Source organism: Serratia sp. 2880STDY5682894 (genome assembly GCF_001537385.1).
Classification (GTDB): domain Bacteria; phylum Pseudomonadota; class Gammaproteobacteria; order Enterobacterales; family Enterobacteriaceae; genus Serratia; species Serratia nevei.
The window spans coordinates 91,620-202,967 of the sequence record NZ_FCJA01000007.1 but is presented as its reverse complement, the minus strand read 5'-3'; the positions used below and the strand labels follow the sequence as shown (position 1 = coordinate 202,967).

The 111,348-nt window shown below is 57.4% G+C and carries 113 protein-coding genes, 1 pseudogene and 1 riboswitch; of the genes and pseudogenes, 60 read left to right on the top strand and 54 right to left on the bottom strand.

Annotated elements, in window-relative coordinates:
* Positions 1–123: 123 nt before the first annotated feature.
* Positions 124–336, bottom strand: a complete 213-nt coding sequence (locus AWX27_RS17245) for a YccJ family protein (protein ID WP_004927694.1) — start codon at positions 334–336, stop codon at positions 124–126.
* Positions 337–519: 183 nt separating this feature from the next.
* Here AWX27_RS17245 and AWX27_RS17240 point away from each other — a divergent pair, with 183 nt between their 5' ends.
* Positions 520–759, top strand: a complete 240-nt coding sequence (locus AWX27_RS17240) for a DUF2766 family protein (protein WP_025303170.1) — start codon at positions 520–522, stop codon at positions 757–759.
* A gap of 40 nt (positions 760–799) precedes the next feature.
* Here the strand turns inward: AWX27_RS17240 and AWX27_RS17235 are convergent, their stop codons facing one another.
* Entirely contained in the window at positions 800–1,033 is a 234-nt protein-coding gene (locus tag AWX27_RS17235; RefSeq protein WP_038877047.1) for a YobH family protein, read from the bottom strand.
* Between the two features lie 161 nt (positions 1,034–1,194).
* On the opposite strand from AWX27_RS17235, the gene AWX27_RS17230 reads away from it, so the two are divergent.
* Positions 1,195–1,353, top strand: a complete 159-nt coding sequence (locus AWX27_RS17230) for a PhoP/PhoQ regulatory lipoprotein MgrB (RefSeq protein WP_004927688.1) — start codon at positions 1,195–1,197, stop codon at positions 1,351–1,353.
* A gap of 81 nt (positions 1,354–1,434) precedes the next feature.
* Positions 1,435–1,713, top strand: coding sequence for a YebO family protein (locus AWX27_RS17225; protein ID WP_060423990.1), 279 nt, complete (start codon positions 1,435–1,437; stop codon positions 1,711–1,713).
* Positions 1,714–1,752: 39 nt separating this feature from the next.
* Here AWX27_RS17225 and fos read toward each other — a convergent pair whose 3' ends face one another.
* Positions 1,753–2,160, bottom strand: a complete 408-nt coding sequence (gene fos, locus AWX27_RS17220; RefSeq protein ID WP_038877053.1) for a fosfomycin resistance glutathione transferase — start codon at positions 2,158–2,160, stop codon at positions 1,753–1,755.
* Positions 2,161–2,330: 170 nt separating this feature from the next.
* On the opposite strand from fos, the gene AWX27_RS17215 reads away from it, so the two are divergent.
* The 3 genes from AWX27_RS17215 (at position 2,331) to AWX27_RS17205 (ending at position 4,481) form a co-directional block, all read left to right on the top strand.
* On the top strand, positions 2,331–2,633 hold the full coding sequence (locus tag AWX27_RS17215; RefSeq protein ID WP_038877055.1) for a phage protein NinX family protein: 303 nt from the start codon (positions 2,331–2,333) through the stop codon (positions 2,631–2,633).
* A gap of 74 nt (positions 2,634–2,707) precedes the next feature.
* The gene (locus tag AWX27_RS17210; protein WP_004927680.1) at positions 2,708–2,944 is read left to right on the top strand and encodes a DUF4060 family protein; all 237 of its coding nucleotides are present in this window, start codon (positions 2,708–2,710) and stop codon (positions 2,942–2,944) included.
* A 175-nt stretch (positions 2,945–3,119) separates the two neighbouring features.
* Complete coding sequence (locus AWX27_RS17205) at positions 3,120–4,481, top strand: amino acid permease (protein WP_038877059.1); 1,362 nt, start codon at positions 3,120–3,122, stop codon at positions 4,479–4,481.
* Between the two features lie 47 nt (positions 4,482–4,528).
* Here AWX27_RS17205 and AWX27_RS17200 read toward each other — a convergent pair whose 3' ends face one another.
* The gene (locus AWX27_RS17200) at positions 4,529–4,819 is read right to left on the bottom strand and encodes a hypothetical protein (protein WP_044031054.1); all 291 of its coding nucleotides are present in this window, start codon (positions 4,817–4,819) and stop codon (positions 4,529–4,531) included.
* A 222-nt stretch (positions 4,820–5,041) separates the two neighbouring features.
* Between AWX27_RS17200 and AWX27_RS17195 the strand changes: the two genes are divergently transcribed.
* The 4 genes from AWX27_RS17195 (at position 5,042) to cspE (ending at position 7,126) form a co-directional block, all read left to right on the top strand.
* Complete coding sequence (locus AWX27_RS17195) at positions 5,042–6,076, top strand: MBL fold metallo-hydrolase (RefSeq protein ID WP_060423987.1); 1,035 nt, start codon at positions 5,042–5,044, stop codon at positions 6,074–6,076.
* 446 nt (positions 6,077–6,522) lie between these two features.
* A complete protein-coding gene (locus AWX27_RS25385; RefSeq protein ID WP_154618193.1) occupies positions 6,523–6,690 on the top strand; it encodes a hypothetical protein in 168 nt (55 codons plus the stop codon).
* Positions 6,691–6,758: 68 nt separating this feature from the next.
* The gene (locus AWX27_RS24650) at positions 6,759–6,875 is read left to right on the top strand and encodes a DUF2627 domain-containing protein (RefSeq protein WP_002211058.1); all 117 of its coding nucleotides are present in this window, start codon (positions 6,759–6,761) and stop codon (positions 6,873–6,875) included.
* Positions 6,876–6,916: 41 nt separating this feature from the next.
* Entirely contained in the window at positions 6,917–7,126 is a 210-nt protein-coding gene (cspE, locus tag AWX27_RS17190; RefSeq protein WP_002221949.1) for a transcription antiterminator/RNA stability regulator CspE, read from the top strand.
* Between the two features lie 52 nt (positions 7,127–7,178).
* Here cspE and pgeF read toward each other — a convergent pair whose 3' ends face one another.
* A complete protein-coding gene (pgeF, locus tag AWX27_RS17185; protein ID WP_060423984.1) occupies positions 7,179–7,895 on the bottom strand; it encodes a peptidoglycan editing factor PgeF in 717 nt (238 codons plus the stop codon).
* A 161-nt stretch (positions 7,896–8,056) separates the two neighbouring features.
* On the opposite strand from pgeF, the gene rlmA reads away from it, so the two are divergent.
* Entirely contained in the window at positions 8,057–8,875 is an 819-nt protein-coding gene (gene rlmA, locus AWX27_RS17180) for a 23S rRNA (guanine(745)-N(1))-methyltransferase (protein WP_060423982.1), read from the top strand.
* 62 nt (positions 8,876–8,937) lie between these two features.
* Here the strand turns inward: rlmA and mntP are convergent, their stop codons facing one another.
* The 5 genes from mntP to manX form a co-directional block, all read right to left on the bottom strand.
* Positions 8,938–9,507 (bottom strand): manganese efflux pump MntP, encoded by a 570-nt coding sequence (gene mntP, locus AWX27_RS17175; RefSeq protein WP_004927615.1) that lies wholly within the window; start codon positions 9,505–9,507, stop codon positions 8,938–8,940.
* A 7-nt stretch (positions 9,508–9,514) separates the two neighbouring features.
* A riboswitch (yybP-ykoY riboswitch) is annotated at positions 9,515–9,702 on the bottom strand.
* 218 nt (positions 9,703–9,920) lie between these two features.
* On the bottom strand, positions 9,921–10,379 hold the full coding sequence (locus tag AWX27_RS17170) for a DUF986 family protein (RefSeq protein ID WP_060423979.1): 459 nt from the start codon (positions 10,377–10,379) through the stop codon (positions 9,921–9,923).
* A 54-nt stretch (positions 10,380–10,433) separates the two neighbouring features.
* Entirely contained in the window at positions 10,434–11,276 is an 843-nt protein-coding gene (locus AWX27_RS17165; RefSeq protein WP_033634889.1) for a PTS mannose transporter subunit IID, read from the bottom strand.
* A gap of 15 nt (positions 11,277–11,291) precedes the next feature.
* On the bottom strand, positions 11,292–12,092 hold the full coding sequence (locus tag AWX27_RS17160; RefSeq protein ID WP_033634888.1) for a PTS mannose/fructose/sorbose transporter subunit IIC: 801 nt from the start codon (positions 12,090–12,092) through the stop codon (positions 11,292–11,294).
* 55 nt (positions 12,093–12,147) lie between these two features.
* Positions 12,148–13,107, bottom strand: coding sequence for a PTS mannose transporter subunit IIAB (gene manX / locus AWX27_RS17155; protein ID WP_033654424.1), 960 nt, complete (start codon positions 13,105–13,107; stop codon positions 12,148–12,150).
* 562 nt (positions 13,108–13,669) lie between these two features.
* On the opposite strand from manX, the gene AWX27_RS17150 reads away from it, so the two are divergent.
* The gene (locus tag AWX27_RS17150; RefSeq protein WP_049195011.1) at positions 13,670–15,214 is read left to right on the top strand and encodes a TerC family protein; all 1,545 of its coding nucleotides are present in this window, start codon (positions 13,670–13,672) and stop codon (positions 15,212–15,214) included.
* 16 nt (positions 15,215–15,230) lie between these two features.
* On the opposite strand, the gene AWX27_RS17145 is transcribed toward AWX27_RS17150, so the two are convergent.
* From AWX27_RS17145 to pabB, 4 genes are all read right to left on the bottom strand, one after another.
* The gene (locus AWX27_RS17145; protein WP_060423977.1) at positions 15,231–16,817 is read right to left on the bottom strand and encodes an EAL domain-containing protein; all 1,587 of its coding nucleotides are present in this window, start codon (positions 16,815–16,817) and stop codon (positions 15,231–15,233) included.
* Positions 16,818–17,085: 268 nt separating this feature from the next.
* A complete protein-coding gene (sdaA, locus tag AWX27_RS17140) occupies positions 17,086–18,450 on the bottom strand; it encodes an L-serine ammonia-lyase (protein ID WP_060423975.1) in 1,365 nt (454 codons plus the stop codon).
* Positions 18,451–18,896: 446 nt separating this feature from the next.
* Positions 18,897–19,475, bottom strand: coding sequence for a CoA pyrophosphatase (locus tag AWX27_RS17135; protein WP_060423972.1), 579 nt, complete (start codon positions 19,473–19,475; stop codon positions 18,897–18,899).
* Positions 19,472–20,845, bottom strand: coding sequence for an aminodeoxychorismate synthase component 1 (gene pabB, locus AWX27_RS17130; protein WP_060424112.1), 1,374 nt, complete (start codon positions 20,843–20,845; stop codon positions 19,472–19,474). Before pabB ends, AWX27_RS17135 begins: the two co-directional genes overlap by 4 nt.
* A gap of 529 nt (positions 20,846–21,374) precedes the next feature.
* Between pabB and AWX27_RS17125 the strand changes: the two genes are divergently transcribed.
* Together AWX27_RS17125 and AWX27_RS17120 are read left to right on the top strand one after the other, a co-directional pair.
* Positions 21,375–22,376: a glycosyltransferase gene (locus tag AWX27_RS17125; RefSeq protein ID WP_060423969.1), complete on the top strand. Its 1,002-nt coding sequence runs from the start codon at positions 21,375–21,377 to the stop codon at positions 22,374–22,376.
* 70 nt (positions 22,377–22,446) lie between these two features.
* A complete protein-coding gene (locus tag AWX27_RS17120) occupies positions 22,447–22,692 on the top strand; it encodes a YoaH family protein (RefSeq protein ID WP_049202444.1) in 246 nt (81 codons plus the stop codon).
* A gap of 34 nt (positions 22,693–22,726) precedes the next feature.
* Here AWX27_RS17120 and purT read toward each other — a convergent pair whose 3' ends face one another.
* Entirely contained in the window at positions 22,727–23,905 is a 1,179-nt protein-coding gene (gene purT, locus AWX27_RS17115; RefSeq protein ID WP_060423968.1) for a formate-dependent phosphoribosylglycinamide formyltransferase, read from the bottom strand.
* A gap of 246 nt (positions 23,906–24,151) precedes the next feature.
* Here purT and cspC point away from each other — a divergent pair, with 246 nt between their 5' ends.
* From cspC to yebF, 5 genes are all read left to right on the top strand, one after another.
* On the top strand, positions 24,152–24,361 hold the full coding sequence (gene cspC, locus AWX27_RS17110) for a transcription antiterminator/RNA stability regulator CspE (protein WP_004927572.1): 210 nt from the start codon (positions 24,152–24,154) through the stop codon (positions 24,359–24,361).
* Positions 24,362–24,508: 147 nt separating this feature from the next.
* A complete protein-coding gene (gene dbpA / locus AWX27_RS17105; protein ID WP_060423966.1) occupies positions 24,509–25,891 on the top strand; it encodes an ATP-dependent RNA helicase DbpA in 1,383 nt (460 codons plus the stop codon).
* Positions 25,892–25,979: 88 nt separating this feature from the next.
* The gene (locus AWX27_RS17100) at positions 25,980–26,303 is read left to right on the top strand and encodes a YebG family protein (protein ID WP_060423963.1); all 324 of its coding nucleotides are present in this window, start codon (positions 25,980–25,982) and stop codon (positions 26,301–26,303) included.
* 39 nt (positions 26,304–26,342) lie between these two features.
* Entirely contained in the window at positions 26,343–26,651 is a 309-nt protein-coding gene (yqfB, locus tag AWX27_RS17095) for a N(4)-acetylcytidine aminohydrolase (RefSeq protein ID WP_060423960.1), read from the top strand.
* 70 nt (positions 26,652–26,721) lie between these two features.
* Positions 26,722–27,081: a protein YebF gene (gene yebF, locus AWX27_RS17090; protein WP_060423958.1), complete on the top strand. Its 360-nt coding sequence runs from the start codon at positions 26,722–26,724 to the stop codon at positions 27,079–27,081.
* A 56-nt stretch (positions 27,082–27,137) separates the two neighbouring features.
* Here the strand turns inward: yebF and AWX27_RS17085 are convergent, their stop codons facing one another.
* The 5 genes from AWX27_RS17085 to mdtH all read right to left on the bottom strand — a co-directional run bounded on the left by AWX27_RS17085 (position 27,138) and on the right by mdtH (position 31,831).
* Positions 27,138–27,701 (bottom strand): lipoprotein, encoded by a 564-nt coding sequence (locus tag AWX27_RS17085; RefSeq protein WP_004927555.1) that lies wholly within the window; start codon positions 27,699–27,701, stop codon positions 27,138–27,140.
* A 152-nt stretch (positions 27,702–27,853) separates the two neighbouring features.
* Positions 27,854–29,494 (bottom strand): ABC1 kinase family protein, encoded by a 1,641-nt coding sequence (locus AWX27_RS17080; protein WP_060423955.1) that lies wholly within the window; start codon positions 29,492–29,494, stop codon positions 27,854–27,856.
* 35 nt (positions 29,495–29,529) lie between these two features.
* The gene (gene grxB, locus AWX27_RS17075; protein WP_060423952.1) at positions 29,530–30,177 is read right to left on the bottom strand and encodes a glutaredoxin 2; all 648 of its coding nucleotides are present in this window, start codon (positions 30,175–30,177) and stop codon (positions 29,530–29,532) included.
* A gap of 127 nt (positions 30,178–30,304) precedes the next feature.
* Positions 30,305–30,553 (bottom strand): hypothetical protein, encoded by a 249-nt coding sequence (locus AWX27_RS17070; RefSeq protein ID WP_049202450.1) that lies wholly within the window; start codon positions 30,551–30,553, stop codon positions 30,305–30,307.
* Between the two features lie 72 nt (positions 30,554–30,625).
* Complete coding sequence (gene mdtH, locus AWX27_RS17065; protein ID WP_060423950.1) at positions 30,626–31,831, bottom strand: multidrug efflux MFS transporter MdtH; 1,206 nt, start codon at positions 31,829–31,831, stop codon at positions 30,626–30,628.
* A gap of 345 nt (positions 31,832–32,176) precedes the next feature.
* Here mdtH and rimJ point away from each other — a divergent pair, with 345 nt between their 5' ends.
* From rimJ to murJ, 4 genes are all read left to right on the top strand, one after another.
* Positions 32,177–32,761 carry a ribosomal protein S5-alanine N-acetyltransferase gene (gene rimJ / locus AWX27_RS17060; protein WP_025159814.1) on the top strand — a complete coding sequence of 195 codons (585 nt, stop codon included), beginning with the start codon at positions 32,177–32,179 and terminating at the stop codon, positions 32,759–32,761.
* 9 nt (positions 32,762–32,770) lie between these two features.
* Positions 32,771–33,415, top strand: coding sequence for a YceH family protein (locus AWX27_RS17055; protein WP_060423948.1), 645 nt, complete (start codon positions 32,771–32,773; stop codon positions 33,413–33,415).
* Entirely contained in the window at positions 33,408–34,328 is a 921-nt protein-coding gene (locus tag AWX27_RS17050; RefSeq protein WP_060423945.1) for a Gfo/Idh/MocA family protein, read from the top strand. The genes AWX27_RS17055 and AWX27_RS17050 overlap by 8 nt, the downstream gene beginning before the upstream one ends.
* A 106-nt stretch (positions 34,329–34,434) precedes the next feature.
* Entirely contained in the window at positions 34,435–35,970 is a 1,536-nt protein-coding gene (murJ, locus tag AWX27_RS17045) for a murein biosynthesis integral membrane protein MurJ (RefSeq protein WP_060423943.1), read from the top strand.
* A 62-nt stretch (positions 35,971–36,032) separates the two neighbouring features.
* Here murJ and argS read toward each other — a convergent pair whose 3' ends face one another.
* Complete coding sequence (gene argS / locus AWX27_RS17040; RefSeq protein ID WP_060423941.1) at positions 36,033–37,763, bottom strand: arginine--tRNA ligase; 1,731 nt, start codon at positions 37,761–37,763, stop codon at positions 36,033–36,035.
* Positions 37,764–38,590: 827 nt separating this feature from the next.
* Between argS and AWX27_RS17035 the strand changes: the two genes are divergently transcribed.
* Complete coding sequence (locus AWX27_RS17035) at positions 38,591–39,157, top strand: VOC family protein (RefSeq protein WP_060423939.1); 567 nt, start codon at positions 38,591–38,593, stop codon at positions 39,155–39,157.
* Here AWX27_RS17035 and AWX27_RS17030 read toward each other — a convergent pair.
* A complete protein-coding gene (locus tag AWX27_RS17030; RefSeq protein ID WP_060423937.1) occupies positions 39,154–40,302 on the bottom strand; it encodes a MalY/PatB family protein in 1,149 nt (382 codons plus the stop codon). The two genes, AWX27_RS17035 and AWX27_RS17030, sit on opposite strands and share 4 nt — an antisense overlap.
* Positions 40,303–40,403: 101 nt before the next feature.
* Between AWX27_RS17030 and cutC the strand changes: the two genes are divergently transcribed.
* Both cutC and AWX27_RS24895 read left to right on the top strand, forming a co-directional pair.
* Positions 40,404–41,162, top strand: a complete 759-nt coding sequence (gene cutC, locus AWX27_RS17025; protein ID WP_047730909.1) for a copper homeostasis protein CutC — start codon at positions 40,404–40,406, stop codon at positions 41,160–41,162.
* A 178-nt stretch (positions 41,163–41,340) separates the two neighbouring features.
* Positions 41,341–42,596: pseudogene (locus AWX27_RS24895) on the top strand (IS3 family transposase).
* A 12-nt stretch (positions 42,597–42,608) separates the two neighbouring features.
* On the opposite strand, the gene AWX27_RS17010 reads toward AWX27_RS24895, so the two are convergent.
* A complete protein-coding gene (locus tag AWX27_RS17010) occupies positions 42,609–44,429 on the bottom strand; it encodes a hypothetical protein (protein WP_060423929.1) in 1,821 nt (606 codons plus the stop codon).
* A gap of 436 nt (positions 44,430–44,865) precedes the next feature.
* Here AWX27_RS17010 and AWX27_RS17005 point away from each other — a divergent pair, with 436 nt between their 5' ends.
* Both AWX27_RS17005 and AWX27_RS17000 read left to right on the top strand, forming a co-directional pair.
* The gene (locus tag AWX27_RS17005) at positions 44,866–45,270 is read left to right on the top strand and encodes a hypothetical protein (RefSeq protein ID WP_060423926.1); all 405 of its coding nucleotides are present in this window, start codon (positions 44,866–44,868) and stop codon (positions 45,268–45,270) included.
* Complete coding sequence (locus AWX27_RS17000) at positions 45,267–46,970, top strand: FKBP-type peptidyl-prolyl cis-trans isomerase N-terminal domain-containing protein (protein WP_060423923.1); 1,704 nt, start codon at positions 45,267–45,269, stop codon at positions 46,968–46,970. Before AWX27_RS17005 ends, AWX27_RS17000 begins: the two co-directional genes overlap by 4 nt.
* 36 nt (positions 46,971–47,006) lie before the next feature.
* On the opposite strand, the gene cmoB is transcribed toward AWX27_RS17000, so the two are convergent.
* The 5 genes from cmoB to AWX27_RS16975 form a co-directional block, all read right to left on the bottom strand.
* Positions 47,007–47,978, bottom strand: a complete 972-nt coding sequence (cmoB, locus tag AWX27_RS16995; protein WP_060423921.1) for a tRNA 5-methoxyuridine(34)/uridine 5-oxyacetic acid(34) synthase CmoB — start codon at positions 47,976–47,978, stop codon at positions 47,007–47,009.
* Positions 47,975–48,718 carry a carboxy-S-adenosyl-L-methionine synthase CmoA gene (cmoA, locus tag AWX27_RS16990; RefSeq protein ID WP_049202466.1) on the bottom strand — a complete coding sequence of 248 codons (744 nt, stop codon included), beginning with the start codon at positions 48,716–48,718 and terminating at the stop codon, positions 47,975–47,977. The genes cmoB and cmoA overlap by 4 nt, the downstream gene beginning before the upstream one ends.
* 102 nt (positions 48,719–48,820) lie before the next feature.
* The gene (locus AWX27_RS16985; RefSeq protein ID WP_004932387.1) at positions 48,821–49,216 is read right to left on the bottom strand and encodes an MAPEG family protein; all 396 of its coding nucleotides are present in this window, start codon (positions 49,214–49,216) and stop codon (positions 48,821–48,823) included.
* 102 nt (positions 49,217–49,318) lie between these two features.
* Positions 49,319–50,134 carry a DUF72 domain-containing protein gene (locus tag AWX27_RS16980; protein WP_100395852.1) on the bottom strand — a complete coding sequence of 272 codons (816 nt, stop codon included), beginning with the start codon at positions 50,132–50,134 and terminating at the stop codon, positions 49,319–49,321.
* A gap of 47 nt (positions 50,135–50,181) precedes the next feature.
* Positions 50,182–50,760: a hydrolase gene (locus AWX27_RS16975; RefSeq protein ID WP_060424110.1), complete on the bottom strand. Its 579-nt coding sequence runs from the start codon at positions 50,758–50,760 to the stop codon at positions 50,182–50,184.
* A gap of 214 nt (positions 50,761–50,974) precedes the next feature.
* Between AWX27_RS16975 and AWX27_RS24645 the strand changes: the two genes are divergently transcribed.
* From AWX27_RS24645 to ruvB, 7 genes are all read left to right on the top strand, one after another.
* Positions 50,975–51,205, top strand: coding sequence for an FmdB family zinc ribbon protein (locus tag AWX27_RS24645; protein WP_320204121.1), 231 nt, complete (start codon positions 50,975–50,977; stop codon positions 51,203–51,205).
* Between the two features lie 74 nt (positions 51,206–51,279).
* The gene (gene aspS, locus AWX27_RS16970; RefSeq protein ID WP_060423918.1) at positions 51,280–53,064 is read left to right on the top strand and encodes an aspartate--tRNA ligase; all 1,785 of its coding nucleotides are present in this window, start codon (positions 51,280–51,282) and stop codon (positions 53,062–53,064) included.
* On the top strand, positions 53,064–53,510 hold the full coding sequence (gene nudB, locus AWX27_RS16965) for a dihydroneopterin triphosphate diphosphatase (protein WP_019452808.1): 447 nt from the start codon (positions 53,064–53,066) through the stop codon (positions 53,508–53,510). Before aspS ends, nudB begins: the two co-directional genes overlap by 1 nt.
* Before the next feature lie 20 nt (positions 53,511–53,530).
* Positions 53,531–54,274 carry a YebC/PmpR family DNA-binding transcriptional regulator gene (locus AWX27_RS16960; protein WP_033647638.1) on the top strand — a complete coding sequence of 248 codons (744 nt, stop codon included), beginning with the start codon at positions 53,531–53,533 and terminating at the stop codon, positions 54,272–54,274.
* 57 nt (positions 54,275–54,331) lie between these two features.
* Positions 54,332–54,853, top strand: a complete 522-nt coding sequence (gene ruvC / locus AWX27_RS16955) for a crossover junction endodeoxyribonuclease RuvC (protein ID WP_004932367.1) — start codon at positions 54,332–54,334, stop codon at positions 54,851–54,853.
* 112 nt (positions 54,854–54,965) lie between these two features.
* Entirely contained in the window at positions 54,966–55,580 is a 615-nt protein-coding gene (gene ruvA / locus AWX27_RS16950) for a Holliday junction branch migration protein RuvA (RefSeq protein WP_060423916.1), read from the top strand.
* Between the two features lie 19 nt (positions 55,581–55,599).
* Positions 55,600–56,604, top strand: a complete 1,005-nt coding sequence (gene ruvB / locus AWX27_RS16945; protein WP_038877130.1) for a Holliday junction branch migration DNA helicase RuvB — start codon at positions 55,600–55,602, stop codon at positions 56,602–56,604.
* A 219-nt stretch (positions 56,605–56,823) separates the two neighbouring features.
* Here ruvB and znuB read toward each other — a convergent pair whose 3' ends face one another.
* Both znuB and znuC read right to left on the bottom strand, forming a co-directional pair.
* Positions 56,824–57,609, bottom strand: coding sequence for a zinc ABC transporter permease subunit ZnuB (znuB, locus tag AWX27_RS16940; protein ID WP_038877132.1), 786 nt, complete (start codon positions 57,607–57,609; stop codon positions 56,824–56,826).
* Entirely contained in the window at positions 57,606–58,364 is a 759-nt protein-coding gene (gene znuC / locus AWX27_RS16935) for a zinc ABC transporter ATP-binding protein ZnuC (protein WP_004932357.1), read from the bottom strand. The genes znuB and znuC overlap by 4 nt, the downstream gene beginning before the upstream one ends.
* A 78-nt stretch (positions 58,365–58,442) precedes the next feature.
* Here znuC and znuA point away from each other — a divergent pair, with 78 nt between their 5' ends.
* From znuA to lpxM, 3 genes are all read left to right on the top strand, one after another.
* Entirely contained in the window at positions 58,443–59,387 is a 945-nt protein-coding gene (gene znuA / locus AWX27_RS16930) for a zinc ABC transporter substrate-binding protein ZnuA (protein WP_060424108.1), read from the top strand.
* Between the two features lie 21 nt (positions 59,388–59,408).
* The gene (gene mepM / locus AWX27_RS16925) at positions 59,409–60,731 is read left to right on the top strand and encodes a murein DD-endopeptidase MepM (RefSeq protein ID WP_038877136.1); all 1,323 of its coding nucleotides are present in this window, start codon (positions 59,409–59,411) and stop codon (positions 60,729–60,731) included.
* A 149-nt stretch (positions 60,732–60,880) separates the two neighbouring features.
* The gene (gene lpxM / locus AWX27_RS16920) at positions 60,881–61,849 is read left to right on the top strand and encodes a lauroyl-Kdo(2)-lipid IV(A) myristoyltransferase (RefSeq protein WP_015378127.1); all 969 of its coding nucleotides are present in this window, start codon (positions 60,881–60,883) and stop codon (positions 61,847–61,849) included.
* A gap of 49 nt (positions 61,850–61,898) precedes the next feature.
* Here the strand turns inward: lpxM and AWX27_RS16915 are convergent, their stop codons facing one another.
* From AWX27_RS16915 to AWX27_RS16905, 3 genes are all read right to left on the bottom strand, one after another.
* Positions 61,899–62,780, bottom strand: coding sequence for a leucine-rich repeat domain-containing protein (locus AWX27_RS16915; RefSeq protein ID WP_060423913.1), 882 nt, complete (start codon positions 62,778–62,780; stop codon positions 61,899–61,901).
* An 85-nt stretch (positions 62,781–62,865) separates the two neighbouring features.
* Positions 62,866–64,308 (bottom strand): pyruvate kinase, encoded by a 1,443-nt coding sequence (gene pyk / locus AWX27_RS16910; RefSeq protein WP_019452801.1) that lies wholly within the window; start codon positions 64,306–64,308, stop codon positions 62,866–62,868.
* A 190-nt stretch (positions 64,309–64,498) separates the two neighbouring features.
* Positions 64,499–65,371: a MurR/RpiR family transcriptional regulator gene (locus tag AWX27_RS16905; protein ID WP_038877144.1), complete on the bottom strand. Its 873-nt coding sequence runs from the start codon at positions 65,369–65,371 to the stop codon at positions 64,499–64,501.
* 448 nt (positions 65,372–65,819) lie between these two features.
* Between AWX27_RS16905 and zwf the strand changes: the two genes are divergently transcribed.
* The 4 genes from zwf (at position 65,820) to mdtI (ending at position 69,328) form a co-directional block, all read left to right on the top strand.
* Positions 65,820–67,295 (top strand): glucose-6-phosphate dehydrogenase, encoded by a 1,476-nt coding sequence (gene zwf / locus AWX27_RS16900; RefSeq protein ID WP_019452799.1) that lies wholly within the window; start codon positions 65,820–65,822, stop codon positions 67,293–67,295.
* A 154-nt stretch (positions 67,296–67,449) separates the two neighbouring features.
* Entirely contained in the window at positions 67,450–68,091 is a 642-nt protein-coding gene (locus AWX27_RS16895; RefSeq protein WP_060423907.1) for a bifunctional 4-hydroxy-2-oxoglutarate aldolase/2-dehydro-3-deoxy-phosphogluconate aldolase, read from the top strand.
* Positions 68,092–68,643: 552 nt separating this feature from the next.
* On the top strand, positions 68,644–69,012 hold the full coding sequence (gene mdtJ, locus AWX27_RS16890; RefSeq protein WP_004932327.1) for a multidrug/spermidine efflux SMR transporter subunit MdtJ: 369 nt from the start codon (positions 68,644–68,646) through the stop codon (positions 69,010–69,012).
* Positions 68,999–69,328, top strand: a complete 330-nt coding sequence (mdtI, locus tag AWX27_RS16885; RefSeq protein ID WP_016927446.1) for a multidrug/spermidine efflux SMR transporter subunit MdtI — start codon at positions 68,999–69,001, stop codon at positions 69,326–69,328. The genes mdtJ and mdtI overlap by 14 nt, the downstream gene beginning before the upstream one ends.
* Before the next feature lie 62 nt (positions 69,329–69,390).
* Here mdtI and AWX27_RS16880 read toward each other — a convergent pair whose 3' ends face one another.
* Positions 69,391–69,735, bottom strand: coding sequence for a RidA family protein (locus AWX27_RS16880; RefSeq protein WP_015378124.1), 345 nt, complete (start codon positions 69,733–69,735; stop codon positions 69,391–69,393).
* 133 nt (positions 69,736–69,868) lie between these two features.
* Here AWX27_RS16880 and AWX27_RS16875 point away from each other — a divergent pair, with 133 nt between their 5' ends.
* The 5 genes from AWX27_RS16875 (at position 69,869) to rnd (ending at position 76,358) form a co-directional block, all read left to right on the top strand.
* A complete protein-coding gene (locus tag AWX27_RS16875) occupies positions 69,869–71,785 on the top strand; it encodes an ATP-dependent DNA helicase (protein WP_038877150.1) in 1,917 nt (638 codons plus the stop codon).
* A 79-nt stretch (positions 71,786–71,864) separates the two neighbouring features.
* Positions 71,865–72,566 (top strand): tRNA (adenosine(37)-N6)-threonylcarbamoyltransferase complex dimerization subunit type 1 TsaB, encoded by a 702-nt coding sequence (tsaB, locus tag AWX27_RS16870; RefSeq protein WP_060423904.1) that lies wholly within the window; start codon positions 71,865–71,867, stop codon positions 72,564–72,566.
* Positions 72,567–72,666: 100 nt separating this feature from the next.
* The gene (locus AWX27_RS16865) at positions 72,667–73,257 is read left to right on the top strand and encodes a Slp family lipoprotein (protein ID WP_060423901.1); all 591 of its coding nucleotides are present in this window, start codon (positions 72,667–72,669) and stop codon (positions 73,255–73,257) included.
* A 209-nt stretch (positions 73,258–73,466) separates the two neighbouring features.
* The gene (gene fadD, locus AWX27_RS16860; RefSeq protein WP_060423897.1) at positions 73,467–75,155 is read left to right on the top strand and encodes a long-chain-fatty-acid--CoA ligase FadD; all 1,689 of its coding nucleotides are present in this window, start codon (positions 73,467–73,469) and stop codon (positions 75,153–75,155) included.
* Between the two features lie 81 nt (positions 75,156–75,236).
* Positions 75,237–76,358 (top strand): ribonuclease D, encoded by a 1,122-nt coding sequence (rnd, locus tag AWX27_RS16855; protein WP_038877158.1) that lies wholly within the window; start codon positions 75,237–75,239, stop codon positions 76,356–76,358.
* A gap of 237 nt (positions 76,359–76,595) precedes the next feature.
* On the opposite strand, the gene minE is transcribed toward rnd, so the two are convergent.
* Genes minE through minC form a run of 3 tightly spaced genes read right to left on the bottom strand, consistent with a single transcriptional unit; the run spans position 76,596 to position 78,402 of the window.
* Positions 76,596–76,865: a cell division topological specificity factor MinE gene (gene minE / locus AWX27_RS16850; RefSeq protein WP_004932303.1), complete on the bottom strand. Its 270-nt coding sequence runs from the start codon at positions 76,863–76,865 to the stop codon at positions 76,596–76,598.
* A 3-nt stretch (positions 76,866–76,868) separates the two neighbouring features.
* Positions 76,869–77,681, bottom strand: coding sequence for a septum site-determining protein MinD (gene minD, locus AWX27_RS16845; RefSeq protein WP_016927452.1), 813 nt, complete (start codon positions 77,679–77,681; stop codon positions 76,869–76,871).
* Between the two features lie 25 nt (positions 77,682–77,706).
* Entirely contained in the window at positions 77,707–78,402 is a 696-nt protein-coding gene (gene minC, locus AWX27_RS16840; protein ID WP_060423893.1) for a septum site-determining protein MinC, read from the bottom strand.
* Positions 78,403–78,538: 136 nt separating this feature from the next.
* Here minC and AWX27_RS16835 point away from each other — a divergent pair, with 136 nt between their 5' ends.
* The 4 genes from AWX27_RS16835 to AWX27_RS16820 all read left to right on the top strand — a co-directional run bounded on the left by AWX27_RS16835 (position 78,539) and on the right by AWX27_RS16820 (position 81,145).
* Positions 78,539–78,811 (top strand): YcgL domain-containing protein, encoded by a 273-nt coding sequence (locus tag AWX27_RS16835; protein WP_004932294.1) that lies wholly within the window; start codon positions 78,539–78,541, stop codon positions 78,809–78,811.
* Between the two features lie 28 nt (positions 78,812–78,839).
* The gene (locus AWX27_RS16830; protein ID WP_060423888.1) at positions 78,840–79,862 is read left to right on the top strand and encodes a lytic murein transglycosylase; all 1,023 of its coding nucleotides are present in this window, start codon (positions 78,840–78,842) and stop codon (positions 79,860–79,862) included.
* Positions 79,863–79,920: 58 nt separating this feature from the next.
* Positions 79,921–80,577: a fumarylacetoacetate hydrolase family protein gene (locus AWX27_RS16825; protein WP_004932286.1), complete on the top strand. Its 657-nt coding sequence runs from the start codon at positions 79,921–79,923 to the stop codon at positions 80,575–80,577.
* 121 nt (positions 80,578–80,698) lie between these two features.
* Positions 80,699–81,145, top strand: a complete 447-nt coding sequence (locus tag AWX27_RS16820; protein WP_025159803.1) for a YcgN family cysteine cluster protein — start codon at positions 80,699–80,701, stop codon at positions 81,143–81,145.
* Positions 81,146–81,249: 104 nt separating this feature from the next.
* Here AWX27_RS16820 and AWX27_RS16815 read toward each other — a convergent pair whose 3' ends face one another.
* The 3 genes from AWX27_RS16815 to nhaB all read right to left on the bottom strand — a co-directional run bounded on the left by AWX27_RS16815 (position 81,250) and on the right by nhaB (position 84,885).
* Positions 81,250–82,011, bottom strand: a complete 762-nt coding sequence (locus AWX27_RS16815) for an aspartyl/asparaginyl beta-hydroxylase domain-containing protein (protein ID WP_060423885.1) — start codon at positions 82,009–82,011, stop codon at positions 81,250–81,252.
* Positions 82,012–82,668: 657 nt separating this feature from the next.
* Positions 82,669–83,199 carry a disulfide bond formation protein DsbB gene (gene dsbB / locus AWX27_RS16805; RefSeq protein WP_033643335.1) on the bottom strand — a complete coding sequence of 177 codons (531 nt, stop codon included), beginning with the start codon at positions 83,197–83,199 and terminating at the stop codon, positions 82,669–82,671.
* Positions 83,200–83,319: 120 nt separating this feature from the next.
* Positions 83,320–84,885 (bottom strand): sodium/proton antiporter NhaB, encoded by a 1,566-nt coding sequence (nhaB, locus tag AWX27_RS16800; RefSeq protein ID WP_060423880.1) that lies wholly within the window; start codon positions 84,883–84,885, stop codon positions 83,320–83,322.
* A gap of 243 nt (positions 84,886–85,128) precedes the next feature.
* On the opposite strand from nhaB, the gene fadR reads away from it, so the two are divergent.
* Entirely contained in the window at positions 85,129–85,848 is a 720-nt protein-coding gene (gene fadR, locus AWX27_RS16795) for a fatty acid metabolism transcriptional regulator FadR (RefSeq protein ID WP_025303107.1), read from the top strand.
* A 169-nt stretch (positions 85,849–86,017) separates the two neighbouring features.
* Here the strand turns inward: fadR and AWX27_RS16790 are convergent, their stop codons facing one another.
* Both AWX27_RS16790 and AWX27_RS16785 read right to left on the bottom strand, forming a co-directional pair.
* Positions 86,018–88,000 carry an acyltransferase family protein gene (locus AWX27_RS16790; RefSeq protein ID WP_060423877.1) on the bottom strand — a complete coding sequence of 661 codons (1,983 nt, stop codon included), beginning with the start codon at positions 87,998–88,000 and terminating at the stop codon, positions 86,018–86,020.
* 156 nt (positions 88,001–88,156) lie between these two features.
* Complete coding sequence (locus AWX27_RS16785) at positions 88,157–89,692, bottom strand: SpoVR family protein (protein WP_060423874.1); 1,536 nt, start codon at positions 89,690–89,692, stop codon at positions 88,157–88,159.
* Positions 89,693–90,004: 312 nt separating this feature from the next.
* Between AWX27_RS16785 and zinT the strand changes: the two genes are divergently transcribed.
* Positions 90,005–90,655 carry a metal-binding protein ZinT gene (gene zinT, locus AWX27_RS16780; protein ID WP_047730538.1) on the top strand — a complete coding sequence of 217 codons (651 nt, stop codon included), beginning with the start codon at positions 90,005–90,007 and terminating at the stop codon, positions 90,653–90,655.
* 196 nt (positions 90,656–90,851) lie between these two features.
* Here the strand turns inward: zinT and AWX27_RS16775 are convergent, their stop codons facing one another.
* Positions 90,852–92,804: an acyltransferase family protein gene (locus tag AWX27_RS16775; protein WP_060423871.1), complete on the bottom strand. Its 1,953-nt coding sequence runs from the start codon at positions 92,802–92,804 to the stop codon at positions 90,852–90,854.
* Between the two features lie 629 nt (positions 92,805–93,433).
* Here AWX27_RS16775 and AWX27_RS16770 point away from each other — a divergent pair.
* Entirely contained in the window at positions 93,434–94,738 is a 1,305-nt protein-coding gene (locus tag AWX27_RS16770) for a D-amino acid dehydrogenase (RefSeq protein ID WP_060423866.1), read from the top strand.
* Positions 94,739–94,814: 76 nt separating this feature from the next.
* Positions 94,815–95,888: a catabolic alanine racemase DadX gene (dadX, locus tag AWX27_RS16765; protein ID WP_060423863.1), complete on the top strand. Its 1,074-nt coding sequence runs from the start codon at positions 94,815–94,817 to the stop codon at positions 95,886–95,888.
* A gap of 8 nt (positions 95,889–95,896) precedes the next feature.
* On the opposite strand, the gene AWX27_RS16760 is transcribed toward dadX, so the two are convergent.
* The 3 genes from AWX27_RS16760 to AWX27_RS16745 all read right to left on the bottom strand — a co-directional run bounded on the left by AWX27_RS16760 (position 95,897) and on the right by AWX27_RS16745 (position 98,517).
* The gene (locus AWX27_RS16760) at positions 95,897–97,090 is read right to left on the bottom strand and encodes a multidrug effflux MFS transporter (protein ID WP_060423860.1); all 1,194 of its coding nucleotides are present in this window, start codon (positions 97,088–97,090) and stop codon (positions 95,897–95,899) included.
* Positions 97,091–97,167: 77 nt separating this feature from the next.
* Complete coding sequence (locus AWX27_RS16755) at positions 97,168–97,728, bottom strand: 3'-5' exonuclease (RefSeq protein ID WP_060423857.1); 561 nt, start codon at positions 97,726–97,728, stop codon at positions 97,168–97,170.
* Positions 97,729–98,034: 306 nt separating this feature from the next.
* Positions 98,035–98,517, bottom strand: coding sequence for a hypothetical protein (locus tag AWX27_RS16745; protein ID WP_060423854.1), 483 nt, complete (start codon positions 98,515–98,517; stop codon positions 98,035–98,037).
* A 225-nt stretch (positions 98,518–98,742) separates the two neighbouring features.
* Between AWX27_RS16745 and AWX27_RS16740 the strand changes: the two genes are divergently transcribed.
* Positions 98,743–99,036 carry a hypothetical protein gene (locus AWX27_RS16740; RefSeq protein ID WP_060423851.1) on the top strand — a complete coding sequence of 98 codons (294 nt, stop codon included), beginning with the start codon at positions 98,743–98,745 and terminating at the stop codon, positions 99,034–99,036.
* 273 nt (positions 99,037–99,309) lie between these two features.
* Here the strand turns inward: AWX27_RS16740 and AWX27_RS24640 are convergent, their stop codons facing one another.
* Positions 99,310–99,486, bottom strand: coding sequence for a GhoT/OrtT family toxin (locus AWX27_RS24640; RefSeq protein WP_033634815.1), 177 nt, complete (start codon positions 99,484–99,486; stop codon positions 99,310–99,312).
* Positions 99,487–100,304: 818 nt separating this feature from the next.
* On the opposite strand from AWX27_RS24640, the gene AWX27_RS16735 reads away from it, so the two are divergent.
* Entirely contained in the window at positions 100,305–100,994 is a 690-nt protein-coding gene (locus tag AWX27_RS16735) for an alpha/beta hydrolase (RefSeq protein WP_049201689.1), read from the top strand.
* Between the two features lie 191 nt (positions 100,995–101,185).
* Here AWX27_RS16735 and AWX27_RS16730 read toward each other — a convergent pair whose 3' ends face one another.
* The 3 genes from AWX27_RS16730 to yeaG all read right to left on the bottom strand — a co-directional run bounded on the left by AWX27_RS16730 (position 101,186) and on the right by yeaG (position 105,089).
* Entirely contained in the window at positions 101,186–101,416 is a 231-nt protein-coding gene (locus AWX27_RS16730) for a hypothetical protein (protein ID WP_060423848.1), read from the bottom strand.
* Positions 101,417–101,754: 338 nt separating this feature from the next.
* On the bottom strand, positions 101,755–103,023 hold the full coding sequence (locus AWX27_RS16725) for a YeaH/YhbH family protein (protein WP_060423846.1): 1,269 nt from the start codon (positions 103,021–103,023) through the stop codon (positions 101,755–101,757).
* 131 nt (positions 103,024–103,154) lie between these two features.
* Positions 103,155–105,089: a protein kinase YeaG gene (yeaG, locus tag AWX27_RS16720; RefSeq protein ID WP_004932230.1), complete on the bottom strand. Its 1,935-nt coding sequence runs from the start codon at positions 105,087–105,089 to the stop codon at positions 103,155–103,157.
* A 426-nt stretch (positions 105,090–105,515) separates the two neighbouring features.
* Between yeaG and AWX27_RS16715 the strand changes: the two genes are divergently transcribed.
* Positions 105,516–106,280: a MipA/OmpV family protein gene (locus tag AWX27_RS16715; protein ID WP_015378103.1), complete on the top strand. Its 765-nt coding sequence runs from the start codon at positions 105,516–105,518 to the stop codon at positions 106,278–106,280.
* A gap of 94 nt (positions 106,281–106,374) precedes the next feature.
* On the opposite strand, the gene AWX27_RS16710 is transcribed toward AWX27_RS16715, so the two are convergent.
* Together AWX27_RS16710 and gapA are read right to left on the bottom strand one after the other, a co-directional pair.
* A complete protein-coding gene (locus AWX27_RS16710; RefSeq protein ID WP_060423843.1) occupies positions 106,375–107,250 on the bottom strand; it encodes a D-hexose-6-phosphate mutarotase in 876 nt (291 codons plus the stop codon).
* Positions 107,251–107,334: 84 nt separating this feature from the next.
* Positions 107,335–108,330: a glyceraldehyde-3-phosphate dehydrogenase gene (gene gapA / locus AWX27_RS16705; RefSeq protein ID WP_004932222.1), complete on the bottom strand. Its 996-nt coding sequence runs from the start codon at positions 108,328–108,330 to the stop codon at positions 107,335–107,337.
* A 348-nt stretch (positions 108,331–108,678) separates the two neighbouring features.
* Here gapA and msrB point away from each other — a divergent pair, with 348 nt between their 5' ends.
* Together msrB and AWX27_RS16695 are read left to right on the top strand one after the other, a co-directional pair.
* Positions 108,679–109,092: a peptide-methionine (R)-S-oxide reductase MsrB gene (gene msrB, locus AWX27_RS16700; RefSeq protein WP_004932219.1), complete on the top strand. Its 414-nt coding sequence runs from the start codon at positions 108,679–108,681 to the stop codon at positions 109,090–109,092.
* A 64-nt stretch (positions 109,093–109,156) separates the two neighbouring features.
* A complete protein-coding gene (locus AWX27_RS16695; RefSeq protein WP_033634809.1) occupies positions 109,157–109,429 on the top strand; it encodes a YeaC family protein in 273 nt (90 codons plus the stop codon).
* 42 nt (positions 109,430–109,471) lie between these two features.
* Here the strand turns inward: AWX27_RS16695 and AWX27_RS16690 are convergent, their stop codons facing one another.
* On the bottom strand, positions 109,472–110,749 hold the full coding sequence (locus AWX27_RS16690) for a chitinase ChiD (protein WP_060423840.1): 1,278 nt from the start codon (positions 110,747–110,749) through the stop codon (positions 109,472–109,474).
* A gap of 232 nt (positions 110,750–110,981) precedes the next feature.
* Positions 110,982–111,348: bifunctional nicotinamidase/pyrazinamidase (gene pncA, locus AWX27_RS16685; RefSeq protein ID WP_156428566.1), on the bottom strand; the 367-nt coding region annotated here is incomplete at its 5' end.

The following is a 111,348-nucleotide window of genomic DNA, read 5'->3' as shown; positions in this document are numbered from 1 at the left end:
AAATGCGGAAGGTGTGGGAGGTGAAGAACCGTGAGAGCAAGAGACATTGCACGCCGCTGAGCGGGGCGATCGCGAATCGGGAAAGCCTGGGTCAGAAACCCGGGCTTTTTGTTGCGTAGCCGCTCAAACGTTTTTCCGCTCGACGGTTTCCTCTCCCCAATAAAGCTGATCGGCGGTGGTTTTGGCAAAGGCCTTCTCCAACGCTTCGTCGCTGCCTTCTTCCCAGATCTTCTGTGCCAACACTTCGTCGTTCCCTGCCAGTTCAAAAATAGCTTCGGCGATTTCCACCGAAGTTTCACGCACTGTCGCCCAGGATTTCACATTGTGATTCGCCATAACTTTCTCCTGTTGGTTGTGGCTTACGGGTGGTTTTTGCCACTGTCATGCTGCAAGTATAGGCTAATCCGCCGCGGGCTTTTGCCCGGCGGTGCGCAGAAGGGGGAAAAAGGCGGGGAGAGCGGGCAATGGTGCAGGCGGCGTGCTATTCTGTGCGGCGTTTGAATCAAGAGGAAAATTATTATGTCTGACATGCTGAGCAACGAGCAGGAACTGGCTTCCGATCTGGTCGCTTGCCAACTGGTCATCAAACAGATTCTGGACGTTATCGACGTGATTGCGCCTACCGAAGTGCGTGACAAGATGGCGGGTCAGCTTAAAAGCATCGATTTCTCCACGCATCCTGCAGGCGCCGATCCGGTGACTCGCCGCGCGATTGACAAGGCGATTGCGCTGATCGAGATGAAGTTCACCCGCAGCTGAGGCGGGGCCGCCGCAGGGCGGCGGCGTCGGGCGGTGGCGGTTAATCCACCACCGTTTCGATTTTCTTGAACAGCGGGCAGTCGGCTACGCCGATGAAACCGTTGTCGCCATTGACGTACTGGGCGATCGCCACGTTGCGCGCCGTCAGGTATTTGCACTGCAATCCCAACCCGCCAACGTTCTTGTTGCTGCCTATCAGCACGCCGTAACCCGAGATCAAAAAGCCGCCGTAAATGACCGCCAACACCAGTACCCACTTAATCAATCTGCTCATTGTGCTTCCTCATTGTCCCTGAGGGCCCATCTAGCCACGACAACGGCATGACGGCAAGGGTAACAGTCTGAAAACCGGGCGATAGCCAGAAATCTAAACGACAAGTTAAACTTCGTTTAACTTCGCTGTGATAACATGCGCGATAGATTACCCAGATAACAATGAGGCTGCTAAATTTGTTGCGAAAAAAAATCCTCGTGATAATGACGGCCGTCGCTGCCTGCCTGTTTTTCTACCTGTTGGCGCTGGACAGTTATTGCGACGATGGCGGAAACTTTGCGCTGGGCATCTGCTCGGTAACGCGCTTCGTGCCCTGGTAAGCAATTTTTGGCAGGGATGTTCGCACGGCCGCCGCGAGTGTTAAGATGGCGGCCTGAATGTCGCAGTAGATAGGGTTGTCCATGTACGATTTAGGTTTTGGCCAGAACGGCCTGTTGTCGCTGGCCCTCGCCGCCGTGGCGTTGCTGGTTGGGCTGTGGGTTTGGTTTCTGGTGAACCGCGCCAGCGTGCGCGCCAACGAGCAGATTCGTCTGCTGCAGGAGATTGCCGAGCAACAACGCCAACAAACGGCGCTGTTGAAACGCCTGGCGCACCGTGCACGCGCTGATGGCGGCGATGCTGCTGACGACGACGATCTCAGCCCCGCGCTGGATTTCAAAGGTTTTATCCCCGAACGTTAAGCATGATGCTCCGGCTGGCGGCAGCGCCGCCGGGGCGCCTCAGTAAAACACCATGCCCTGATACGGTTTTTCCCGGCATGCCGCCAGGCGGCTGGCCAGATCGCCGGCATGGATCTCCAACTGGTGCCCGTCAGGATCGAGAAAATAGAGCGATTCGCCTTCGCTGCGATTGCTCTTCCACTCTTTGACGCCGTTCTGGCGCAGCCGCTCGCTGACCTGCTCAATGTGTTCCGGCGCTACGCTGAAGGCGTAATGGGTGTAATCGCGCGCGCTTTGTTGCGCCCGGGCCTCATCCCGCGACAGACACAGCCACAACGCCCCCAACGAGAGATAAGCGCCGCCCTGCCAGCGGGCGTGCGGGGTAAACCCCAACAGATGGCGATAAAATTCGAAGCTGCGATCGAGATCGCTGACGGCGAGCGTCAGGTGATTGAGGCCGGTCAACATGCATGCATTTCCTGGGCGCTGAACAGAGGGAAAAGTGTACGCAGGCGCTAAGGAAAGATAAAGGGGGCAAAGCATTAGTAGAGATAATGTGAAAACCGGCGGCGCTGTCATAAAACTGTCGTACAGACATCGTAATGTAGCGCGAACCTTACGAAAGATGGATAAAGCCGATGATTAAATGGTACGAAGAAAGCGATGCCGAAGTGAACCGCAGCATCGCGCTGCTGACCGGGGAGAACCCGGACAAGTGGTATCCCTACGGTGGTGTGAAAGGTAAAGATTACTGCAAGAATCCCTCCGATGCCTGGCCGATCATTTGCGCCAACAAAATCAGTCTGAACCCCGATAACCAAAGCGACAGCCCGCAATGGCAGGCGCGCATGAGCACCCAGGGCGGTGAATGGCAGGCGGACAGCGTCAGCCCGCTGCGCGCGGCGATGATCTGCTTCCTGATGAGCCGGCAGGCTAACTGATTCGAACAATACCGGTGATTGGTAAGAGTTTCTCCTTTTTCTAATAACAGAGCTGTCGTTGGCGGAGGCTGTTTATGAAGCGCATTATCAAAGGTGATAAAAACTTGTCTCATCTGGTGATTGCCCATGCGGCGATCGATCGTCATGCCGAAAGCTTCGGCCAGCGCCGTCAGGGCTGGCCCTCGACCTACCTGATAAAATATCAAAACGATCGCGTGGCGGTGGAAGTGGTCACGCGTAGCCAATCTTATGTCGCCACGCTGATGATCGGCGCGCGCAACCTGACCAAACTGTGCGGAATGCCCGGCTAAACGCCGCTCTTATCCGCTTTCTCACGGTAAAAAAATCGCGCTCCGGCCCGCCGTCTCGGGGCGCTTCTCCTTGATGCTCACGGGGTTAAGTGTTAAAAAGCCGCCCGCAGATACATTTATTGATTGGTGAAATCTTGGCCGATAACGGCAAGGGTGTACGCCATATGAGGATAAGATGGGCGGTCAGCATCAGGACACTCCGCTAAAACGCGGTTTAAAAAACAGACACATACAGCTTATTGCCCTCGGGGGCGCCATCGGTACCGGTTTATTTCTCGGCATTGCGCAAACCATTAAAATGGCCGGCCCCGCCGTGCTGTTGGGCTACGCCATCGGCGGTTTTATCGCGTTTTTAATCATGCGCCAGCTGGGCGAAATGGTGGTGGAGGAGCCGGTCGCCGGATCTTTCAGCCACTTTGCCTATAAATATTGGGGCGACTTCGCCGGCTTCCTTTCCGGCTGGAACTACTGGGCAATGTTCATTCTGGTCGGCATGGCGGAATTGACCGCCGTCGGCATCTACATTCAGTACTGGTGGCCGGAAATCCCCACCTGGGCCTCCGCCGCGCTGTTTTTCGTGCTGATCAACCTGATTAATCTGGTGAACGTGCGTCTGTACGGCGAAACCGAGTTCTGGTTCGCCATCATCAAAGTGGTGGCGATTGTCGGCATGATCGTGTTCGGCGCCTGGCTGTTGGTCAGTGGCAACGGCGGGCCACAGGCCAGCATCACCAACCTGTGGCAGCAGGGCGGCTTTATGCCGCATGGCTTCTCCGGGCTGGTGATGGCGATGGCGGTCATCATGTTCTCGTTCGGCGGGCTGGAAATGGTCGGCATCACCGCAGCGGAAGCCGCCGATCCGCGCCGCAGCATTCCCAAAGCCACCAATCAGGTGGTGTACCGCATTCTGATCTTCTATATCGGCTCGCTGACCGTGCTGCTGTCGCTCTATCCGTGGGGGCAAGTGGTGGAGGGCGGTAGCCCGTTCGTACTGATCTTCCATGCGCTGAACAGCAATCTGGTGGCGACCGTGCTCAACGTGGTGGTGTTGACCGCCGCGCTGTCGGTCTACAACAGCGGCGTTTACGCCAACAGCCGCATGCTGTTCGGGCTGGCCAGCCAGGGCAATGCGCCGCAGGCGCTGACGCGCGTGAATAAACGCGGCGTGCCGGTATTGTCCATCGCGCTGTCGGCGTTGATTACCTCGATTGGCGTGCTGATCAACTACCTGATGCCCGGCAAGGCGTTTGAGCTGCTGATGGCGCTGGTGGTGTCAACGTTGGTGATAAACTGGGTGATGATTTGCCTGGCGCACCTGAAATTCCGCGCCGCCAAGAATCGCCAGGGCGTCATCCCCAGCTTTAAGGCGCTGTGGTATCCGTTCGGCAACTACCTGTGCCTGGCGTTCCTCGGCCTGATTCTGGTGATTATGTATTTCAGCGAAGGGATCCGCATTTCGGTGTTGCTGATGCCGGTGTGGATTGCGGTGCTGTGGTGCGGGTTTATGCTGACGCGCCGTAAAGGCGCCAAGCGCTAATCGGTATGCGGCGGAGGCGTAGTCTGCGCCTCCGCTTCTTTTCTACGTCAGCCGCGCGGCATAAAGGCGCGCCCCTCACCGTGACCCCGCCCCAGCAGTTTCCGGCACAGCAGCAGCAGGGTGCTGATCACGTCGATGGCGACCACGCTGAGCATCAGCAGGGTCAGCATGAAAAACCCGAGCAGCGAACCGCCCAGCAGAACCAGTGGCGCCGGTACGCGCAGACGGCGCAGCTTCATGGCGAAATACATTTTCCAGTATTGCTTCTGCGCCAGCAGCGCGCTGCGAATACGGCGCCCCAGGCCGATGCCTGATTTGCGGGATGTAGAACGACTCATAACTTCTCCTTTTCTGTATGCCCTACAAGTCAATCACAAAGATCTTAAGAGAGTCTTAACGGGCTCTTGGCGGCCCTGGCTGTCTCACCGGAGTGAGACAACAGCATACGGCAAAAGGTCCCGCAATGCAGCGCACGGCTGACGAAGTGCGAGTCTCGTCGGGTTTGTTACACTGAAAGTCACGCCCATGCAGGGGGCGCAGCGGTCAGGAGAAGGGGCTGGATGAAGAGAATCAATCGTTACTACGATGCGGCCAAGGCGCATCACACGCCGGAGGGATTTCGCAACCCGGAACCCTCTCAGCGCCAAGAGGGCGACCTGCAGCGTTGGCAGGATGAGCGCAAGCGGCAGGGGCTGCCCAGGCCGCCGCAGCAGGGCTACGCGCAATTTACCGAACGCTGGTGGCAACCCGCCGATCTCAGCGGCAGCGATGACAGCATCTGGTGGCTGGGGCATGCATCCATGCTATTGCGGCTGGGTGGCCGCTATATCCTGATCGACCCGGTGTTGTCCGAACGCGCCTCGCCGCTGAGCTTCTACGGGCCGAAGCGCAGAACGCCGGCGCCGCTGACGGTGGAGCAATTGCCGGCGGTGGATGCGGTGCTGATCTCCCATAATCATTATGACCATCTCGACAGGCGCACGGTGCGGCAGCTGGCGCGGCGCTTCCCACAGGCCGAGTTTATCGTGCCGCTCGGCTTGAAGCGTTGGTTCCGCCGTTATCGGCTGAAGGTGCATGAGCTGGACTGGTGGCAGAGCCTGTCGTTAGGTGGGCTGACGGTCTATGCCACGCCGGCGCGGCACTGGAGCATGCGCACGTTGTGGGATCGCAATCGCTCGCTGTGGTGCGGTTGGGTAATCCATCATCCGGCGCTGCGGTTCTATTTTTCCGGCGACAGCGGCTATTCGGCGCGGTTGGCGGAAATCGGTCAACGGTTGGGCCCGTTCGACGTGGCGGCACTGCCCATTGGCGCCTATGCGCCGCGCTGGTTCATGCAGGAGCAACATATGGATCCGCAGCAGTCGGTGGCGCTGTATCGCGAGCTGAATCAGCCGCGAGCCATTCCCATCCATTGGGGGGTATTCGAACTGGCGGATGAATCGCTGGACGAACCGCCGCAGCAACTGAACCTGGCGCTGAGCGAGGCGGGGCTGGAACAGCATCAATTCCATCCGCTGAAGATTGGCGAGCGCATCGCGTTGCAGGACTCGCAGCAGGCGTTGTCTATCCGCCCGGTGGTAGAGAGGAAAGAATAAGATCAACGGTTTGAAAGCGTGGCAGTAATTAGCAAAATTGATAAGTGCGGGGTGGGATTCAAATAACCACCCGATTTTCCGGATTTAATTCAATGTCGCACTTTCGCTATTCATAAGGTTATTCCGGTTATTCAGATTTAGGGTTTTCGGATTATTTAGGATGAAGCCACCGGCCAGCGGGGGAGGCGTCAGGACGTTGCATGCTTATGCAGCCGTTGGTCGGCGTGTCAGCGCGGTTGCCGGCTCTCGTCACGCTCTGGCGCATGCCGTGCGGTGACAGGGATGAAGGCCGATGGTGAATGCGCTTTCCGACGGTAAAGGGGCGGAGGAGCATTGAATAAATTGGCCCCCGTTCATCGATATTCAAATGTTGCATATGACATTCCATAAAGATTCAAATTTTTTAACGCTATAAGCGACGAAAAAGCGAAAACGTCGAGAAGGAGATGCGTCAAAACGATGAAAGTTTTGTTAAAACGCTATCAGAATGCGGGGTCTGGCGCAGCCAGTTTGGCAAGCAGAAAATAGCCGATGCTTCAACATCTTTTGGCCTATTTAAGCAAATGTGGCTCTCGACCGTTTCAAATATGTGCGACATGTCGTTCAGTGATTAAAAATGGCTTGCCATCGCATACAGAGTATGTGATAACGCATCTGGGTAAAACGAGGTACAGTTCTGTATATGTGTGGCATTTTCAGTAAAGAAGTTCTGAGTAAAGACGTTAGCGTTGAATACCGCTTCTCTGCCGATCCTTATCTTAGTGCCTCAAGCAGTAACGACTCTAGTTTGTCTATGTAACGCCCTCGGGCGGTTTAAACAATCCAAAGGAAATACTCAAGATGGCAAAGATCAAAGGTCAAGTTAAGTGGTTCAACGAGTCTAAAGGTTTCGGTTTCATCACCCCGGCTGACGGCAGCAAAGACGTGTTCGTACACTTCTCTGCAATCCAGGGTAACGGCTTCAAAACCCTGGCTGAAGGCCAGAACGTTGAGTTCGAAATCCAAGATGGCCAGAAAGGCCCATCTGCAGTAAACGTTACTGCTATCTAATCAGCGTCAGCTGTACAAAAAGCCCGCCTTCGAGCGGGCTTTTTCGTTTCCGTCATCCGGCGGCGATGATGATGCCGGCGTACTGGTTGCGGCCTTTGATCCCCGGATGCGTCGGATCCTGCGCGCGCCGGTGGCTGTTGCGGCGATAGCTGGTGTATTTGAAGCGCTGTGGCCGCTGTGGGTCGACGTCCGGCGTGCAGATGGTGCAGCTGCCGGCGCGGTCAACGGCGGCGAAGCCGAGCGCCGCCAGCTTGTATTCGGCAATCGCGGCCAGATCCAGATGCCGGTAATGTGGGCTGATCAGCGTGGCGGGCAGCGGCAGGCGCTGTTTAAAATTTTCCACCAGCGCTTCATCGACTTCGTAGCAGCACGGGCCGGCGGCAGGGCCGATAGAGGCCACCCAATCGGCGGTGTCGCCGTCCTGGCGAATGCGCGCTGCCATCTGTTCCAGAATGCCGTCCAGTAGCCCGCGCCAGCCGGCATGAACCGCGGCGATGGCGCCCCCGTCGCGGCGGCTGAACAGCACCGGCAGACAGTCCGCCGTCAGTACGCTGAGCAGAATGCCGGGCTGGCGGGTATAGAAACCATCGGCCTCGCCGCACGCCTGCGCCGGTTGCAGCACGTCGACGATACGGGTGCCGTGCACCTGCTTCTTTTCCGGTAGCGTGGCGCTGTAGGGCAGCAGATGCCCGGGCAGCAGCGCGAGTTTGCTGCCGAAGCCGTGCTGAATGTGGGGCACCGCATCGAGCAGCGCGGAACGATCGCTCATAAGTTATTTTCACCTGCGTGAGAAAACAGACTCTCAGTGTAGCCAGCTTTTTCCCCGCTTGACCAGGCGTTGTTGGCGGCGAAAGCGAGCGGGGATGCGCCTTGCATCGAGCCGACGCCTTCTTTAGACTAGCCGCGCCCTGTCTTTCTGGAAGCCCATTCATGTCTTATCAATGCCCTCTGTGTCATCAACCGCTGCATTTTTCATCACAACACTGGCGTTGCGACGGCAATCATCAGTTCGATCAAGCCAAAGAAGGCTACGTCAATCTGCTGCCGGTGCAGCACAAACGATCGAAGCAGCCGGGAGACAGCGCGGAAATGATGCAGGCACGGCGCGCGTTTCTCGACGGCGGTTATTATCAACCGCTGCAGCAGCAGGTGGCCGAGTGGCTGGATTTGGCGCTGGCGGCCGATGCAGGCGCGTTGTTGGACATAGGCTGTGGGGAAGGGTATTACACCGCCGCCGTGGCCGCACGGCTGGCGCAGGCGCGCAATATGGCGGTCTATGGGCTGGACGTCGCCAAGGTAGCGATCCGCTACGCCGCCAAACGTTATCCTGCGGTCTCGTTCTGCGTCGCCTCCAGCCACCGTCTGCCGTTCGCCGACGCGGCGCTGGATGCGGTCTTGCGCATTTATGCGCCTTGCAAGGCAGAGGAGCTGGCGCGGGTGGTGAAGCCGGGCGGTGTGGTGGTGACGGTTTCGCCGGGCCCGCGTCATCTGTACCAGCTGAAAGAGCAGGTCTACCAGCAGGTGCAGCTGCATGCCGAACAGGACGAACAGTTCGACGGTTTCGAGTGCGAGCGTAAAGAGGCGTTGGCCTATACGATGACCCTACCGGGCGCGCAGGCCGCCAACCTGCTGCAGATGACACCGTTCGCCTGGCGTGCTACGCCGGAGGTGCAGCAGCGGCTGGCGGATGGCGCCGAGTTCGTGTGCGAGACGGATTTCGTCCTGACGTTGTACCGACGTCACGCCTAAGGGACCTTGAACTCAAAAACAAAAAAACCTGCCGCGGCAGGTTTTTTTGCAGAGTGAGCGCCTCAGGCCAGGTAGCCGAGGTGCTCCAGCAGAATGTTGACGCCGATACCGATCAGCACCACGCCGCCGAGGATCTCGGCGCGTTTGCCCAGCAGCGGGCCGATAAAGCGGCCAATCATCATGCCCAGCGTCGCCATGATCATGGTGGCGCAGCCGATGGCCATGGCGGTATGCACGATATTCACCTGCAGGAAGGCCAGGCCGACGCCGATAGCCATCGCGTCGAGGCTGGTGGCGATAGCGGTGGCCACCAAGATCCAGAAGCCGTGGCGTTTGACCTTCTCTTCCTCATCGGGCCTGTTGCGTACCCCTTCGACGATCATGCGCATGCCGAGAATGAACAGCAGAGAGAAGGCGACCCAGTGGTCCCATTCCATGATGTATTGGCTGGCGAACAGACCGATGGCCCAACCGATGAGCGGGGTGATCGCTTCGACCACGCCGAAGATCAGGCCGGTGCGGATCGCTTCGCGGAAACGGGGTTGATGCAGGCTGGCACCTTTGCCGATCGACGCGGCGAAAGCATCCATGGACATGCCAAAAGCGAGAATGAGTGTTGCTGAAAGGTTCATGTGAAATAGCCTCGGCCGGGTGGCTCCATATACACGTAACCCACCCCCAACCAAACGACGGAGTTACGTGTCTATGGTCTCGCCAACCTTACCTGGCTGCCCGCACCACGTTTCATACGGCGAAACGAGTATGTTGATACGGGCGTTTCTGGCGTTTTATTCTCCAGAAACCGGCTACTCCCCAATGACGGCGCAACCATACCATATTATTTCCGCCATCGACAACTTTATTCTAGAGTCATGTTCGCTCTTAATTGAGACTCGTTTTCATTAATCTAAGTTCACGCGGGAATATAATGTAGACGTGGGTAACAATGTTGCGGAAATAATAGTCAGAGTGAAAATGGCGCTGCCGATTAATTACCCACAAGCAGCGCAAGGTTTGAGTTAAAGTAAAATGAGTTTTTCTTTATCTATTGATTATCAATGAAAAAGTGGTAAATCTTCTCCAGGTCATCCAGGTGCGTCACCTGAACCAACAGCCGGTGCTGTTCCAGGTCGACGGCCAGAATGCCATCCTCCGATAAATTCATGGCTTTAATGCGGTTATATTCGACAAACACGTTCGCGAAGAAAAAACCCTGTGCTTTAAACACCATCTTGGGGGCGCGAATATAAGAGATATAGATCGCGAGCAGCGCCAAAGAAATAAGCAAATAGGTGGTTAATACCGCACCGTTGGTGGTGACGTTGCGGTAAATCAGAATGGCGATCAGGCCGACGAAAATCAGGCTATCGAGGCGATGACGGCGTTTGAGCGCCACTTTAAGCCGTGTTTTACCTTTCAGCAGGTCCATGCCGAATTCGTCATACAGCGAGTACAGCAACAGCAGGGCGATAAACAGCATCAGTACGGCGTCGGTCAGTGACATCTCTTGCTCCACACATAAAAAAGCCGGGGGTTGCCCCCCGGCCGATTCGAACGATTACAGGCCCAGCAGGCCAATCCAATAGCCAAAGATACCGATGACGAAGAAGCCGATGATGATCCACAGCGCATTGACTTTTTTGCGCAGCAGCCACATACAGGCGAAGGTCAGCAGCAGCGGTACCAGGCCCGGCATCAGCTGGTCGAGGATGGTCTGCACCGTGGTGACGTTGGTATGCCCGGTCTGGTCGGTGATCTTGGACACCACCAGCGGGATATTCACGTGCGTCCACTTGTTGACCAAGGCGCCCATAACAAACAGGCCGAGAATAGACGCCCCTTCCGTCAGTTTTTGCAGGAAGCCGCCGCCCATGTCGTTGACGATATCCACCCCTTTACGGTAACCGTAGGCCACGCCGTAGTAGCGGGTCAGCAGGCGCACCAGGTTGAACAGCACGAAGAACAGGATCGGCCCGAGCAGGCTGCCACTCATGGCGATGCCGGCGCCGAGCGCGGCGAACACCGGCCGCACGGTGCCCCAGAAAATCGGGTCACCGACGCCCGCCAATGGCCCCATCAGACCGACCTTGATGCCGTTGATCGCACCGTCGTCGATCGGCGCGCCGTTGGCGCGTTGCTCTTCCATCGCCATGGTCACACCGAGCACCGGCGCCGCCACGTAAGGGTGGGTGTTGAAGAACTCGAGGTGGCGCTTGATCGCCTGTTTGCGATCGTCATTGTTTTCCGGATACAGGCGACGGATCACCGGTACCATCGAGAAGCAAAAACCCAGCGCCTGCATGCGCTCGAAGTTCCACGACCCCTGGAACAGGTTGGAGCGCAGGAATACGCCGCGAATATCGGCCGGCGTGAGTTTCTTTTGAGCAGTTGTATCAACCATTTCTCTCACCTATTCCTAGTCGAGTTCGTTATCGAGATCGTTCGCATTAGCCGGGCCGGCCTGGACAACCTGGGACTTGTTGTATTTCGGGCTGAGCTGGATATACAGCACGGCCATCACCACGCCGATGACGCCGAGCGCTACCAGATTGAAGTTGGTGAAGGCGGCGGTCACGAAACCAAGGTAGAAGAATGGCATCAGGTAGCCGGCGCGCATCATGTTAATCACCATCGCGTAACCGACCACCACGATCATGCCGCCGGCGATGTTCAGGCCGCTGGTGACCACTTCCGGGATCGAGTTGAGCAGGGCGTGTACCCCGGCGGTGCCAACCGAGATGGCGACGATGACCGCCGGAATGGCGATACGCATCGCCTGCAGCAGCAGGGCACCGATGTGGATCCAGGTGATGGCCCGCAGGCTGCCGCGCTCCGCCGCGCTGTCCGCCGCGTGCTGGAAGGCCACGGTGAGGGTACGTACGATGATGGTCAACACCTGGCCGGCCGCCGCCAGCGGAATGGCCAGGGCGATACCGGCGCCGACGCTTTGCCCGCCGGCGATGACCAGAATGGTCGAGATGATGGACGCCAGGGCGGCATCCGGCGCGACAGCCGCACCGATGTTCATCCAGCCCAGGGCGATCATTTCCAGCGTACCGCCGATAATGATGCCGGTTTTCATATCGCCGAGAATGAAGCCGATCAGGGTACAGGCGACCAGCGGACGGTGGAACTGAAACTCGTCGAGGACGGAACCCATCCCGGCGATACAGGCAACGATAAATATCAGCACAATCTGAAGAGTGGTGATCTCCATTGCACTTCTCCTATGACCAAAAAGCTCTGAGTAAAATAATCAGCGGCTGGCGCCACTAATTGAGTTTGTTAATCAGGTCCATCATTTTTAGCCGGCTGTCGGACGAGACCTTACGCACCTCCAGCTCGATACCGCGATCGTTCAGTTTCTTAAACGCTTCGATATCTTTTTCATCGACGGAAACGGCGTTGTTCACCTGGGTTTTCCCCTGGCGGAACGCCATGCCGCCGATATTGACGGATTGAATATCCACGCCGCCTTCCACCAGACGCAAGACGTCGGTCGGGTTGGTAAACAGCAGCATTACGCGGTCGTTGGCGTACTTCGGGTTGTTCCAAACGCGGATCGCCTTCGCCACGTCCACCACGTGAGCGGTGACGCCCGGCGGGGCGACCTGGGTCAGCAGGGTTTTCCGCACATGGTCGGCGGCGACTTCATCGCTGACGACGATGATGCGGCTGACGTTGGTTTCTTTGGTCCAGCGGGTGGCGACCTGGCCGTGAATCAAACGGTCATCGATGCGCGCCAGGCCGATTTTCATGTGGTCGTTCGGCCCCAGCGGCGCCTGAGGGGCAGCGGCTTTGGCGACGGGTGCTGCGGGTTTTGCGGGTTCTTCCTGCGGTTTTTTCAGCGCTTTCACGCCTTCGCGGCCGGTTTCCAACGCCAGCGCCACCAGTTCATCGAAGGCGGGGTTGTCGTCCCGCGCCATGAAGGTTTCCACCAGCATCGGAATGTTGACCCCGGTGACGACCTCATAGTTTTCTTTGTCGACCGCAATGCGGCTGGCGGCGTTGAACGGGCTGCCGCCCCAGGTATCCACCAGGAACAGCACGCCGCCGCTGGTATCCAACCCACTGATTTTTTCGTTGTACTTGACGATTAACGTTTCGGCATTCTCACCGGGAACGAAGTCTATAAAGGCGACGTTGTCCTGCTCGCCCAATAGCATCTCCGCCGTTTTCAGCAGTTGTTCCGCTGCAGCCCCGTGTGTGCCGATGATAATAGCTATTGCCACTCGCTACCTCCTCGTTGAACTCCAGGCGCGGTTTGTGTCGTTTCTCCGCGCCGTCTTGGCAGTCACTTCCGCGGTTCAGATACATTATGGTAGAAAAAAAGAAACGCACGCCTAACATTTCTCACGCAGTTTCAAATGCCTGTGCGTGATGCTTCACGAACGCGACATTTATTTTAGTGAGTGAAAAAATATTTTTTGTGACGCTGCTCCGTTATTGAATGCTCGGAGAAATCTTAGTTGTCGCAGATGATACGGCGCGGCGCCATGCTAAACCGCCGTTGAAAAAGCCGCTTTGTCCCCCAGAAAAATCCTGATACAGTAATTTCCTCTTTCATCACTAAGGAGTGAAGGGCCTCAGCCCTCCCTATGGACTGTCACCGAAGTTACTGTTTTACCAGGTTTCACCCGCCACCTGCTGGCGTTGCATATGCTGTTCGGCCCTTCGGCCATCTCCCGGTAACCCCATTCCGTCACTTTGCTATTGTCGACTGCGCCCATGCAGCGGCGGCATCGTCACGTCTGAGCGGCGTGCGCTCATTCCCACTTTTCTCTGGAGTCTGATATGGAATTTTTAATGGACCCCTCTATTTGGGCGGGGTTGCTTACGCTGGTGGTGCTGGAAATCGTGCTGGGCATCGACAACCTGGTGTTCATCGCCATTTTGGCCGACAAGCTGCCGCCGAAGCAGCGCGATAAGGCGCGCATCATTGGCCTGTCGCTGGCGTTGCTGATGCGTTTGGGCCTGCTGTCGGTGATCTCCTGGATGGTAACCCTGACTACGCCGCTGTTCAGCGTCGGCGATTTCAGCTTCTCCGGCCGCGATTTGATCCTACTGTTCGGCGGGGTGTTCCTGCTGTTCAAGGCGACCATGGAGCTGCACGAACGGCTGGAAGGGCAGACGCACCAGGACGGCGCCAACCGCGGTTACGCCAAGTTCTGGGCGGTGGTGGTGCAGATCGTGATCCTTGACGCAGTGTTTTCGCTCGATGCGGTGATTACCGCCGTGGGTATGGTGAACGATCTGCCGGTGATGATGGCGGCGGTGGTGATCGCGATGGCGGTGATGCTGTTGGCGTCGAAGCCGTTGACCAACTTCGTCAACGCGCACCCGACCATCGTGGTGCTGTGCCTGAGCTTCCTGTTGATGATCGGTTTGAGCCTGATCGCCGAAGGCTTCGGCTTGCACATTCCTAAAGGCTACCTGTATGCCGCTATCGGCTTCTCGATCCTGATTGAATTGTTCAACCAGATCGCGCGTCGCAACTTCATCAAGCATCAAGCGCGTCGCCCGATGCGCGAGCGCACCGCGGAAGCGATCATGCGCCTGATGGGGCAGCAGCGTACACAGCAGACGGACGATGCGGTTGCCTTGCCGAGGGATGAAACCTTTGCGGCGGAAGAGCGCTATATGATCAGCGGCGTGTTGACGCTGGCCTCGCGTTCATTGCGCAGCGTGATGACGCCGCGCACCGACATTTCCTGGGTCGACTGCGAGCGCTCCCGCGAGGAGGTACGCGCACAGCTGCTGGATACGCCGCACAGCCTGTTCCCGGTGTGTCGTGATTCGGTGGATGAGATCGTCGGCGTGGTACGCGCCAAGGATCTGCTGGTGGCGCTGGAGCAGGGTGAAGACATCGCCGAGTTCGCCGCCCGCACGCCGCCGATCGTGGTGCCGGAAACCATGGACGTCATCAAGCTGCTGGCGGTGCTGCGTCGCGCCAAAGGGCGTCTGGTGGTGGTCACCAATGAGTTCGGCGTCGTGCAGGGGCTGGTGACGCCGCTGGACGTGCTGGAAGCGATTGCCGGTGAATTCCCGGACGAGGACGAAACGCCGGACATCGTGGCGGAAGGCGACGGCTGGCTGGTGAAGGGCGGAACCGATCTGCACTCGCTGGAACAGGCGCTGGCCTGCGATGACCTGGTCAGCCCCACCGCCGATTACGCCACCCTGGCGGGGCTGCTGTTGGCCCACTACGGGCAGATGCCGGTGGCGGGAGATACCATCGAGCTGAACCACCTGCGTTTCGATATCGTTGAGGTGTCCGAATACCGTATCGAACTGGTGCGCGTTACCCGCGTCGCCCTGGACGACCCGGCGCACGCGTAACCCTCCCGCCGGGGGCTCAGGCCTCCGGCGGATCCTCTTCCGCTTTCCTGACGCGCGATTCGTACTGCTGCAGCCACAGCGGGAAAACATGAATCGGCATCGGCTTGGCGAAATAATACCCCTGCAGGGCATTGACCTCGCGTGAGCGCAGATAGTCGGCCTGTTCCTCCGTTTCCACCCCCTCTGCCACCAGTTTCAGCTTCAGGCGCTGCGCCAGCGTAATGATGGTGTCGGTCACCGTGGCGTTGACCGCATCGGTGCCGATGGCGGCGGTAAACCCGCGATCGATCTTCAAGACGTCCGGACTGAGGTTTTTCAGGTAGCTCAGCGAGCTGTGGCCGGTGCCGAAATCGTCGATGGCCAGCATGATCCCCATGTCTTTCAGCGTGCGGATCTGGTCATACTGGATCGCCGACAGCGCGGTGCGTTCGGTCAGCTCCAGCATCAATGAGGGCATCGGGTGCGCCGGCAGCCAAATCTGGCGGATATCGTCGATGATGTTGAGCGTTTTAAAGTGCTCGGCGGCGACGTTGATGCTGATGTAGAAGGACGGTCGTGGCGGGAACAGCTGCAGATTTTCCGTCACGGTGTTCATCAGGTAGCGAGTGAGCGGAATGATGAGCTCATGCTGCTCGGCCAGCGGAATAAACACGTCAGGCGAGATCCATCCTTGTCGCTTCTTTTTCCAACGCAGCAGCATCTCGACGCCAGCGCAGCGCCCGGTGTCGCTGTGGATGATAGGCTGACAGTAGACGCGGAACTCCCGATGAGTGATGGCATGGCCGATGTGGTAAGACAGGCTCATGCGGTTGGCGGTGAGCAGATAGACCACATAGGCCGCCAGCAGGCTGATCAACAGCGCCAGCGGGATATGGCGCGGCAATGCGGACAGCGCCAGCATGCCGATCTGTGGGCCGAACAGTGAAATCGAGAACGGGTACAGCGCGGAGCCGGCGGTGTAGCGCAGGTCGTTGGTCAGGGTGTCGCGGCTCAGGATTTCGCGGCGGCCATATTCCAGGCTGCTGTCGTCCACGTTCAGGACCACTCGCTGAACGTAAGGCTCTTGCGGTTCGAGTAAAAAGTTGGACAGCAGCTCGATATTGAATACGTGCAGCACGCCGCTGGTTTTATCACGGGGGGATGGCGTCCACATCACCAGCGTGGGCAGGCCTTTGCTGACCGCCAGTGAGGGGCGCAGCGCCAGCCTGGCGTTGCTGTCGACGAAGGTGGGCATCACCGCGGCCAGCTGATAATGACGGGTGCCAAACAGGCTGGAGCAGTAAATAACACCGTTTTTCACCAGCAACATCGCGCGTAGCGCCTGATTTTGCGCGGCGCGAAAGCGCAGGGTCGATGAAACGTTTTCGCAGGGTTGGTCCAGCATGTCCATACTGCGTTCCGCCTGCATCTGCGCTGGCGTCAGCAATTGGTTGATCTTGCCGACGGTGCGGGTAGCCAACGTCTGCTGGCTCTGCTCGATGCTTTTGACCTCTTGATAGTAACGGGTATACAGCGATACCAACAGAATAGCCACGCCCACCGCTCCGGCCAGCAGCCAACGGTAGTAACGATATCGGGACGCGGCGAGGTGGGTCATCAACATCCGGTAAATCCTTGTTCGGTAATCCAGCTCCGAGTCACAGTCAGGCCATAGATCCTTAAGTTGCGCTCGGCTAATTCTAGCCTGAGGTTATACAAGATTGATGGTAACTCAGTAAATTATTTCAGTATGGTAAAACAGAAGGCCAATTTGCAGGCTAACCGCCCGATCGATGAGAAAAATGCAGGATATTTTCTGGTGACATTGTCACTAAAAGCGGTCAATGAATTGATTACCCATAAAAAACCCCGCCGGGCGGCGGGGTTGTCTGTCAGTCGCATTGCACCTTGATCGCCAGGCCGCCGCGTGACGTTTCGCGGTACTTGGCGTTCATGTCTTTGCCGGTTTCGTACATGGTCTCGATCACCTTATCCAGCGAAACGCGCGGCTCGCTGGTGCGGCGCAGGGCCATGCGGGCGGCGTTGATCGCCTTGACCGAAGCGATGGCGTTGCGCTCGATGCACGGTACCTGTACCTGGCCGGCAACCGGGTCGCAGGTCAGACCCAGGTTGTGTTCCATGCCGATCTCCGCCGCCACGCACACCTGTTCAGGGCTGCCGCCCAGCAGCTCGGCCAGACCGGCCGCCGCCATGGAGCAGGCCACGCCGACTTCACCCTGGCAGCCAACTTCGGCGCCGGAAATGGAAGCGTTCATCTTGTACAGCGCGCCGATGGCGCCTGCCGCCATAAAGTAGCGGATATAGATATCCGGGCTGACGGATTCGATGAAGTGATCGTAGTAAGCCAGCACCGCGGGCACGATGCCGCAGGCGCCGTTGGTCGGCGCGGTGACCACGCGGCCGCCGGCGGCGTTCTCTTCGTTCACCGCCAGCGCGAACATGTTGACCCAGTCGATTACGTTCATCGGATCGTTGGACAGTTTGTCCGACGCCACCAGCATGCGGCGCAGCGCGGAGGCACGGCGCGGCACGCGCAGCGGCCCCGGCAGCACGCCTTCGGTGTTCAGACCGCGATCGATACAGGCACGCATGGTTTGCCAGACGTTACCGAAGTAGGTGTCGATCTCTTGCTTGCTGTGCAGCGCCAGCTCGTTCTGCATCACCATGCCGGACAGCGACAGGCCGGTCTCGCGGCAGTGGTCGAGCATTTCGCGCGCGGAGTTGAACGGATAAGGCATTTTCAGCTCTTGCTCGCCGGCCTTGCCGAAGTTCTCCTCGTCGACGATGAAGCCGCCGCCGATGGAGTAGTAGGTCTTGCTGTACACTTCTTTCTCGCCGGCGAAGGCGTGGATCTGCATGCCGTTCTCATGCAGCGGCAGGTTGTCGCTGCGGAAGACCATGCCGCCGTCGCGCGGGAAATCGACTTCATGCAGGCCGTTGGCCAGCATCAGGCGTTGACGTTGCTCTACATCGCGAATAAAACCCGGAATGCTATCGATATCGACGGTGTCCGGCATATTGCCGGCCAGGCCGAGAATGATGGCGATATCGGTATGGTGACCTTTACCGGTCAATGAGAGTGAGCCGTAAACGTCTACGGCAACACGCGTGATAGAAGGCATCAGGCCTTTATTTACCAGATCGTCGACAAACTGTTTGCCGGCTTTCATCGGTCCAACCGTATGAGAGCTGGACGGGCCGATGCCGATCTTAAACATGTCGAAAACGCTAATCACGCTAAAACTCCTTAAAGAGACGTATTGTTATGGCTGCGGCGGTTAAAAACCGCGCAGGGAACAGCGATATTGTAAAAGGGCCGTACGGGTTCGGCTGCCTTTTTCGCATGAAATTAAATAATCCGTGGTGTCGCTTTTTTTGCTGATTACCCGGGGCGAACCCTTAAGCGGGGTATCCGCTTTCGCCTAAGCTCCATTAACGGTAATCGCGCCAGCTTTCCGTGCTGAACGCCGCCGGCTTAATCCCTGTTTCTACAGTGGTTTATCTCGGACGGTGGTATTTTACAGGTATTTCGTAAGGTTTAAGAGAGGGTTTACAGTTTTTTTAAAACCATTCAACCGGAACGGTAGTTGAAAAAGCGATCAAATGAAGTGATTTCGATCGCTTTACCTGCAGCGGACGTCGACGGCCATGCCAGATTGCGAGTCAGATCACGCAATGCGGGTCAAATACTGACCTGCTGCGCCAGGCGGCGAATAATGGCGGCGGTCAGCCCCCAGATAAACTGGCTGTGATACCAGGAGAGGTAAAGGCGGTGCGTGTGGCCGGCGCGATGGATATCCAGCGGGTAGTAACGCGACAGGGTCAGCGCTTCCCGCAGGGGCATCTCGAACACGTCCGCCACTTCGCCCTCGTTGGCGTGGAACTGCACGTCCGGCGGGATGAGGCCGACGATGGGCGTGACCTGAAATCCGGTGCTGCTGTCGAGCGGCGCCATTTGGCCGAGGACGGTTACCGCGTGTGGCGGTATCGCCACTTCTTCCTGCGCTTCCCGCAGCGCCGTGACGATCGCCGACCCGTCTTCGGCATCGGTTTTCCCGCCGGGGAAGGCCACCTGGCCGGCATGTTTACGCAGCGAATCGGCACGGCGGGTCAACAGCAAGGTGGGCTCGGCGCGGCAAACGATCGGGATCAGCACCGCCGCCGGGCGCACATTGTGCGAGATCTGCGCCGCCTGCGGTAACTGCAGTTGAAAACGGCTGATAAAGGCGTGCAGTGAGGCCGGTGAATTCGATGGGATCACGACAGGGAGTACTCCCCAAGCTGCGGCAGAATACGACCAACCTTGTCGAAGGTTTCCTGGTATTCCGCCTGTTCCTGGCTGTCTGCCACGATGCCGCCGCCGGCGGAGCAGTGGATGCGGCCGTTTTCGGTGACGAGCGTGCGGATGGTGATGTTGGTGTCCATGGTGCCGCAGGCGCTCAGGTAACCGATGCTGCCGCAATAGGCGTTGCGACGCTGCGGCTCCAGCTCTTCGATGATTTCCATCGCCCGCACCTTGGGCGCGCCGGTGATCGAACCGCCGGGGAAGCAGGCGCGCAGCAGCTCGGTGGCCGAGGCCTGCTCCGGCAGGGTGGCGGTAATGGTGCTCACCAGGTGATGTACCGCCGGGAACGGCTCCACGACGAACAGTTCCGGCACCCGTACGCTGCCGGGCTGGGCGACGCGGCCGATATCGTTGCGCAGCAGATCGACGATCATCAGATTTTCAGCGCGGTCCTTGGGCGAATCGGCCAAACGGCGAGCCTGTGCGGCGTCTTGTTCTGCGTCCGCCAGCCGCGGCAGCGTGCCCTTGATCGGGCGGGTTTGGATACGCTGCTGCTCCAGCCAGAGGAAGCGCTCGGGAGAGACGCTCAGCACGCTGTTGTGCGGCAGCCGCAGGAAGGCTGAGAACGGCGCACGGTTGCAGGCGCTCAGTCGGCAAAACGCCTGCCATTCGTCCCCCTGGTAGTCGGCGGAGAATCGCTGTGCCAGGTTAATCTGGTAACAGTCGCCGCTGCGCAGGTAGTGCTGAACACGTTGGAACTTCTCGCCGTATTGCCGCCGCGTCATATTGGCATGCCAGCCGCTATGCAGCGTGAAAGGGCGCTCCGCCGGCGCGGTTTGGCGAGTGAGCCAGCGCCAGCGCTGCTCCACATCGCCATAGCTGAGCAGCGTCAGGGTTTGCAATTGGTGGTCGGCGATAGCTGCCCAGTCGTAAATGCCCACCGCCATGTCCGGCAACGCGAGGTCGGCTTCGGCCAACTGCGGCAAGGTTTCCACTCGGCGCCCAAGATCGTAGCCGAACAGTCCCAGGGCACCGCCCTGAAACGGCAGATCCGGGTTAAAGGCCGGCTGCCAACCTTGCTCTGCCAACTGCTGCTGCAGCAGGGAAAACGGATCTTCCTTCGACTGAGTAGTGACGCCGTCACTTTCAATTACCGTGTCGGGGCCACGCGTGGTGAGCGTAACGCGCGGCTGTGCGACCAGAATATCGAAGCGGTTATGCGAGTGATCGGCAAAGCCCGAATGCAGCAACATCGCCCAGGGCTGTGCTGAAAGCGGGGCGAAAAGCGTCATCAGGGCACTGCGGCTATAGGGCAAAGACTTTATGTTTGGGGCGGTTACGCTCATGAACGTCAAAAAACCTGGCTGTGAAGACGGCAATGTCTGGGCGTTAGTGTGCCATAGACGGCTAAGGCATGCATGTTTTGCCATGCGAGACATGCAGCACAGTTCACATAAACGGCAGTTCAATAAACCTGAAATAAGGCATTTTTTGCGCCATTCATTATACTTCGGTATGTTAAAAATTTAACGTCAAATAAACTGGAAGCCTGCTTTATCGAGGGCGCAAGACCCGAGAAATATAAAAACGATTCGTTAATTTCATTAATTTATTGTTACCCATGGTTATTAACTGGGTGATGCGGGAAAGTTTTGCCTGTGTTTTGTCGCGCGGGCCACTCAGTGAAATGGATGCCTGATTTGACACTGTTTTTCTTGCTGAAAGCATGAAAAGACAAAACAAGATAAATCTTATTTAGCCTGTTGCGGAAATCTGAGCGCCTTAGGCCTATTTATCCCCTCTGGCGCTGAATGGATTGATATTTTTAAAAAAATAAAATTATTATTTTGTTACATTATCATTGAAGAGCCGCCTATGTCGTTAATGCTGAGCGTCATCGTCCCGATGCACAATGCGGGAGAATTATTAGAGCCTTTCCTGGCTTCGTTGCTGGCCCAACGCGAACAACGCCTGGAGGTGATCATCGTCAACGATGGTTCTACCGACGGTTCAGGAGAGACCGCGCACCGTTACGCGGCGGCGCATCCGCATATTCGGGTCATCGATCAGGCCAACGCCGGCGTTTCTAACGCGCGTAATGCCGGGCTCGCCGTGGCCCGGGGAAAATACGTGGCGTTTCCCGATGCCGACGATCTGCTGGCGCCGGACATGTATTCCACGCTGCTGGAGCAGGCGGAGCTCCACCAATTAGACGTGATGCAATGCAATGGCGAGCGCTATTTCGCCAGTGAAGACGAATTACAGCCGATTTTTCCCGAGGCACGTTTACAGACCACCGACGTTATCGCCGGCGTACAGTGGTTCGAACGTGCATTGAAATCGAGAAAATTTATTCACGTTGTATGGTTGGCAATATATCGCCTCGATTTTATCCGCCGGCATCGGCTTTATTTTGAACCGGGATTACATCATCAGGATATTCCCTGGACGACCGAGGTCATGTTTAATGCCCAACGGGTCAAATATTTAAGTACGCCGCTGTACCGTCAACGGGTACACGACAAGTCGATCAGCAATCGTCGCCGCACCGGCAAAGCAAACGTGGATTATCAACGCCACTATATGAAAATCGTCGAAATGCTGGAGCGGCTCAATTTGCGCTATGCTGGCAGCATTGCCATTCGTCCGGCTTTTCATTGGCAAATTACCCGTGAAGCGTTGGGCATTTGCCACAGCATTCGCCGTGAGCCGGATCCGGTCGCCCAGAATCAGATTACCGAAGAGTTTTATCAGCGCGGCATCGACAGAGCGATGTTCGCCAACGCGCGCGGCGTGAAGCAGGGGTGGCATGTCATGCTGTGGCGGCATCGCCTGAAGCAGTGGCGCAGCGATAATGGCTGTTCGCAACCGGCCTGAGGCACAAGACGTTGGGATCCGTCGCGTTAGCGCGTATACTCCTTCTCCCTTTTGCCGGAGAGAACGACACATGCATGCAGGTATGCCATTACTGAGTCACGCGGAGCAGCAGGAAGCGGCGGATCGCATCCATCAACTGATGGAGCAGGGCATGAGCAGCGGTGAAGCCATTGCTCGCGTTGCGCAGGAAATTCGTGAGAAGCATCAGGGCGCTCAGGTTGCGGTACTGTTCGATGACGATGATGAAGACGAGCAGCATGATGCCGCACCGGAGGCGTCGCGGGATGACGATGCTGAAGAAGACGAAGACTATTGATGTTATCGGGGCCGCGCAAGCGGCCCCGTCAGTTTCAGCCGTTGACCGCCACGGCGGCGGCGGCTTGTTTCGCCAGCTCCACCGCCTGTTCCGTCGTGCTCGCCGTTGCCAGCGCTACGCCCAGACGACGTTGCCCGGCGATCTCCGGTTTGCCGAACAGGCGCAGCTGGTTGTGCCCGCACAGCGCATTTTCCAATCCGCTGAAACGCACATCGCTGCTGGTGAGCTGCGGCAGGATCACTGCCGAAGCGGAAGGGCCGAACTGGCGGATGGCGCCGATCGGCAACCCGAGAAAAGCGCGAACGTGCAGGGCGAACTCGGACAGATCCTGTGAAATCAACGTGACCATGCCGGTATCGTGCGGGCGCGGTGACACCTCGCTGAAGATCACTTCGTCGCCACAGACGAACAGCTCCACGCCGAACAGCCCGAAACCGCCCAAGGCTTTCACCACTTTCTCCGCGATAGCCTGGGCCCGGCTCAGCGCCGTCGCCGACATCAGTTGCGGCTGCCAGGATTCGCGATAGTCCCCATCCTCCTGACGATGGCCGATCGGCTCGCAGAAGTGCACGCCGTCCACGGCGCTGATGGTCAGCAACGTAATTTCAAAATCGAATCTTACCAGCCCTTCGACGATCACCCGGCCGCCGCCGGCGCGGCCGCCCTGTTGGGCGTAATCCCAGGCGCTTTGCAGTTGTTCAGGCGTGCGGATCAGGCTTTGCCCCTTGCCGGAAGAGCTCATCACCGGTTTGACGATGCACGGATAGCCGATGTGTTCGACCGCCTGCTGGAAAGTCGCCTCGCTGTCGGCAAAGCGATAGCTGGAGGTGGGCAGGCCAAGCTCTTCCGCCGCCAGGCGGCGGATGCCTTCACGGTTCATCGTCAGGCGGGTGGCTTCGGCGCAGGGCACTACGCGGTGGCCCTGGCGTTCAAGTTCGACCAGCATGGCGGTGGCGATCGCTTCGATTTCGGGAACGATATAGTCCGGCCGCTCTTGTTCGATAACGGCTTTCAGCGCGTCACCGTCCAGCATATTGATGACGTGGCTGCGGTGCGCCACATGCATGGCGGGGGCGTCGGGATAGCGATCGACGGCGATCACTTCCAGACCGAGGCGCTGGCATTCAATGGCGACTTCTTTACCCAGCTCCCCGGAGCCGAGCAACATAACGCGGGTGGCGGAAGGGCGCAGGGCGGTTCCAATCGTTAACATAGTTTCGTACCTGGATCGGTGAAAGTAAGCGGATTGATGATCGGCGGGCAGTATATACGAAAACGATTGCGTGCGCAGCCGCCGCGCCAAGTTTGTTGCTAACTGACTGTTTTTATAACAAGCAGAAATATTTGCCCTGCATGGGCGATTGTGCGTTAATAAGCGACGGCGAAAGAAGGCCTACATATAGCAAGGTTTTCGCGTCTCGTGCCGTCAAGGCAGGTTTATCAAGTAAAGGAAACACAAATGAGCAAGATCACTGGTCACGTTAAATGGTTCAACGAAAGCAAAGGTTTCGGCTTCATCACGCCTGCCGACGGCTCTAAAGACGTTTTCGTTCATTTTTCCGCTATCGTTAGCGATGGTTTCAAGACCCTGGCTGAAGGCCAGCAGGTTGAGTTCTCCATCCAGGACAGCCAACGTGGCCCAGCCGCAGCCAACGTCGTTGCTATTTAACGACTGAGCCGCCAAGAAACCCGCCGCCGGCGGGTTTTTTTATGCCCGCTGCCCGTAACGCCGCCCATCTCTGTTATCATTTACCGCTGATTCGGCGCCAGCCTGCGGGCGCGCCGCCATTCCATTCGTCATATAAGAGTTATCGCCGTGAGCACAGTTTCTTTTTCTTCCCTGCCGCTGCCAGCCGAACAGTTGGCCAACCTCAACGAACTGGGGTACGCCAAAATGACGCCGGTGCAGGCCGCCGCGTTGCCCGCCATCCTGCAAGGGCGAGACGTGCGCGCCAAGGCGAAAACCGGTAGCGGTAAAACGGCGGCGTTCGGCATTGGTTTGCTGAATAACATCGTCGTTGCTCAGGTTGCCACGCAGGCGCTGGTGCTCTGTCCCACCCGCGAGCTGGCCGATCAGGTGAGCAAAGAACTGCGCCGCCTGGCGCGCTTCACGCAGAACATCAAAATCCTGACGCTGTGCGGCGGCCAACCGATGGGGCCACAGCTCGATTCGCTGGTGCACGCGCCGCATATCGTGGTGGGAACGCCGGGCCGCATCCAGGAACACCTGCGCAAGAAAACGCTGCTGCTGGACGAGCTGAAGGTGCTGGTGCTGGATGAGGCCGACCGTATGCTGGACATGGGCTTCGCCGACGACATCGACGATGTGATCAGCTACACGCCGCCGCAGCGTCAGACGCTGCTGTTTTCCGCTACCTACCCGGCGGGTATCGAACGCATCAGCGAGCGCGTTCAGCGTCAGCCGCTGAGCGTCGAAGTGGACGATGACGAAGCGCAGACCGCCATCGAACAACGTTTCTATGAGACCACGCGCGATCAGCGGCCGGCGCTGCTGGTGTCGGCCATTCGTTATCATCAACCCGCGTCCTGCGTGGTGTTCTGCAATACCAAACGCGATTGCCAAACGGTGCTTGAGGCCCTGGAGGCCCGCGGTATCAGCGCACTGGCGCTGCATGGCGATCTGGAGCAGCGCGACCGCGACCAGGTGTTGGTGCGTTTTGCCAACCGCAGTTGCCGGGTGTTGGTAGCGACCGACGTCGCCGCTCGCGGGCTGGATATCAAAGAGCTGGAGCTGGTGGTTAACTACGAACTGGCGTTCGATCCTGAAGTGCATGTGCACCGTATCGGTCGTACCGGCCGCGCCGGCATGAGCGGGCTGGCGATCAGCCTGTGCACGCCGCAGGAAATGGCGCGGGCGCACGCGATTGAAGACTACCTGCAGATGACCATTGCCTGGGCGCCGGTGTCCGAGCTGAGCGGGGCCGCCAACGGTTCGCTGGAGGCGGAGATGGTGACGCTGTGCATCGACGGCGGCCGTAAGGCGAAGATCCGCCCCGGCGATATCCTTGGCGCGCTGACCGGCGATGCCGGGCTGACGGCGGCGGAAGTGGGCAAGATCGACATGTTCCCGGTGCATGCCTACGTCGCGATCCGTAAAGCCAGCGCGCGCAAGGCGCTGCAGCAGCTGCAACAGGGCAAAATCAAAGGCAAGAGCTGCAAGGTGCGGCTGCTGAAATAAGCCGAAGGCGGGTGGCGGTTTGCCTTCCCGCCGCTATCTATTTATACTGTATATAATTACAGTTATTTGAGTATTTGAGGACGCACACATGGCGGTTGAAGTTAAATATGTGGTGGTGAGAAACGGTGAGGAAAAAATGACTTTCGCGAGCAAGAAAGAAGCCGACGCCTACGACAAAATGCTGGATTTGGCGGATAACCTCGGAGAGTGGCTGCAACAGGCGCCGCTGAACCTGGACGACGAACAGCGCGAAGGGCTGAGCTTCTTCCTGGCAGAGAATAAGGACGCACTGGGTCTGATTCTGCGCGGCGCATCACCGGCGGAAACCGGCAAAAAACCGACGGAAGCGAAAGCGAAAAAAACGGTCTCTAACTCAAAAGAGGGATCTGCGTCAGAAAAGCAAGCGGCATAATGACTTATGTTGCGGTGTTGTGATGAAAAAGGATCTAAAATGAGCCGTGAAATAACTTTCTTCAGCCGCTTTGAGCAAGACATTCTGGCTGGGCGCAAAACCATCACCATTCGGGATGCCAGTGAGTCGCACTTCGAACCGGGCGAGGTATTGCGCGTAAGCCGCAATGAAGACGGCGTATTTTTCTGCTTTATCGAAGTGCTGTCGGTAACGCCGGTGCGCCTGGATGCGCTGACCGAACGCCACGCACAGCAGGAGAACATGTCGCTGAGCGAGCTGAAGCAGGTGATCAAGGAAATCTATCCGGGCCTGGATGCGCTGTTTGTCATCGAGTTCGTCAAACGGTAACTCTTTGCCGAAACCCTGTTGTGAGCCAGGGATGGGCGCCCGGATAGCGCTAATCACAACGGGAGGACATATGAAAAAAACGGGTTTGGCTATCGCCTTGTTGGCCATGATGGGAGCATCGACTGCGGTGTGGGCGCAGGATCAAGAGCAACGCACCGCCAAGGTGGGGCAGTGTGCCGGTCTGCAGCCGGCGGATATTGCCGCTCAGGTCAAGCGTGATTTCTTGCAGAACCGCATCACGCGCTGGGAGGCGGACAAAAAGCTGCTGGGCACCGCAACCCCGATCGCCTGGGTCAGCCCGGATGCCATCACCGGCAAGGATCAGGTGTGGCAGGTGCCGCTGACGGTGCGGGGTACCAAGATGGATAAAACCTACAACGTGACGCTCAACTGCAACACCGGCGAGATTGCCTACAGCGCGCCGCAGTAATACTTTCCCGCAATAAAAAGCCCGCCGCTCGGCGGGCTTGATACATCAAGACGCGGTCAGTCGCTAAACGGGATCACCAACTCACCCGGTTTCACTTCCAATCCCTTCGCCAGTTTTTTCGCCAGCGCTTCGGTTTTGCTGTTGTCAGGATTCAGCACATAAGCCGGCTTTTGGTCGAAGTAAGATTTCAGCGACTGGTTCAGGTATGGCGTCAGCGCTTTCATTACCGTCTGCATTTTTTCCGGCTGCACGCTGTAATCGGTCAACTCCATATCCTTCAGGTAAATGGCGCCCTGTGCACGGTCGTAAACCGGCTGTGCTTTCAGCGTCAGCTTCAGGTCCGCCGCCTGCGGGCCGAGAATCGACGTGATGTTGACCTTGGCGTCGCCGGAAAGGGTGACTTTACCCGGCTCGCTGCGGCCGATCTGGCTTTGCAGCTGCGTCAGCACGATGTTGGCGTCCACCAGGCCGGGCACGCCGATCTGCTTCTGATAATCATTGTGTTTCTGCAGGTAATCATTCACTTCCTGCTCGCTCAGGGTGTATTGGGTCAGTTGATTGCAACCGGCCAATACGCCGGCGAACAGCAGGGCGGCTGCGCCCATCAGGATCTTCTTCATTAATGCCTCATTGCGACTGCTGGCGAAAAGTGCTGCAGATAATTGATTAATCATTATAAACGTTCCGCCTGCGCGTGAAAACGGCAGGCGGCGATGTGCAGAGGATAGTGCGCGCAAAAGCGGGCGAGACCTATCGGATAACGCCGAAAGCGTCAGCGCCGCAGCCGCAGCGCCAAGAGAATCACGCCGGCCAGGCAGGCTGCGCCCCCCAACAGCGGGAACAGCGGAATGCCCCACAGTCGCAGCGACGAATGCATCAGATAAGGCGCCAGCCCCAGGGCAAAAGCGGCGGTGACGATGGCGATGGCCAGGGTGACGGCGGCGCGTTCCAGCGCTTTGCTCAGCTGGCCGAGGTTACTGACGTTGATATCGGCATTGAGCCGCCCGCGTTTTAGGCGGCGAACCAATAGCCGCAGCGTTTGCGGCAGCTCTTCTCCGGCATCGAGCGTTTCCCCACCCAGGGCCAACAGCCGCTGGCGCACGGCGTCGGGGGCGTAGCGCTGCAGCACCGTTTGTTGCAGCATCGGCTTGAGCGTGGCCACGATGTCGAAGTTTGGATCCAGACGATGCAGCACGCCGTCGGCGGTGATTAATGCCTTGAACAGTAGCACCAGATCGGGCGGCAGCGCCAGCTGGTGTTCGCGCGCCATCACCAGCAGGTCGGTCAAGGCTTTACCCAGCGTCAGGGTGGCGGCGGCCTGTTTGTCGAGAAAGTTTTGTGCCGCCAACTCCAGATCCATCAGGTCCAACGGTTCGCTGTCCGACCAGGCGATCAGCGTGTTGACGATGCCTTCGGACTGGCGATCGGCGATGGCCTGCAGCAGCAGGAGCAACTGGTTGCGCCGCCGCTCGGACAGCTGGCCCACCATGCCGAAGTCGATAAAACCGACGCGGTCACCGCTCAGTGCCATGACGTTGCCGGGGTGCGGATCGGCGTGATACAGCCGATGCTCCAGCACCATGCTCATAAAGGCGCGGGCGCCGCGTTGCGCCAGCAGCGGGCCGTCAAAGCCTGCCGCCGCCAGCTGTTCAGGGCTTTCCGGCGCGGTGCCGGGCAAGTATTCCTGCACTAACAGGCGGGGAGAAGAGTATTGCCAATAGATTTTTGGCACCACCACGTCGGGTTGACGCGCGAACATCCCGGCAACGCGGTCGCAGTTATGCCCTTCGTGGGTCAAGTCCAGCTCGTGATTGAGCGCCGTTGCCAACGCTCGGACCATCTGCCGCGGCCGATAGCGCGCCAGCGCCGGGCTCTGCTGCTCCACGGTCTCCGCCAGCGAGGCCAGCAGCCGCAGATCGGCGTGGATGGTTTTCGCCAGACCGGGCCGCAGCACTTTTACCACCACCTGCTCGCCGCTGTGCAAGCGTGCGCGGTAGATTTGCGCCATCGACGCCGCGGCCAGCGGCGTGCGATCGAATTCGGCAAACCGCTGTTCCGGCTCGCCCCCCAGATCGGCGATGATTTGCGGCGCCAGCGTTTCCCATGGCAACACCGCCGCCTGGCTGTGCAGGCGATCCAGTTCGTCGGTCCAGGCCGGGTCCAGCAGATCAGAGCGCGTGGCCAGGATCTGACCGAATTTGACGAAGGTGGGGCCCAGCGCTTCGAGCGCTTCGCGCAGACGCTCAGGCAGGGTTTGTGCATCCTGCGGGGCAGATTCACCACGGGCGCCGCGCAACAAGGCTCCCAGGCCCAGCAGGCGTAGAACGTCTTGCAGACCATAACGAATCAGAACGGAGGTTATTTCCTTCAGCCGCGCCCGGTCGCGAGCGGTGGCGAGCACCATTTTCAACATCAGTACGCCATGTCCTTATTTGTCATTCTCGAACGTTATTGTTCCATATCCAGCAGCAACGGCACCTCGCTGCGCTGCGCCATGCGGTTGCGGTAGGCTTCCACGTTGTCCGGCAGCGCAACCCCGGCGACGATCGATAACGAGCGCAACAGCGGGAACAGGTGAATGTCGTCCTCGGACAGCTCGCCGTTTACCGCGTCGGCGGAGACGATCAGCGGCGACAGCGCTTGCAGGTCGGCTTCCAGTTCGGCGATCAGATCGGCACTGTTGGCGAGATGTTCGGCAAAATCACCGATAGCCGCCTGTTTTTTATCGATAAAGTAACGGCGGGCGCTGTCGGTGGCGAACTCTTCGAAATCGGCATGCGCAATACGCGGCAGCAGCAATTTGGCGCTGTAACTGCCGACCCGCTGCAGCCACTCGGCAATGGCCGGGTTGGTGCTACCGGTCAGCACCGGCTTGCCGTCCAGGCTATCGACATAGCGCACGATATCCAGGCTTTCCGGCATCGCTTCGCCGTCGTCTTTGATCAGGATTGGCACCATTTTTGTGCCAATCAGGTTGAATGGGGTCGTCTCGTCGTCGTTGAGCAAGGTGACCAGCCGAATCGGCTGGCGCTTCAGGCCGAAAATCATACGGGCTTTAACGCAGAAGGGGCAATGATCGTAAATGAACAGTTTCATGCTTGCTCCGGGTTGTCAGGTTTTAACAGCAATAGTTACCACAGCTTACCGAGGCTGTCTTGAAGCGCGTGTGTTGGATGGTGCGTTATTGCGACATTGCCCGCGCAACAGGCGCGGGCGAGGGGCGTTATTTCTTGGCCGGTACCGAATTGAGCACATCGATCAGGTGAATGCGGGCCTGTTCCAGATCGACCTGATCGCGCTCGTTGGCGGCGGAGACGACCTGCAGCTGTTTGATGATATCGCTTTTCAGCGCGCTGTCGCCGGCGATGATGTGGGCCAGCGCTTTTTCCACCAGGGTGGAGCGCGCATAAATCATGCGCAGGTTCAGTATCATATGTTCGAGCAGTTGCGGTAACTTCGCTTCTTCAATCATGCCGACGGGCTCCTGTGGGGTTTTTACTAACAGGATAGCAGCTGTTGCCGATTCGGCCGGATTTCTATGGCGTTAACCGCCGCGCAGCATCATCGACGCGTTGCGCCGCGGGCTGAATTGCCAGTACAGCGCCAGCAGCGTGGCAAAACCGACGGCCCCGAGCAGCAACCAGGGCAGCTCCGGCATATTCATCGCCCGTCCGGTATCGTACATCCAGCCGCCGCCGGTATAGCCCAATGCGCCGCCCAGCGCCAAACCGAGGCGGCTGAAGCCCATGTAGCTGCCGCGCGCACGCGGATCGGCCAGCGAAGCGCTCAGCGTTTCGCGCGCCGGCTCGGCGATGATCGAGCCCAGATAGAAGCAGCAGATCAGCGTGAAGACCCCCTGCAGGCTGGTGGCGAGACCGATCGGCAGCAGGCTGAGCGTCATCAGCAGCAGGCCCGCCATCAGGCGCTGTTCAAGCCGGAAGTGTTTTTCACCCCAACGCGCCAGCGGATAGAGCAGCGACAGCGACAGCGCCGCTTCGATCGCGTACATCCATTTCACCGCCGCCGGTGAACCGGCAATTTCGTTGACCACGATCGGCATCATCAGCATCACCTGCACCGCCAGCATGTAGTAACCGGTCAGCGTCAGGACATAGGTAAGGAAGCGGCGATCGCGCAGAACCCGCAACAGGCCTTCTTTCATCGGCACGCGCACGGTGGAGATGCGATAAGCCGGCAGTAACCAGGCATTCCAACCGGCAGCCAGCACGAAGATCGCCGCCCCGACCCAGCAGACAAAGTGAAAATCGTACTGCAGCAGCCAACTGCCGATCAGTGCGCCGACCACCGCGCCGGCGCTGTCCTGCATCATTAGCAGCGAGAAAAAGCGGCCGCGCTCGTGCGGACGGGTCAGTTTGATCACCAAAGCGGTGCGCGGCGGATCGAATAACGTGCCGCCGAGGGCGGAAAGCGCACAGGAGAACCACAGGATCCAGGGCTCATCGGCCATCGCCATGGTGGCGAACCCGGCGGCGCGCAGCAACATGCCGGTGACGATCATCGGCTTGGCGCCGAAACGATCGGCAATGGCGCCGCCAAAGATGCCGAGCCCTTGTTGCAACAGCTGGCGCAAACCCAGCGCGATGCCGACGATCAGCGCCGCCCAGCCCAGCTGATCGACGAAGCGGATCGAAATAAGCGGAAAGACGACAAAAAAGCCTAACACCACCAGCAGGTTATCGAGCAACAGAAAATATTTACCCAAGCTGCGCGCTTGCGACACCAGAGACATGCTTCACCATGAGCAATTAAGAAAGAAGGGGAGACAGCCGTTCCATTCTCTACCCAATTCCCGTACGGCGACAGGGGCGGAATAGATAATATTTTTTTATCGTCAAGGTGTTACCTGAGCTGCAAAATTGGCGGAAAAACGCCGTAAAACGCGTATTCGGCGATTTACTGAGCGGCCGGGATTTTACCTCGGGGGCGGGCTACGGTTATATTGAATGCAGGGAAGCGCAGTTCTGCGGCGCTATTGGCAAAATAAAACCATGGCAAAAGATCGGCACAGGATAATGAGCCGCTCGGCTTCCTAATAAATACTTCTTATCGAACCGTTTTGACTGCGGGGGAAATGATGTTCGGCTATCGCTCTGCATCGCCAAAAGTACGTCTTACAACCGACCGGATGGTGGTCCGTTTAGTGCATGAACGGGATGCCTATCGCCTGGCGGATTATTATGCCGAGAACCGGACCTTTCTCAAACCCTGGGAGCCGGTGCGCGACGAAAGCCACTGTTATCCTTCCGGCTGGCAGGCGCGCCTGGGCATGATCACCGAAATGCAAAAGCAGGGCAGCGCCTACTATTTTATCCTGCTCGATCCGGAAGAGCAGGAAGTGCGCGGCGTGGCGAACTTCAGCAACGTGCTGCGCGGTTCGTTTCATGCCTGTTTCCTCGGTTATTCGCTGGGGGAGAAATGGCAGGGGCAAGGGCTGATGTTCGAAGCCTTGCAGTCCGCTATCCGCTATATGCTGCGCCAACAGCGCATGCACCGCATCATGGCCAACTATATGCCTCACAACCAGCGCAGCGGCGCACTGCTGACGCGTCTGGGATTCGAACGTGAAGGTTACGCCAAGGATTACCTGCTGATCGACGGCAAGTGGCAAGACCACGTTTTGACGGCATACACCAATAAAGAGTGGTTACCCCCACGTTGAGGCCAAACGATGAAATATGAATTGAACGCCAAAGAGGCGCGGGTCATCGGCTGCCTGTTAGAAAAACAGGTCACGACCCCGGACCAATACCCGCTTTCGCTTAACGCCATTACCCTGGCGTGCAACCAAAAAACCAACCGCGAGCCGGTAATGGATCTGAGCGAAAGTGAAGTGCAGCAACTGCTCGATCTGTTGCTGCGCAAACATTTCCTGCGCACCCTCAGCGGGTTCGGCAACCGGGTAGTCAAGTATGAACAGCGGTTTTGCAACTCCGAGTTCGGCCAACTGAAACTCTCGCCCGCCGAACTGGCGGTGATCGCCACCTTATTGCTGCGCGGCGCGCAAACGCCGGGCGAGCTGCGCACCCGCACCAACCGGATGCACGAGTTCAACGATGTCAGTGAGGTCGAACAGGTGCTGCAGCAGCTGGCTACGCGCGAAGATGGCCCGTTCGTGGTGCGCCTGGCGCGTGAGCCGGGCAAACGCGAAAGCCGGTTCATGCATCTGTTCAGCGGCCAGATTGATGAAGCGCCGGCGGCGCTTGAGTCTGAGGACGACGGCGACCTGAACGCCAGGGTCAGCGCATTGGAAAACGAAGTATCGGAATTGAAACGGCTGGTGCAACATCTGTTGGCGAGGGAAGCGAATGACTAAATTGCGTGTGGGCGTGGTGGGATTGGGCAGTATTGCGCAGAAGGCTTACCTGCCAATCCTCGTTCAGGCGGCGGATTGGACGCTGGTGGGCGGTTTTTCGCCCAATCAGCAAAAAGCGCAGCCGCTATGCGACAGCTACCGCATGGCCTGTTTCTCCCGTCTGGACAGCCTGGCCGAACAGTGCGACGCGGTTTTTGTCCACAGCAGCACCGCCAGCCATTTTTCCGTGATAGGCGAGCTGCTGAACCGCGGCGTGCACGTTTACGTCGATAAGCCGCTGGCGGAAACGCTGGAGCAGGGCGAGCAGTTGCTCGAGTTGGCCGAGCGGCGAGGCAAAACGCTGATGGTGGGGTTCAACCGCCGTTTCGCGCCGCTTTACCGGCAGCTCAAACAGCAAATGAACCAGCCGGCTTCCATTCGTATGGACAAGCATCGGACGGACAGCGTCGGCCCGCACGATCTGCGTTTTACCCTGTTGGATGACTATCTGCACGTGGTGGACACCGCGCTGTGGCTGGCGGGCGGGCACGAGCAACTGCTGAGCGGCCGTTTGCAGGCCAACGCCGCCGGTGAAATGCTGTATGCCGAACACCACTTCGCCTGCGGCGACACGCAGGTGACGACCAGCATGCATCGCCGGGGCGGCAGCCAGCGTGAAAGCGTGCAGGCGGTGACCGACGGTGCGCTGTATCAGTTGACCGATATGCGCCACTGGCAGCGTGAAGATGCGCAGGGCGTGTTGGAACAGCCGGTGCCGGGCTGGCAAAGCACGCTGGTGCAACGCGGCTTCGACGGGGCGGTACGGCATTTCCTTAATGCCGTCGCCAACCAGAGCGCGCCGGAAACCGGCGGCGAACAGGCGCTGCTTGCCCAGCGGATGGTCGAGCGTTTGCTGCGGGATAACTCTATGTAACATATGGCGGTAGCTATTCTTTTCCGGATGCGTAAACTGAGCCGATTGTTTCACTGACGCCTGCTGTTGCAGGCGTTGATATTTACGGTACCTATCAGACAACCACATGAACCTACTCAAATCCTTGGCTGCCGTCAGCTCGATGACGATGTTTTCGCGGGTGTTGGGCTTTGCCCGCGATGCAATCGTCGCGCGCGTGTTCGGGGCCGGCATGGCAACGGACGCCTTCTTCGTGGCGTTCAAACTCCCTAATCTGTTACGCCGTATCTTTGCCGAAGGGGCATTTTCGCAGGCCTTCGTGCCGATCCTGGCCGAATACAAGAGCCAGCAGGGTGAAGAGGCGACGCGCACTTTTATCGCCTATGTCTCCGGGCTGTTGACGCTGGTGCTGGCGGTGGTGACGGTGCTGGGGATGCTGGCCGCGCCCTGGGTGATCTATATCACCGCGCCGGGCTTTACCGATACGCCCGACAAGTTTGCCCTGACGTCGGCGCTGCTGCGCATCACGTTCCCCTATATTCTGTTGATCTCACTGGCGTCGCTGGTGGGGGCGATCCTCAATACCTGGAACCGCTTCTCGATCCCGGCCTTTGCGCCAACGCTGCTTAACGTCAGCATGATCGGCTTCGCGCTGTTCGCGGCCCCGTATTTCAATCCGCCGGTGCTGGCGCTGGCCTGGGCGGTGGTGGTGGGCGGCGTGCTGCAGCTGGGGTATCAGCTGCCGCACCTGCGCAAGATCGGCATGCTGGTATTGCCGCGCCTCAAGCTGGGCGATGCCGGGGTCTGGCGCGTGATGCGCCAGATGGGGCCGGCGATCCTCGGGGTGTCGGTCAGCCAAATCTCGCTGATCATCAACACCATTTTCGCTTCGTTCCTGGTGTCCGGCTCGGTGTCCTGGATGTACTACGCCGACCGCCTGATGGAGTTTCCTTCCGGCGTGCTGGGCGTGGCCTTGGGCACCATCCTGCTGCCGTCGCTGGCCAAAAGCTTCGCGAGCGGCAACCACGACGAGTATTCGCGCCTGATGGATTGGGGGCTGCGCCTGTGCTTCCTGCTGGCGTTGCCGAGCGCCATTGCGCTCGGCATTTTGGCCAAGCCGCTGACCGTTTCGCTGTTCCAGTATGGCAAATTCAGCGCCTTTGACGCGGCGATGACGCAGCGTGCGCTGGTGGCTTACTCGGTAGGGCTGATGGGGCTGATCGTGGTTAAAGTGCTGGCGCCGGGCTTCTATTCGCGGCAGGACATCAAAACGCCGGTCAAGATCGCCATCATTACGCTGATTATGACGCAGGTGATGAACCTGGCGTTTATTGGCCCGCTGAAGCATGCCGGCCTGGCGCTGTCGATCGGTTTGGCGGCATGTCTGAACGCCTCGCTGCTGTATTGGCAACTGCGCAAGCAGAAGATTTTCCAGCCGCAGCCGGGGTGGGCGCTGTTCCTCACCAAGCTGGTGATCGCCGTGCTGGTGATGTCGGCCGTGTTGATTGGCGCGATGTGGCTGATGCCTGCCTGGGATCAGGGCAACATGCTGGAGCGTTTGCTGCGCTTGGCTGCGGTGGTGGTGGCCGGTGTGGTGGCGTACTTTGGCGTGCTGGCCGGGTTGGGCTTCCGCCCGCGCGATTTTGCTCGCCGGGTCGCCTGAGCCAAAGGCAAGCGTAAAAAAAGGTCGCCTGGGCGACCTTTTTGCTTTCTGGGCGGCGCAGTTTACATGCGTTCGACGGTTTCGATGCCCAGCGTATCCAGACCAGTTTTCAGCGTTTTTGAGGTCAGCAGCGCCAGCTTCAGGCGGCTCTGACGCACTTCTTCGCTGTCGGCGTTCAGGATCTGGCAGTGCTCGTAGAAACCGGAGAACAGGCCGGCCAGATCGTACAGGTAGCTGCACATGACGTGAGGCGTGCCTTCACGCGCGACGGTGGTGAGCACTTCTTCGAACTGCAGCAGACGGGTGGCCAGCGCAATTTCGCGCTCTTCGGTCAGCGTCAGCGGCAGCGTCAGGCTGGTTTCGTCGATGCCGGCGCGTTTGAATACCGATGCCACACGGGTATAGGCGTATTGCATATAAGGCGCGGTATTGCCTTCGAAGGCCAGCATGTTATCCCAGTCGAAGACATAGTCGGTGGTGCGGCTTTTCGACAGATCGGCGTATTTCACCGCGCCGATGCCGACCACGCGGGCCACGGTTTTCATTTCGTCTTCCGGCATATCCGGGTTTTTGCCGGCGATCAGCTGTTCGGCGCGTTCGATGGCCTCATCCAGCAGGTCGGAGAGCTTCACCGTACCGCCCGAGCGGGTTTTGAACGGCTTGCCGTCTTTGCCCAGCATCATGCCGAACATGTGGTGTTCCAGCGAGACGGACTCCGGCACGTAACCGGCCTTGCGCACGATGGTCCAGGCCTGCATCAGGTGCTGATGCTGACGGGAGTCGATGTAATACAGGACGCGATTGGCACCCAGGGTTTCGTAGCGATACTTGGCGCAGGCGATGTCGGTGGTGGTGTAGAGGTAGCCGCCATCCTTTTTCTGGATGATGACGCCCATCGGATCGCCGTCCTTGTTCTGGTATTCATCGAGGAACACCACGGTAGCGCCTTCGCTTTCCACCGCTAGCCCTTTGGCTTTCAGGTCGGCGACGATGCCCGGCAGCATCGCGTTATACAGGCTTTCGCCCATCACGTCGTCTTCGGTCAGCGTGACGTTCAGGCGGTTATAGGTCAGCTGGTTTTGCGCCATGGTGATGTCGACCAGCTTGCGCCACATTTTCAGACAGTACTGATCGCCGCCCTGCAGCTTCACGACGTAAGCGCGCGCGCGTTCGGCGAACTCGGCATCTTCGTCGTAATGCTTCTTGGCTTCGCGGTAGAACTGTTCCAGATCGGACAGGCCCATGTCGCTGGCGTTTTCATTCTGCATTTTTTCCAGGTAGGCAATCAGCATGCCGAACTGGGTGCCCCAGTCGCCGACGTGGTTGGCGCGGATCACTTTATGGCCCAGAAACTCCTGGGTACGTGCCGCGGCGTCGCCGATGATGGTGGAGCGCAGGTGGCCGACGTGCATCTCTTTCGCCACGTTCGGCGCGGAGTAGTCGATAACGATAGTTTGCGGCTCAACCGGTGCGATGCCCAGTTTCGGTGCGTTTAGCACCCGATCGGCCTGGCGCGCGACCCAGTCGCTGTTCAGGAAAATGTTGATAAAGCCGGGGCCGGCGATTTCCACTTTAGCGGCGACGTCGCCGAGATCCAGCAGTTGCACCACTTTTTCCGCCAGTTGACGGGGCGGCATGCCCAGCTTTTTGGCGACGGACATCACGCCGTTGGCCTGGTAATCACCAAACTGCGCCTTGGCGGATGGGCGGACCTGCGCTTCGCAATCGGCTGGCGCGCCAGCGGCGATCAGCGCCTGGCTGACTTTATCTGAAAGAAGAACCTGAATATTCACCGGGTTACCTTAATGACGAACGAGGGGCTGAAGCCAACCCCTGTGGGATTCAACGGTGGCGGGCGCGATGGGCGGCCTCCACAAAACAGCCTGCAATTGTAACCGATCTGACGGAGCCCGTCAGCAGTTGGCGCGGCCGCAGCGATGAAACTGTTGTCGGGTGCGGCGCGTTGATGGCCGGAAGGTGAAAGCAGAATGACCTGACAGAATGTACGAAGGGGAGAGTTGCAAAGCTAGCGCTTTTTATTGCGGCGACCGGCATCCAGCGTGTTGGTGCTGCGGGATTTAAAATGACGGTAGATGGCGTATACGGCGATAATTATCAACACCAAGGAAATCGTCAGCAATAACATAATAATCATCTCGAATTTAAATTTCCTCCAAAGTAGCTGAGTTGCCTCGATGAATCAATTGCTCGGTGTTAAATTAAGATAATCCTTAGGTTTTTATCAGTTTTTGGATTTTATTGTCTTTTTTTACAATGGGTTGAGTATCGTATTTTGTGCGGCTTTGATGAGTGGGAAAGACTTCAGTAAGCCAACCTATTCAATCAGTTTGACCTGCATGCCATGTACGATTTTGTGTAAAATAACTTAAATCCTTGCGTCATGATAAAAGGGTTTAATGAACTGCGAAAAATGTTATTTTTTATTTTTTTGTTGATTTTATAAGCTGTCATATTAATAAGTTCTCAGGTTTCTATTCCCCATGCACACAGTCGAAAATCATTCTGAACGGCAACCGAAAAACCTCGCAATGCTGGCGAGCGCTGTCGCCTCCGTGTAAATTACGGCGTTTCACATGCGTTCCGTTGTTTTGAGGTTTCTATGACCACCCCCTTGCAGGCCATTGCCGAGCTGGACGACCTGGTGCTCGACCTGCCGCGTTTCGAGCAGGCATTGCATCAATTTGCCGCCAAATTGCGGCTTGATCTGGCCGCGTTTACCGCCGATCACATCTCTCTGCGCTGTCATCAGAATGCCACTGCCGAACGCTGGCGCCAGGGGCTGATGCAGTGCGGGACACTGCTGTCAGAGTCGATGATCAACGGGCGACCTATCTGTCTGTTCGATTTGTCGCAGCCGCTGGCCGTGGGGCCGTGGCAGATAGATTGCGTCGAGCTGCCGTATCCCGGGGAGAAACGCTATCCGCACGAAGGTTGGGAACACGTCGAATTAGTGCTCAGTGGCGATCCGCAGACGCTGCACGCCCGGGCGTTGAGCTACCTTGCCGATGAAGCGCTGCTGGCCCCGGGGATCAAACTGAAGCAAAGCTCGCCAAAAGGCGAGGGCGAGCGGCTACCGAACCCGACGCTGGCCATCACCGACGGAACGGTGACGATAAAGTTTCATCCTTATTCCATTCGAGATATCGTCGCCAGCGAACAAGGTTAGCCGGGCAGTGCCGCACAGGCTCGCGCCATGCGATCGAGCGCTTCATCGAGCAGGGCCCACCGGCAACCAAAGTTAAGCCGCACAAAGCGCCGATCGCCGAAATCCAAACCGGCGCTTAATCCTACGCCCGCGCGTTCGAAGAACTGATGCGGGTTGTCCACCGGTAAAGCGCTGCAATCGATCCACGCCAGGTAGGTGGCTTCGATTGGCAAAACCGTCAACCCCGGCATGGCGTTGATGCGCTCGATCAGCCGATCGCGATTGGCACGTAGATAAATCAGCTGCTCGTCCAGCCAGGGCTGCCCGTATTGATAAGCCGCCTGTGCCGCCACCAGCGCCAGCAGATTGACCTCCGGCACGATGCCGCTGCGCGCGCGTTTCAGCCTTTGTCGCAGCGCTTCGTTGGGAACGATCGCCAGTGAAGCGCCCAGCCCGGCAAGATTAAATGTTTTTGACGGCGACATCAGCGTCACGCTGCGTTGGGCCGCATCGTCATTCAGGGTAGCAAAAGGGGTATGCCGCACGCCGGGTTCAAGCAGCAGCTCGCAGTGGATTTCATCGGAACAGACGATTAAATCGTGCTCGCGAGCGAACTGATGGTGCTGCAACAGCTCATCCCGGCGATAAACGGTGCCACCGGGGTTCTGCGGGTTGCACAGCAACAGGAGCTTCTCGTTGCCGCTAAGCCGATCACGCATCGCGGGGAAGTCCAACACCCAGCGTTGGCCTACCGCCGTTAGCGGCACTGAGAGGTGCTTACGCCCGGCGAATTTGGCCGCTTTGCGGAACGGCGGATAAATGGGAGAGGGGGCCAGCGTGCTCTGGTGTTCTTCGGTGCAGGCACGCACGCACAGGTTCAGGCCGCATACCAGCCCAGGCAGGAAAATGATCCATTCAGGCTTGATGTGCCAGCCGTAGCGCTCTACCATGCGGCGGGTAAAAACCTCAATAAGATCAGGGGATGGGTGAGTGTAGCCGAATACGCCGTGCGCCACGCGACGCTGCAAGGCTTCGATCACCGCCGGCGGCGAGGTGAAATCGCTGTCGGCGACCCAAAGCGGAATAATGTCGCGGTCGCGATATTTATCCCACTTAACGCTGTCACTGTGACTGCGGTCTACCCATTGATCAAAATTGAATGCCATAGTTACAACCCTGAGCCGGTTTATGCCTAAGCATGAGCCTACGTGAGAAATGAAGAAATGAACAATTGCCGCCGTATGTTGGCCGTTATCTGGGGGTGACAATGATAAAACTGGAAGTTTGTTGCTTTAGCGTCGACTGCGCGCTGACGGCCGAACGGGCAGGCGCCGATCGTATCGAGTTGTGCGCCAGCCAGAGCGAGGGGGGATTGACGCCGAGTTATGGCACGCTGCGTCTGGCGCGCGAGCGGGTGGCGATCCCGGTGCATCCGATCGTTCGTCCTCGCGGTGGCGATTTCTGCTACGGCGCGGTGGATTTCGAGGTGATCAAACAGGATCTCCGCCAGATCCGCGAGATGGGGTTCCCCGGCGTAGTGGTCGGCATGCTGGACGAAGAAGGGCACATCGATCTGCCGCGCATGCGCGAAGTGATGAAGCTGTGCGAGGGCATGGCGGTGACGTTCCATCGCGCGTTCGACATGTGCCAGAACCCGATGGTGGCGTTGGAACAACTGACCGAGCTGGGCGTAGCGCGCATTCTAACCTCCGGCCAACAGCAGAACGCCGAACTGGGCCTGCCGCTGCTGCGAGATTTGCGCCAGGCCAGTCACGGCCCGGTGATCATGGCGGGTGCCGGCGTGCGCCTCAGCAATCTGCACAAGTTTGTCGACATCGGTCTGCATGAACTGCACAGCTCTTCCGGCCATCTGGTACCGTCGACCATGCGTTACCGCAAGGCGGGCGTCACCATGTGCTCCGATAACGAGTTTGACGAATTTAGCCATTATTGCGTGGATGGCGAAATGGTGGAGGCGATGAAAAACGCGCTGGCCTTGGTTGATCCCCTGGCGCAAAGCGCATAATCACGCAGCTAACCGCGTTTGAAAACCGGTTTCCGGGCCGTAAGACCCCTTTGCGTGTCACTGAGCTCTCGGCGATCGCGCAAGTACCAGGCCCCGGCGTTTTGCCGGGGCTTTTTTTATGTCTTTGACCCGTCCTGAATAGCGTTGACACGTTTTCGACTTAAATCCGGAGAACGTGATAATGGCCGAGTTTAAACGCACACAACGCGACTATCCTTTGTCTTTTAAAATTGCTGTTGTTGAGCAGGTTGAAAAAGGCGAAATGACCTACAAACAGGCTCAACTGCGCTATGGTATTCAGGGACGTTCGACCGTTCTGACTTGGTTACGCAAGCATGGCCACCTTAACTGGGCCCCAGGTCTTCCCTCTCTCTCCAGCCGGGAGTTGCCCATGAGCCAACCGTCTGCCCCTTTAACTCCTGAGCAAAGGATCAGGGAACTTGAAGAACAGCTTGAGCTGGTCACCCAGAAAGCGGAGTTCCTGGATGCTGTCGTTAACGTGCTGAAAAATGACTATGGGATCAGTGTCATAAAAAAGCGGCCAGGCAAGTCCTCACGCAAAAACAGCCCCAAAAAATAACCATTACCCGGGCCTGTCAGTTCCTGGGACACAGCCGACAAGCCTGATATCAGCACAATACACGGCTTAGTAAGCAGCGGGCTCGTGATGTCCGGATCGTCGATTTTGTTAAAACGATAAGAGTACGTCAGGCGCGTATCGGGACCCGTAAGTTGCATTATCTACTGAATAAACAATCAGATGATGGATTGCATGTCGGACGTGACCGGTTGTTCTCTCTGCTGAAGGAACGCCGGCTGCTGGTGCCAGTCAGACGGGCGTACCATAAAACAACGGACAGCCATCATCGTTTTCGGCGACATCCCAATTTATTAAAAACGGGACCGGAACAGGTGGTGGTCAGGCGACCAGAACAGGTATGGGTAGCAGATATTACCTATCTGCCAACCCGGAATGGCATGGTCTATCTGAGCCTGATAACGGATGCCTGCTCAAGGAAAATAATGGGCCATCATGTACACAGCGATCTGCGTACTGACAATGTCGTGCAGGTTCTGAAACAGGCCTTAAAGCAGAGAAAAACGACTCAGCCACTGATCCATCACTCGGACCGTGGAATACAATATTGTTCAGCAGGTTACCAGTCAATCCATGAAAAATACGGGCTAATATGCTCAATGACAGATGGCTATGACTGCTATCAGAACGCATTGGCGGAAAGGGTGAACGGGATACTGAAGACGGAGTTTTTGCTATCACGCCCGGCAGATCTGGAGCAGGCAAGAAAGATGGTGAGGGAATCGATAGAAATTTACAACGGAGAGCGGCCTCACCAGTCGCTAAAATATAAAACGCCCGATGCGGTGCATCAGGCGTTTTACAGGCATAAAAGTGTCAACCTATGCCAGGACTAGTCATGTGGATGATTAGTGCTGTGCATCGGGCGAGAAGTTGAAGACTTCGCCCGGAGTAATGCCGCAGTTTAAAACGCGCACCGCATTATTGCCATTTCCGGGATTGATCAGGATATCGTGGATAGTGCGATTGTTGTTCATGACAAAACGCGCGTAGTAAAGGTTGCCGATGCGTATCCAGGGAATAGTTTCATTGCTCTCGACAGTGTCGGTATAGTTATCGTTGAACGAGCGGGCCCAAATGCCAGTCGAAGCTTGCGCGGTAGATTGATCGCCGATAGAGGATGCGATGGCCCAGAATGTTCTCAGTCCCATGCTCCGATGAATACGTTGACCTAAACCTTTATAAGCCGGGTTATCTCCATTGGCGGTCAGGATATTGCTATCCGCCGTCAGATTTCCGTCAATAAACCAGCCTACAGGCTGTTTGTCAGCACCGATGGCGATCATATTGCTGTTCGTCAAACAATTTAGCGGGGCCGCATGTAGCTGGTAGCTGCGTTGTGCAATGCTCAGTGTGCCTCTAAGAATGTTGTAACCCGCTTCATTGTTCAGACTGCCGTTCGTCCACATTGGCATGACGGTGTTGCTGAATGAAAGTTGATACCCGCCGTTCGCTTCGAAGCGAACGGCCTGAGGAGAGAGTGAACCCTTCGGTCCATTAGCGGTAGCGAAGTTAACATTGCTGATTTGCACTGGGGTGATATTTGATTGGCCAGTAGACTTTCTTAATACCAGGAAGCCCCCAACGGTATCACCATAGTCATTAATATAAGAACCGTTGGCGATTTGAATATTGGCGGAGGAATCCGAGTCGATATCAATTCCGGTACCATTTCTGTCAGCCATGAAATTGCTCAGGCTAAGGCCGCCTAAATAGGAGGTTCCTTGTGTTGTAGTTTTGATAAAGATCTTTTTGCCATAAGAGAACACATTCACCATAAACGTATTGTCGTGGCGATCGAGATTGAAAGCACAAGAACCGGTTACAGCGATAGAGGCAGTCACCGCGTTTTCTGTCGGGCGCACGACGTTGGCATTGACGTGAACATTGGTAAATCTGTTGATGTCCCTGCTTTCATAAACCCTGTAGTCGCAGCGTACTGCCCAACCGTAGATATTCTCAAAGTTGTTGGCTTCTCCACGAGCTTCAACAAAATCATAGGCGCCTACATAACGGCAGTTGGCGACTGACAGAGCGCCGGTTGCGGTAATGGTGGCCCCGTATGGAACAAACGCCTCCGGCTGGGTGGCAGTATATTTCTGATCTGGATAGAGGAACGACCAACCATCAAAGACAACGTTCTTATCGCAGGCGAAACAAACCGCACCTGCCGGCTTTTTGATGATGAAAGCACTATCGTCCGCAAGGCCTGCCCGATTAGGGCCATTGTTTGTAAGACTTGCAGGGCCTTGAGCAAGACCGCGGCGGGATCCTCTGACTGTGATGCCATTAGCGACGTTGATAGGTTGAGTGCTGGTCAGCAGATATTGAGCATTTTCCGAAGCATAGACCACTTTGTTTTTTAAACTCGCGGCATAGTTTAATGTCGCGCTGATTGCTGCGTCAGAGGTGGAAGTGCCACTAGGATCAGCGCCGAAGTGATCGAAAGTCAGTTTCTGATCCAGTCGTTTCCAGCGGGCTCCTCCCGTTGTAACCACCACGGTACCGTTATTGTCCGCACTGGTTGTATCCGTTTTCGCATAATAGAATTCGCCGCCGCCGGCGAAATGTCCGGGGGTGTGAGAAACTAAAAAGACAATCTGGTCATCTGTAACTGGCGTCAGATTACGCAATTCACTGATGTTATTAACACTAATCATATTGTTCATGAAATTTCTCCTGTTGGTTGGCAACACGATTCTCAATCAGGATGGACGTTTCAAAAAGTCGATGAGGTTTGCTGGGTGCTGATACAGCGTGAAGTTCAGGCCGCGGCAATTGGAGCATGCGTTGGCCTGGTACCTTGTCAAGACGCAGCACCGTTTCAACGCTGTTATTCGGTCGGCGGCCCCATCTCTTCTTGCGATCGCCATGCCCTGCTGATAAGTTTGTGAGTTAAAATCCTTTAAATATCATAATATTAAATGATTTTTTGGTATGTATTGTCGTGGTGAATGGTTTGCGTTCTGCCGCTCGTCACCGCGCCGGTATTTTTACCTGTTCATCGCCTGCCTTATGGCCGGAACATCACAGCATCAATTGAGGAGAGCCGTCGGCGCAGCCGCAGGGCGCGTTAACGGCGGACTAAACAAGGAGATAACGATAATGACCCGAACGGCACACTGTTTGAGCGCGGCGCTTTTACTGACGTTGGCCCTGACCGGCTGCCAGACCGCCAAGCGACCTGTTTCTACATTAAGCCAGCCGCCCAGCGCAGAAGAAATTGCGGAACAAGACAAACGGCAGCGTGAGGCCGAGCGCATGCAGCAGTGCGAGCGCGAGTTGGATGCCATGCGCGGCATGGATAACGAAAAATACCAAAAATTCAAACGCGAATTCGATATCTTGATGGGCGGTGCCGCGCAGTATGCCGGGGTACGTCAGCGGGTCAACACGGGCACGCAGGAAACCGTCGATGCCCTGTATCGTTATCGCACCAGCCGTCTTTGCGCGGACATCAGTTCTGCCATGATGACCGGCTTGGCTGAGCGTGGAGAACGCGCCCAATGACCCCTCGAGCAAGAAAGGCCTTGCTGAGCCTGATGATACCGCTGGCGTTTGCACCGGCGGTGGCCGGGGCGGATGACGATGTGCCGGCATTATTGCAGTTTGCCGAGCGTTACCAGCGGCAGGACGCGCCGGCAGCCGAGACCGTGGTTACCCCATCCCAGGAAAGCCAAAAGCCAGCGTCCCGGCCGGTTCAAACTCGTGAAACGAGCTCACAGAGAAAGCAACTGGCGCAGTTGCAAAAGACGCTGCGCGAGAAAGAGACTCGCCTGGAGCAACAGCAAGCCGCTCTTCAATCCCTGCAGCAGGAGTTGACCGCATTGCGGGTTGCGTCGTCCCTGAGCGCTGCCGATAAACCGACACCGGCGCCTGATTTGAGCGCGTTGAGCGACTTCGCCAGCGGCGTACGACAGGCGCTGAACCTGACGCCGCAGGAGCGCAAGGCTCAGGCGCAGATCGCCGAAGCGCAGGCGGCGTTAGCGCGGCAAAAGCAGCAAACCGAGGAGCGCGACTGGCGCATTGCCTTGCTGGAACAACGGCTGGCGGCGTTGCCTGAACAGGCGGATAAGGCTTGGCAGGAGAAACTGGCGGCGGCCCAGACCACCAACGATAAAGCGCGCCAGCGTTATGAGCAGGATAAAAAAGCGGCCGCCGCTGAGCTGGAACAGCAGAAGGCCGAGGCTGCCAGGCTGACGGGCGAACTGCAGCAGCAGCTGGCGCAGCTGCAGAAAGAGCGTGATGATCAACGCCAACAGGCCGAACAGCAAGAGAAAAGCCTGAAGACGGCGCTGGCGCAGCAAAAGGCTGAAGCCGTCAAGGCGACGGGTGAACTGCAGCAGCAGCTGGCGCAGCTGCAGGAAAAAAACAAGACGCAAACCGAACAAGCTAAAGCGTTGGAACAACGTTTGGCGGTGGTAACGGCGGAAAGCGCGCAGGCTGCGCAGCAGCGGGATAAAGCGACACTGCAGGCGGATAAAACGGCAACGGAGCTGGCGGCCGCCCAGCAGGCGCAGCAAGCTTTGCAAGACGAGCTGAGCGGGCTGAGATCGCGGGCCAAATGGCTGCCGGATGCGCAGGCGCTCAAGAAAAAGCCGGAACAGCAGAGCTATGCTGCCGGTGTCGCTTTGGGACGCGATATTCAAACGATGCTGGCGGAGCGTAAAAATTGGGGCATCAATCCCGATAAAACCCTGCTGCTGGCGGGCGTGATCGATACCTTCAACGGCCATTACCAACTAAGCGATGCACAGTTGACCCGCGCGCTGTCGGAGTCGGAAAAAGCGGTGAACGACGCCAGAAACCAGGCGGCGAAGGTGCAGACCAGCAAGGGCGAGGCGTTCGTCACCGAGTTTAAAAAGAAGAAAGGCACGCAGAAGTCGCCTGCCGGTTTCTGGTATCGCATCGATTATGTGGGTGATGAAGCCATTAAGGAAAACGCACGGGTAGACATTGTGGTGAAAGAGAGCTTAACCGACGGCAGCGTGATTCAGGATATGGATCGCAGTGGGAAGGTGATGTCACAGCCGCTCTCTGCCTATCCGCCGTTGTTCCGCGAGGCGATCGGCCATCTGAAAAATCATGGCTCTCTGACAATGGTGGTGCCGCCGGCGTTGGCGTACGGAGAAACGGGCTATGCGCCGCAGATCCCGCCGAACGCGACCATGGTGTATGAGCTGCGGATTGTCGATGTCGACAACGGGTAAATTCGGGCCGGCTCAGGCCGGCCCGATTAGCGAACGCTAGGGTTTTTTGGCGGTCAGCACGGCGCGCAGGGGCGCCGGATAGCCTTCGATCGTTTTGCTGCGATCGTTCGGATCGAGGAATTCGGCCAGTGACTCGCTGGTCATCCAGTCGGTGCGGCGCTGCTCTTCGAGGCTGGTGACGCACATATCGGCGATCTTCACGTCGACGAAACCGCACTTCTCCAGCCAGCATTTCAGCGCTTCGGCGGAAGGAATGAAATACACGTTGCGCATCTGTGCATAACGATCGCCCGGCACCAGCACCTGGTGGCGATCGCCTTCCACCACCAGCGTTTCCAGCACCAGCTCCCCTTCAGCCACCAGCTGATTTTTCAGCTGATAGAGATGATCGAGCGGCGAGCGGCGGTGATATAGCACCCCCATTGAGAACACGGTGTCGAACGCCGCCAGATCCGGCAACTGCTCGATGCCGAGCGGCAGCAGGTGGGCGCGTTGATCGCCACCCAACAGCTTGCGCACCGCTTCGAACTGGCACAGGAACAACTGCATCGGATCGATGCCTACGGCAAAGTGTGCGCCGGCGCCGATCATGCGCCACAGGTGATAGCCGCTGCCGCAGCCGACGTCGAGAATGGTGCGGCCGGCCAGCGGAGAAATGTGCGGCAGCACGCGATCCCACTTCCAGTCGGAATGCCATTCGGTATCGATATCGATGCCATACAGCGAGAACGGCCCTTTACGCCATGGCATCAGGGTGCGCAGCATTTTCTCGATGCCCTCGAGCTGGCCCGGCGACAGGCCGGGCTCCATCTCGGCGCGCACGCCGTGCAGCAGATCGAGGCGGGTTGGGGTCAGCGTCGGCAAATGTTCTACCGAGTTAAACCACTGTTTGAATTTGCCGTGCAGCGATTCGCGTTGCCAGGCGCTGAGCTGCGCAGGCAGGGTGTCCAGCCAATGGCTGAGGGGGCTTTTGGCGATGCGCTGATAGAAATCACCGAACTCGATCATTGCGCATCCCCCGCTTTCAGGGCGATCAGCGAACCGAAGTTGAAGCATTGGAACCACACTTCGGCATGCTCGAACCCGGCTTGATGCAGGCGCGCCTTATGTGCCTCTACCGAGTCGGTCAGCATCACGTTTTCCAGCATGCTGCGTTTTTGGCTGATCTCCAGCTCGCTGTACCCATTGGCGCGTTTGAAATCGTGATGCATGTTGAACAGCAGTTCGCCGACTTCGGCGTCTTCAAAGCTGAACTTCTCCGACAGCACCAGTGCGCCGCCCGGGCGCAGGCCGCGATAAATTTTCTCCAGCAGGCGCAGGCGATCGGCCGGTTCGAGGAACTGCAGCGTAAAGTTCAGCACCACCATCGAGGCGTTCTCGATGTCGATGTCGCGAATGTCGGCTTCGATGACGTCAACCGGCGTGTCGGCGCGGAAGGCGTCAATATGGCGGCGACAACGTTCCACCATCGCCGGCGAATTGTCGACGGCGACGATATTGCAGCCGGGCACCTTGATATTCCGCCGCATCGACAGCGTTGCCGCGCCCAGCGAGCAGCCCAGGTCATACACCCGGCTGTCGGGTTGCACAAAGCGTTCGGCCAGCATGCCGATCATCGAGATGATGTTGGAATAGCCGGGAACGGAGCGTTGGATCATGTCGGGGAACACTTCGGCAACGCGTTCGTCGAAGGTCCAGTCGCCCAATTTGGCGATGGGGGCGGAGAAAAGGGTATCGCGGTTTGGCATAGCGGCAAATCAGTTCAGAATTCGAAGCTGCGTAGTCTAACAGAAAAGCGTAAAAAAGCGGAGCGGAAGCAGGCGGCGCGGCCGCCTGATGATAAAACGGGATCAATGCAGACTGAAAATCAGATCCCAGGGCAGATAGAAGATATTTGCCAGAACCATCAACAGCAAAGAGATATAGGTCGCGGCCATGCCTGAACGGCGCCAGCGAACCTCGCGGTTGCGCAAACCGTAGTAATGCACCAGCCGCCCGGCCATCAGCATCAGGCCGCAGAGGTGAATCATCCAGATTTCCGCGCCGTTCATCTCCATGATCACCAGCAATACGGCAGCGATCGGAATGTATTCAACGGCGTTGCCATGCACGCGGATGGCGGTCTGCAATTCGTAGAACCCGCCGTCGCCGTAGGCTACGCGGTACTGCATCCTTAATCTGACTACGTCATAAGAGAGTTTGATCAACAACAATGCGCCGAGCACCACATAAAGCGCGCTTACCATTTTTAACTCCGTTCCCTAACCAAAACTGGCAGCCAGCATCATAGCCGTCATTGTATTCACTGTCGCGGGGAAATATTTGATGTTATTGGTCAGATTAATAGGTCAAAACAGTGCATCCTGTTCCGGCCAGTCCGGCGGCGCAGGCAAATCGGGGATCGCCAGGCGTAGCTGCTGCCAAATTTTTTGCGCCTGCTGGGGCGAATCGCCGTTGTCCGGCGTATGAATAAACAGATAAGGCTGATGCTGTTGCTGCCACAGCGGCAGTTTTTGCTGCCAGGCTTCGAACCAGCGCAGGTTGTCGGCCAGCTGATCGCCGCCGATAAAGCGCACCAGCGGCTGGTCGGCGGTGACCAGGGCATGCACCGGCAGCTTCGGTTTTTTCTGCTGCGCATCGCGCACGGCGGCGGTATGGGGGGCGGCGTGATGCACCGGGCGGCTGTCGAGGATCACCCGATTGATGCCGCGCTGGTGCAACCCCTGATTCAGCGCACGCTCTGCCTCGCCCTTGGCGAAAAACGCCGGATGACGCACTTCAACACCGTAGGTGAATTCCTTCGGCAGGCTTTCGAAGAATTGCCACATGCGCGGCAGCTCGTCAGGGCCGAAGGCGGCGGGCAACTGCAGCCACAGTTGGCCGATGCGCTGATGCACCGGGCTCAGGCAGTGGTAAAACGCCTGCAGCTCGGCGGCGCAGTTACGCAGGGCAGCCTTGTGGCTGATGTCCGACGGGAATTTGAAGCAGAAGCGAAAATCGTCGCCGGTCATGTCGCGCCAGCGCTGCACGATTTCCAGCTTCGGCAGCGCGTAGAAGGTGGTGTTACCCTCCACGCAGTTGAAGTAGCGGCTGTAATCCGCCAAGTCACGCAGCCCGATGCGGTTCCAGGCCGCATGTTGCCACTGCGGCAATCCGATGTAGATCACGGCGTCGTCTTCCTTTACTGAGATCATCAGGCTACAACTTAACGTTACCGCTCGAGCGCGGCAAGAATTTCGCCGGTGTCGCGCACCCGCGCCAGACGTGGGAAGATGTGTTCGAACGCGAAGCGGTGCATTTCCGCGTTCTGCGCGCTGCAGACGTCTTCGGCGATCACCAGTTCATAGCCGTGTTCCCAGGCGGCGCGCGCGGTGGACTCTACGCCAATATTGGTGGAGATGCCGCCCAGCACCACGGATTTGATGCCGCGGCGGCGCAGCTGTAAATCCAGATCGGTGCCGTAGAAGGCGCCCCATTGGCGTTTGGTGACCAGAATATCGCTGTCATTGACCGCCAGCGGTGCGGGGAACTCCCACCAACTGACCGGCAAGCCGCCGGCGGGCGCGGGAGCCGGTTTGTCCACCGGCTGTTTCAGCGCTTCGGCGAAGGTGTCGGACCAGCCGACGCGCACCAGCAGCACCGGCGCGCCCAGCAGACGAAAACGCGCGGCCAGCAGGGCGGCGTTCGCCACTACCTGGTCGGCGCTGTGCGGGCCGCCGGCGTAGGGCAGAATGCCGTTTTGCAAATCGATCAGCACCAGAGCGGTGGTTTGGGCGTCAAGTTTCAGCATGGATTTCATCTCGTTGCGAAGTGGATAAAAACTGTTCGGCGCGCCAGGCGAGCAGCGTACGGCGCAAACCGGGGGAGAATCAGGCTACGTGAAAAAACTGTCGCAGGTTAATGGGAAATTTGTTAATCGATGTGTTGATTCGAACGAAAACGCGCCATTTAGTGCAGTAACAATGCTGTGTTCGCACTTATCGGGCGGATGAATTTCCTTTATAATGACTCCCTTTTTTCAACACTCTTTAATCCAACGACCTATGCCGATTTATGAATATGCATGTGGTGCTTGCAACCATCGGTTAGAGAAATTGCAAAAATTTTCCGATGCGCCGCTGGCAGACTGCCCGGCGTGTGGGCAGCCCGCGTTGACCAAGTTGATCTCGTCCTCCGGTTTCCAGCTTAAGGGTACCGGCTGGTATGCGACGGATTTTAAACCGGGTAACAAGTAGAATTTATCAGATAACAGCCGCGCGACAGGGGCGCAGTAGCCCGGCGCGGCATCGGCTGTGTAAAAGGATAGCGTATGCGTACTGAATATTGCGGGCAGTTGAATCTGTCCCACGTGGGCCAGGAAGTCACTCTGTGTGGTTGGGTCAATCGTCGTCGCGATCTCGGCGGCCTGATCTTTATTGATATGCGCGACCGCGAAGGCATCGTGCAGGTGTTCTTCGATCCGGACCAGAAAGTGGCGTTCGACAAGGCCTACGACCTGCGCAATGAGTTCTGCATCCAGATCGTCGGCACCGTGCGTGCGCGTCCGGACAGCCAGATCAATAAAGATATGGCCACCGGCGAAGTGGAAGTGTTCGCCCACGCGCTGGAAATCATCAACCGCTCCGAGCCGCTGCCGCTGGACTCCAACCAGGTCAACAGTGAAGAAGCGCGCCTGAAATACCGCTACCTGGATCTGCGTCGCCCGGAAATGGCCGAGCGTCTGAAGACCCGCGCCAAAATCACCAGCTTCGTTCGCCGCTTCATGGACAGCCACGGCTTCCTCGATATCGAAACGCCGATGCTGACCAAGGCGACGCCGGAAGGTGCCCGCGATTACCTGGTGCCGAGCCGCGTGCACAAGGGCAAATTCTACGCGCTGCCGCAGTCCCCACAGCTGTTCAAACAGCTGCTGATGATGTCCGGCTTCGATCGTTACTACCAGATCGTCAAATGCTTCCGTGACGAAGACCTGCGTGCGGACCGTCAGCCTGAATTCACCCAGATCGACGTCGAAACCTCCTTCATGACCGCCGATCAGGTACGTGAAGTGATGGAGAAACTGGCGCGCGAACTGTGGCTGGACGTGAAGGGCGTGGATCTGGGCGATTTCCCGGTCATGACTTTCGCCGAAGCGATGCGTCGCTTTGGCTCCGACAAGCCGGACCTGCGTAACCCGCTGGAGCTGGTGGACGTGGCTGACCTGGTCAAAGACGTCGAGTTTAAAGTCTTCTCCGGCCCGGCCAACGACGCCAAAGGCCGCGTGGCGGCGATCCGCGTACCGGGCGGCGCACAGCTGACCCGCAAGCAGATCGACGAGTACGGCGCTTTCGTCAACATCTACGGCGCCAAAGGCCTGGCGTGGCTGAAAGTCAACGACCGCGCCGCCGGCATGGAAGGCGTGCAGAGCCCGATCGCCAAATTCCTCAGCGCGGACGTGCTGGAAGCGGTCCTGGCGCGCACCGATGCGCAGACCGGCGATATCCTGTTCTTCGGCGCCGACAGCTTCAAGATTGTCACCGATGCGATGGGCGCGCTGCGTCTGAAGCTGGGTCGCGATCTGGCGCTGACGCAACTCGACAGCTGGGCACCGCTGTGGGTGGTTGACTTCCCGATGTTCGAAGAAGACGAAGAGGGCGGCCTGGCGGCCATGCACCACCCGTTCACTTCGCCGCGCGACATGAGCCCGGAAGAGCTGGCGGCAGCGCCGGTCAACGCCATCGCCAACGCCTATGACATGGTGATCAACGGTTACGAAGTGGGCGGCGGTTCGGTGCGTATCCACCGCAGCGAAATGCAGCAGACGGTGTTCAGCATTCTGGGCATTAACGAACACGAACAGCGCGAGAAGTTCGGCTTCCTGCTGGACGCGTTGAAGTACGGTACGCCGCCGCACGCCGGCCTGGCTTTCGGCCTGGATCGTCTGGTGATGCTGTTGACCGGCACCGACAACATCCGCGACGTCATCGCCTTCCCGAAAACCACCGCGGCGGCCTGTCTGATGACCGACGCACCGAGCTTCGCCAACCCGGCGTCGCTGCAGGAGCTGGCGATCAGCGTGGTAAAGAAAGCCGGTGCGGAACAAGAGAGCGAGTGATGAGTTACAAGCGCCCTGAATCTATCCTGGTAGTGATTTACGCGAAATCCAGTGGTCGGGTGCTGATGTTACAGCGGCGCGACGATACCGAGTTCTGGCAGTCGGTCACCGGCAGCCTGGAACAGGATGAGTCGCCGCCGCATGCCGCGCAGCGTGAAGTCATGGAAGAAGTCGGCATCGATATCGAAGCAGAGCACCTGCCGTTGTTCGATTGCCAGCGCTGCGTGGAGTTTGAACTCTTTGTCCATTTGCGACATCGCTATGCGCCGGGAACCACGCGCAATAAAGAGCACTGGTTCTGTCTGGCGTTGCCCGAGGAGCGCGATCCGGTGATTACCGAGCATCACGCTTACCAATGGCTTGAGGCGGCCGAGGCCGTGAAGTTAACCAAGTCATGGAGCAATCAGCAGGCGATTGAAGAGTTCGTGATCAATTCAGTCCAGTAGTTTTTTTCGGAGATTTTTTTATGGCAGGTCATAGTAAGTGGGCCAACACAAAGCACCGTAAAGCGGCGCAGGACGCCAAGCGCGGTAAAATTTTCACCAAGATTATTCGTGAGCTGGTCACGGCCGCCAAGCTGGGCGGCGGCGATCCGGATTCCAACCCGCGTCTGCGCGCGGCGATGGACAAGGCGCTGTCGAACAACATGACGCGCGACACCATGAACCGTGCCATCGCGCGCGGGGTGGGCGGCGATGATGATACCAACATGGAAACCATCATCTATGAAGGTTACGGCCCTGGCGGCACCGCCGTCATGATCGAATGCCTGAGCGACAACCGCAACCGCACCGTGGCGGAAGTGCGCCACGCCTTCACCAAATGCGGCGGCAACCTCGGCACCGACGGTTCCGTGGCTTACCTGTTCACCAAGAAGGGCGTGATCACCTACGCACCGGGCCTGGATGAAGACACCGTGATGGAAGCGGCGCTGGAAGCCGGTGCGGAAGACATCGTGACCTATGACGATGGCGCGATCGACGTGTTCACCGCCTGGGAAAGCCTGGGCGCGGTGAAAGACGCGCTGACCGCGGCGGGCTTCGAAGCCGAAGCGGCGGAAGTGTCGATGATCCCATCGACCAAGGCCGACATGGACGCGGAAACCGCGCCTAAGCTGTTGCGCCTGATCGATATGCTGGAAGACTGCGACGACGTGCAGGAAGTTTACCATAACGGTGAAATCTCCGACGAAGTGGCGGCGACGCTGTAATCCGGTAAAACGGGCGCCGCCGTTCGGCGGCGCCGTGCATGCAAGGTGGATGTAGATATGGCGATCATACTCGGTATCGATCCCGGCTCACGCGTCACCGGCTATGGCCTTATCCGCCAGCAGGGGCGTCAGTTGAGCTATATCGCCAGCGGCTGCATCCGCACGGTGGTGGACGACATGCCGACGCGGCTGAAGCTGATTTACGCCGGCGTCAGTGAGATCATCACCCAGTTTCAGCCCGATTTCTTCGCCATCGAACAGGTGTTTATGGCCAAGAACCCGGATTCGGCGCTCAAGCTCGGCCAGGCGCGCGGCGTCGCGATCGTGGCGGCGGTGAATCAGAATCTGGAAGTGTTCGAGTATGCGGCGCGGCAGGTCAAACAGACCGTGGTCGGCACCGGCGCGGCCGAAAAGGCGCAGGTACAGCACATGGTGCGCTCGCTGCTAAAACTCTCGGCCAACCCGCAGGCGGACGCCGCCGATGCCCTGGCCATCGCTATCACCCACTGCCACCTCAGCCAGAACGTGCTGCGGATGAGCGAAGGGCGGTTGAACCTGGCGCGCGGGCGTTTGCGCTGACGCAAAGCGATGATTGCTCAGGCTGGATATTCATCCAGCCTTTTTTATGTTATAAGCTTTACCAGCAACGGCATGGCAGGGCGCCATGCCCGGTCATTCTGCAGGAGGGTAAATGATAGGTCGTCTCAGAGGAAATATTCTGGAAAAGCAGCCGCCGTTGGTGTTACTGGAGGCGAACGGCGTGGGCTATGAGGTACACATGCCGATGACCTGCTTTTACGAGCTGCCGGAACTGGGGCAAGAGGCCATCGTGTTTACCCACTTCGTGGTGCGTGAAGACGCGCAGCTGCTGTACGGTTTCAACGACAAGCAGGAGCGCGCGCTGTTCCGCGAGCTGATCAAGGTCAACGGCGTCGGGCCGAAGCTGGCGCTGGCGATCCTGTCGGGCATGTCCGCGCAGCAGTTCGTCAGCGCGGTGGAGCGCGAAGAGATCACTGCACTGGTCAAGCTGCCGGGCGTGGGCAAAAAAACCGCCGAGCGCCTGGTGGTAGAGATGAAAGACCGTTTCAAAGGGCTTAACGGCGACCTGTTCAACAGCAGCAGCGAGATCAGCCTGCCGTCTGCCACCGACAAAGCGCCGGATGTGGACGCGGAAGCCGAGGCCGTTTCGGCGCTGGTGGCGCTGGGCTATAAGCCGCAGGAAGCCAGCCGCATGGTCAGCAAGATTGCCAAGCCGGGCGCCGACTGCGAAACCCTGATCCGCGACGCGCTGCGCGCCGCCCTGTAAGGCCGAAAAGGGGTAGATAATGATTGAAGCCGATCGCCTGATTTCCGCCGAACCGATCAACGAAGAAGAGATCCTCGATCGCGCCATTCGTCCCAAGCTGCTGACCGAATACGTCGGCCAGCCGCACGTGCGCGAGCAGATGGAGATCTTCATTCAGGCGGCCAAGCAGCGCGGCGACGCGCTCGACCATCTGCTGATCTTTGGCCCGCCAGGGTTGGGGAAAACCACCCTGGCCAACATCGTGGCCAACGAAATGGGCGTGAATTTGCGCACCACTTCCGGCCCGGTGCTGGAGAAGGCGGGCGATTTGGCGGCGATGCTGACCAACCTCGAACCGCATGACGTCTTGTTCATCGACGAAATTCACCGCTTGTCACCGGTGGTGGAAGAAGTGCTGTATCCGGCGATGGAAGACTACCAGCTGGATATCATGATCGGCGAAGGGCCGGCGGCGCGTTCGATTAAGCTCGATTTGCCGCCGTTCACGCTGGTGGGTGCCACTACCCGCGCCGGCTCGCTGACCTCGCCGCTGCGCGATCGCTTCGGCATTGTCCAGCGGCTGGAGTTTTATCAGGTGGCGGATTTGCAGCACATCGTCTCGCGCAGCGCCGGGTGCCTGGGGTTGGAACTGTCCGACGAGGGTGCCCATGAAGTGGCCCGCCGTGCGCGGGGGACGCCACGTATCGCCAACCGCCTGTTGCGCCGGGTGCGCGACTTCGCCGAAGTGCGCGCCAACGGGGTGATCAGCGGTTCGGTGGCGGCGCAGGCGCTCGATATGCTCAACGTCGATGCCGAAGGCTTCGACTATATGGATCGCAAACTGCTGCTGGCGATTATCGACAAATTTACCGGCGGCCCGGTCGGGCTGGACAACCTGGCGGCGGCGATCGGCGAAGAGCGTGAAACCATCGAGGACGTGATCGAGCCGTTCCTGATCCAGCAGGGCTTTATCCAGCGCACGCCGCGCGGCCGCCTGGCGACGCAGCATGCCTACCGGCACTTCGGGCTCGAGCGCGAAGCATAAGTTTTCCACCCGTCATAAAAAAGGGCCGCATCTGCGGCCCTTGACGTTAATGTTGAACTTGATGACGTTACCGGGTCTATAGAAGGCGCACATAAAAAAGGAAAATCAATTCATTGATTTTCGGCTGCTCACCACAGAGGAGGAAAAACCGCGTTTTTTCCTCCTCTGTCAGCAGTAGAAAGGGCCGCATCAGCGGCCCTTGTCATATCCCGGCTTTAATCAGGCCTGCTGTTTTTTGAACAGGCTCAGCGTGAACAGCACGGCGGCGCAGAGCACCACCGAAGGGCCGGCCGGCGTATCGTAAAACGCCGAGAAGGTCAGGCCGCCGGTGACGGCCACCATGCCGAGCAGCACCGCGACGCCGGCCATCTGTTCCGGCGTGCGCGCGAAGCGGCGAGCGGTGGCGGCCGGAATGATCAGCAGTGAGGTGATGATCAGCGCGCCGACGAATTTCATCGCCAGACCGATAGTCAAGGCGGTGACCAGCATCAACACGGTGCGTGCGCGCACCAGGTTAACGCCGTCGACGTGCGCCAGCTCCGGGCTGATGGTCATCGACAGCAGATCGCGCCACTGCCACCACAGCACCAGCAGCACCACGGCGACGCCGCCGGCGATCATCAGGATATCGCTCAGCGTGACCGACAGCAGATCGCCGAACAGGTAGGCCATCAGATCGACCCGCACGTTAGACATCAACGCCACCACCACCAGCCCGAGCGACAGGGCGCTGTGGGCCAGAATGCCGAGCAGGGTATCCACTGAAAGCTGCGGGCGGCGTTCCAGCCACACCAGGGCCAGAGCCAGCAGCAGCGTAATGGCGATCACCGCATAGAAGGGATTGATGTCCAGCAGCAGACCAAAGGCGACGCCGAGCAGCGAGGCGTGCGCCAGGGTATCGCCAAAGTAGGACATGCGACGCCAGACCACGAAGGAACCCAGCGGCCCGGCGGCGCCAGCCAACAACACGCCAGCCAGCCAGCCGGGAAGTAACAGTTCAATCATGCTTCGCGGCTCCCGGTTTTCTTCAAGACAATTCTTCCCTGCAGGTCGTGACGGTGGTTGTGATGGTGGCGATACACCGCCAGTTGCTCTGCGCCGCGGTTGCCGAACATGGCGATGAATTCGGGATGCATCGACACCACCTCCGGTGCCCCGGAGCAGCAGATGTGCTGATTGAGGCACAAGACCTCGTCGGTTTTCGCCATCACCAGATGCAGATCGTGCGAGACCATCAGCACGGCGCAGCCCAGCTCTTTACGCAGCTGATCGATGAGATCGTACAGCGCCAGCTGGCCGTTGACGTCCACCCCTTGCGTGGGTTCGTCCAGCACCAGCAGCTGCGGTTTGTTCAGCAGCGCTCGCGCCAGCAGCACGCGTTGGTTTTCGCCCCCGGAGAGCTTTTGCATCGGCTGGTCGAGCAGGTGAGCGGCGTGCACGCGCTTGAGCGCCGGCAGAATGTCGGCTTTCTTTACGCCGGGCTTGAGACGCATAAAGCGGCTGACGGTCAACGGCAGGGTGGCGTCGAGGTGCAGCTTTTGCGGCACGTAGCCAATGCGCAGATCGGGCTCACGCTCCAGCGTGCCGGCGGTCGGTTTGACCAATCCCAGCACCACGCGCACCAACGTAGACTTGCCCGCGCCGTTCGGGCCCAGCAGCGTGAGAATACGGCCGGGTTGCAGGCTGAGGGAAATGTTCGACAGCACCTTGCGGCTGCCGAAGGCGACGGAGATATTTTTTAGCGTTATCAGTGTAGACATCTCGAGATTACAGGTTGCAGAACGAAGCGAATGTTATAATATCACGCCTTGTTGATGAAAACGATGGGATTACTGATGATGGCAAAGAAAAATAAATGGCTGCAGCGCACGCTGCTGGCCAGCGCACTGTTGATGGCCGGCCCGCTGAGCAGCGCTTCCGCTGCGGTGGTGACCTCGATTCGTCCGCTAGGCTTTATCGCATCGGCCATCGCCGACGGCGTGACGCCGACCGAGGTGTTGCTGCCGGACGGCGCTTCACCGCACGATTTTGCGCTGCGCCCTTCCGATATCCAGCGTTTGCGCTCTGCGGACCTGGTGCTGTGGGTTGGGCCGGACATGGAGGCGTTCCTGAACAAGGCGCTGGTGCCGATCTCGGCAACCCGCAAACTGGCCATCAGCGAACTGCCGGCGGTGAAGCCGTTGCTGATGAAAGGCGAAGATGACGACGATCATGATCATGCAGGCGAAGCGCATAACCATGCCGATGACGATCATGGGCATCATCACGGCGAGTACAATATGCACGTTTGGCTGTCGCCGGAGATAGCAAAAGTGACCGCGATCGCGATTCACGACAGATTGTTGGAACTTATGCCGCAAAATAAGGACAAATTAGACGCAAACCTGCGCCAGTTCGAGAATCTGCTGACGCAAACTGACAAAAATGTTGGTAACATGCTTACGCCTGTGCAAGGTAAGGGTTATTTTGTTTTTCATGATGCTTACGGCTACTTTGAGAAACACTACGGTTTGAGTCCGCTGGGCCATTTCACCGTCAATCCCGAAATTCAGCCTGGAGCACAGCGCCTACACCAAATTCGAACACAGTTGGTTGAGCAGAAAGCGGTATGCGTTTTTGCTGAGCCACAATTCAGGCCGGCCGTAATCAATGCCGTCGCCAAGGGTACCAAAGTGCGTTCCGGAACGCTGGACCCGCTGGGCATCGGCATCGCGCTGGGGAAGGACAGCTACGGGAAATTCCTGACTCAGCTGTCAAACCAGTACGTGAGCTGCCTGAAGTAAAGCTTATGAGGATAATATCGAGTGCAGCAGATAGTCCGAACTATCGCTCTGGCGTATAACAACCTGCCACGGCCCCACCGCGTCATGCTGGGGTCGCTGACAGTCGTCACATTGGCCGTCGCTGTTTGGCGGCCTTTTGTTTACCACCCAGAACACAACCCCATTGCCAAGAGCGTCGAGTTAGAATCCAGCCAGATGCGGTCATTGCTCCCTGAAGCCAGTGAACCGATTGATGCCGACCAACCCACCCCCGATGACGAAATCCCGCAGGATGAGCTGGATCAAAAAGATGCCGGCGACGATGGCGTGCATGAATATGTGGTTTCCACCGGCGACACCCTCGGCAGCATTCTGACGCAGTACGGCATCGATATGTCGGATGTCACCTTGCTGGCTTCGCAAAACCGCGATCTGCGTAATCTGAAGATCGGCCAACAGCTGTCGTGGACCGTCAATGATGCGGGCGATCTGCAGCAGTTGACCTGGGAAGTTTCCCGCCGCGAAACCCGCACCTATGACCGCGTCGGCAATAGCTTCAAAGAGTCGAAAGAGGCGCAGCAGGGTGAATGGCGCAACAACGTGATCAGCGGCCGGGTCAACGGCAGCTTCGTCAGCAGCGCCGGCGACGCCGGGCTGAGCCGTAACGAAATCAATGCGGTGATCAAGGCGCTGCAGTGGCAGCTCGATTTCCGCAAGTTGCGCAAAGGCGACCAGTTCTCCGTGCTGATGTCGCGCGAGCATTTCGACGGTAAGAAATCGCAAAGCCAGCTGTTGGGCGTGCGTCTGCGCACCGGCGGCAAAGATTACTATGCGATCCGCGCCGAAGACGGCAAATTCTACGATCGCCAGGGCTCTGGCCTGGCGCGCGGCTTCATGCGTTTCCCGACCATGAAACAGTTCCGCATCTCCTCCAACTTCAACCCGCGTCGCGTGAACCCGGTGACCGGCCGCGTGGCGCCGCACAAGGGCGTCGATTTCGCCATGCCGGTCGGCACGCCGGTGCTGGCGGTCGGCGACGGTGAGGTGGTGATCGCCAAACGCAGCGGCGCGGCGGGCAACTATGTGGCGATCCGTCACGGTCGCCAGTACACCACGCGCTATATGCACCTGAAAAAACTGCTGGTGAAACCGGGCCAGAAGGTGAAACGCGGCGATCGCATTGCGCTTTCCGGCAACACCGGGCGCTCCACCGGGCCGCACCTGCACTTTGAACTGTGGACCGGCCAACAGGCGGTGAACCCGCTGACGGCCAAGTTGCCGCGTTCCGAAGGGCTGAGCGGCAAAGACCGCAGCGATTATCTGGCGCAGGTGAAGGAAGTGGTTCCTCAGCTGCAGCTGGATTAATACCCCCTTTTTCCGGCGCTTCGGCGCCGTCAATTTCATCGGCCTGATTGCGGGCCGATGCTGTTTTATCTGGGCGGTTCGCGGTTGTTAATTGCAAAATCGGTGATGGCAATTATGATTAGCCGAATCGCTAAGCAAAGAGCATGTGCATGCAAAACGAGAAGAAATCGAACGTAGAGTTCATCCCGCAGTTTCAGAAAGCCTTTTTATATCCGCGCTACTGGGGCGTGTGGTTGGGAACCGGCCTGATGGCCGGCATTTCGCTGGTGCCTGCGCGCCTGCGCGATCCGGTGCTGGGGGCGGTCGGCAAACTGGCCGGCAAGCTGGCGAAGGGCGCACGCCGTCGTGCCCGCATCAATTTGCTTTATTGCTTGCCGGAGCTGCCGGAAAGCGAACGTGAGCACATCATCGACCAGATGTTCGCCTGCGCGCCGCAGTCGATGGTGCTGATGGCGGAACTGGCCTGCACCAAGCCGGAGAAAGTGCTCAAGCGCGTGCGTTGGCACGGTGAAGAGGTGCTGGACAAGATCCGGGCGGAAGGGCGCAACGTCATTTTCCTGGTGCCTCACGGCTGGGCGGTGGATGTGCCGGCGATGCTGATGGCCGCGCGCGGCCAACCGATGGCCGCGATGTTCCACAATCAGCGTAATCAGCTTATCGACTACCTGTGGAATGCCGTGCGGCGTAAATTCGGCGGCCGCATGCACGCGCGCAACGACGGCATCAAACCGTTTATCAGTTCGGTGCGGCAGGGGTATTGGGGCTACTACCTGCCCGATCAGGATCATGGCGCGGAGCACAGCGAGTTCGTCGATTTCTTCGCGACCTATAAGGCGACGCTGCCGGCGGTAGGCCGGTTGATGAAGGTGTGTCGTGCGGCGATCGTGCCTTTATTCCCGGTGTACGACGGCAAAACCAGCATGCTGGACATTTATATCCGCGAGCCGATGGATGACCTGGCCGAAGCCGACGATCCGCGCATTGCCCGCCGCATGAACGAAGAGGTGGAAAATCTGGTGGGCCCGAACCCGGAGCAGTACACCTGGATCCTCAAACTGCTGAAGACGCGCAAGGAAGGGGAGATTGAACCTTACTCGCGCGACGATCTGTATCGTTAATCCTGTCTACCGCTAACGCCGGCCGGGCCACAACCCGACCGGCGTCTCTTCAGATGTGCACCATACAGCCGCGAGCCCGCAGGATGTCGACGACTTTAGGCGTGCGGGTGAAATCATTCCAGCGCAGGTCCAGCTTGCGCAGGCGGCTCAGTTCGCCGAGGCTTTCCGGTAGGTCGCTCAGGCGGTTGGCGCGCAGGTCCAGACTTCTGAGCGCCGTCAGCTCGCCGATATTTTCCGGCAGACGCGTCAGCTGATTGAAACGCAGGTTCAGCTCGCTCAACCGCGGCAGCCGGCAGAAGGCCAGCGGCAGCTCGGCGATGGCATTGTTAGCCGCATCGAGTATCTCCAGCTCACCGAGCTGAGCCATTTCCGCCGGCAGCGAAGTCAGGGCATTTTTCATGATATGCAGTTCGCGCAGCGCGCGCAGTTGCCCGATTTCGGCGGGCAGGCTGCCGATGCGGTTGTTGTATAAACGCAGCTCCTGCAATGCCGCAAGCCTCGGTATTGCCTGTGGTAAAGCGGTTAAATGGTTGTCGGTCGCGTTGAGGTAAACCAGCTGCTGCAGCTGCGCCAGCGAGCGCGGCAGCTCGCTAAAGCCGTTATCGCTCAGATAGAGGTATTTCAACCGATGCAGCTGCCCCAGTTCTTCGGGGAGTTCGCTTGCGCGATTGTGGCCAAAATCGAACATCTCGAGCTGTTGCAGCTGGCCAATCTCCGGCGGCAGGCGGTCGAGCTGATTACAGGAGATATTCAGCACCCGCAGATTTCGGTGCCGGAAGATCGAGGCGGGGAAGGCCGTCAGCTGATTGTCGTACAGGCTAATCTTGCGCAGCGCGTGGCCGGCTAACGGCGACTCGTCGAGCTGCGTCAGGCCGTGGCCGTCGAGATCGAGCTCATCATCGCTCGCTGCGGGAGTGTGTTGGTGGAGCATGGCGTTCTCCGTCTTTTATGGCGGTGTCAGGGCAAAAAAAATGCCGGCCAACGTGAGCCGGCCGGCATTTCGTCTGCGGCGTGGATTACTCGACGCGCAGGATACGGCTGGTATTGGTGGTGCCGACGGTTTCCATCACGTCGCCCTGGGTGACGATCACCAGATCGCCGGAGACCAGGAAGCCTTTGTCGCGCAGGCGATTGACGGCTTCATTGGCGGCGATCACGCCGTCTTTGTGGCTGTCGAAATACACCGGCGTCACGCCGCGATACAGTGCGGTCAGGTTCAGCGTGTGTTCATGACGCGACATGGCGAAGATCGGCAGGCCGGAGCTGATGCGTGACATCATCAGCGCGGTGCGGCCGGACTCGGTCATGGCGATCAGCGCAGTAACGCCTTTCAGGTGGTTGGCGGCATACATCGAAGACATGGCAATCGCCTCTTCGATGTTGTCGAACTGCACGTCCAGGCGGTGCTTGGAGACGTTGATGCTTGGGATCTTCTCGGCGCCCAGACAAACGCGCGCCATCGCCGCCACGGTTTCCGCCGGGTATTGGCCGGCGGCGGTTTCCGCCGACAGCATAACGGCGTCGGTGCCGTCCAGTACGGCGTTGGCCACGTCCATGACTTCGGCGCGGGTCGGCATCGGGTTGGTGATCATCGACTCCATCATCTGGGTTGCGGTGATCACCGCGCGGTTCAGGGTACGGGCGCGGCGGATCAGTTTCTTCTGAATGCCGACCAGTTCCGGATCGCCGATTTCAACGCCGAGGTCGCCACGGGCAACCATGACCACGTCGGAGGCCAGAATGATGTCGTCCATCGCTTCGTCGCTGCAGACCGCTTCGGCGCGCTCAACCTTGGACACGATCTTGGCGTTGCAGCCGGCGTCGCGTGCCAGGCGGCGAGCATAGTTCAGGTCTTCACCGGTACGCGGGAAGGAGACCGCCAGGTAATCGACGCCAATCTTGGCGGCGGTCACGATGTCTGCCTTGTCTTTCTCGGTCAGCGCTTCGGCCGACAGGCCACCGCCGAGTTTGTTGATGCCCTTGTTGTTGGACAGCGGGCCGCCGACGGTGACTTCGGTAAACACTTTCATGCCCTGAACTTCGAGCACTTTCAGCTGAACGCGGCCGTCGTCGAGCAGCAGGACATCGCCCGGTACCACGTCGGCAGGCAGGCCTTTATAGTCGATACCGACTTTTTCTTTATCGCCTTCGCCTTTTGACAGGTTGGCGTCCAGCAGGAATTTATCGCCCACGTTGAGGAAGATTTTGCCTTCCTTGAAGGTGGATACGCGGATTTTCGGCCCTTGCAGATCGCCGAGGATAGCGACGTGACGTCCCAGTTTGGCGGCGATTTCACGCACTTTGTCAGCGCGAGCCTGGTGGTCTTCCGGGCTGCCGTGGGAGAAGTTAAGCCGAACTACGTTGGCGCCGGCGGCAATGATCTTTTCCAGATTATTGTCGCGGTCTGTAGCCGGACCCAGGGTGGTAACGATTTTGGTTCTTCTGAGCCGTCTGGACATGTATTACTCCGTTGACTGGTGAAGCAAATATTGGTGTTGCGATAAACGTCGGATAACGAAACCAGGCGTGAAATGTAATTTTACAACACTGATATTTCACCCGGGTTACCCGCATGAGCATATTAACAGGGTACAGCCTCTGATGCCGTCATTCAAATGTCTGTTGAACGGCGATTTTTTCTTCGTCAGGTCACGAGTCAAAACTGTTGGGAATGACCACCCCTTTATCAAAGCGCGATTCTTTGAGCGCTTCTTTGACCCGCTTCAAGTTATCTCTGAATTTAGCCCCTCTGCGCAAGGTAAATCCGGTGGCGAGCACGTCAATGAGCGTTAATTGCGCGATCCGCGACACCATCGGCATGTAAACGTCGGTGTCTTCGGGCACATCGAGCAGCAAAGGGAGGGTCGCCGCCTGAGCGAGCGGGGTGTCGCGCGAGGTGATAGCCAATACCGTCGCGTCGTTTTCTCGCGCCAGGTGGGCCATCTCCACCAGATTCTTGGTGCGGCCGGTGTGTGAGATCAACACCACCACGTCGCCTTCGCCGGAGTTCATGCAGCTCATGCGTTGCATGACGATGTCATCGAAGTAGACCACCGGGATATTGAAGCGGAAAAATTTGTTCATCGCGTCGTGCGCCACCGCCGCGGAGGCGCCCAGGCCGAAGAAAGAGATCTTTTTTGCCTGGGTGAGCAGGTCAACCGCACGATTGATTGCGGCAATATCCAAATTTGCCTTTACTGTATCCAGGCTGGCCATGACCGATTCGAAGATCTTGCTGGTATAGGAATCGACGCTGTCGTCTTCCTCAACGTTACGGTTTACGTAGGGCGTGCCGTTAGCCAGGCTTTGGGCGAGGTGCAGTTTGAAATCGGGAAAGCCTTTGGTATCAAGGCGGCGGCAAAAGCGGTTGACGGTAGGTTCGCTGACGTCGGCCATGCGCGCCAGCGTGGCAATGCTGGAGTGAATGGCGGTCTGTGGGGAGGCCAGGATCACCTCGGCGACTTTCCTTTCAGATTTGCTCAGGAGTTCCAGATGGCTCTGGATTTTGTCCAGCGTATTCATATAACGAGAGTCACTCATGGTTTTATCCCTGTGGCTTTCAAGCAACAGCGCCGAATTTCGCCCGTGTTCGCCGCGCACGCAGACGCCAAACGAGCGGCTGTAACCTGGAATCGATAGGGTATGTCGATTTCAAACAAAGGAGAAATCAATGCCGGTTTAGTGAAAATATACTACGTGCTGGTAACCGTTGGCAGTCTCGACAGGGCGTATGCAGGCTTTTTTCACCAGAATATGACCTGTGTCTAACTTTCATAATGGTAACAGAGCGTCAAAAAAGACGAAAAATTACAGTTTTGCCCGCCTGTGCGGGCTCTGGCGCGCATTGGCGCTACCACTGGAATCTTGAGGTCTTTTTTCCTGCTTCTGCGCCGGGTTTGCTGGCCGTAGTCAAACAGAGTACATTAGTAATGTAAGAAAATTACAAATATCCTGCAACGAGGAGATGAACATGGCGGTAACCTCTACAGCCCAGGCGTGTGACCTGGTTATTTTCGGCGCGAAAGGTGATTTGGCGCGCCGTAAGCTGCTGCCTTCCCTGTACCAGTTAGAGAAAGCCGGACACATCCACCCGGATACGCGGATCATCGGCGTCGGCCGCGCGGAGTGGGATAAAAAAGCGTATACCGAAGTGGTCAAGGAAGCGCTTGGCACCTTCATGAAAGAAAAACTGGATGACGAACTCTGGGCCACGCTGAGCGCACGCCTGGACTTCTGCAATCTGGACGTCAACGACAGCAAGAACTTTACCAAACTGGGTAAAATGCTGGATCAGAAACACCGCACCACCATCAACTACTTCGCCATGCCGCCAAGCACCTTCGGCGCCATCTGCAAAGGGTTGGGCGAAGCCAAGCTGAATCATGAGCCGGCGCGCGTGGTAATGGAAAAGCCGTTGGGCACCGATCTGGCGTCCTCCCGCGTGATCAACGATCAGGTGGCGGAGTACTTCAACGAATCCCAGGTTTACCGTATCGACCACTATCTCGGCAAAGAGACGGTGCTGAACCTGTTGGCGCTGCGTTTCGCCAACTCGCTGTTCGCCTCCAACTGGGATAACCGCACCATCGATTCGGTGCAGATCACCGTGGCGGAAGAGGTGGGCATCGAAGGGCGTTGGGGTTACTTCGACCAGGCCGGCCAGATGCGCGACATGATCCAGAACCACCTGCTGCAGATCCTGACCATGATCGCCATGTCGCCGCCGGCGGATCTGACCACCGACCGTATCCGCGACGAAAAGGTGAAGGTACTGCGCTCGCTGCGCCGTATCGATCAGACCAATGTACGGGAAACCACCGTGCGCGGTCAGTACACCGCCGGTTTCGTCCAGGGCAAGAAAGTGCCGGGTTATCTGGAAGAGGAAGGGGCGAACAAGAGCAGCAGCACCGAAACCTTCGTCTCCATCCGCGTGGATATCGACAACTGGCAGTGGGCCGGGGTGCCGTTCTACCTGCGTACCGGTAAACGTCTGCCGACCAAATGCTCGGAAGTGGTGGTGTACTTCAAAAACCCGCCGCTTAACCTGTTCAGCGATTCTTACCAGCAGCTGCCGCAGAACAAGCTGACCATCCGCCTGCAGCCGGACGAAGGCATCGAAATTCAGGTGTTGAACAAGGTGCCGGGGCTGGATCACAAGCACCGTCTGCAGACCACCAAGCTGGACCTGAGCTTCTCGGAAACCTTCAACCAGGAGCACGTGGCGGACGCCTACGAGCGCCTGCTGCTGGAGACCATGCGCGGCATTCAGGCGCTGTTCGTGCGCCGCGATGAAGTGGAAGAAGCCTGGAAGTGGGTCGACTCCATCATGGACGCATGGAAAGCCGACAACGAGGCGCCTAAGCCTTATCAGGCGGGCACCTGGGGGCCGGTGGCCTCGGTGGCGATGATCACCCGCGACGGCCGTTCCTGGAACGAGTTCGAGTAATGCGCAATGCCGGCAGCCTGTCTGCCGGCTTTTTTTTGCCTGCGATCTGCGCGTGGGCCACATCACTTACGGTACGGCCGGACGTCCGCGCATTTGCGCGGAGCCCTGTGGCAGGGGCGTGCCATTGTTAACCGCGAGTAATGGAGAAATAACGATGAAAAACTGGAAAACCAGCGCCGAGCAGATCCTGACGGCGGGACCGGTGGTGCCTGTTATCGTGATCAACAAGCTGGAGCAGGCGGTGCCGCTGGCGAAAGCGCTGGTTGCCGGCGGCGTGCGGGTGCTGGAGGTGACGCTGCGCACCGCCTGCGGGCTGGAGGCTATCCGCGCTATTGCCAACGAGGTGCCGGAGGCCATCATCGGCGCCGGTACGGTGATCAATCCGCAGCAGCTGCGGGAGGTGACCGAGGCGGGGGCGCAGTTCGCCATCAGCCCGGGGCTGACCGAAGCCTTGCTGCAGGCGGCGACGGCGGGGCCTATCCCGCTGATCCCGGGCATCAGCACCGTTTCCGAGCTGATGCAGGGTATGGATCACGGCCTGCGAGAATTCAAATTCTTCCCGGCGGAAGCCAACGGCGGCGTGAAGGCGCTGCAGGCGATCGGCGGCCCGTTCCCGCAGGTGCGTTTTTGCCCGACTGGCGGCATTACGCCGAACAACTACCGCGATTATTTGGCGCTGAAAAGCGTGCTTTGCATCGGCGGTTCCTGGCTGGTGCCGGCGGATGCGCTCGAAAGCGGCGACTATGCGCGCATCACTGAACTGGCGCGCAGCGCCGTCAGCGGGGCTGCGTTGTAACCCGCACCGCGCCTGGGATTGGCGCTTATTTGCGCACCCGCGAATATCGCAAGGCTCAACCTTTTGTTGAGCCTTTTTTAATTTTTATCATGATTAACTTTCTTATTTTTAACCCGTTTTTTTCTGCTTTTTTATGAAAACGGCAGTTTGCTTTCTCATTTTGGCTGTGGTAAAAATATCTCAGTCGAAAATTTTACTTTTATGAGGATATTGGGCAAATCGCACGGTGTGCGGCTGATAATAGAGAACTATTATGATGACTACTAACGGAACTACCCTCAGAACCTCTACTTGCCAACTCTTCCTGTCTGCGATCCTTGCCAGTGAGCATCACTGGTGCAGCGAGCTATAGCGTCTTTCTCCCTTAACCGGAGCGGGTGGCGGGCTTAGGCCTTCACGCTACCGTTCAGCCGGGCAAACATTCTTTTTGCGTTTGGGTCAGTTTATCCCCAGGGATCTCTGCGTCTTGCGCGCCACAATACGGCCGTTCGACGAGATAAATCGGGATAAATATGCCTTGGCGCGCGTTATTCGCCGTTTGGGAGAAAAATTATGATTTATTGGATCTTTTTAGGTTTGGCCATCATGACCGAAATCATCGGCACCTTGTCGATGAAATACGCCAGCGTCAATGGCGGCATGATCGGGCACATCGTGATGTACGTGATGATCACCGCGTCTTATGTGTTGCTGTCGGTGGCGGTAAAACGCGTGGCGCTGGGCGTGGCCTATGCGCTGTGGGAAGGCATCGGCATTCTGTTCATTACCCTGTTCAGCGTGCTGTGGTTCGACGAGCCGATCTCGGCGCTGAAGGTGCTGGGCCTGGCGACGCTGATCGCCGGCATCATGCTGGTGAAATCCGGCACCCGCAAAGAGCGAAAACAGGTCAGCCCGCGAGGTGACAACCATGCAACAGTTTGAGTTGTACCACATTGGGTTCCTGGGACTGGCGATCGTGCTGGAAATCATCGCCAACATCTTCCTGAAGATGTCGGACGGCTTCCGTAAAATTTGGCTGGGGCTGCTGTCGCTGCTGTCGGTACTCGGCGCGTTCAGCGCCCTGGCGCAGGCGGTGAAGGGCATCGATCTGTCGATCGCTTATGCGCTGTGGGGCGGTTTCGGTATCGCCGCCACCATCGCCGCAGGCTGGATCATGTTCGGCCAGCGGTTGAACGCCAAAGGCTGGATTGGCCTGGCGCTGCTGCTGACGGGGATGGTGATCCTCAAACTGTCCTGATAGCCGGCAATAAAAAACCGCAGGCGTTGCCGTCTGCGGTTTTTTTTCGTCTGCGCTCAGGCTTACAGCGCGGCGATGATTTTGATTTCCACCTTGTACTTCGGATTCATCAGCTGCGCCTGCACCGTGCAGCGCACCGGCGCGCTGCCGGCGACCACCCAGGCGTCCCAGGCGGCGTTCATCGCGGCGAAGTCGGCGGTGTTGGCCAGGAAGATGGTGGCATCCAGAATACGGCTTTTGTCCGAACCGACGCGCGCCAGCAGCACGTCGATGGCGGCGAGGGCGTTGGCGGTCTGCGCGGTCGCGTCGTCGTCCAGGTTCTCCGGCACGCTGGTGTAGTAAACGGTCTCGTTGTGCACTACGGCTTCGGACCAGCGCTGATCGGGATCAATTCTTTCGATATTCATTTGCTTATCTCCATATCATAGTCGCGCTAAGGGTAGCACAGCCGGTCATGAAAATGCGCGGTGATAAAGTGGGTGGTAGCCGGGCGGCAGGCTTGGCATAATCACCGCTGAATGACACCGGCAGAGAGACAGCGTGACAGACGATTTTGCAACAGACGGCGCCTTGGCGCAGGCTATCAAGGGATTCAAACCGCGTGAGCCGCAGCGGCAGATGGCGCAAGCCGTTACCGAGGCGATCAATTTCAAGCAGGAGCTGGTGGTGGAAGCCGGCACCGGTACCGGCAAGACCTTCGCTTATTTGGCGCCGGCGCTGCGCGCCGATCGTAAAGTGATCATCTCGACCGGTTCGAAAGCGTTGCAGGATCAGCTGTATGCGCGCGATCTGCCTACCGTCGCCAAGGCGTTGAAGTACAAAGGCAAGCTGGCGCTGCTGAAGGGGCGCTCCAACTACCTGTGTCTGGAACGGCTGGAGCAGCAGTCGATGGCCGGCGGCGAACTGGCGGGGCAGACGCTGATCGATCTGGTGCAGCTGCGCAAGTGGTCGTCGCAGACCAAAGAGGGCGACATCAGCACCTGCAGCGAAGTGGCGGAAGACAGCTTCGTCTGGCCATTGGTGACCAGCACCAATGACAACTGCCTGGGGAGCGACTGCCCGCTGTATCAGGATTGCTTCGTGGTCAAGGCGCGTCGCCGCGCGATGGATGCGGATGTGGTGGTGGTGAACCATCACCTGTTCCTGGCGGATATGGTGGTGAAAGAGGGCGGTTTCGCCGAGCTGATCCCGGAAGCCGAGGTGATGATTTTCGACGAGGCGCACCAAATCCCCGACATCGCCAGCCAGTATTTCGGCCAGCAGCTCACCAGCCGCCAACTGTTGGATCTGGCGAAGGACATCACCATCGCCTACCGCACCGAGGTACGCGACGCCGCTCAACTGCAAAAAAGCGCCGACCGTCTCAGCCTGAGCACGCAAGATTTTCGCCTGAATCTGGGCGAGCCGGGTTTTCGCGGCAATCTGCGCGACGTGCTCGGCGAACCCAACGTGCAGCGCGCTCTGTTGCTGCTCGATGATGCGCTGGAGCTGTGTTATGACGTGATGAAGCTGTCGCTGGGGCGTTCGGCGCTGCTGGACGCCGCCTTTGAACGCGCCACGCTGTACCGCGCGCGGCTCAAGCGGCTGAAGGCGGTGACGGAGCCGGGCTACAGCTATTGGTATGAATGCAACTCGCGCCACTTCGTGCTGGCGCTGACGCCGCTGACGGTGGCCGATCGGTTCCGCGAAATGCTGGACGACAAGCCGGGCAGCTGGATCTTTACCTCGGCCACGCTGTCGGTCAATGACCAGCTGGGTCATTTCACCGAACGGCTGGGGCTGACCAAGGCCAAAACGCTGCTGTTGCCGAGCCCGTTCGACTATGCCAAACAGGCGTTGCTGTGCGTGCCGCGCTTTTTGCCTTCGCCGAATCAGCCCGGCGGGGCCCGCCAGCTGGCGCGCATGCTGCGGCCATTAATCGAAGCCAACAACGGCCGCTGCTTCTTCTTATGCACCTCGCACCAGATGATGCGCGAGTTGGCGGAAGAGTTCCGCGCCACCATGACGCTGCCGGTGCTGTTGCAAGGGGAAACCAGCAAAGGGCAGCTGCTGGCGCAGTTCGTCGCCGCCGGTAACGCGCTGTTGGTGGCGACCAGCAGCTTCTGGGAAGGGGTGGACGTGCGCGGCGATGCGCTGTCCTGCGTCATCATCGATAAACTGCCGTTTACTTCACCGGACGATCCGCTGCTGAAGGCGCGCATTGAAGATTGCCGCCTGCGCGGCGGTGACCCGTTCAATGACGTGCAGTTGCCGGATGCGGTCATCACCCTGAAACAGGGCGTCGGCCGCTTGATCCGCGACACCGACGACCGCGGCGTGCTGGTGATTTGCGATAACCGTCTGGTAATGCGGCCTTATGGCGAGGTGTTTCTCAATAGCCTGCCGCCCACGCCGCGCACCCGCGATCTGAAGCAGGCCATCGCCTTCCTGCAGGCCGCCGATGCGTCGGCCACGTGAAAGATGAAGGGCTTACGGGGCTGTGCTACAATGCGCGCCCTGTATGAAAAACCCAGTTTTATTCCCGCCAGAGGTTGGCATGTCCACGCGAATTTTAGCGATCGATACCGCGACGGAAGCCTGTTCCGTCGCCGTCTGGAATCAAGGCGAAATCCACGCCCTGTTTGAGCTGTGCCCACGCGAGCATACGCAACGAATTTTACCTATGGTGCAGCAGGTGCTGGCGGAATCCGGTCTGGCACTCAACCAGCTCGATGCGCTGGCCTTCGGTCGCGGCCCCGGCAGCTTTACCGGGGTGCGCATCGGCATCGGCATCGCTCAGGGCCTGGCGCTGGGTGCCGATCTGCCGATGATTGGCGTTTCTACGCTGCAAACCATGGCGCAGGGCGCCTGGCGCGTCAGCGGCGCGGAGCGCGTGCTGGCGGCGATCGATGCGCGTATGGGGGAAGTCTACTGGGGGCAGTTCGAACGCCAGGTGGACGGCAGCTGGTTGGAAAGCGAAGGCGAGGCCGTGCTGTCGCCGGCGCAGGCGCTGGAGCGTGCGCAGCGCCTGCAGGGCGAATGGGCCCACGTCGGTACCGGCTGGCAAACCTATCCCGACCTGGTCAACGGTTCAACCCTGAGCGTACGCGACGGCCAAATGCTGTTGCCGCAGGCGCAAGACATGCTGCCGCTGGCGCTATACGCCTGGGAACAGGGGTTGGCGGTGGCGGTGGAAAACGCCGAGCCCACCTATCTGCGCAATGAAGTGACCTGGAAGAAACTGCCGGGCCGCGAGTAATCGCGGCGTATTGTGCTGTTGTTGATGCCGGGCGACGAAAGCCTGCAACTTGAACGATGAAACGCGGTCAAAGTTACAGGCATTTCAGGAGATTGCGACCATGTTAATCCGCACTGCAAGTAAAAAGCTGTCGCTGCTGGCCGTCGCCTGCGGCGCGCTGGTTTTGACCGGGTGTGTCACCGTACCGGATGCGATCAAAGGCTCCAGCCCCTCGCCGGTGACTCAGCTTTCCTCGGTACAAAATGCTCCGAACCTGTTTACCGGCGCGGAAGCCCGCTTCGGCGGCACCGTGGTCAACGTCGCCAACGAGCAAGGGCGCACGGTGCTGGAGATTGCGGCGGTGCCGCTCGACAGCGGTGCGCGGCCGATACTGGGCGAACCGTCGCGCGGCCGCTTGCTGGCCACGGTAAACGGCTTCCTCGAACCGGTTGATTTCAAAGGCCAGTTGGTGACCGTCGTCGGCCCTGTTACCGGGCTGAAAGAGGGGCGGATCGGCATGACGCCGTATCGCTTCGTGACGATGAACGTGACCGGTTTCAAACGCTGGCATCTGGTGCAGCAGGTGGTGATGCCGCCGGCGCCGATGGGCCCCTGGGGCTGGCGTGGTGGCCCGTGGGGACCCGGTTGGGGGGCAGGCTATGGCTGGTATAACCCTGGCCCGGCACAGGTGCAAACCATCGTAACCGAGTAGCATACGCTTGATGTGAACAAATTTGACAGGGCGGCTCAGGCCGCCTTTTTGTTTTTTGGGATAAGGAATATCCGACAATTAGTGACGTACATCGCAACCTGAATAATGTTTAAAACCCGAACTGGTCTGCTGAGTTAAAATATTGTTATGGTTAGGCTGCGAGTTTGAGGGCTGCGATGATAATTAGTAATGATTTCAGGAGTAATACCTTGGATAAGGTCTGGTTAAAACGGTATCCGGCAGATGTGCCCGCAGAGATTGATGCCGATCGCTATTCGTCGTTGATCGAAATGTTTGAGCATGCCGTGCAGCGCTATGCCGATCAGCCCGCCTTTATCAACATGGGCGAGGTGATGACCTTCCGCAAACTGGAAGAACGCAGCCGGGCTTTCGCGGCTTACCTGCAAAATGAACTGGGCCTGAAGAAGGGCGACCGCGTCGCGCTGATGATGCCAAACCTGTTGCAATACCCCATCGCGCTGTTCGGCATTCTGCGCGCCGGCATGGTGGTGGTCAACGTCAACCCGCTGTATACCCCGCGCGAGCTGGAGCACCAGTTGAACGACAGCGGTGCCAGCGCCATCGTCATCGTCTCCAACTTTGCCCATACGCTGGAAAAAGTGGTGTTCAACACCCAGGTCAAACACGTGATCCTGACGCGCATGGGCGATCAGCTTTCGGCCGCCAAAGGCACGCTGGTCAACTTCGTGGTCAAGTACGTTAAGCGCCTGGTACCGAAATACAACCTGCCGGACGCCATTTCATTCCGCAGCGCGCTGCAGCGCGGCCGGCGTCTGCAATATGTGAAACCGGACATCATTAATGCCGATCTGGCCTTCCTGCAATACACCGGCGGCACCACCGGGGTGGCAAAGGGCGCGATGCTGACGCACCGCAACATGCAGGCCAACCTCGAGCAGGCCAAAGCCGCCTATTCGCCGCTGTTCCGTGAAGGGCAGGAACTGGTGGTGACGGCGTTGCCGCTCTACCATATTTTCGCGCTGACGGTGAACTGCCTGCTGTTTATCGACCTGGGCGGGCGCAATTTGCTGATCACCAACCCGCGCGATATTCCGGGGCTGGTGAAAGAACTCGGCAAATATCCGTTCACCGCCATGAGCGGGGTCAATACCTTGTTCAACGCGTTGCTGAACAACGAAGATTTCCACAAGCTCGATTTCTCTACGCTGCGTTTCTCGGTCGGCGGCGGCATGTCGGTCCAAAAAGCGGTGGCCGAGAAGTGGGAGAAAACCACCGGCAAACACCTGCTGGAAGGCTATGGCCTGACGGAGTGCGCGCCGCTGGTGGCCGGTAACCCTTACGATCTGAAACACTACAGCGGCAGTATCGGTTTGCCGGTGCCGTCGACGGACATTCGGCTGGTGGACGACAACGGTCACGATGTGCCGCCGGGCGAACCCGGCGAACTGTGGGTCAAAGGGCCGCAAGTTATGTTAGGCTATTGGCAGCGCCCGGAAGCCACCGACGAAGTGCTGAAAGACGGCTGGCTGGCGACCGGTGATGTGGTGACCGTAGACGAGCAGGGGTTTGTGCGCATCGTCGATCGTAAGAAAGACATGATCCTGGTCTCCGGTTTCAACGTTTACCCGAACGAAATCGAGGACGTGGTCAGCCAGCATCCGAAGGTGCTGGAATGTGCGGCGATTGGCGTGCCCAGCGAAGTCTCCGGCGAAACGGTGAAGGTCTGCGTGGTGAAGAAAGACGCTTCGCTGACCAAGGAAGAGCTGTTGACCCATTGCCGTCGCCACCTGACCGGGTATAAAGTGCCTAAAATTGTTGAGTTCCGCGATGAACTGCCGAAGTCGAACGTCGGCAAGATTTTGCGGCGAGAACTGCGCGATGAGCAAAAAACACCGAAGCCGGCCGATGCCGCCTAGGTGTCGCTCTCGCGTCTGACTATCAACAACGCCGGTGAATGCCGGCGTTGTTGTGTTTGAATCCTACAAGAGAATGATGTTTTGAATTATCAGTTGATCACTACCGATGCCGGATTGCAGCAGGTCTGCGAGCAGGCGAGAAAGCATGCCCAGATTGCGCTGGACACCGAGTTTGTCAGAACGCGCACCTACTATCCGCAGCTGGGCCTGATCCAGCTCTACGACGGTGAACAACTCTCCCTCATCGATCCTCTGCCGATCAAGCAATGGCAGCCGTTTGTCGACCTGCTGGCCGACACCGCCGTGGTGAAGTTCCTGCATGCCGGCAGTGAAGATCTCGAAGTGTTTCTCAACGCCTTTAAAACGCTGCCGACGCCGATGGTCGATACCCAGATCCTGGCGGCCTTTACCGGCCGGCCGCTCTCCTGTGGCTTCGCGACGCTGGTGGCGGAGTACATGAAGGTTGAGCTGGACAAGAGCGAGTCGCGCACCGACTGGCTGGCGCGTCCGCTGACTGAAAGGCAGTGCGTGTACGCGGCTGCCGACGTGTTCTATCTGCTGCCGATGGCCAAACAGCTGGTGCAGGAGACGGAAGAGGCCGGTTGGACCGCGGCGGCCAATAACGAGTGTCTGCTGCTGTGCCAGCGCCGTAGCGAGACGCTGGCGCCGGCATTGGCCTACCGCGAAATCAGCAACGCCTGGCAGCTGCGCCCGCGTCAGCTCGGTTGTCTGCAGAAGCTGGCGGAATGGCGGCTGCGCCAGGCACGCGAGCGCGATCTGGCGGTGAACTTCGTGGTGCGTGAGGAAAACTTGTGGCAGGTGGCGCGCTATATGCCGTCTTCGCTGGGAGAACTGGATTCGCTGGGCCTGAGCGGGCCGGAGATCCGTTATCACGGTAAAACGCTGCTGGCGCTGGTGGCGGAAGCCGAAGCGCTGGAAGAATCCGAGTTGCCGGCGCCGTTGGCTAACCTTATCGATCAGCCGGGCTACAAGAAGGTGTTCAAAGACATCAAGGCGGCGATCGCTGCCGTCAGCGAGCAAAGCGGGTTGAGCAGCGAACTGCTGGCATCCCGTCGCCAAATTAACCAATTGCTGAACTGGCATTGGAAACTGAAGGACGGCGAAAGTCGCCCTGAATTAATCAGCGGCTGGCGCGGCGATCTATTAATGGCACCGCTGCAGGACATCCTGAAAGATTATTAATCGCTGATTATCACCAGGGCAGGGTAGGGAAACTCTGCTCGGGTGAATATAGGCAGGAAATAATGCGTTGAAGGTAAATCTGGCCAGAATTTACTTTAAACGAGGCGGCGGCAAAGTTAATTGGGAATTGTCCCAAAGGGAAAAATCACTTTTTTGCTGCCGATAAAGCTTAATAACTGGATGCACATACAGTTACCCCCTGCATAAAATATACAGGGGGTAATTAATGCGTCACAATCATTTAGCTGCTTCTTCCGATTCCGGTAATGTCACGTTAAGTTCAAGTACCGAAATGTCGTCCCCTTTCTGCTCGAATTGCACGTGCAGCATTTCAGGATCGATCTGAATGTATTTGCAAATAACCGCCAGAATATCGCGTTTCAGATCAGGTAGATACGGGGGCTCACTGTCCCCGCGACGACGCTCTGCGACGATAATCTGCAGCCGTTCCTTGGCTATATTGGCTGTCTGTTTTTTGCGGGACAGAAAGAAGTCTAATAAGGCCATGGTTTATCCCCCAAAAAGGCGTTTCAGGAAACCCTTCTTCTCTTCTTCAATGAAGCGGAATGGGCGTTCTTCCCCCAACAAGCGGCAAACGGTATCGTCGTACGCCTTACCGGCGTCTGACTCGGCATCCAGAATGACAGGCTCACCCTGGTTGGAAGCGCGCAGCACGGACTGGTCTTCCGGAATCACACCCACCAGTGGAATGCGCAGGATTTCCAGCACGTCTTCCATGCTCAGCATGTCGCCACGGCTGACGCGGCCCGGGTTGTAACGGGTCAGCAGCAGGTGTTCCTTGATTGGCGATTCGCCTTTCTCGGCGCGGCGTGACTTGGAAGAGAGGATGCCCAGGATACGGTCGGAGTCGCGTACCGAAGACACTTCCGGGTTGGTGGTGATGATAGCTTCGTCGGCGAAGTACAGCGCCATCAGCGCACCGGTTTCGATACCGGCCGGTGAATCGCACACCACGAAGTCAAAATCCATCTCGCCGAGATCGTTGAGAATTTTTTCAACGCCTTCGCGGGTCAACGCGTCTTTGTCGCGCGTCTGCGAAGCAGGCAGGATATAGAGGTTTTCAGTGCGTTTGTCTTTGATCAACGCCTGATTCAGCGTGGCATCGCCCTGAATCACGTTCACGAAATCATACACTACCCGACGTTCGCAGCCCATGATCAGGTCAAGATTACGCAGGCCGATATCGAAATCGATCACGACGGTTTTCTTGCCTTTCTGGGCCAGGCCGGTAGCGATGGCCGCGCTCGAAGTGGTCTTGCCAACGCCCCCTTTACCCGATGTAACAACAATAATGCGTGCCATGAAATGGATTCCTTGTCAAAAGGGCTTAGTTTAAAGGTTGTATGGTTAAAGCGTTATCCAACAGGCTGAGTCGTACGGCCTGCCCGACGTAATCGGACGGGATTTGGTCGCTCAACCAGTACTGCCCTGCGATAGAGACTAGCTCAGCCGCCAGGTGGGTGCAAAAAATCTGACATTGCGTGTCGCCTGACGCGCCTGCCAGTGCGCGACCGCGCATCATGCCGTAGACATGAATGTTGCCGTCGGCAATCAATTCGGCGCCGGCGCTGACGCTGTTGGTCACGATAAGATCGCAGTTGCGGGCGTAAATCTGTTGGCCGGAACGGACAGGCGTGCTGATGATACGCGTTTTGGCGGGGGCGTTATCCGCCGCCACGGGCGCAGGCGCAGGCTCCGGCGCCGCCATCTTCTGGCCTTTGCCTTCGCTCAGCAGCGGCAGCCCGGCACGGGCTATCGCGCGCTTTTGACGCTCATCTCTGCAACCGCTGATACCCACAACGCGCAGACCTGCTGCCGCGACAGCCTGTTGAAGTTCTTTCCAGTTCGCATCGCCATCCAGCGTTGCGACGTTGATAACAACAGGGGCGTTTTTCAGAAAAGCGGGCGCTTGCTCAACTTTTTCCTGTAACGCCTGACGTATTACCTCAGGCTGCGAATTATGCAAATGAACAACCGATAGGGTAAAACTGCTGCCTTTTAGCTCAATTGGCGATTGTGACATCTATCCTGACTCAGTCTCAGCAACTTTAAATCCCCGGAATACCACTCGGGGTGCGATATTCCGATGTACTATAAGCATGTTATAGTCAGAGTTATATCCAGGCAAGACGCTCCCTCAATTAAATAGAGTTAAAAAAATGCTTTGTGTGATCTATAGAAGCCCGAAACGCGATCAAACTTATCTTTATGTCGAAAAAAAAGACGATTTCTCTCGTGTGCCGGAAGAGCTGATGAAAAGTTTCGGCGTGCCGCAATTCGCCATGATGCTTTCGCTCGATGAGCGCAAGAAATTGGCCTCGGCGGATATCGAAAAGGTGAAGCAGGCGTTGAAAGACGAAGGCTATTACCTGCAGTTCCCGCCGCCGGTAGAAAACCTGCTCAATCAGCATCTGGCGGGCGACAAGGCCTGAGACGGCGGCCACGGCCAGGGGAGGCGCGATGACACGTTCGGCGAGAAGAACCGTATTGGCCGCCTGGCTGGCGCTGGGCGGTGTGCTGATACCGGGCGCGCCGCAGGCGGCACAGGAGGCGACACTGGCGGCGAGCGGCCGGGATCCGGCGCAGTTTCCGGCGTATGTCGAGCAACTCAAGCGCCAGGCGCGGGAGCAGGGCATCAGCCAGAGCACCCTTGACCGTGCTTTTGCGCAAATACATTTCGTCGATCGGGTGATCAAGGCCGATCGCAATCAGCCGGAGCAGAAGGTCACCCTGGATGACTACCTGCGGCGTGTAATGTCGCCCGCCAAGGTGCGCCAGGGGCGCGAACTGTACCGGCAGCGCCAGGCGCAATGGACGCGCGCCAGCGAGCGCTATCGGGTGCCGGGGCGCTATATCATCGCGCTGTGGGGCATGGAAAGCGCCTACGGTAAGATTCAGGGGCGGGAAGACGTGGTGTCCGCGCTGGCGACGCTGGCGTTTGAAGGGCGCCGCGAGGCCTTTTTCAGCCAGGAGCTGATGGCGGCGTTGCAGATAGTCGAGCAGGGGCACGTCGGCGATACGCCCCTGAAAGGCTCCTGGGCCGGCGCAATGGGGCAATGCCAGTTTATGCCGAGCTCTTTCTTGCGCTACGCGGCGGACGGCGACGGTGACGGGCGCATCGATATCTGGAACAACATTGATGATGTCTTCGCGTCTACGGCCAGTTATTTGTCCAAAGAAGGCTGGCAGGCCGGCATCGGCTGGGGGCGCGAGGTCAAATTGCCCGCCGGTTTCAATCGGGCCGAGCTGGGGTTGAAAGACGCGCAGGCGCGCAGCGTCAACGCCTGGCAACAACGCGGGGTGCGTCGTGCGGATGGCAGTGCCTTGCCGCACGCTGTTCAGCGCGGTTGGATCATCGCGCCGGATGATCTGCAGGGGCGGACGTTCCTGGTCTATGATAATTTTCGCACCCTCATGCACTGGAATCGCTCTTACTATTTCGCCCTCGCCGTGGGTATGATGGCGGACGCGATCGGGCATTGATCCGGCACACCAATAATCGGCTTGGCGCGCCAAGCCTCTACAGTTTGGGAGAAGCGGTATGTATCAACATAGAGACTGGCAGGGTTCGCTGCTCGATTTCCCGGTGAACAAGGTGGTCTGCGTCGGCAGTAACTACGCCGATCACATCAAGGAAATGGGCAGCGCGGTTTCCGTCGAGCCGGTGGTGTTCATCAAACCGGAAACGGCGCTGTGCGACATTCGCCAGCCGGTGGCCATCCCCAAAGAGTTCGGTGCGGTGCATCATGAGGTGGAGCTGGCGGTACTGATCGGCACGCCGTTGAAACAGGCCAACGAAGACCGCGTTGCGCGGGCGATCGCCGGCTACGGTGTGGCGCTCGATCTGACGCTGCGCGATCTGCAGGCGGGCTTTAAAAAAGCCGGTCAGCCTTGGGAAAAGGCCAAGGCCTTCGACGGTTCCTGCCCGATGTCGGGGTTTATCCCGGTGGCGGAATTCGGCGATCCGCAAAATGCCGAGCTGTCGCTGACCGTTAACGATCAACTGCGCCAGCAGGGTAATACGCGTGACATGATCACGCCGATCCTGCCGCTTATCAGCTACATGAGCCGTTTCTTCACGCTGCGCGCCGGCGACATCATTCTGACCGGCACGCCGCAGGGCGTGGGCCCGATGGCCTCCGGCGACATGCTGAAAATCAGCCTGAACGGCAAAACGCTCAGCACCCGCGTGATCTGATCTCTCTTGCCGCCGGCGCCGTCGGCGGCAAAGCTTGCATCTTGTGGCTAAAATGTCTATATAGTCCCCCCTCGAACCTGTGCGCAGGTGACTTATCCATTTACCGAAACCGGACGCTAACATGTCACAACTCGCTTTTTGGCAACAGAAAACGCTGGCGGAAATGTCAGAACAAGAGTGGGAATCGCTGTGCGACGGGTGCGGGCAATGCTGTTTGAATAAGCTGATCGACGAAGATACCGACGAGATTTATTTTACCAACGTAGCCTGCAACCAGCTCAACATCAAATCCTGCCAATGCCGTAACTATGAGCGGCGCTTCGAGCTGGAAGAGGACTGCATCAAACTGACGCGCGAGAACCTTACGACCTTCGATTGGTTGCCGCCGACCTGCGCCTATCGCCTGATCGGTGAAGGCAAACCGCTGTTCCCTTGGCACCCGCTGCTGAGTGGCTCCAAGGCGGCGATGCACGGCGAGCGCATCACGGTGCGGCATATCGCGGTGCGCGAGAGCGAAGTCGTGGACTGGCAGGATCATATCCTCAACAAGCCGGACTGGGCCAGGTAACGTCACCCCTTGGGCAGCAAGAGGGCGGCGTATTCAGACATTCCGCCCTCTGCGCTATCTGGCGCGCTACCGACGGGCGTGGGGGTTATGGCATAACCGCCACTTCACGCTTTTTTATCGCGGCGATGCCAGTTAGCCAGATTTTTCAGCGGCTGCTTCACATACGGGCTGGCTTTGATCAGGCTGAACAGCAGTTTATTCACCGCCGTACCCACCTTGTCCATCGGCCGGTCGATATCGAGAAACAGCACCGCACGCAGCTCGTCGGTGTCGTTGCGGACCTCGTGCTCGTAGGAATCATCAAACAGAATCACTTTGCCCTCATCCCAGTGCAGGATCTGATCGTCAACGCGGATCCACAGCTTTTCCCGATCCTTTGGCACGATCAACCCCAGGTGCGCACGCACCACGGCACGGGTCGGGCCCTTGTGGGGCACGATGTGATAGTGCGGTTTAAGAATCGAAAACATCGCGGTGCGCATGCCGGGGATCTCGCTGACCGCCTGTGCGGTGCGCGGGCAAATGGCGCAGTTATCATCAACCCGCTGCCCGTAGACAAACAGCCCGAAGGTTTTCCAGTTATCCCCTTTAGAGATGCGTTTCTGATCCGGCGATATTTGGTGGAACGCGGGAATATCTTCCGGATGCTCCAGCAGCCGATCCAACTCCTCCCGAATTGCCGGCCAATGGGCTTCCAGCGTGGCCACCCAGTTAAATTCATGATTACCGATCTGCGGCGTAGTCGAGATTAGCGAATGACGGGTCTGAAATTCGCCGTTCCAGCGCAGGAATCTTTTCCCGGCTTTAAGCAGCAGGCGGCGCAGGAGGGGGCGCTGAGATGCAGGGGGCAATGCGGTATCCGGCATAGAATCGTGTCCTTGATGTCATTGACGTTATGCAGTCAGCCAGAGACAGGGCCTGGCTCACCGAAAGAAAGGGTGAAAATCACAACGTCATTTAGCATAAGGAAAGCATCGCGAATGATTTTAATCATTAGTGCGCGAACGGTGAGCGGGCCTTGGGATAAAGGGGAAGGAAGGAAAAAAGCCCCTGCAAAGATGAGGGGCAAGACACACAACAACACCAGGGAAATCGGTAATACTCACTTTGCCGATACTATAAGGATTTTATGGGCAAACTTCACCAAAATATTGTGCTCTGAATGTGACAAAGACGCAGTGGTTCATAAGTAACGGTAATTTATTGCTGTCCTAAGGCCGAAAGGAAAGCGCTGGCGCCGCCCGTTGTTGCCCGCCAACATCGCAGAAGTTTAATGTTATGTAAATTACGCGCTTAACCGAGCCGGAATGCTTCTTTTTAAACGATAAGTTGGGTAATTTGGCCGCTCTCCCGCATGTTCGAGAGTATAACAATGAAAATGATCCGTCTGTTTGCCGTGGCTGGAGCGCTGATTGTGCTCGTTTATTTCCTTACACATACCTGAAATGGGGTTATCTCTGAATTTGACCGCAATACCCTAAAAAAATGGCGCCTTTCGGCGCCGTTTTTTGTTTGTATACCGATCAGCGGCCGAACAGGTCGCGGCGACGGGGGCGAACAAATTGTGCGATCAGCACAATCAGCGCCACCAGCAGATAGGCGCCGAAGATGCCGACCAGCCACTGTGGCATTTCCAGCGTCAGGAACTGCCATTGGCGCACGGAGCAGTCGCCGGAAGCGTGGAACACCGCCGGCAGCCATTTGTCCAGCGGCAGCCACGAAGGGAAGCTGACGAAGAAATCGCAGGTATTGAACGGCGAAGGGTGCAACTGGATCATGGTGTGCTTCCACGCCAGCTGTACGCCTTCCCAGGCGCTGTAAATCCACAGCAAGATCGCCACATAGCGCAGTGGGGTTTTCGGCGCGATGGCGCCCACCAGCGAGGCGCCGAGGATGCCGAACAGCGCGCAACGCTCATAAATGCACATGACGCAGGGCTGCAGCAGCATAACGTGCTGGAAATAGAGCGCGACCAGTTCCAACACCAACGCTGTCAGGGCCATCAGCAGCCAGGCGCCGCGTCCTTGTGAACAGCGGTTAAAGAATTGCAACATATCTAGATTCTTCCATGCAGTAAGCAATTGAACCGGCAGTGTAAACCAATTCCTTCTCGCTGCCAGCCACCTGGGCCGGATTCAGCGTAAAAATAGTCGGTTCACCCTGCCAGCGCCGCCTTAGTGGCCGACGGCGTCGATGGGCGGCAGCGCCAGCCAATGCCACTGCGTCAGCAGCTCGGTCGCCGGCTCCAGCGTGAACTGGACGCACAGCAGACCGACCACCGTCAGCACCACCGTATAAGGCAGGGCCATCCACACCATGCGGCCATACGACAGACGCACCAGCGGCGCCAATGCCGACGTCAGCAGGAACAGGAACGCGGCCTGGCCGTTAGGGGTGGCGACCGAAGGCAGGTTGGTGCCGGTATTGATGGCAACCGCCAGCAGCTCAAACTGCTTCAGCGCGATGGTGCCGGTCTCCAGCGCCGTGCGCGCCTCGTTAATGTAAACCGTGCCGACGAACACGTTGTCGGAAACCGACGACAGCAGGCCGTTGAACAGGTAGAACAGCGAAAGCTGAGAGGCGGGGTCGGCGCGCAGCACAAACTGGATCACCGGGCTGAACAGGTGCTGCTCGATGATCACCGCGACCACGGTGAAAAACACCGTCAGCAGGGCGGTGAACGGCAGCGCTTCCTGGAACGCTTTGCCGATGGCGTGTTCGTCGTTCACGCCGCACAGGGAAGTGGCGAGGATGATCACCGACAGGCCGATCAGCCCAACTTCCGCCAGATGGAAGGCCAGCGCCAGCACCAGCCAAACGCCGATCAGCGCCTGCATCACCAGCTTGAGGCGTTCTTGCCTGCTGCGGCCAGCGGTGGCTTTGCGATCATACTCTTTCAGCACTTCGCGCACCGCCGGCGGCAACTGCGCGCCATAGCCAAACAGGCGAAAACGCTCTACCAGCCAACAGACCAGCAGGCCGCACACCAACACCGGCAGCGTGACCGGCGCCATACGCAGGAAGAAATCGATAAAACCCCAGCCCGCGCTTTTGGCGATGATCAGGTTTTGCGGCTCGCCCACCATGGTCATGACTCCGCCGAGCGCGGTGCCGACGCCGGCGTGCATCAGCAGGCTGCGCAGAAAGGCGCGGAATTGTTCCAGCGTCTGCTTGCGCTCTTCACCGGTGAAATCGCTGTCATCGCCGATGTCGCCATCGGGGCGATTCGACGTCACGTTGTGATAGATGGAATAAAAGCCGGTGGCCACGCTAATCACTACCGCCACGACCGTCAGCGCGTCGAGGAAGGCGGAAAGGAAGGCGGCGGCCAGGCAGAACGCCAGCGACAGCAGCGTTTTCGAACGGATGTTGAGCAGCAGCTTGGTGAACACGAACAGCAGCAGCTGCTTCATAAAGTAGATGCCGGCCACCATAAAGACCAGCAGCAGCAAGACTTCCAGGTTATGTTCGATTTCCTGCGAGACCTGCGCCGGGCTGGTCATGCCGATGGCCACCGCCTCCAGCGCCAGCAGGCCGCCCGGCAGCAGCGGGTAGCATTTCAACGCCATTGCCAGGGTAAAGATGAACTCGACCACCAGCAGCCAACCCGCGACAAACGGGCTGGCGAAGAAGAACACCAAGGGGTTGACCGCCAGGAAAATGAGAATAGTCAGTTTGTACCAGTCGGGAGATTGCCCCAGAAAGTTTTTGAGCAGGGCGCTGCGCAGGGTTGTTTCCATTGTCCTTTATGCATCCTTAAATCAGTCGTAGCACGTACCCTAACAATGCGGCGGGGGCGGGCGCAACCGGAGCTTGTTTTACGGCGGCAAATTTCTGTCGGCCGGTGTTTTTGCGCGTTTTTTGCCACTTTATGCACACTTTCGTTTATTGTTTTTCGCTCACGCTATGTCATGTCAGCACGATCTGGTATGATGAGCTGATTACTTTTACTGATTTTATCGTCGCAACGGAACGTCAAACACATGGTCATAAAGGCGCAGAGTCCTGCCGGTTTCGCGGAAGAGTACATTATTGAGAGTATTTGGAATAATCGCTTCCCCCCTGGCTCTATTTTGCCCGCGGAGCGTGAGCTTTCGGAGTTGATTGGCGTCACGCGCACCACGTTACGTGAAGTGTTGCAACGTCTGGCCCGCGATGGCTGGTTGACCATTCAGCATGGCAAACCGACCAAAGTGAACAATTTCTGGGAAACGTCCGGCCTCAATATCCTTGAGACCGTGGCCCGTCTCGATCACAAGAGCGTCCCGCAGCTGATCGACAACCTGCTGTCGGTGCGTACCAATATCGCGTCGATCTTTATTCGCGCCGCGGTGCGCAATCATCCGGAACAGGCCCAGGAAGTGCTGGCGAAGGCCGCCGAGGTAGAAGATCAGGCGGACGCTTTCAATCTGCTCGATTACGAGATCTTCCGCGGCCTGGCGTTCGCTTCCGGCAACCCGATCTACGGCCTGATTTTCAACGGCCTGAAAGGGTTGTACACCCGCGTGGGCCGTTACTACTTCTCCAACCCGGAAGCGCGCAAGCTGGCGCTGACCTTCTACAGCAAGCTGTCCACGCTGTGCCATGAGAAGCTGTACGACCAGGTGATGGATACCGTGCGCAACTACGGTAAAGACAGCGGGGCGATTTGGCAGAGTATGCAGGGCACCATGCCGAGCGATCTCACCGAAGCGCGCCGCTGAATACGACTAAGAATATTAAGGCAAAATCGTTCGTTTGCCAGCGGTATTCCGAACGAGTCTAAAATAGGCGTCTGTGGTTCAGGGGTGAGCCGCAGGCGTTTTTTTTCGCCCTTGCCAAGATGTTTCTTGATTTATTGGCAAGGGCGTTTTCACCCGTAGCTTCTGCGGGTTATATTGTTAAATCCCGTAAGGCAATCATGCCGCCAAGATAAGTCATATGCTGGTTGTCGTAATATAATAATCTCTCTTTTTCTTTGAATTGACATCCATGTATATTACATAAATTTTTTGCGGGGAGGACGATCTTAAATAATAACCTATCTCTGAAAGGTATCATTAAATGTTCTAGGTTTATTCGCGGCATTGAGTATTTTGCAGTGTAATTGCCAGTATGGTACATGACGGTGGTAGTGGGGGTGAGGATTTTTGCCACTAGCTTTCTAAGCGGGATCTCTTCACTATCGAGCACTTTAACGGTGTTGAACTTAATATAAGGGACATCTTCAATTAATACGACGCTTTTTCCAGCACTATTCAATTTCTCCACAACATTTTTAATTCCGAGAGTTAGCGCCTCTATTTTTGGGAGTTGCTTTCCTGGTGCAGAGTAACCTTCGTTGTCGTTAATTATTCCGGAATCCCACGAGGCGGCAATAATGACACTTTTTATCTTAGGGTTGTTGATTACGAAGTCAAGCGCTTTAGCGTTGTATTCTGCGCATTCTGTTGCATGCGAAGGATATGCGTTCATGGTTCTGAACACCCCAATAAGCATCGGGCAGGTCGCTTTTGTCAACTGATAAACAGACATTTGGTGCCGCTTTGCATAATGGTCGACGCCACCGCGGAGTGAAGCAGCGTGGCTGTCTCCCAATAGGGCGATACCGGCATTTTTGCTGCTATCCAGACAAACGCTCTCGGTTGAATATGACGTGTGGCCTTGACCGATCAGGCACTTGTCGGCAACCCGTTCAAGTTTGTCGGCTTCCGCTTGAACGACGGCTTGTGAGACAGGCTGTGTGGCGCCTTTAGTTAAATAAAAAACAGAAGTAGGCAGCATGAGAATGGCAATCAAGGATAAGTAACCGCGAATAATGCTGCTCTCCTGCAACCGCCAACCCTGGCGAAAAGGGGTTTCGATATAGCGGTATGACAGATAGGCAATGACCAGCGCGAGGCTGACGATTGTTAACGTCGCGCTGAGTGGCAGGGGCTGACTTGCAGATAGCCTGGCAAAAGAGAGCAGAGGCCAGTGCCATAGATACCACGAGTAAGACACCAGACCGACAAATACCATCACGGGATTGCCCAACAGCCAGCCGCTCAGGCGGCCGTTGCCTAAAATAAGAAGCAAAGCGCCCAGCGTGGGCACGAGCGCCGCCGCGCCCGGAAAAGGGGTTTCGCTGTTGAAGTATGATGCCGAAATGATAATCAAAATCGACCCGAGGATAAATTGCAATTCTTTTAGCCAGGCAGGTTGGGCGGAAAGACGATTCTGTTGTTGGGCTATCGCTAACCCTACCCCCATACCCAATTCCCAGGCACGCGTTGGCAACATGAAGAATGCAAAAAGTGGATTGGCCTGAGTGACAAAAAGACAGGTGATAAAGGACAACAGGGTGATAGCGGCGATCCAGAACAGCGTGTTGAGTTTTTTTCTAAACAGGAAACTCAAAAGCAAGGGTAGAAAAATATAAAATTGCTCTTCGACGCCTAATGACCACGTCATCAATAGCGGGTTTAGTTCAGCATTGGGTGAAAAATAGTTGGTTTTGTGCCAAAGAATAATATTCGGCACTGATAATATTGTTGCGCCAGAAAATAATGAGAAGTCTTTCATTTCCAGCGGGGAGAGATAAAATGCTGCTATCACGGAGATAACGGTTAACATGAAGAGCAACGCCGGCGCTATCCGCTTTATTCGTCTGCTGTAGAAGTTCAGGTAAGAAAACTGTCCTTGCGAATGTTCGCGATGAAGAATTCCACCGATGAGGAATCCAGAGATGACAAAAAATATATCAACGCCGATGAATCCGCCGCTTATTTGTTTTATGCCAGCATGGTAAAGAACAACCAGAAGGATGGCGATGGCGCGCAAGCCGTCAATGTCCTTGCGATAACGGTTAACCGTGCCCTGTAGGGTTTTTTTCATTTTATATGATTGCTAATTATTAAATTTGTATTACCGAAATTAGAAGTCGATGGGCTTTTTGTCAATTTTACCCGTCTGTTTTCGGACTTTTTCCGCCACCCGTTAAATGGATAAATAAAGCCATTCCCCGGCTTGCCGGGGAATGGCGCGGTGCGGTTACAGCGGCGTCGGCCGCGGCGGGCAACGTTCGAGCAACTCCACGCTGCCATCTTCGTTTTGTTGCTCGAGGATCACGTCGAAGCCCCACAGGCGATGCAGGTGCTTCAACACGTCGCGGCGGCTCTTATCCAGCGGTGCGCGTTCCTGCGGGATGTAACGCAACGTCAGCGAGCGGTCGCCGCGCAGGTCCACGTTCCAGATCTGAATGTTCGGCTCATGGTTGCTCAGGTTGTATTGCGCCGACAGCTCCTGGCGGATCGCCCGGTAACCGGCTTCGTTATGGATCGCGGCAATCTCCAGATAGTTGTTGCGATCGTCGTCCAGCACGGTGAACAACCGGAAATCGCGCATCACTTTGGGCGACAGGAACTGGCTGATAAAGCTCTCGTCCTTGAAGTCGCGCATGGCGAAGTGCAAGGTGTCCAGCCAGTCTTTGCCGGCGATGTCCGGGAACCAGTAGCGGTCTTCTTCGGTTGGCGACTGGCAGATGCGCTTGATGTCCTGGAACATGGCGAAGCCCAGCGCATATGGGTTGATGCCGTTATAGTACGGGCTGTTATACGGCGGCTGATACACCACGTTGGTGTGGCTGTGCAAAAACTCCAGCATAAACCGCTCGGTCACCCGACCCTCGTCGTACAGATGGTTGAGGATGGTGTAGTGCCAGAAAGTGGCCCAGCCCTCGTTCATCACCTGAGTCTGCTTTTGTGGGTAAAAATACTGGCTGACCTTGCGCACGATGCGCAGCACCTCACGCTGCCAGGGTTCCAACAGCGGCGCATTCTTCTCGATGAAATAGAGGATATTTTCCTGCGGCTCGCTCGGATACCGGCGCGCCTGCTCCGGCGACTCTTCGCGTTCGACGCGCGGCAGGGTCTTCCACAGCGTGTTCACCTGGCTTTGCAGATACTCTTCGCGGCTTTTCTGGCGCGCTTTCTCTTCTACCAGGGAGATTTTCTGCGGGCGTTTGTATCTGTCGACGCCGTAGTTCATCAGCGCGTGGCAGGAGTCCAGCAACCGCTCCACTTCATCGACGCCGTAGCGCTCTTCGCATTGGCTGATGTAGTGGCGGGCGAACAGTAGGTAATCGACGATGGAGCTGGCGTCGGTCCAGCTGCGGAACAGATAGTTATTCTTGAAGAACGAGTTGTGGCCATAGCAGGCGTGCGCCATCACCAGCGCCTGCATGGTGATGGTGTTCTCCTCCATCAGGTAGGCGATGCAGGGATTGGAGTTGATGACGATTTCATAGGCCAGCCCTTGCTGGCCCTGTTTGTAGCGCTGTTCGGTTTCGATGAACTTCTTGCCGAAGGACCAATGGGTATAGTTGATCGGCATGCCGACGCTCGAATAAGCGTCCATCATCTGCTCGGAGGTGATCACCTCGATCTGATGGGGGTAGGCGTCGAGCCGGTAATGCTTGGCGACGCGGTCGATCTGCTCCAAATACACCTGCAGCAGCTCGAACGTCCAGTCCGGTCCATCGCTCAGACGTTTATCATCCTTAACCTTTTCATGTGTTGAAGTAGTCATCAGCGCACCCTCATTATTCACGGGTCTTGCTCAAACGGCAGGCCCTGTAACAAGCATAGTTCAAGTCATAATTAACCGTTGCAAATCAGTGAAATAAAAATGTCGGTACGCAGGGGAGCGAACGGCAGTCAATCCAGAGCCCGCCGGCGCCGCGTCCGTCCCGGCAGAAGGCGGCCAGCGCCGCGCTTCCTCTTCGAGTATAACCCTGCGGCTGGGGGGCGCAATAGGAACTCTGTCGCGCGACAGGGATTGAAATTTGTTATGTTATATTGTAACTTTTTGTCATTCTCAATGACGGACAAGGAGCATCTTTTGGCGAGGCATTTTGGCAAACTGGCGGTGGCGCTGGCAGCGTTGTTTATCGGCGGGCAGGCGCTTGCCCACGGGCATCATTCACATGGCAAGCCGCTGACGGAAGTGGAAAAAAAGGCGGAGGCGGGCGTATTCGACGATAAAGACGTCAAAGATCGCGACCTGGCGGATTGGGAGGGCGTGTGGCAATCCGTGTATCCTTATCTGCTCAATGGGGATCTCGATCCGGTGTTCAAGAAGAAGGCGGAGCAGGATAAGAGCAAGACCTTCGCAGAAGTGAAGGCCTATTACCGCAAAGGGTACGCCACCGATGTGGATACCATCGGCATTGAGAACGGCGTCATGGAGTTTCATCGCGGCGACCAATCCAGCGCCTGTCAGTATAAGTACGCCGGGCATAAGATCCTGACGTATGTCTCCGGTAAAAAGGGCGTGCGTTATCTGTTCGAATGCCAGGATGCCGGCAGCCTGGCGCCGAAATTCGTGCAGTTCAGCGATCACATTATCGGCCCGCGCAAATCGGCGCATTTCCATATCTTTATGGGTAATACGTCGCAGGAGGCTTTGCTGAAAGAGATGGACAACTGGCCGACCTATTATCCCTTCCAACTGCAGACTAAAGAAGTCGTGGACGAGATGCTGCATCATTGATGCGGCAATTCCGCAGATTCTGTGTGCGGCCAAGTCAATCGTACGGCTGAAAATAGCAACGATAAGGAGGAACTTGCCGCCTTCTGACTATTATGCGCTAAGCATTACTGACAGAGTGTCAGTGAAATGTGCCAACGTAATTTATAACGTCATCCCCAAAAATAAACCCGCAATTGCGGGTTTATTGATTCGTATACTACAGAAATATTTGCTGAAACATCGGTACTAACAGTTTGTTGCCATATTCACTGAGGTGGTCGTCATCGTAATATATCGGGCGGCCATTATGAGTGCTTTCGCAGAGACCGTTTTTGCACAGCATCGGAAGAGGATTGAGGATTTTGACACCGCATTTCTCCGCAGCCTCGTCCTGCGCTTCCCAAACGAATTGATGACGTTTGTGGTAATCCTCTTCCGAGAGGTAAATGTGCATGCTCTTGCCGAGCATCATTGAGCGGGAAAGTGTTTTCGGGACATCCAGCATCATTTCCGGCGTTGGCCTAACCAAGAACACCGGATGATCAATGGCCAACTCGCATGCTGTTGCCACCAGATCCTTTTTGAACTCCTTCAGAAACTCGGGGGTAGGGTGCGAATAGATCTTGGAAAAATAAACCATCGGCATATTCATTTTCGCCACGATATTGTGTTGGCCGAAGGCGTAGACGGATGAACGATTTATAATGACGATCGGGATCGTTCTATCAATGCGCTTCAATCTCTCACGTTCCCACTGGTTAAATTCGTGACACTGGCTTCCCGGCACTTCTCCGGGCACCATCTTCGCTCCGAAAAGAGTCGGGCAACTGGCGTAAGTCAGGTCAAGAACACCGTCATTCTTGTTAGGTAATGCGGCGACGACCCCAGTCAACATAGCGTCCGCATGGCTATCGCCTACCACCACGGCTTTAATGTCATGGCCGCCATATATGCATTCCGGTGAACGGGTGCTGGTAGAGGCAATGCACTTGTCGCGATTAGGGATAACGTTCAGGCTTTCGTTGGCCACTACATCAATTTGCGGTGGCACGCGATTTGGGAAATTGAGCTTGAATAGCGCGATAGAGGCGAAACCGATGATCGTAGTGCAAGTTGCGATCGTAAATGCATTTCCCCAGGCTGTTTGCTTCGACAGTCTTTTTCTGGCCGGGTTTTCGATCATTCTTAATGAGAGTTCGCCAAGAATAAGACTCAGAATGATGCCGGCAATCAGCCAATTCCATGAGCTCGCAGCGTTGTTGTAGCCGAGAAACACGACAATAGGCCAGTGCCAAAGATAGATTGAATAGGACGAGACGCCAAGACGTTCTGCCAGGTAGTTAGAGGTAAACAGAGAATTTTGGCGGCTTGCAGCCAGCACCAACATGGCGCCAGTAACCGGCACCGCTGCATATAAGCCGGGCCACGCCAAGCCGGGATTAAACAGCGTGATGGCGGCGATAATTAAAGCGAAACCAGACCATTCTAACCATTTAGCACTGGTAGCATGGAGTTGAACGTTTCGAGTCAATCCCCACACTGCCCCCCCGGCCAGCATCTCCCAAGCGCGCGTTGGCAGCAAATAAAATGCCGATGATGGAGATTTGATCGCGAGGTAGCAGGACAACGCAAATGAAAGTATCAGGCCGACGAATATCGTCAATTGAATACCGCGAGTTTTCCACAGACGAGCCATGAACACGAGAGCAATGGGCAGAATAATATAAAATTGCCATTCAACGGAAAGTGACCAGGTATGTAGTAACCACTTCTCATGCGAGTCTGCGTCAAAATAGCCGGCCTCGCGCCAAAACTTGACATTTGAAACAAAAAGAATTGCGGTCAGAACGTGTTTGGCAAGGGTGGTGTAATCCGTAGACACAAGGAAAAACCACCCCAGCACCAATAAAGTGATGCACAGGGCCATGAGAGCTGGAATGATTCGCCGAGCGCGCGCCAGATAAAAATGCCAGATAGAGAACTTGCCGGTTTCCAAACCGCTGACAATTATTTGTGTCATTAAAAAGCCGGAAATAACAAAAAACACATCTACCCCGACAAAACCGCCCGCAAAACCGGGGATGCCGAAGTGAAAAAGAACAACGGCGATGACGGCCCAGGCTCTTAACCCGTTAATGTCATGCCGGAAGACCCTTGCAGTAGAAGTCATATTGATACTCATTTATCAAAATTATGATGTTGATTAACAACTTGTAACGTTGCTTGGCGATGTATTTTGCACCAAGTGACAAAAAATGCCTATACGTATGGCTGTTGAATAGGATTTTTACGCAGAAACTGGTGTTTGATCGGTGATGAAGCGATGTGTTGGCCTGAAGAACGGGCGATTTTTGCATGGTTTGCCGCGAATCGAGATACGCAAGCCATAAGGTGTTTAAAGGATGTTCGTTTTTACTGCGTTTTTTATGCTGCCGAGGTAGAAAACCTTTTTTTTGTTTTTATGCTTTGTTTTGTATTTTTTTTGGTTTTTTATTCTTAATGATTTGTGGTTGGTGCTTTTATGTTCTGTTAAATTCTTGTTGCCTTTCACGCCTTTTTTCATTGCTATCATTGATAGCAATGCTATCGAATCAGCGGCGCTCTGACGCCATATCCCCCCTTAAACCGCATCTTATCGCTATTTTCAGGTGGCTATTGCAAATGCAGAGCCCATCGACGATAAATTAATTGTGAATATTGTCACGTTTGATGATGAAGTTGTTGGACGGATTTTTTCACTGAGTTAATTTCCTGTGAGCAGAAGATTATGCTTTGTGAAGCCTTGAGCTGGAGTCAGCGATGCGAGTGGTAATTTTAGGTAGTGGAGTGGTGGGCGTAGCCAGTGCCTGGTATTTGGCGAAGGCGGGGCATGAGGTGACGGTGATCGATCGTCAGCCAGGTCCTGCACTGGAAACCAGCGCGGCGAACGCCGGGCAGATTTCACCGGGCTATGCCGCTCCCTGGGCGGCGCCGGGCGTGCCGCTGAAGGCCATCAAGTGGATGTTCCAACGCCATGCGCCGTTGGCGATCCGTCTCGACGGCAGCAGCTTCCAGCTCAACTGGATGTGGCAGATGCTGAAAAACTGCAACACCGAACACTACATGACCAACAAAGGCCGCATGGTGCGCCTGGCAGAATATAGCCGCGACTGTATCAAGGCGCTGCGGCAGGAAACCGGCATCCAGTACGAAGGCCGCCAGGGCGGCACGCTGCAGCTGTTCCGCACCCAACAACAGTTCGAAAACGCAGCGAAAGACATTGCGGTATTGGAAGATGCCGGGGTGCCTTACAAGCTGCTGGAGGCCAGCCAGCTCGCCAGCGTTGAGCCGGCGCTGGCCCAGGTGGCGCACAAGCTGACCGGTGGTCTGCAGCTGCCGAACGACGAGACCGGCGATTGCCAGCTGTTTACGCAACAGCTGGCGAAGATGGCAGAGCAGGCGGGCGTGACTTTTCTGTTCAACCGCAGCGTCGATCGTCTGCTGGTGGAGGGCGACAAGATCGCCGGCGTGCAGTGTGGCGAGGAAGTGTTCAAGGCCGATAGCTACGTGGTGGCGTTCGGCTCCTACTCCACGGCGCTGCTGCGCGGCCTGGTGTCGATACCGGTTTACCCGCTGAAGGGCTATTCGTTGACCATTCCTATCACCGACGAAGCGGCGGCGCCGTTCTCTACGGTATTGGATGAGACGTATAAAATCGCCATCACGCGCTTCGACCAGCGTATTCGCGTTGGCGGCATGGCGGAGATCGTCGGTTTCAACACGCAGCTGGAGCAAAAACGGCGCGAAACGCTGGAGATGGTGGTACGCGATCTCTACCCGAACGGCGGCAGAGTGGAGGACGCGACGTTCTGGACCGGCCTGCGGCCGATGACGCCGGACGGCACGCCGATTGTCGGCCGCACTTCGCTGAAGAACCTGTATCTCAATACCGGGCATGGCACGTTGGGCTGGACGATGGCCTGCGGTTCCGGGCAGCTGTTGTCCGATCTGATGTCCGGTATTACGCCGGCGATCCCTTCCGATGATCTGGCGGTGGCGCGTTACAGCGCCGGGTTTCGCCAGCAACACGCGGTTCCGCTGAACGACGTGCATCCCGCACGTTAATCGTCGACGCTGTCATAGACTTTCCCGGCCACGCGCAGGCGCGCGTGGCCGCTGTATGCTGCCCCAAGGAGAACCGATGCCCCGTCCCATAACCGCCACGATGCATCTCGGCGCGATTGAAAATAACCTGCAGGTGGTGCGCCGTTTCGCCCCCGGCGCCAAAGTGTGGGCGGTGGTCAAAGCCAACGCCTATGGCCACGGTATCAAACACGTTTGGCGCAGCATGGCGCAAACCGACGGCTTCGCCATGCTGGATCTGGCCGAAGCGGTGCTGTTGCGCGAATCGGGTTGGCAAGGGCCGATTCTACTGCTGGAAGGTTTCTTCCAGCCGCAGGATCTGGCGTTGCTCGATCGTTATCGCCTGACGACGGCGGTGCACAGCGACTGGCAGCTGGCGGCGATCGCCGACGCCACGCTGAGCGCGCCGCTCAATGTCTATCTGAAAGTGAACAGCGGCATGAATCGGTTGGGGTTCGCACCCGAGCGGCTGCGCGAGGTGTGGCAAAGGGCGCAGGCGGTTGCCAACATCGCCGAACTGACGCTGATGAGCCATTTCGCTACCGCCGACGGCCCGGAAGGCGTAACCCAGCAGATGGCCACTATCGAGACGGCGGCTACCGATATACCGCTGCCGCGCTGCCTGGCCAATTCGGCCGCTACGCTGTGGCACCCTTCGACCCATGGCAGCTGGGTCCGCCCTGGGATCATTCTGTATGGCGCTTCGCCGAGCGGTTGCTGGAATGATGTTGCGGCGACGGGGCTGCAGCCGGCGATGACGCTGAGCAGCGAGATCATCGGCATTCAACAGCTGAAGTCTGGCGATCGCGTGGGCTACGGCGGCCGTTACAGCGCCGCTGGCGCGCAGCGTATCGGCGTGGTGGCCTGCGGCTATGCCGACGGCTATCCGCGCCATGCGCCGACCGGTACGCCGGTATGGGTGGATGGTGTACTGACCCGCACGCTGGGAACGGTATCGATGGACATGCTGGCGGTGGATCTGACGCCCTGTCCGCAAGTCGAACTGGGCGCCGAAGTGGAGCTGTGGGGGAAACGCCTGCCGGTGGACGAGGTGGCCACGGCGGCAGGGACGTTAGGCTATGAGCTGCTGTCGGCCTTAGCGGCGCGGGTGCCGGTCGTCACCGAAGCCTGAGCCGCGGCTCAGGCGACTTTTCTAATCTGCCCTTTAATCTGCTTGCTGAGCCGCCGCGCATGCAGCGCCAGCAGGCAGCCTGCCAGCATCACCAGCGCCAGCGAGAGCTTGGGTTGCAGCGGCAACGCCATCGCCACCAAACCCAGCGCGGCGCCGCCCGCCATCTGCACGAAACCGACCAGCGCGGACGCGACGCCGGCCTCATTGGAATACGGCTCCAGCGCGTAGCTGGTGGCCGGGCCCATCACGAACGCCAACCCAGCGCAGGCGCTGGCGACCGGCAGCATATACGCCAGCCAGTGCGCTTGTGCCGTTGCAGGCAACAGCATGACGCCCAGCAGCAGGCCCAGACAGCCCAGCCCCATCAACATGCCGCCGGTCGCCAGACAAACCGGGCGGCCGACCTTGTGGATGATGCGGTTGGCGAAGAAGCTGACCAGCATGATCCAGAAACCGTTGGCGCCGAACACCAGCGAGAATTGCAGCGGGGTCAGGCCGGCGGTACCCATCAGCACGTTCGGTGCCAGAGAAACGTAGGTCAGCGCCATGCCCATCGCCCCGGAGTTCACCACCGCAAAGGAGAGGAAGCGGCGTTCGCTGAGGATGCGCGCGTATTGGCGCACCGGCAGCCCTTTGACCGGCACGGTATCTGCGGGGCGGGTTTCCGGCAGGCGCAGCGCGATGAGCGCCAACACCAGCAGCGCATAGCCGACCAGGAACCAGAAAGGCGCGCGCCAGCCGAAGGCTTCGGCGAGCAGGCCACCGAGCAGCGGCGCCAGCGCTGGGATGATGTTCAGCGTGCCGTTGAGAAAACCGAAAGCGCGGGCGGCGTCGTCGCCATTCAGGCGATCGCGCACGCCGCTGAAGGCGACGACGGCGGTGCAGCAAACCGCCACCCCTTGCAGCAGACGCGAAGCGATGAAAACCGTCGGGTTGGTGGCCAGCGCCGCCATCGCGGCGCCGATCATGTAGAGGATAATGCCGGCCAGCGCCACCGGCTTGCGTCCATAGTTATCGACCAGCGGGCCGGCGATGACCTGGCCGAGGCCGAGCACCAGTATAAACAGCGATATGGTGGATTGGATCAGCGCTTCACTGCTGCCGAGGCCGACGGCAATGGCGGGAATGGTCGGCAGGTAAAGATCGATGCCTAATGGGCCGAGCAGCACCAGGCTGAGAAGCATAAACAGAAACTTTTGCATAACAGGAAAGGCACGTCCGAGTGACAAAGAGGGCTAGAGTAGAGACTCTGGCGGCAAATGAAAAGGGGCAAAGCGGGTCAGCGCTGCGCCCCCTGGCGGTAATAGAGCGCCGAGACGGTATCGGCCACATAGCGGGCCTGGTGGCGAGCATCATCCAGCGCGCGATGCGGCATGCCCTCGAACGGGCGGGTCTTTTTCGGGTTAAAGCCGTGCAGTTCCGCCAGCGTGATCACCGTGCGTACGTCCTGAGTATCCCAGAATTTCCACGGGCAGGGCATTTCCAGCTGCTGGAAGGCGTGCTCGAGGATCGCGCAGTCGAACTCTTTGCCGTTGCCCCAGACTTTCACCGTATCGGTGCTGTTCATATGGATGAAGCGGCTAAGGCTGCTCAGCACGCGCTTCAGGCTCTCGGTGCCGCCGAAGGCCTGCTTGCGCGCTTCATCGGACTGTTTCGCCCACCAGGCGACCGTATCCAGGCTGATGGTACGGCCCGGTTGGTCTTTCTGGCTGCTGACGGCGGCTTCGAATTCGGCGCCCAGCTCCCCGGTTCGAGGATCGAAAAACACCGCCGCAACCACCAGGATGACGGCGCTGGGTTTTATATCCAGGGTTTCAATATCTAACATCAGATGGTGCATCGGCGTTTCCGGTGGTTGGCGTGGTGGCTTAATGTTACTACAGAACGTGCGCCGATGCGGCCGGTGCGCACATGAAATCCTTTTAAAGCGCCGCGTTCAGGTTATGATGCTTGGGATACTCTTGTCTGGTTGGTCGCTATCGGTGAGAACGCTTATCTTTATTCTGTGCATGGTTGGCTACTTGCTGCTGCTGGGCTACCTTAGCGTGTTTGTCACGGACAAGATCTGTGAGAAGGCGGGCAACTACACCAAAATATGCCGCATCGTAGACATTTCCGAGCCCCATATCCCCAAATAGCGCCGTGTTTACCCCAGGTAGTCAGTGGTAATCAACGGGGTCAGAATGGCCGCCAGCGCCGTGAGCGCGCCCCATTGCCGCCAACCCAGCCGCGCCAGCCAGTCATGCCGCTGCGGGGGCGTGGCCAGTTGCCCGACGGCCACGGCACCGGTAAGCAGCAGCGTCAGAATCAGCAGCACCAGGCCGCGGCTCACCAGCGTGAATTCAACATGCAGCACATTGGCGTAATACAGGCGCATCAGGATAAAATAACTCAGCAAGATCCAGGCGAAAACGACGTTCTTCTTGAGCACCTGCTGCAGCATCAGCGCGAGGAACAGGCTGTGAAACAGCGACAGCAGGGGCGCCTCAAGCGGATGCCGAACGCAGACGTTGTAGACCGCCATGTAAATGTTGAAAACCAGCAGGATATAGATCACGTAAATATACCAGCCGTAGATCACTTTGAGCTTTTTCGGGCTCGGCGGCAGGGCGAGTGCGTCCGGTTTCATTAATGCCTCCTGATGATGCCAGGCAAACGCTGCGGTTGAAGACGGCGCGGCGGCATCGTAATTTAAAATTCACAGGGTATATATCACCCGAGCGCTAAATGACGATTAAACACAGGATCGGCTTTATTTCCGCGCTGGCCTGGAACTCTTTTTCGTGCGCGGGGTCGGCTGGCGTGCGACTATTTGGCGGTTTCTGCACCATGATGAAAGACGCAATATATTGATATGAAAGATTATAAAAACACTTCGGGCACTAAGATTCTGCTGCTGTTCAGCCTGGCGTTTTACTCGCTGTTGCCGCCGCTGTTGACGGCGGCCGTGTTCAACCGTTTCAATCTTAACCCCTTCGCGATCGTCAAATTTTTGCACTTCAACCCGTTTTTGGCCGACCGGGGCATACCCGGTTATCAAACTTTCTTCTACTTGCTGATGCTCTGGTTGGGGATGAATATTTTGCTGTGGCTGCTGGTGTGGGGGACGGGGCGATTGTATCGGTGCTGGCGAGCGCCGCGCGGCTGATATTTTCCCAAAGGGGAAACGTTGCGCAGGGAAATGACTTTACAATCAATAATGAGACGTATTATCATCTTTTCGTCGGTGAGGGGAAAGGGTTGTCTCCTTCTGTGCCCCCCGAGCCGGCACGACATTGCTCACATTGCTTCCAGTTTTCATGCCAGCCTTGCGATGGCGTTTTTTTATCCCACGCCAAAAATCCGCGACGCCGGCGGCCTTTCCTTTTTCATTAGCATGGCTGTTTAAAAAACCAAGCCCGCCGCGAGGTCTGTTGGGGGATTAGAACAGCGAAAACAGCAACACGACCGGCAGGCTCAACGGCCAAGTTAACCCGATGGTCAGTGCGCTGATACAGCGTATTTTGACGGTGTCCCGGCTAACCAGGTAGGTGAAAATCATAGAAACTAACAGACCAATAAAATAACAGTATTGCGTTGCAACCCACAGCGACGACATGAAACCCGATCCCAGTTGTATTTTTACGCGCGAATTCTAGGAGCTTGGCGGGTGATAATCAATGACCAAAGGCCGTTTATTCATACCTTTATCCATAAGAATGCATAATTTATTTCTATAAAGAACGTAGGGTTATTAACGGCTTTCCGGTTATTACAAAAAGAAATCAACAACATAGTTACCGGTAACATTTTGCGTCTGGCAAGCCCTCTGTTTGGGGGGCTACGCCAGGTCAGAAAAAAGTCGACGAGGGACGCAGAAAGGGGATAGGACTGTTATCCGTAAATATTATTGATGTATCTGTGGGCGGAAAGGTTAAGGCGGGATAGCGTCAGGTTTCGCTTTCGTGGGCACTTTGGGGGCCGGTTTTAGCGCATCGTCCCGATGCGCTGCTTGCCAGCCAGGGAGGGGGATTTATTGCCGCCGCAGGTTTAATGAATGTTAAGACCGTAGACGAACAGCCACGAAAACAGCAGCGCCAGCAGGCATGCCATAAAAACGATGGAGATCATTTCCTTCACAACTTCATTCCTTTTCCCGGTGAGCTAAATTTACTTCTCTTTGTTTTTGCGCGAAATTTTAGATCGGTATGGGTAAAAATCCTAGTTTTAATCCCGTTTTTTGCTTTGCACGCTGCGTGGATAGGCCATGGCGATGCCGGGAAATCGCGTGCGTTAACCCGTCGTAGCTATTGCCGAACGCCGCGAGCCTGACTATATAAAAATGAGGACTGCGTGACGTCGCCGGTAGCAAGGCGCGCCCCTTAAGGGCTGCAGTTTATCTGTCTATAGCGCTTCCCTAAGATGAAGGAGTCGGCAATGAGCACAAAACCCACTATCGTGCTGGTACACGGATTCTGGGGCGGCGCCGCGCACTGGAGTAAGGTCATCCTCGAGTTGTCGCGTAGGGGATATTCGGCGATGCATGCGGTGGAAATGCCGCTGACCTCGTTGGCTGAGGATGCGGAACGCACGCGCAAGATGGTCGCGCAGCAAGCGGGGCCGGTATTGTTGGTGGGGCACTCTTACGGTGGTGCCGTGATCACGGCAATGGGCAACCTGCCTAATGTGGTCGGCCTGGTCTACATCGCCGCCTTTGCGCCGGACGCCGGAGAAAGCCCCGGCGGTATTACGCAAGCGCATCCTCCTGCGGCGGTGGCGAATCTGGCCCCGGACAGCGACGGCTATCTGTGGATCAAAGCCGACAAGTTTCACGAGAGCTTTTGCCAGGATCTGACTGCCGACGAAGCGCTGGTGATGGCGGTGGCGCAGAAGGCTCCGCTGGCCGATACCTTCGGTAACACCATCGGCGAACCGGCATGGAAACATAAACCGTCATGGTATCAGCTCTCCAGCGACGATCGCATGATAGCGCCGGAGAATCAGCGGCACATGGCGCAGCGGCTGCGGGCCAAGAAAGTTATGGTGCTGGATGCCAGTCATGCTTCGCTGGTTTCCCATGCCGCAGAGGTGGCGGGTTTGATTGACGAAGCGGCCGGTTATGAATAAAGCCAGGGCAGAAAGGTAATCAAGGTGACAGCCCGCAACAGACTGTCTATTACGTCGGGCTAAAGAGCCGGCGTAATAGGCGCTTATTAAGGATAAGGGTTGATATCGCTATCAAGGGTAATGATGAACATCATCATTAACACCACGAGGGTGGCAATAATGGCGTAGATTTCCGCCTTGCGCATATCGCCTTAACGCCCGTTGACGCCGATCATTTCTATTGCTGCACGATGCAGTCTCTGAAAATAATCATCGGGTTGTTTTTCCACCTCCTGGATAAGGCAGGCGAGCAGATTCTGTTTGGTTATCGGCTTGTTGGCGGTCAGCACCAGCAGCACGCTTTTGCCGAGCAGGCAGCATATTTGCTTATGGTATTCATCAACATCTTGCTTGTTGAGGCCATAGAGAGTGTAGTCGATCATGATGTCTAACCTGCTGACAGGTAAATGCCCACCGTGGCGGGCTGAGAAGCCATGGAAAAATAAAATGAGGCAAATTTCGCTTAGTAAAGGACTTAAGCGATGAGGTAACGATAACTGAATGGGAATATTCCTATCAAGCCGTGCGGGCGTGGAGGTGAATGTTTAGGAATAACCTCAGAAGCGCAAATAATAGGGAGGGCCGTTCTGGGCAATGTGGCTTATTATTGATATTGGGTTTGTTTAAAAATTAAACATAGATATTCTGAATATATAATGGTGAAAAAGAAACAGCCGGAAAATGTCATTCTCCGGCTGTGGTGACGTTCGCGCGGTGCTATTCACACGGTTTGCTTGCGAAACAGTTCGCGGAATACCGGATAAATATCGTCCGGCTCGCGGATATGCTGCATGGCGAAGTTGTCGAATTTCGCCTGCAGATCCTCATATTCGCGCCACAGCGTCTGATGAGCGCGACGAGTGATTTCTATATAGCTGTAATAACGCACCATCGGCAGGAGCTTCTTCGCCAACAGCTCATGACACAGCGGTGAATCGTCGGCCCAGTTGTCACCGTCCGACGCCTGCGCGGCGTAGATATTCCATTGCGCCGGGTCGTAGCGCTCTTCGACGACGTCGTTCATCAGCTTTAGCGCGCTGGAGACGATGGTGCCGCCGGTTTCTTGCGAATAGAAGAACTCCTGTTCGTCCACCTCTTTCGCCTGGGTGTGGTGGCGAATATAGACCACCTCGACGTTTTTGTAGGTACGGCTCAGGAACAGATAAAGCAGAATGTAAAAACGTTTGGCCATATCTTTGGTCGCCTGATCCATCGAGCCGGACACGTCCATCAGGCAGAACATCACCGCCTGGCTGGAGGGTTCCGGCCGGCGCTCATAGTTTTTGTAGCGCAGATCGAAGGTGTCGATGAACGGCACGCTTTCGATTTTCTTGCGCAGTTCGGCAATCTCCTTGCGCAACCGCTCCTCTTCCAGCAACTGCACCGGTTCAGTGTTTTCCAGCTGGTTCAACTCGTCTTCCAGTTCGTGCAACGCGCGCCTTTTCCCGGCGGTCATGGCGGTACGCCGCGCCAGCGAGTTTTGCAGCGATCGCACGACGCTGATGTTGGCCGGCACACCGTTGGCGGTATAGCCTGCGCGGTGGGTTTTGAACTCGGTCAACTGCTTGTACTGGTTCTTTTTCAGGTTGGGCAGGGCAAGATCTTCGAACAAAAGATCGAGATACTCGTCTTTGGAAATCTGGAAGACGAACTCATCCTGGCCTTCACCGTCCTGGCTGGCGTTGCCCTGGCCGCCGCCACCGCCTGATCCGCCCTGAGGCCGCTCAACGCGATCGTTCTGCACGAAGTGGTCGTTGCCCGGATGCACCCGATGGCGCGTGCCGCCGCGCCCCTGATGAAACATCGGTTCGTTGATATCGTCAGTGGGGATGGAGACCGATTCCCCGCTGTCTACGTCGGTGACCGAACGCTTGTTGATGGCTTCGGCAATCGACTGTTTGATTTGCGACTTGTAACGACGCAAGAAGCGCTGGCGGTTCACCATGCTCTTGTTTTTGCCGTTCAGCCGTCGGTCAATGAAATAGGCCATACTTCCCCCAAACGACGTTGCCAACTCTTCATGTCCCGGCCGCTGCAGCGCAATGTGCCGCCCCTCCGTGGGCTGCGCTGCAACGTCCATGACGGTGGACATGGCCCTGATAATGCCGCTTACCTGAGGCGTTATGAGGATTTTCTGACCCGCAGATACCATTCACACAGCAGGCGCACCTGCTTACGGGTATAGCCTTTCTCCATCATACGGTCGACGAAGTCGTCGTGTTTTTTCTGCTCGTCCGTCGAGGTTTTGGCGTTGAACGAAATCACCGGCAACAGCTCTTCGGTATTGGAGAACATTTTCTTCTCGATCACGGTGCGCAGCTTCTCGTAGCTGGTCCAGTTCGGGTTACGGCCGTTGTTATTGGCGCGGGCACGCAGCACGAAGTTAACGATTTCGTTACGGAAATCTTTCGGATTGCTGATCCCGGCCGGCTTTTCAATTTTCTCCAGCTCGGCGTTCAGGGACTCACGATCGAACAGCTGACCGGTATCGGGATCGCGATACTCCTGATCCTGAATCCAGAAGTCCGCGTAGGTCACGTAGCGATCGAAAATGTTCTGTCCGTATTCCGAGTAGGATTCCAGATAGGCGGTCTGGATCTCCTTGCCGATAAACTCGGCGTATTTCGGGATCAGGTAGCCTTTCAGGTGCTCCAGGTATTTCTCGGCCAAATCCTGCGGGAACTGTTCGCGTTCGATCTGCTGTTCCAACACATAGAACAGGTGCACCGGGTTAGCCGCCACCTCGGCGTGATCGAAGTTAAACACTCGCGAGAGGATTTTAAAGGCGAAACGGGTGGAGAGGCCGTTCATGCCTTCGTCAACCCCGGCGTAGTCGCGGTACTCCTGATAGGACTTGGCCTTCGGATCGGTATCCTTGAGGCTTTCGCCGTCGTACACGCGCATTTTCGAGTAAATGCTCGAGTTTTCCGGCTCTTTCAGCCGCGACAGCACGCTAAACCGCGCCAGCGTCTCCAGGGTGCCCGGCGCGCAGGGCGCGTGGGTCAGCTCGCTGTGGTCCAGCAATTTGTCGTAAATCTTGATCTCTTCCGACACGCGCAGGCAGTAAGGTACCTTGACGATGTACACGCGGTCGAGGAACGCTTCGTTGTTCTTGTTGTTACGGAAGGTCACCCATTCGGATTCGTTGGAGTGCGCCAGAATAATGCCGTTGAACGGCAGGGCGGAGATGCCCTCGGTGCCGTTGTAGTTACCTTCCTGGGTCGCCGTCAGCAGCGGGTGCAGCACCTTGATCGGTGCTTTGAACATCTCGACGAATTCCATTATCCCCTGGTTGGCGCGGCACAGGGCACCGGAGTACCCGTAGGCGTCCGGATCGTTCTGCGCGTGGTTCTCCAGTTTACGGATATCCACTTTACCGACCAGCGCAGAGATGTCCTGGTTGTTCTCGTCGCCCGGTTCGGTTTTGGCGATGGCGATCTGTTCCAGAATGGAAGGGCGCACTTTCACGACTTTAAACTTGGTGATGTCGCCGCCGAACTCATGCAGGCGCTTGGCCGCCCACGGCGACATGATGGTGCCGAGATAGCGACTGGGGATGTTGAACTCTTTTTCCAGGATCGAGGCATCTTCCTGCGGATTGAACAGGCACAGCGGATGATCGTTGACCGGGCTGCGTTCGCCGTTGGCGCTGAGGGTATAGATGGGCACGCGCTGCATCAGCGCCTTCAGGCGTTCCGCCAGCGAGGATTTACCGCCGCCCACCGGGCCGAGCAGGTACAGGATCTGTTTCTTCTCTTCCAGGCCCTGGGCGGCGTGTTTCAGGTAAGAGACGATCTGTTCGATGGCCTCTTCCATGCCGTAGAATTCTTCGAAGGCCGGATAGCGTGCGATCACGCGGTTGGAGAACAGGCGCGACAGGCGTGATTCTAGCGCAGTGTCGACCATCACAGGTTCACCGATAGCCATCAGCAGACGTTCGGCCGCGTTGGCATAGGCACTGCGATCTTGCCGGCAAATGGTAAGAAATTCCTGCAGTGTGAACTCTTCGTCCTTGGCAGCTTCGTAGCGCTGGCGATAGTGGTCAAATATGTTCATGATGCCCGTCCTTTCGTTATTAGCACAGGTTAAAGAGAGCGTGTGATAGTGTTCTGGCTCCCGAAAGATGAGAATACGCCTGAGTACAGCAACCCGTATGCCAACTTGGTGCGCTTATTATCGCGAGTTGCGCTGTATGCCACTGGGCCCAGGATAAATTCACCTTCTGATTTAAGCTTAGTTTGCTTGCCGGAAAATTTCCTGCCGCAGAAAAAGCTTTTTTTAAGTCATATCAATGACTCAGTTATTACCGTGTGAGCCAAATGCCTTGTCTGGCGCGGCCTGCGGGATGAAACGTCACCGTTCCGCCATGATTAATTCATAATTCCGCTATAAGTTATTCGATCTTGGTCGTTTTCTATTGTAAAGATTAGGCGCGTAACTAAATTTTCACATAAACTGTTGCAGCTATTAACCCTGTAATTTATGGAAAAAGAACCAGTGAAGATTTCAAAACTCAAAACGCTAGCAATTATCGCTTCCGCAATGGTTTGTGCGCAAAGTGCTCAGGCGGGAACCTGGTCACTCGGCGCTGCCGCGCTGGTTAGCCCGGACGCGTATCGTGGTTATCAGGACCGCGTTTATCCGGTGCCCGTTATCGACTATGAAGGTGACGACTTCTACTTCCGTACTCTGACCGCCGGTTACTACCTGTGGAAGGATCAAGAAAACCAGCTGAGCATCATGGGTTACTACACGCCATGGGGCTACCGTCCGGGCGACAGCGACGATGATCGCATGAAGCGTCTCGACAAGCGCCGCGGCACGCTGATGGCCGGCCTGGCCTACTCGCACAACGCCGAGTGGGGCACCCTCCGCACCACCTTCACCGGCGACACGCTGAACAACAGCAACGGTCTGGTGGGCGATGTGGCTTACCTGTACAAGTTTGATCTGGACGCGCTGACGCTGGTCCCAGGCGTGGGCGTGATGTGGAACAGCAAGAACCAGAACAAATATTACTATGGCGTCAGCGCCAATGAATCGCGCCGCAGCGGCCTTGACAGCTACACCCCAGGCGATAGCTGGGCGCCTTATCTCGAGCTGAGCGCCAATTACCAGATCAACAAAAGCTGGAATGCCTTCTTCGTCGGCCGCTATGTGAAGTTGTCTGATGAAGTGAAAGACAGTCCGATGGTGGATAAATCCTACACCGGTTTGCTGATGACGGGTGTGAGCTACACCTTCTAATCACGCATTGCACGATCATCGTGCGTGGCGTGCATCAAAAAGGGGCGCTGGCGCCCCTTTTGCACATCTGTGGTGCGCTGCCGCGCACGGCTTTTCAGGCTTTCTTACGGCTGCGGAAGGTCACACCCAAACGGGCCGGTTGTTCGCCGGCGGCGACCAGCGGTTTACTGACGCGCCCGGTCTCTACGCAGACCATGGTCTTGTAACCGTCGTTCGGCATATCCCCCATGCTGCAGGAGAGCTCTACGCCCGGGTTCCAGGCGATAACGTCACTCATATGATGGTGGTGAACCTCGATGGTGCGCGCGAGCGCCGGATCGCGGATCTGGCTGAAGGCCTCCGGGCGGGTGTAGACGCGGTCGGTTTGGCCGACGAAGGTCACTTCGCCCGCCTGGCGCGCCTCAGCGCCGCCCGCCACCTTGTCGATATAAGGCTCGCCCAGGCCCGCCACGCTGACCCGATCGATGTCGCCGACCTGGAAGTAGCTGTGCAGCGCCGCCGTAGCCTGATAATCGCCGTGCGATTCCAACTCGATCTCGCACTCCACACCCAGCTTGAAGCGGGCAATCAGCGTGAAGGCGTGCGGCCACAGTTTGCGGGTCTGCTCATTGTCTTTCAGGGTAAAGGTCAGGATGACGCCGTTGTCATCTTCATCGTGCGCCGTCAGGCTCCAGGGCTGATTACGGGCAAAACCGTGGGAGGGTTGGGCTACCGGGCCGAACCACGGCCAGCAGATCGGCACGCCGCCGCGGATGGCCTTGCCTTTGGCGAAGGGGGTATTGCTGCTGAGCCAAATCACCGGCTGCTCACCGCTGGGCTGCCAGGCCAGCAAATGGGCGCCTTGCAGCGCGACGGCCGCGCGCACTTTCGGGTGCGACACCACAACCACGCCCAGCTCATCGAGTTGACGCTGGCTGATGTAAGGCGAAATCTGTTCGGAAACGGGCAGGGTGAAAATTTTCTCGTTCATTTCATTACCTTAATGTTTGCCGGAGAGACAAATAAAAAAGGGCGACAAAAATGTCGCCCTCATTATCAGCTTAACATCATGCCATTACTTGGAGATGTGAGCGATCAGGTCCAGAACCTTGTTGGAATAACCGGTTTCGTTGTCGTACCAGGAAACCAGTTTCACGAAGTTGTCGTTCAGTGCGATACCGGCTTTGGCATCGAACACGGAAGTCAGCACTTCGCCGTTGAAATCGGTGGAAACCACGTCGTCTTCAACGTAGCCCAGAACGCCTTTCATAGAACCTTCAGCGGCATCTTTGATGGCTTTCTTGATTTCTTCGTAGGTAGCCGCTTTTTCCAGACGCACGGTCAGGTCAACAACGGATACGTTAGGCGTCGGTACGCGGAACGCCATACCGGTCAGTTTGCCTTTCAGTTCTGGCAGAACAACGCCAACCGCTTTCGCTGCGCCGGTAGAAGAAGGGATGATGTTCTGGGATGCGCCGCGGCCGCCGCGCCAGTCTTTGTGGGACGGGCCATCAACGGTTTTCTGAGTGGCGGTGGTCGCGTGAACGGTGGTCATCAGGCCTTCAACGATACCGAAGTTGTCGTTGATGACTTTAGCCAGTGGCGCCAGGCAGTTGGTGGTGCAAGAGGCGTTGGACACGATGTCCTGGCCGGCATATTTGTCAAAGTTGGCGCCACGCACGAACATTGGGGTCGCATCTTTGGATGGGCCAGTCAGAACGACTTTTTTAGCGCCAGCGGTGATGTGTTTACGTGCGGTTTCGTCGGTCAGGAAGATACCGGTCGCTTCAGCAACCACGTCAACACCCACTTCGTTCCACTTCAGGTTAGCCGGGTCTTTCTCTGCGGTAACACGGATGGTTTTGCCGTTAACAACCAGGTGGCCGTCTTTAACTTCTACCGTACCGTTGAAACGGCCGTGAGTAGAGTCATACTTCAGCATGTAAGCCATGTACTCTGCGTCCAACAGGTCGTTGATTGCAACGATCTCGATGTCAGAACGCTCTTGAGCAGCACGGAAAACAATGCGACCGATACGGCCAAAACCGTTGATACCTACTTTGATAGTCATATATTCCACCAGCTATTTGTTAGTGAATAAAAGGTTGGTTGTAAAATTACAAAAACCTTACCCAGCGTCAAGCGGAATCGTGTCAATTCTTGCGGCAAGTCAAACCGGAAGGGTGGTTTTGCACGCTTATTGCACAGTCCATTTGCGCTCGGCCTCATCCGTTATATGGGGACAAGCCGCCAAGTATAAAGTCAGCATACGCAAGATGTGTGATCGCTATCACATATCATCGTGACGTGGCCTTTATGGGCTACAGTTTAGGCCAAAAACCCCTGCAGCGGTGTTAATTTTTTGTTATTATTAATCATTGTTTTCGTTGACATTATCCACATTCAGAGATAAGCACAAATGGCTAAAGAGACAACCCCCGGTCATCCGGTCACGGAACTGAATGAAATCCAACGTTATGTGACGCAACAGCGCGGCACCGAAGCGCCGTTCAGCGGCAAATTGCTGCACAACAAGCGCGAGGGCGTGTACCATTGCCTGTGCTGTAACCAGCCGCTGTTCTATTCCGAAACCAAATACGATTCCGGCTGCGGCTGGCCGAGCTTTTATGAGCCGGTTTCCGCCGATGCAATCCGTTATCTTGATGATAATTCACATAATATGCACCGTGTTGAAATCCGCTGCGGTCATTGCGACGCGCACCTGGGGCACGTTTTCCCCGATGGCCCGCAGCCGACCGGCGACCGCTATTGCGTCAACTCCGCCTCGCTGAGTTTCACCGATGGCGAAAATGGCGACCAAACGGCCGGCTAAGTGGTAATTTAACCAACAAAATCGATTCAGCTAATTATTCATCTGTTAAGCGAGAAGGGCTCTGATGGACGTGAAAGATCTGATTGCGGCGATGACGCCCGAGATATACCAGCGCCTGGTACAGGCGGTTGAGCTGGGCAAATGGCCGGATGGCGTGGCGCTGACGCCGGAGCAAAAAGAAAACAGCCTGCAGGCGGTGATGCTGTGGCAGTCGATGAACAACGTCGATCCGCAGCACATGAGCATCGGCACCGACGGGCAGATCGTGATGAAGAGCAAGCAAGAGCTGAAACAGCAGTTCGTTGCCGAGCCGCTGGCCAAACTCAAACCGCAGTAAGGTTGCCCTAAAGCGGGGCGATGACGCCATCGCCCCGTCGGTTCACCGTTTTTCGCCCTTGATACCCAGCGATTCCGCCAGCTGCTGCGCCAGCCGGTTGTTATCGTCCGCGCCGTACTCCCAGAACATCGCCCCTCCCAATCCCTGGCTTTTGATGTACTCGGCCTTGATGGCCACCGAACGCGGGTTCTCGTAGGAGATGGCGAACAGCGATTTGCCTGCGGCGGATTGCAGCGTCAGGTAAGGTACCTTGGCGTCGTCATCCCAGTGCTCGTGAAAACGATGCTGCGGATCGTTGAGCAATTTGCTGACGATATCGTGGTATTTAAAGTAGGTGTCTTTGCCGAGATCCAGCCCCAGCGCGTTGAACAGGGCGGTTTCGCGCGTGCTGAAGTATGGCTGCGTCACCGGATGTTTGGCGGCGTCCGGCTTGTCCCAGTCGATGCCCGCCTCGGTCGCCCGCTTCGGTACCCGGCCGTAGAAACCGATGCCCAGGTTCATCTGTGCCGGTTTCAGTCCGGCAGCCAGATAATTCTTTACCACGAAATCGGCGCTGTAACGGTCGGCGGCCGCCACGGTTGGCCAACGCTTTGAATCGTACAGGTTGGCATTGAAATACTGTGTGCCGTAAGCCATGTCGTAGGTCATCAGATTGATGTAGTCGAGGTAAGGGGCAATGCTTTTCACATCGACCCATTCCTGCGGGCTTTTGACGTTGGCCCCGACGGCGATGGTTAACAGCTTGCCTTTACCCAGCGCCTGGTGAAGCTCTTTCAGCAGCAGGGTGAAGTTGTCGCGGTCTGCCGGTTGGCTTTCCACCAGCCCCCAGGCGCCGTTCACCGGATATTCCCAGTCCAGATCGATACCATCCAGCTGATACTGGGCGATCACCTGCAGCGCGGAGCGGATGAATATCGCCCGGTTTTCCGCAGTCGCCGCGGCGGCGGAGAAGCCCCGTGCGCCCCAGCCGCCTACCGACAGCAGCACTTTCAGCTCGGGGTTCTGCTTGCGCAGCGTCGGTAGCCGTTGCAGATCGGCCATCACCTTTGGCGACAGGTAGATCTGGTGGCGGCGAGCGGGGTCTTTCAGCGCCGCATTGGTTTCGTCTTTCTCGCCGTTGTAGATCAGGCCGAACGAATAGTTGAGGTGGGTGATTTGCGTGACGTCCAGTTTGTCGATGTCGCCACCGGGGCCGGCGGTGACGTCGCCGCCGCCGTTGAAGTAACCGACGGAGAGATAAGCCGCCTGGGCCGTGCTTGCGCCGGCCATAGCCAACTGCACCGCCGCCAGCAAAGGCAGCAGTTTTCGGGTTATTTTCATGTCTGTCTCCTTGGGCCGGCAAGGCCGACCGCACCGCCAGAGGCGGTCACAATAAAGCCGGGCTCAGCGGGCCCCGGATGCGTATAACCGGTTGACGCCAAAAGCGTCGCAGCCATAACAGCAAAAGCGCCTGCCGGTCACAAGCCGTTGGGGAAGAAGAAGGGCGGTATTGTGAGCGGCGTCGATATTTTCGCCGCCGCGCAGAGAGGGCGCCGGTGGCACCCGAGAGGATTTAGCTGGCGAGAAATTGTGACAGGGTAACCAGTTGCGCACCGGCGCGCGCCATGTCCTGCAGCGCCCGCTCGCTGTCGTCCGGCTGCAGATTCACGCCGCGGCAGCCGTCGACGATCACCTGCGTTGGATAGCCGGCAGCCAGCGCATCCAGCACGCTGAATTTGACGCAGTAGTCGGTCGCCAGGCCCATGATTGCCAGCCGCTGGACGCCCTGCGATTGCAACCAGCCGTGCAGTTCGGTCTGCGCACGGTGGCCGTTATCGAAGAAGGCGCTGTAGCTGTCGATGTCCGTCTCCTGCCCTTTGCGAAAAACGGCATTGATATGTTGCCGCTGCAACCGGGGGTGAAAATCGGCACCGTGGCTC

Bases quoted from the DNA above. Each gene is read 5' to 3' on its own strand.
- AWX27_RS17245 (WP_004927694.1), bottom strand. From the start codon at position 336: ATGGCGAATCACAATGTGAAATCCTGGGCGACAGTGCGTGAAACTTCG.
- AWX27_RS17240 (WP_025303170.1), top strand. From the start codon at position 520: ATGTCTGACATGCTGAGCAACGAGCAGGAACTGGCTTCCGATCTGGTC.
- AWX27_RS17235 (WP_038877047.1), bottom strand. From the start codon at position 1,033: ATGAGCAGATTGATTAAGTGGGTACTGGTGTTGGCGGTCATTTACGGC.
- AWX27_RS17230 (WP_004927688.1), top strand. From the start codon at position 1,195: ATGAGGCTGCTAAATTTGTTGCGAAAAAAAATCCTCGTGATAATGACG.
- AWX27_RS17225 (WP_060423990.1), top strand. From the start codon at position 1,435: ATGTACGATTTAGGTTTTGGCCAGAACGGCCTGTTGTCGCTGGCCCTC.
- fos (WP_038877053.1), bottom strand. From the start codon at position 2,160: ATGTTGACCGGCCTCAATCACCTGACGCTCGCCGTCAGCGATCTCGAT.
- AWX27_RS17215 (WP_038877055.1), top strand. From the start codon at position 2,331: ATGATTAAATGGTACGAAGAAAGCGATGCCGAAGTGAACCGCAGCATC.
- AWX27_RS17210 (WP_004927680.1), top strand. From the start codon at position 2,708: ATGAAGCGCATTATCAAAGGTGATAAAAACTTGTCTCATCTGGTGATT.
- AWX27_RS17205 (WP_038877059.1), top strand. From the start codon at position 3,120: ATGGGCGGTCAGCATCAGGACACTCCGCTAAAACGCGGTTTAAAAAAC.
- AWX27_RS17200 (WP_044031054.1), bottom strand. From the start codon at position 4,819: ATGAGTCGTTCTACATCCCGCAAATCAGGCATCGGCCTGGGGCGCCGT.
- AWX27_RS17195 (WP_060423987.1), top strand. From the start codon at position 5,042: ATGAAGAGAATCAATCGTTACTACGATGCGGCCAAGGCGCATCACACG.
- AWX27_RS25385 (WP_154618193.1), top strand. From the start codon at position 6,523: ATGCGTCAAAACGATGAAAGTTTTGTTAAAACGCTATCAGAATGCGGG.
- AWX27_RS24650 (WP_002211058.1), top strand. From the start codon at position 6,759: ATGTGTGGCATTTTCAGTAAAGAAGTTCTGAGTAAAGACGTTAGCGTT.
- cspE (WP_002221949.1), top strand. From the start codon at position 6,917: ATGGCAAAGATCAAAGGTCAAGTTAAGTGGTTCAACGAGTCTAAAGGT.
- pgeF (WP_060423984.1), bottom strand. From the start codon at position 7,895: ATGAGCGATCGTTCCGCGCTGCTCGATGCGGTGCCCCACATTCAGCAC.
- rlmA (WP_060423982.1), top strand. From the start codon at position 8,057: ATGTCTTATCAATGCCCTCTGTGTCATCAACCGCTGCATTTTTCATCA.
- mntP (WP_004927615.1), bottom strand. From the start codon at position 9,507: ATGAACCTTTCAGCAACACTCATTCTCGCTTTTGGCATGTCCATGGAT.
- AWX27_RS17170 (WP_060423979.1), bottom strand. From the start codon at position 10,379: ATGTCACTGACCGACGCCGTACTGATGCTGTTTATCGCCCTGCTGTTG.
- AWX27_RS17165 (WP_033634889.1), bottom strand. From the start codon at position 11,276: ATGGTTGATACAACTGCTCAAAAGAAACTCACGCCGGCCGATATTCGC.
- AWX27_RS17160 (WP_033634888.1), bottom strand. From the start codon at position 12,092: ATGGAGATCACCACTCTTCAGATTGTGCTGATATTTATCGTTGCCTGT.
- AWX27_RS17150 (WP_049195011.1), top strand. From the start codon at position 13,670: ATGGAATTTTTAATGGACCCCTCTATTTGGGCGGGGTTGCTTACGCTG.
- AWX27_RS17145 (WP_060423977.1), bottom strand. From the start codon at position 16,817: ATGTTGATGACCCACCTCGCCGCGTCCCGATATCGTTACTACCGTTGG.
- pabB (WP_060424112.1), bottom strand. From the start codon at position 20,845: ATGAGCGTAACCGCCCCAAACATAAAGTCTTTGCCCTATAGCCGCAGT.
- AWX27_RS17125 (WP_060423969.1), top strand. From the start codon at position 21,375: ATGTCGTTAATGCTGAGCGTCATCGTCCCGATGCACAATGCGGGAGAA.
- AWX27_RS17120 (WP_049202444.1), top strand. From the start codon at position 22,447: ATGCATGCAGGTATGCCATTACTGAGTCACGCGGAGCAGCAGGAAGCG.
- purT (WP_060423968.1), bottom strand. From the start codon at position 23,905: ATGTTAACGATTGGAACCGCCCTGCGCCCTTCCGCCACCCGCGTTATG.
- cspC (WP_004927572.1), top strand. From the start codon at position 24,152: ATGAGCAAGATCACTGGTCACGTTAAATGGTTCAACGAAAGCAAAGGT.
- AWX27_RS17100 (WP_060423963.1), top strand. From the start codon at position 25,980: ATGGCGGTTGAAGTTAAATATGTGGTGGTGAGAAACGGTGAGGAAAAA.
- yqfB (WP_060423960.1), top strand. From the start codon at position 26,343: ATGAGCCGTGAAATAACTTTCTTCAGCCGCTTTGAGCAAGACATTCTG.
- yebF (WP_060423958.1), top strand. From the start codon at position 26,722: ATGAAAAAAACGGGTTTGGCTATCGCCTTGTTGGCCATGATGGGAGCA.
- AWX27_RS17085 (WP_004927555.1), bottom strand. From the start codon at position 27,701: ATGAAGAAGATCCTGATGGGCGCAGCCGCCCTGCTGTTCGCCGGCGTA.
- AWX27_RS17080 (WP_060423955.1), bottom strand. From the start codon at position 29,494: ATGTTGAAAATGGTGCTCGCCACCGCTCGCGACCGGGCGCGGCTGAAG.
- grxB (WP_060423952.1), bottom strand. From the start codon at position 30,177: ATGAAACTGTTCATTTACGATCATTGCCCCTTCTGCGTTAAAGCCCGT.
- AWX27_RS17070 (WP_049202450.1), bottom strand. From the start codon at position 30,553: ATGATTGAAGAAGCGAAGTTACCGCAACTGCTCGAACATATGATACTG.
- mdtH (WP_060423950.1), bottom strand. From the start codon at position 31,831: ATGTCTCTGGTGTCGCAAGCGCGCAGCTTGGGTAAATATTTTCTGTTG.
- rimJ (WP_025159814.1), top strand. From the start codon at position 32,177: ATGTTCGGCTATCGCTCTGCATCGCCAAAAGTACGTCTTACAACCGAC.
- AWX27_RS17055 (WP_060423948.1), top strand. From the start codon at position 32,771: ATGAAATATGAATTGAACGCCAAAGAGGCGCGGGTCATCGGCTGCCTG.
- AWX27_RS17050 (WP_060423945.1), top strand. From the start codon at position 33,408: ATGACTAAATTGCGTGTGGGCGTGGTGGGATTGGGCAGTATTGCGCAG.
- murJ (WP_060423943.1), top strand. From the start codon at position 34,435: ATGAACCTACTCAAATCCTTGGCTGCCGTCAGCTCGATGACGATGTTT.
- AWX27_RS17035 (WP_060423939.1), top strand. From the start codon at position 38,591: ATGACCACCCCCTTGCAGGCCATTGCCGAGCTGGACGACCTGGTGCTC.
- AWX27_RS17030 (WP_060423937.1), bottom strand. From the start codon at position 40,302: ATGGCATTCAATTTTGATCAATGGGTAGACCGCAGTCACAGTGACAGC.
- cutC (WP_047730909.1), top strand. From the start codon at position 40,404: ATGATAAAACTGGAAGTTTGTTGCTTTAGCGTCGACTGCGCGCTGACG.
- AWX27_RS17010 (WP_060423929.1), bottom strand. From the start codon at position 44,429: ATGAACAATATGATTAGTGTTAATAACATCAGTGAATTGCGTAATCTG.
- AWX27_RS17005 (WP_060423926.1), top strand. From the start codon at position 44,866: ATGACCCGAACGGCACACTGTTTGAGCGCGGCGCTTTTACTGACGTTG.
- AWX27_RS17000 (WP_060423923.1), top strand. From the start codon at position 45,267: ATGACCCCTCGAGCAAGAAAGGCCTTGCTGAGCCTGATGATACCGCTG.
- cmoB (WP_060423921.1), bottom strand. From the start codon at position 47,978: ATGATCGAGTTCGGTGATTTCTATCAGCGCATCGCCAAAAGCCCCCTC.
- cmoA (WP_049202466.1), bottom strand. From the start codon at position 48,718: ATGCCAAACCGCGATACCCTTTTCTCCGCCCCCATCGCCAAATTGGGC.
- AWX27_RS16985 (WP_004932387.1), bottom strand. From the start codon at position 49,216: ATGGTAAGCGCGCTTTATGTGGTGCTCGGCGCATTGTTGTTGATCAAA.
- AWX27_RS16975 (WP_060424110.1), bottom strand. From the start codon at position 50,760: ATGCTGAAACTTGACGCCCAAACCACCGCTCTGGTGCTGATCGATTTG.
- AWX27_RS24645 (WP_320204121.1), top strand. From the start codon at position 50,975: ATGACTCCCTTTTTTCAACACTCTTTAATCCAACGACCTATGCCGATT.
- aspS (WP_060423918.1), top strand. From the start codon at position 51,280: ATGCGTACTGAATATTGCGGGCAGTTGAATCTGTCCCACGTGGGCCAG.
- nudB (WP_019452808.1), top strand. From the start codon at position 53,064: ATGAGTTACAAGCGCCCTGAATCTATCCTGGTAGTGATTTACGCGAAA.
- AWX27_RS16960 (WP_033647638.1), top strand. From the start codon at position 53,531: ATGGCAGGTCATAGTAAGTGGGCCAACACAAAGCACCGTAAAGCGGCG.
- ruvC (WP_004932367.1), top strand. From the start codon at position 54,332: ATGGCGATCATACTCGGTATCGATCCCGGCTCACGCGTCACCGGCTAT.
- ruvA (WP_060423916.1), top strand. From the start codon at position 54,966: ATGATAGGTCGTCTCAGAGGAAATATTCTGGAAAAGCAGCCGCCGTTG.
- ruvB (WP_038877130.1), top strand. From the start codon at position 55,600: ATGATTGAAGCCGATCGCCTGATTTCCGCCGAACCGATCAACGAAGAA.
- znuB (WP_038877132.1), bottom strand. From the start codon at position 57,609: ATGATTGAACTGTTACTTCCCGGCTGGCTGGCTGGCGTGTTGTTGGCT.
- znuC (WP_004932357.1), bottom strand. From the start codon at position 58,364: ATGTCTACACTGATAACGCTAAAAAATATCTCCGTCGCCTTCGGCAGC.
- znuA (WP_060424108.1), top strand. From the start codon at position 58,443: ATGGCAAAGAAAAATAAATGGCTGCAGCGCACGCTGCTGGCCAGCGCA.
- lpxM (WP_015378127.1), top strand. From the start codon at position 60,881: ATGCAAAACGAGAAGAAATCGAACGTAGAGTTCATCCCGCAGTTTCAG.
- AWX27_RS16915 (WP_060423913.1), bottom strand. From the start codon at position 62,780: ATGCTCCACCAACACACTCCCGCAGCGAGCGATGATGAGCTCGATCTC.
- pyk (WP_019452801.1), bottom strand. From the start codon at position 64,308: ATGTCCAGACGGCTCAGAAGAACCAAAATCGTTACCACCCTGGGTCCG.
- AWX27_RS16905 (WP_038877144.1), bottom strand. From the start codon at position 65,371: ATGAATACGCTGGACAAAATCCAGAGCCATCTGGAACTCCTGAGCAAA.
- zwf (WP_019452799.1), top strand. From the start codon at position 65,820: ATGGCGGTAACCTCTACAGCCCAGGCGTGTGACCTGGTTATTTTCGGC.
- AWX27_RS16895 (WP_060423907.1), top strand. From the start codon at position 67,450: ATGAAAAACTGGAAAACCAGCGCCGAGCAGATCCTGACGGCGGGACCG.
- mdtJ (WP_004932327.1), top strand. From the start codon at position 68,644: ATGATTTATTGGATCTTTTTAGGTTTGGCCATCATGACCGAAATCATC.
- mdtI (WP_016927446.1), top strand. From the start codon at position 68,999: ATGCAACAGTTTGAGTTGTACCACATTGGGTTCCTGGGACTGGCGATC.
- AWX27_RS16880 (WP_015378124.1), bottom strand. From the start codon at position 69,735: ATGAATATCGAAAGAATTGATCCCGATCAGCGCTGGTCCGAAGCCGTA.
- tsaB (WP_060423904.1), top strand. From the start codon at position 71,865: ATGTCCACGCGAATTTTAGCGATCGATACCGCGACGGAAGCCTGTTCC.
- AWX27_RS16865 (WP_060423901.1), top strand. From the start codon at position 72,667: ATGTTAATCCGCACTGCAAGTAAAAAGCTGTCGCTGCTGGCCGTCGCC.
- minE (WP_004932303.1), bottom strand. From the start codon at position 76,865: ATGGCCTTATTAGACTTCTTTCTGTCCCGCAAAAAACAGACAGCCAAT.
- minD (WP_016927452.1), bottom strand. From the start codon at position 77,681: ATGGCACGCATTATTGTTGTTACATCGGGTAAAGGGGGCGTTGGCAAG.
- minC (WP_060423893.1), bottom strand. From the start codon at position 78,402: ATGTCACAATCGCCAATTGAGCTAAAAGGCAGCAGTTTTACCCTATCG.
- AWX27_RS16835 (WP_004932294.1), top strand. From the start codon at position 78,539: ATGCTTTGTGTGATCTATAGAAGCCCGAAACGCGATCAAACTTATCTT.
- AWX27_RS16830 (WP_060423888.1), top strand. From the start codon at position 78,840: ATGACACGTTCGGCGAGAAGAACCGTATTGGCCGCCTGGCTGGCGCTG.
- AWX27_RS16825 (WP_004932286.1), top strand. From the start codon at position 79,921: ATGTATCAACATAGAGACTGGCAGGGTTCGCTGCTCGATTTCCCGGTG.
- AWX27_RS16820 (WP_025159803.1), top strand. From the start codon at position 80,699: ATGTCACAACTCGCTTTTTGGCAACAGAAAACGCTGGCGGAAATGTCA.
- AWX27_RS16815 (WP_060423885.1), bottom strand. From the start codon at position 82,011: ATGCCGGATACCGCATTGCCCCCTGCATCTCAGCGCCCCCTCCTGCGC.
- dsbB (WP_033643335.1), bottom strand. From the start codon at position 83,199: ATGTTGCAATTCTTTAACCGCTGTTCACAAGGACGCGGCGCCTGGCTG.
- nhaB (WP_060423880.1), bottom strand. From the start codon at position 84,885: ATGGAAACAACCCTGCGCAGCGCCCTGCTCAAAAACTTTCTGGGGCAA.
- fadR (WP_025303107.1), top strand. From the start codon at position 85,129: ATGGTCATAAAGGCGCAGAGTCCTGCCGGTTTCGCGGAAGAGTACATT.
- AWX27_RS16790 (WP_060423877.1), bottom strand. From the start codon at position 88,000: ATGAAAAAAACCCTACAGGGCACGGTTAACCGTTATCGCAAGGACATT.
- AWX27_RS16785 (WP_060423874.1), bottom strand. From the start codon at position 89,692: ATGACTACTTCAACACATGAAAAGGTTAAGGATGATAAACGTCTGAGC.
- AWX27_RS16775 (WP_060423871.1), bottom strand. From the start codon at position 92,804: ATGACTTCTACTGCAAGGGTCTTCCGGCATGACATTAACGGGTTAAGA.
- AWX27_RS16770 (WP_060423866.1), top strand. From the start codon at position 93,434: ATGCGAGTGGTAATTTTAGGTAGTGGAGTGGTGGGCGTAGCCAGTGCC.
- dadX (WP_060423863.1), top strand. From the start codon at position 94,815: ATGCCCCGTCCCATAACCGCCACGATGCATCTCGGCGCGATTGAAAAT.
- AWX27_RS16760 (WP_060423860.1), bottom strand. From the start codon at position 97,090: ATGCAAAAGTTTCTGTTTATGCTTCTCAGCCTGGTGCTGCTCGGCCCA.
- AWX27_RS16755 (WP_060423857.1), bottom strand. From the start codon at position 97,728: ATGCACCATCTGATGTTAGATATTGAAACCCTGGATATAAAACCCAGC.
- AWX27_RS16745 (WP_060423854.1), bottom strand. From the start codon at position 98,517: ATGAAACCGGACGCACTCGCCCTGCCGCCGAGCCCGAAAAAGCTCAAA.
- AWX27_RS16740 (WP_060423851.1), top strand. From the start codon at position 98,743: ATGAAAGATTATAAAAACACTTCGGGCACTAAGATTCTGCTGCTGTTC.
- AWX27_RS24640 (WP_033634815.1), bottom strand. From the start codon at position 99,486: ATGTCGTCGCTGTGGGTTGCAACGCAATACTGTTATTTTATTGGTCTG.
- AWX27_RS16735 (WP_049201689.1), top strand. From the start codon at position 100,305: ATGAGCACAAAACCCACTATCGTGCTGGTACACGGATTCTGGGGCGGC.
- AWX27_RS16730 (WP_060423848.1), bottom strand. From the start codon at position 101,416: ATGATCGACTACACTCTCTATGGCCTCAACAAGCAAGATGTTGATGAA.
- AWX27_RS16725 (WP_060423846.1), bottom strand. From the start codon at position 103,023: ATGGCCTATTTCATTGACCGACGGCTGAACGGCAAAAACAAGAGCATG.
- yeaG (WP_004932230.1), bottom strand. From the start codon at position 105,089: ATGAACATATTTGACCACTATCGCCAGCGCTACGAAGCTGCCAAGGAC.
- AWX27_RS16715 (WP_015378103.1), top strand. From the start codon at position 105,516: ATGGAAAAAGAACCAGTGAAGATTTCAAAACTCAAAACGCTAGCAATT.
- AWX27_RS16710 (WP_060423843.1), bottom strand. From the start codon at position 107,250: ATGAACGAGAAAATTTTCACCCTGCCCGTTTCCGAACAGATTTCGCCT.
- gapA (WP_004932222.1), bottom strand. From the start codon at position 108,330: ATGACTATCAAAGTAGGTATCAACGGTTTTGGCCGTATCGGTCGCATT.
- msrB (WP_004932219.1), top strand. From the start codon at position 108,679: ATGGCTAAAGAGACAACCCCCGGTCATCCGGTCACGGAACTGAATGAA.
- AWX27_RS16695 (WP_033634809.1), top strand. From the start codon at position 109,157: ATGGACGTGAAAGATCTGATTGCGGCGATGACGCCCGAGATATACCAG.
- AWX27_RS16690 (WP_060423840.1), bottom strand. From the start codon at position 110,749: ATGAAAATAACCCGAAAACTGCTGCCTTTGCTGGCGGCGGTGCAGTTG.